The organism is Pseudomonas sp. FG13 (assembly GCF_057809755.1).
This window is the reverse complement of sequence record NZ_JBMDKO010000001.1, coordinates 403,701-519,043: the sequence shown is the minus strand read 5'-3', so window position 1 is coordinate 519,043 and position 115,343 is coordinate 403,701. Positions and strand designations below refer to the sequence as shown.

The 115,343-nt window shown below is 59.6% G+C and carries 99 protein-coding genes and 4 pseudogenes (2 of these 103 cut by a window edge); 50 read left to right on the top strand and 53 right to left on the bottom strand.

Going from position 1 to position 115,343, the window contains the following annotated elements; translation table 11 throughout:
* The 3 genes from ACODTO_RS02300 to ACODTO_RS02290 form a co-directional block, all read left to right on the top strand.
* On the top strand, positions 1-302 hold the 3' portion of the coding sequence (locus ACODTO_RS02300; protein WP_139642244.1) for a TetR/AcrR family transcriptional regulator. Its footprint begins 373 nt before the window's first position; only the last 302 of its 675 coding nucleotides appear in the window; its start codon lies beyond the left edge, outside the window; its stop codon occupies positions 300-302.
* A gap of 164 nt (positions 303-466) precedes the next feature.
* The gene (locus ACODTO_RS02295) at positions 467-4,567 is read left to right on the top strand and encodes a CheR family methyltransferase (protein WP_489105909.1); all 4,101 of its coding nucleotides are present in this window, start codon (positions 467-469) and stop codon (positions 4,565-4,567) included.
* Positions 4,568-4,701: 134 nt separating this feature from the next.
* Entirely contained in the window at positions 4,702-5,982 is a 1,281-nt protein-coding gene (locus ACODTO_RS02290) for a chloride channel protein (RefSeq protein ID WP_489105908.1), read from the top strand.
* Between the two features lie 54 nt (positions 5,983-6,036).
* On the opposite strand, the gene glcC is transcribed toward ACODTO_RS02290, so the two are convergent.
* Positions 6,037-6,804 (bottom strand): transcriptional regulator GlcC, encoded by a 768-nt coding sequence (glcC, locus tag ACODTO_RS02285; protein ID WP_489105907.1) that lies wholly within the window; start codon positions 6,802-6,804, stop codon positions 6,037-6,039.
* A 234-nt stretch (positions 6,805-7,038) separates the two neighbouring features.
* Here glcC and glcD point away from each other — a divergent pair, with 234 nt between their 5' ends.
* The 4 genes from glcD to ACODTO_RS02265 are packed head-to-tail and all read left to right on the top strand — an operon-like array spanning position 7,039 to position 11,235.
* Positions 7,039-8,538 (top strand): glycolate oxidase subunit GlcD, encoded by a 1,500-nt coding sequence (gene glcD / locus ACODTO_RS02280; protein WP_175361516.1) that lies wholly within the window; start codon positions 7,039-7,041, stop codon positions 8,536-8,538.
* A complete protein-coding gene (gene glcE / locus ACODTO_RS02275; RefSeq protein ID WP_489105906.1) occupies positions 8,538-9,599 on the top strand; it encodes a glycolate oxidase subunit GlcE in 1,062 nt (353 codons plus the stop codon). Before glcD ends, glcE begins: the two co-directional genes overlap by 1 nt.
* A gap of 3 nt (positions 9,600-9,602) precedes the next feature.
* On the top strand, positions 9,603-10,820 hold the full coding sequence (gene glcF, locus ACODTO_RS02270) for a glycolate oxidase subunit GlcF (protein ID WP_489105905.1): 1,218 nt from the start codon (positions 9,603-9,605) through the stop codon (positions 10,818-10,820).
* A 13-nt stretch (positions 10,821-10,833) separates the two neighbouring features.
* Positions 10,834-11,235: a heme-binding protein gene (locus ACODTO_RS02265; protein ID WP_489105904.1), complete on the top strand. Its 402-nt coding sequence runs from the start codon at positions 10,834-10,836 to the stop codon at positions 11,233-11,235.
* Positions 11,236-11,314: 79 nt separating this feature from the next.
* Here ACODTO_RS02265 and ACODTO_RS02260 read toward each other — a convergent pair whose 3' ends face one another.
* A complete protein-coding gene (locus tag ACODTO_RS02260) occupies positions 11,315-12,079 on the bottom strand; it encodes an SDR family NAD(P)-dependent oxidoreductase (protein ID WP_139642230.1) in 765 nt (254 codons plus the stop codon).
* Positions 12,080-12,269: 190 nt separating this feature from the next.
* Between ACODTO_RS02260 and ACODTO_RS02255 the strand changes: the two genes are divergently transcribed.
* Together ACODTO_RS02255 and ACODTO_RS02250 are read left to right on the top strand one after the other, a co-directional pair.
* A complete protein-coding gene (locus tag ACODTO_RS02255; RefSeq protein WP_489105903.1) occupies positions 12,270-13,175 on the top strand; it encodes a LysR family transcriptional regulator in 906 nt (301 codons plus the stop codon).
* Between the two features lie 123 nt (positions 13,176-13,298).
* Positions 13,299-14,168: a helix-turn-helix domain-containing protein gene (locus tag ACODTO_RS02250; RefSeq protein WP_489105923.1), complete on the top strand. Its 870-nt coding sequence runs from the start codon at positions 13,299-13,301 to the stop codon at positions 14,166-14,168.
* Positions 14,169-14,244: 76 nt separating this feature from the next.
* On the opposite strand, the gene ACODTO_RS02245 is transcribed toward ACODTO_RS02250, so the two are convergent.
* Together ACODTO_RS02245 and ACODTO_RS02240 are read right to left on the bottom strand one after the other, a co-directional pair.
* Positions 14,245-15,168 carry an NADP-dependent oxidoreductase gene (locus ACODTO_RS02245; RefSeq protein ID WP_489105902.1) on the bottom strand — a complete coding sequence of 308 codons (924 nt, stop codon included), beginning with the start codon at positions 15,166-15,168 and terminating at the stop codon, positions 14,245-14,247.
* Positions 15,169-15,217: 49 nt separating this feature from the next.
* A complete protein-coding gene (locus ACODTO_RS02240) occupies positions 15,218-15,661 on the bottom strand; it encodes a DoxX family protein (RefSeq protein ID WP_175385444.1) in 444 nt (147 codons plus the stop codon).
* A 343-nt stretch (positions 15,662-16,004) separates the two neighbouring features.
* Here ACODTO_RS02240 and ACODTO_RS02235 point away from each other — a divergent pair, with 343 nt between their 5' ends.
* Both ACODTO_RS02235 and ACODTO_RS02230 read left to right on the top strand, forming a co-directional pair.
* Complete coding sequence (locus ACODTO_RS02235; RefSeq protein WP_139642223.1) at positions 16,005-16,481, top strand: DoxX family protein; 477 nt, start codon at positions 16,005-16,007, stop codon at positions 16,479-16,481.
* A gap of 326 nt (positions 16,482-16,807) precedes the next feature.
* Positions 16,808-17,116 (top strand): phage head morphogenesis protein, encoded by a 309-nt coding sequence (locus tag ACODTO_RS02230; RefSeq protein WP_241802186.1) that lies wholly within the window; start codon positions 16,808-16,810, stop codon positions 17,114-17,116.
* A gap of 3 nt (positions 17,117-17,119) precedes the next feature.
* Here the strand turns inward: ACODTO_RS02230 and ACODTO_RS02225 are convergent, their stop codons facing one another.
* The 3 genes and pseudogenes from ACODTO_RS02225 to ACODTO_RS02215 all read right to left on the bottom strand — a co-directional run.
* Positions 17,120-17,839 (bottom strand): hypothetical protein, encoded by a 720-nt coding sequence (locus tag ACODTO_RS02225; protein ID WP_139642221.1) that lies wholly within the window; start codon positions 17,837-17,839, stop codon positions 17,120-17,122.
* A 296-nt stretch (positions 17,840-18,135) separates the two neighbouring features.
* Complete coding sequence (locus ACODTO_RS02220; RefSeq protein ID WP_257225594.1) at positions 18,136-19,134, bottom strand: Abi family protein; 999 nt, start codon at positions 19,132-19,134, stop codon at positions 18,136-18,138.
* A 130-nt stretch (positions 19,135-19,264) separates the two neighbouring features.
* Positions 19,265-19,415: pseudogene (locus ACODTO_RS02215) on the bottom strand (DUF3077 domain-containing protein); the annotation flags it as partial.
* A 531-nt stretch (positions 19,416-19,946) separates the two neighbouring features.
* Here ACODTO_RS02215 and ACODTO_RS02210 point away from each other — a divergent pair.
* The 4 genes from ACODTO_RS02210 (at position 19,947) to ACODTO_RS02195 (ending at position 22,949) form a co-directional block, all read left to right on the top strand.
* Positions 19,947-20,300, top strand: coding sequence for a DUF6124 family protein (locus ACODTO_RS02210; protein ID WP_175385446.1), 354 nt, complete (start codon positions 19,947-19,949; stop codon positions 20,298-20,300).
* A 293-nt stretch (positions 20,301-20,593) separates the two neighbouring features.
* The gene (locus ACODTO_RS02205; protein ID WP_139642213.1) at positions 20,594-21,235 is read left to right on the top strand and encodes a LysE family translocator; all 642 of its coding nucleotides are present in this window, start codon (positions 20,594-20,596) and stop codon (positions 21,233-21,235) included.
* Positions 21,236-21,612: 377 nt separating this feature from the next.
* Entirely contained in the window at positions 21,613-22,314 is a 702-nt protein-coding gene (locus ACODTO_RS02200; RefSeq protein WP_489105901.1) for a type 1 glutamine amidotransferase domain-containing protein, read from the top strand.
* A gap of 74 nt (positions 22,315-22,388) precedes the next feature.
* Complete coding sequence (locus ACODTO_RS02195) at positions 22,389-22,949, top strand: OsmC family protein (RefSeq protein ID WP_139642207.1); 561 nt, start codon at positions 22,389-22,391, stop codon at positions 22,947-22,949.
* Positions 22,950-23,026: 77 nt separating this feature from the next.
* On the opposite strand, the gene ACODTO_RS02190 is transcribed toward ACODTO_RS02195, so the two are convergent.
* The 6 genes from ACODTO_RS02190 to ACODTO_RS02165 all read right to left on the bottom strand — a co-directional run bounded on the left by ACODTO_RS02190 (position 23,027) and on the right by ACODTO_RS02165 (position 31,435).
* On the bottom strand, positions 23,027-24,301 hold the full coding sequence (locus ACODTO_RS02190; RefSeq protein WP_489105900.1) for an OmpP1/FadL family transporter: 1,275 nt from the start codon (positions 24,299-24,301) through the stop codon (positions 23,027-23,029).
* Between the two features lie 67 nt (positions 24,302-24,368).
* Positions 24,369-25,148, bottom strand: coding sequence for a thioesterase family protein (locus ACODTO_RS02185; protein ID WP_139642203.1), 780 nt, complete (start codon positions 25,146-25,148; stop codon positions 24,369-24,371).
* Positions 25,149-25,227: 79 nt separating this feature from the next.
* The gene (fabF, locus tag ACODTO_RS02180; protein ID WP_217510090.1) at positions 25,228-26,520 is read right to left on the bottom strand and encodes a beta-ketoacyl-ACP synthase II; all 1,293 of its coding nucleotides are present in this window, start codon (positions 26,518-26,520) and stop codon (positions 25,228-25,230) included.
* 27 nt (positions 26,521-26,547) lie between these two features.
* Complete coding sequence (locus ACODTO_RS02175; RefSeq protein WP_489105899.1) at positions 26,548-29,637, bottom strand: efflux RND transporter permease subunit; 3,090 nt, start codon at positions 29,635-29,637, stop codon at positions 26,548-26,550.
* Positions 29,634-30,737: an efflux RND transporter periplasmic adaptor subunit gene (locus ACODTO_RS02170; protein WP_464711537.1), complete on the bottom strand. Its 1,104-nt coding sequence runs from the start codon at positions 30,735-30,737 to the stop codon at positions 29,634-29,636. Before ACODTO_RS02170 ends, ACODTO_RS02175 begins: the two co-directional genes overlap by 4 nt.
* Before the next feature lie 74 nt (positions 30,738-30,811).
* Positions 30,812-31,435, bottom strand: coding sequence for a TetR/AcrR family transcriptional regulator (locus tag ACODTO_RS02165; protein WP_489105898.1), 624 nt, complete (start codon positions 31,433-31,435; stop codon positions 30,812-30,814).
* A gap of 92 nt (positions 31,436-31,527) precedes the next feature.
* Between ACODTO_RS02165 and ACODTO_RS02160 the strand changes: the two genes are divergently transcribed.
* Positions 31,528-32,988, top strand: a complete 1,461-nt coding sequence (locus ACODTO_RS02160; RefSeq protein WP_489105897.1) for an efflux transporter outer membrane subunit — start codon at positions 31,528-31,530, stop codon at positions 32,986-32,988.
* A 96-nt stretch (positions 32,989-33,084) separates the two neighbouring features.
* Here the strand turns inward: ACODTO_RS02160 and ACODTO_RS02155 are convergent, their stop codons facing one another.
* The 3 genes from ACODTO_RS02155 to ACODTO_RS02145 all read right to left on the bottom strand — a co-directional run bounded on the left by ACODTO_RS02155 (position 33,085) and on the right by ACODTO_RS02145 (position 35,221).
* On the bottom strand, positions 33,085-33,891 hold the full coding sequence (locus ACODTO_RS02155; RefSeq protein ID WP_464711534.1) for an oxidoreductase: 807 nt from the start codon (positions 33,889-33,891) through the stop codon (positions 33,085-33,087).
* Positions 33,892-34,058: 167 nt separating this feature from the next.
* The gene (locus tag ACODTO_RS02150; RefSeq protein WP_139642191.1) at positions 34,059-34,679 is read right to left on the bottom strand and encodes a TetR/AcrR family transcriptional regulator; all 621 of its coding nucleotides are present in this window, start codon (positions 34,677-34,679) and stop codon (positions 34,059-34,061) included.
* A 146-nt stretch (positions 34,680-34,825) separates the two neighbouring features.
* Positions 34,826-35,221 (bottom strand): winged helix-turn-helix transcriptional regulator, encoded by a 396-nt coding sequence (locus ACODTO_RS02145; protein ID WP_241801903.1) that lies wholly within the window; start codon positions 35,219-35,221, stop codon positions 34,826-34,828.
* 289 nt (positions 35,222-35,510) lie between these two features.
* On the opposite strand from ACODTO_RS02145, the gene ACODTO_RS02140 reads away from it, so the two are divergent.
* From ACODTO_RS02140 to ACODTO_RS02120, 5 genes are all read left to right on the top strand, one after another.
* The gene (locus ACODTO_RS02140; protein WP_139642188.1) at positions 35,511-36,239 is read left to right on the top strand and encodes an SDR family NAD(P)-dependent oxidoreductase; all 729 of its coding nucleotides are present in this window, start codon (positions 35,511-35,513) and stop codon (positions 36,237-36,239) included.
* 134 nt (positions 36,240-36,373) lie between these two features.
* Positions 36,374-37,075 carry a hypothetical protein gene (locus ACODTO_RS02135; protein ID WP_489105896.1) on the top strand — a complete coding sequence of 234 codons (702 nt, stop codon included), beginning with the start codon at positions 36,374-36,376 and terminating at the stop codon, positions 37,073-37,075.
* Positions 37,076-37,178: 103 nt separating this feature from the next.
* Positions 37,179-38,084: a transcriptional regulator GcvA gene (gcvA, locus tag ACODTO_RS02130; protein ID WP_139642184.1), complete on the top strand. Its 906-nt coding sequence runs from the start codon at positions 37,179-37,181 to the stop codon at positions 38,082-38,084.
* Positions 38,085-38,159: 75 nt separating this feature from the next.
* Complete coding sequence (locus tag ACODTO_RS02125) at positions 38,160-38,987, top strand: EamA family transporter (protein WP_489105895.1); 828 nt, start codon at positions 38,160-38,162, stop codon at positions 38,985-38,987.
* A gap of 36 nt (positions 38,988-39,023) precedes the next feature.
* Positions 39,024-39,785: an SDR family oxidoreductase gene (locus ACODTO_RS02120; protein ID WP_464711532.1), complete on the top strand. Its 762-nt coding sequence runs from the start codon at positions 39,024-39,026 to the stop codon at positions 39,783-39,785.
* A 76-nt stretch (positions 39,786-39,861) separates the two neighbouring features.
* Here the strand turns inward: ACODTO_RS02120 and ACODTO_RS02115 are convergent, their stop codons facing one another.
* Complete coding sequence (locus ACODTO_RS02115; protein ID WP_489105894.1) at positions 39,862-40,923, bottom strand: HD domain-containing phosphohydrolase; 1,062 nt, start codon at positions 40,921-40,923, stop codon at positions 39,862-39,864.
* On the bottom strand, positions 40,908-43,778 hold the full coding sequence (locus ACODTO_RS02110; protein WP_489105893.1) for an ATP-binding protein: 2,871 nt from the start codon (positions 43,776-43,778) through the stop codon (positions 40,908-40,910). The genes ACODTO_RS02115 and ACODTO_RS02110 overlap by 16 nt, the downstream gene beginning before the upstream one ends.
* A gap of 267 nt (positions 43,779-44,045) precedes the next feature.
* Between ACODTO_RS02110 and ACODTO_RS02105 the strand changes: the two genes are divergently transcribed.
* Both ACODTO_RS02105 and ACODTO_RS02100 read left to right on the top strand, forming a co-directional pair.
* A complete protein-coding gene (locus ACODTO_RS02105; protein ID WP_489105892.1) occupies positions 44,046-47,042 on the top strand; it encodes a sensor histidine kinase in 2,997 nt (998 codons plus the stop codon).
* Complete coding sequence (locus tag ACODTO_RS02100) at positions 47,039-47,668, top strand: response regulator (RefSeq protein WP_175361493.1); 630 nt, start codon at positions 47,039-47,041, stop codon at positions 47,666-47,668. The genes ACODTO_RS02105 and ACODTO_RS02100 overlap by 4 nt, the downstream gene beginning before the upstream one ends.
* Before the next feature lie 19 nt (positions 47,669-47,687).
* Here the strand turns inward: ACODTO_RS02100 and ACODTO_RS02095 are convergent, their stop codons facing one another.
* From ACODTO_RS02095 to ACODTO_RS02050, 10 genes and pseudogenes are all read right to left on the bottom strand, one after another.
* The gene (locus ACODTO_RS02095; protein ID WP_489105891.1) at positions 47,688-48,197 is read right to left on the bottom strand and encodes a chemotaxis protein CheD; all 510 of its coding nucleotides are present in this window, start codon (positions 48,195-48,197) and stop codon (positions 47,688-47,690) included.
* Position 48,198: 1 nt separating this feature from the next.
* Entirely contained in the window at positions 48,199-49,002 is an 804-nt protein-coding gene (locus ACODTO_RS02090) for a CheR family methyltransferase (RefSeq protein WP_175361491.1), read from the bottom strand.
* Entirely contained in the window at positions 48,999-49,523 is a 525-nt protein-coding gene (locus tag ACODTO_RS02085; protein WP_175361490.1) for a chemotaxis protein CheW, read from the bottom strand. The genes ACODTO_RS02090 and ACODTO_RS02085 overlap by 4 nt, the downstream gene beginning before the upstream one ends.
* A gap of 75 nt (positions 49,524-49,598) precedes the next feature.
* Complete coding sequence (locus tag ACODTO_RS02080; protein ID WP_139642164.1) at positions 49,599-50,111, bottom strand: chemotaxis protein CheW; 513 nt, start codon at positions 50,109-50,111, stop codon at positions 49,599-49,601.
* 3 nt (positions 50,112-50,114) lie between these two features.
* A pseudogene (locus tag ACODTO_RS02075) lies at positions 50,115-51,773 on the bottom strand (methyl-accepting chemotaxis protein); the annotation flags it as partial.
* Between the two features lie 753 nt (positions 51,774-52,526).
* On the bottom strand, positions 52,527-54,656 hold the full coding sequence (locus ACODTO_RS02070) for a chemotaxis protein CheA (protein ID WP_464711525.1): 2,130 nt from the start codon (positions 54,654-54,656) through the stop codon (positions 52,527-52,529).
* Between the two features lie 16 nt (positions 54,657-54,672).
* On the bottom strand, positions 54,673-54,990 hold the full coding sequence (locus tag ACODTO_RS02065) for an STAS domain-containing protein (protein ID WP_139642157.1): 318 nt from the start codon (positions 54,988-54,990) through the stop codon (positions 54,673-54,675).
* 31 nt (positions 54,991-55,021) lie between these two features.
* Positions 55,022-55,390, bottom strand: coding sequence for a response regulator (locus ACODTO_RS02060; protein WP_139642155.1), 369 nt, complete (start codon positions 55,388-55,390; stop codon positions 55,022-55,024).
* An 11-nt stretch (positions 55,391-55,401) separates the two neighbouring features.
* Positions 55,402-56,004: pseudogene (locus ACODTO_RS02055) on the bottom strand (methyl-accepting chemotaxis protein); the annotation flags it as partial.
* Positions 56,005-56,833: 829 nt separating this feature from the next.
* Positions 56,834-58,087, bottom strand: coding sequence for a cyclic di-GMP phosphodiesterase (locus ACODTO_RS02050; protein ID WP_175361487.1), 1,254 nt, complete (start codon positions 58,085-58,087; stop codon positions 56,834-56,836).
* Positions 58,088-58,392: 305 nt separating this feature from the next.
* On the opposite strand from ACODTO_RS02050, the pseudogene ACODTO_RS02045 reads away from it, so the two are divergent.
* From ACODTO_RS02045 to ACODTO_RS02010, 8 genes and pseudogenes are all read left to right on the top strand, one after another.
* Positions 58,393-58,500, top strand: a pseudogene (locus ACODTO_RS02045) (hypothetical protein); the annotation flags it as partial.
* A 244-nt stretch (positions 58,501-58,744) separates the two neighbouring features.
* Complete coding sequence (locus tag ACODTO_RS02040) at positions 58,745-59,761, top strand: HlyD family secretion protein (protein WP_489105890.1); 1,017 nt, start codon at positions 58,745-58,747, stop codon at positions 59,759-59,761.
* Positions 59,758-62,502 carry a ribosome-associated ATPase/putative transporter RbbA gene (gene rbbA / locus ACODTO_RS02035; RefSeq protein WP_489105889.1) on the top strand — a complete coding sequence of 915 codons (2,745 nt, stop codon included), beginning with the start codon at positions 59,758-59,760 and terminating at the stop codon, positions 62,500-62,502. Before ACODTO_RS02040 ends, rbbA begins: the two co-directional genes overlap by 4 nt.
* Positions 62,503-62,504: 2 nt before the next feature.
* Positions 62,505-63,629, top strand: coding sequence for an ABC transporter permease (locus ACODTO_RS02030; RefSeq protein ID WP_489105888.1), 1,125 nt, complete (start codon positions 62,505-62,507; stop codon positions 63,627-63,629).
* Positions 63,630-63,777: 148 nt separating this feature from the next.
* Positions 63,778-64,425, top strand: coding sequence for a BON domain-containing protein (locus ACODTO_RS02025; protein WP_139642144.1), 648 nt, complete (start codon positions 63,778-63,780; stop codon positions 64,423-64,425).
* A gap of 159 nt (positions 64,426-64,584) precedes the next feature.
* Entirely contained in the window at positions 64,585-65,337 is a 753-nt protein-coding gene (gene fnr, locus ACODTO_RS02020; RefSeq protein ID WP_489105887.1) for a fumarate/nitrate reduction transcriptional regulator Fnr, read from the top strand.
* A 130-nt stretch (positions 65,338-65,467) separates the two neighbouring features.
* Positions 65,468-66,961 (top strand): arginine-ornithine antiporter, encoded by a 1,494-nt coding sequence (gene arcD, locus ACODTO_RS02015; protein ID WP_489105886.1) that lies wholly within the window; start codon positions 65,468-65,470, stop codon positions 66,959-66,961.
* Positions 66,962-67,048: 87 nt separating this feature from the next.
* The gene (locus ACODTO_RS02010; RefSeq protein ID WP_489105922.1) at positions 67,049-67,585 is read left to right on the top strand and encodes an Hsp20/alpha crystallin family protein; all 537 of its coding nucleotides are present in this window, start codon (positions 67,049-67,051) and stop codon (positions 67,583-67,585) included.
* A gap of 103 nt (positions 67,586-67,688) precedes the next feature.
* On the opposite strand, the gene ACODTO_RS02005 is transcribed toward ACODTO_RS02010, so the two are convergent.
* The 3 genes from ACODTO_RS02005 to ACODTO_RS01995 form a co-directional block, all read right to left on the bottom strand.
* A complete protein-coding gene (locus ACODTO_RS02005) occupies positions 67,689-69,044 on the bottom strand; it encodes an MBL fold metallo-hydrolase RNA specificity domain-containing protein (RefSeq protein WP_139642135.1) in 1,356 nt (451 codons plus the stop codon).
* A gap of 101 nt (positions 69,045-69,145) precedes the next feature.
* A complete protein-coding gene (locus ACODTO_RS02000) occupies positions 69,146-70,036 on the bottom strand; it encodes a universal stress protein (protein WP_139642133.1) in 891 nt (296 codons plus the stop codon).
* Positions 70,037-70,103: 67 nt separating this feature from the next.
* Positions 70,104-72,476, bottom strand: coding sequence for a phosphoketolase family protein (locus tag ACODTO_RS01995; protein WP_489105885.1), 2,373 nt, complete (start codon positions 72,474-72,476; stop codon positions 70,104-70,106).
* A gap of 194 nt (positions 72,477-72,670) precedes the next feature.
* Here ACODTO_RS01995 and ACODTO_RS01990 point away from each other — a divergent pair, with 194 nt between their 5' ends.
* A complete protein-coding gene (locus tag ACODTO_RS01990; RefSeq protein WP_489105884.1) occupies positions 72,671-73,654 on the top strand; it encodes a zinc-dependent alcohol dehydrogenase family protein in 984 nt (327 codons plus the stop codon).
* On the opposite strand, the gene ACODTO_RS01985 is transcribed toward ACODTO_RS01990, so the two are convergent.
* Complete coding sequence (locus tag ACODTO_RS01985; protein ID WP_489105883.1) at positions 73,644-74,537, bottom strand: universal stress protein; 894 nt, start codon at positions 74,535-74,537, stop codon at positions 73,644-73,646. The two genes, ACODTO_RS01990 and ACODTO_RS01985, sit on opposite strands and share 11 nt — an antisense overlap.
* Positions 74,538-74,778: 241 nt before the next feature.
* On the opposite strand from ACODTO_RS01985, the gene ACODTO_RS01980 reads away from it, so the two are divergent.
* Complete coding sequence (locus tag ACODTO_RS01980; RefSeq protein ID WP_139642126.1) at positions 74,779-75,342, top strand: GNAT family N-acetyltransferase; 564 nt, start codon at positions 74,779-74,781, stop codon at positions 75,340-75,342.
* Between the two features lie 53 nt (positions 75,343-75,395).
* Here the strand turns inward: ACODTO_RS01980 and ACODTO_RS01975 are convergent, their stop codons facing one another.
* The 3 genes from ACODTO_RS01975 to ACODTO_RS01965 form a co-directional block, all read right to left on the bottom strand.
* On the bottom strand, positions 75,396-76,307 hold the full coding sequence (locus tag ACODTO_RS01975; RefSeq protein ID WP_139642124.1) for a universal stress protein: 912 nt from the start codon (positions 76,305-76,307) through the stop codon (positions 75,396-75,398).
* 105 nt (positions 76,308-76,412) lie between these two features.
* Complete coding sequence (locus ACODTO_RS01970; protein ID WP_139642523.1) at positions 76,413-77,660, bottom strand: MgtC/SapB family protein; 1,248 nt, start codon at positions 77,658-77,660, stop codon at positions 76,413-76,415.
* 33 nt (positions 77,661-77,693) lie between these two features.
* A complete protein-coding gene (locus ACODTO_RS01965) occupies positions 77,694-77,897 on the bottom strand; it encodes a hypothetical protein (protein ID WP_139642122.1) in 204 nt (67 codons plus the stop codon).
* Between the two features lie 244 nt (positions 77,898-78,141).
* Here ACODTO_RS01965 and ACODTO_RS01960 point away from each other — a divergent pair, with 244 nt between their 5' ends.
* A complete protein-coding gene (locus ACODTO_RS01960) occupies positions 78,142-79,065 on the top strand; it encodes a universal stress protein (RefSeq protein WP_139642120.1) in 924 nt (307 codons plus the stop codon).
* Between the two features lie 123 nt (positions 79,066-79,188).
* On the opposite strand, the gene ACODTO_RS01955 is transcribed toward ACODTO_RS01960, so the two are convergent.
* The 9 genes from ACODTO_RS01955 to ACODTO_RS01915 all read right to left on the bottom strand — a co-directional run bounded on the left by ACODTO_RS01955 (position 79,189) and on the right by ACODTO_RS01915 (position 87,416).
* A complete protein-coding gene (locus ACODTO_RS01955; RefSeq protein WP_464711508.1) occupies positions 79,189-80,598 on the bottom strand; it encodes a sensor histidine kinase in 1,410 nt (469 codons plus the stop codon).
* Positions 80,595-81,257, bottom strand: coding sequence for a response regulator (locus tag ACODTO_RS01950; RefSeq protein WP_489105882.1), 663 nt, complete (start codon positions 81,255-81,257; stop codon positions 80,595-80,597). Before ACODTO_RS01950 ends, ACODTO_RS01955 begins: the two co-directional genes overlap by 4 nt.
* Before the next feature lie 11 nt (positions 81,258-81,268).
* The gene (locus ACODTO_RS01945) at positions 81,269-81,913 is read right to left on the bottom strand and encodes a tetratricopeptide repeat protein (protein ID WP_489105881.1); all 645 of its coding nucleotides are present in this window, start codon (positions 81,911-81,913) and stop codon (positions 81,269-81,271) included.
* Complete coding sequence (locus ACODTO_RS01940; RefSeq protein WP_139642112.1) at positions 81,910-82,719, bottom strand: SDR family oxidoreductase; 810 nt, start codon at positions 82,717-82,719, stop codon at positions 81,910-81,912. The genes ACODTO_RS01945 and ACODTO_RS01940 overlap by 4 nt, the downstream gene beginning before the upstream one ends.
* The gene (locus ACODTO_RS01935; RefSeq protein WP_139642110.1) at positions 82,706-83,380 is read right to left on the bottom strand and encodes an iron-containing redox enzyme family protein; all 675 of its coding nucleotides are present in this window, start codon (positions 83,378-83,380) and stop codon (positions 82,706-82,708) included. Before ACODTO_RS01935 ends, ACODTO_RS01940 begins: the two co-directional genes overlap by 14 nt.
* Positions 83,377-84,858, bottom strand: a complete 1,482-nt coding sequence (locus tag ACODTO_RS01930; protein WP_489105880.1) for an AMP-binding protein — start codon at positions 84,856-84,858, stop codon at positions 83,377-83,379. The genes ACODTO_RS01935 and ACODTO_RS01930 overlap by 4 nt, the downstream gene beginning before the upstream one ends.
* The gene (locus tag ACODTO_RS01925) at positions 84,848-85,525 is read right to left on the bottom strand and encodes a thermostable hemolysin (RefSeq protein ID WP_139642106.1); all 678 of its coding nucleotides are present in this window, start codon (positions 85,523-85,525) and stop codon (positions 84,848-84,850) included. Before ACODTO_RS01925 ends, ACODTO_RS01930 begins: the two co-directional genes overlap by 11 nt.
* A 218-nt stretch (positions 85,526-85,743) precedes the next feature.
* Positions 85,744-86,199: a hypothetical protein gene (locus ACODTO_RS01920; RefSeq protein ID WP_139642104.1), complete on the bottom strand. Its 456-nt coding sequence runs from the start codon at positions 86,197-86,199 to the stop codon at positions 85,744-85,746.
* A 338-nt stretch (positions 86,200-86,537) separates the two neighbouring features.
* Complete coding sequence (locus ACODTO_RS01915; RefSeq protein ID WP_489105879.1) at positions 86,538-87,416, bottom strand: LysR family transcriptional regulator; 879 nt, start codon at positions 87,414-87,416, stop codon at positions 86,538-86,540.
* A gap of 180 nt (positions 87,417-87,596) precedes the next feature.
* Between ACODTO_RS01915 and ACODTO_RS01910 the strand changes: the two genes are divergently transcribed.
* From ACODTO_RS01910 to ACODTO_RS01835, 16 genes are all read left to right on the top strand, one after another.
* The gene (locus tag ACODTO_RS01910) at positions 87,597-88,727 is read left to right on the top strand and encodes a serine hydrolase domain-containing protein (protein ID WP_489105921.1); all 1,131 of its coding nucleotides are present in this window, start codon (positions 87,597-87,599) and stop codon (positions 88,725-88,727) included.
* A gap of 179 nt (positions 88,728-88,906) precedes the next feature.
* Positions 88,907-90,055, top strand: coding sequence for an acyltransferase family protein (locus ACODTO_RS01905; protein WP_489105878.1), 1,149 nt, complete (start codon positions 88,907-88,909; stop codon positions 90,053-90,055).
* A gap of 28 nt (positions 90,056-90,083) precedes the next feature.
* Positions 90,084-91,250: an efflux RND transporter periplasmic adaptor subunit gene (locus ACODTO_RS01900; protein WP_139642096.1), complete on the top strand. Its 1,167-nt coding sequence runs from the start codon at positions 90,084-90,086 to the stop codon at positions 91,248-91,250.
* Positions 91,250-94,423 (top strand): efflux RND transporter permease subunit, encoded by a 3,174-nt coding sequence (locus ACODTO_RS01895; RefSeq protein WP_489105877.1) that lies wholly within the window; start codon positions 91,250-91,252, stop codon positions 94,421-94,423. Before ACODTO_RS01900 ends, ACODTO_RS01895 begins: the two co-directional genes overlap by 1 nt.
* Before the next feature lie 78 nt (positions 94,424-94,501).
* Complete coding sequence (locus ACODTO_RS01890) at positions 94,502-95,503, top strand: zinc-dependent alcohol dehydrogenase family protein (protein ID WP_489105876.1); 1,002 nt, start codon at positions 94,502-94,504, stop codon at positions 95,501-95,503.
* Entirely contained in the window at positions 95,500-96,690 is a 1,191-nt protein-coding gene (locus tag ACODTO_RS01885) for an MFS transporter (RefSeq protein WP_139642088.1), read from the top strand. Before ACODTO_RS01890 ends, ACODTO_RS01885 begins: the two co-directional genes overlap by 4 nt.
* Before the next feature lie 90 nt (positions 96,691-96,780).
* On the top strand, positions 96,781-97,701 hold the full coding sequence (locus ACODTO_RS01880) for a LysR family transcriptional regulator (protein WP_139642520.1): 921 nt from the start codon (positions 96,781-96,783) through the stop codon (positions 97,699-97,701).
* 321 nt (positions 97,702-98,022) lie between these two features.
* Positions 98,023-99,045: an aldolase catalytic domain-containing protein gene (locus ACODTO_RS01875; protein WP_489105875.1), complete on the top strand. Its 1,023-nt coding sequence runs from the start codon at positions 98,023-98,025 to the stop codon at positions 99,043-99,045.
* Complete coding sequence (locus ACODTO_RS01870; RefSeq protein WP_489105874.1) at positions 99,045-100,235, top strand: isocitrate/isopropylmalate dehydrogenase family protein; 1,191 nt, start codon at positions 99,045-99,047, stop codon at positions 100,233-100,235. Before ACODTO_RS01875 ends, ACODTO_RS01870 begins: the two co-directional genes overlap by 1 nt.
* On the top strand, positions 100,232-100,939 hold the full coding sequence (locus ACODTO_RS01865) for an RraA family protein (protein ID WP_489105873.1): 708 nt from the start codon (positions 100,232-100,234) through the stop codon (positions 100,937-100,939). Before ACODTO_RS01870 ends, ACODTO_RS01865 begins: the two co-directional genes overlap by 4 nt.
* A 40-nt stretch (positions 100,940-100,979) precedes the next feature.
* Entirely contained in the window at positions 100,980-102,149 is a 1,170-nt protein-coding gene (locus tag ACODTO_RS01860; RefSeq protein WP_139642080.1) for an LLM class flavin-dependent oxidoreductase, read from the top strand.
* Positions 102,146-102,706, top strand: coding sequence for a flavin reductase family protein (locus ACODTO_RS01855; protein WP_139642078.1), 561 nt, complete (start codon positions 102,146-102,148; stop codon positions 102,704-102,706). Before ACODTO_RS01860 ends, ACODTO_RS01855 begins: the two co-directional genes overlap by 4 nt.
* Before the next feature lie 28 nt (positions 102,707-102,734).
* Positions 102,735-103,103: an antibiotic biosynthesis monooxygenase family protein gene (locus ACODTO_RS01850; protein WP_139642076.1), complete on the top strand. Its 369-nt coding sequence runs from the start codon at positions 102,735-102,737 to the stop codon at positions 103,101-103,103.
* A gap of 60 nt (positions 103,104-103,163) precedes the next feature.
* Positions 103,164-104,153 carry an NAD(P)H-dependent flavin oxidoreductase gene (locus ACODTO_RS01845; RefSeq protein ID WP_139642074.1) on the top strand — a complete coding sequence of 330 codons (990 nt, stop codon included), beginning with the start codon at positions 103,164-103,166 and terminating at the stop codon, positions 104,151-104,153.
* An 18-nt stretch (positions 104,154-104,171) separates the two neighbouring features.
* Positions 104,172-104,948: an alpha/beta hydrolase gene (locus tag ACODTO_RS01840; RefSeq protein ID WP_139642072.1), complete on the top strand. Its 777-nt coding sequence runs from the start codon at positions 104,172-104,174 to the stop codon at positions 104,946-104,948.
* Positions 104,945-105,814, top strand: coding sequence for a DUF6282 family protein (locus ACODTO_RS01835; protein ID WP_175361464.1), 870 nt, complete (start codon positions 104,945-104,947; stop codon positions 105,812-105,814). Before ACODTO_RS01840 ends, ACODTO_RS01835 begins: the two co-directional genes overlap by 4 nt.
* Positions 105,815-105,931: 117 nt before the next feature.
* Here the strand turns inward: ACODTO_RS01835 and ACODTO_RS01830 are convergent, their stop codons facing one another.
* The 9 genes from ACODTO_RS01830 to ACODTO_RS01790 all read right to left on the bottom strand — a co-directional run.
* Complete coding sequence (locus ACODTO_RS01830; protein ID WP_489105872.1) at positions 105,932-106,843, bottom strand: pyridoxal-phosphate dependent enzyme; 912 nt, start codon at positions 106,841-106,843, stop codon at positions 105,932-105,934.
* A gap of 465 nt (positions 106,844-107,308) precedes the next feature.
* Positions 107,309-107,917 (bottom strand): ANTAR domain-containing response regulator, encoded by a 609-nt coding sequence (locus tag ACODTO_RS01825; protein WP_139642066.1) that lies wholly within the window; start codon positions 107,915-107,917, stop codon positions 107,309-107,311.
* A 4-nt stretch (positions 107,918-107,921) separates the two neighbouring features.
* Positions 107,922-109,073 carry a transporter substrate-binding domain-containing protein gene (locus ACODTO_RS01820; protein ID WP_139642065.1) on the bottom strand — a complete coding sequence of 384 codons (1,152 nt, stop codon included), beginning with the start codon at positions 109,071-109,073 and terminating at the stop codon, positions 107,922-107,924.
* Between the two features lie 9 nt (positions 109,074-109,082).
* The gene (locus ACODTO_RS01815; RefSeq protein ID WP_139642063.1) at positions 109,083-110,084 is read right to left on the bottom strand and encodes an asparaginase; all 1,002 of its coding nucleotides are present in this window, start codon (positions 110,082-110,084) and stop codon (positions 109,083-109,085) included.
* A 5-nt stretch (positions 110,085-110,089) separates the two neighbouring features.
* Positions 110,090-110,797 (bottom strand): branched-chain amino acid ABC transporter ATP-binding protein, encoded by a 708-nt coding sequence (locus ACODTO_RS01810; RefSeq protein WP_139642061.1) that lies wholly within the window; start codon positions 110,795-110,797, stop codon positions 110,090-110,092.
* Entirely contained in the window at positions 110,794-112,605 is a 1,812-nt protein-coding gene (locus tag ACODTO_RS01805; protein WP_489105871.1) for an ABC transporter permease subunit, read from the bottom strand. The genes ACODTO_RS01810 and ACODTO_RS01805 overlap by 4 nt, the downstream gene beginning before the upstream one ends.
* A complete protein-coding gene (locus ACODTO_RS01800) occupies positions 112,598-113,431 on the bottom strand; it encodes a branched-chain amino acid ABC transporter permease (RefSeq protein WP_175361458.1) in 834 nt (277 codons plus the stop codon). The genes ACODTO_RS01805 and ACODTO_RS01800 overlap by 8 nt, the downstream gene beginning before the upstream one ends.
* 58 nt (positions 113,432-113,489) lie before the next feature.
* On the bottom strand, positions 113,490-114,653 hold the full coding sequence (locus ACODTO_RS01795) for a substrate-binding protein (RefSeq protein ID WP_139642056.1): 1,164 nt from the start codon (positions 114,651-114,653) through the stop codon (positions 113,490-113,492).
* A 35-nt stretch (positions 114,654-114,688) separates the two neighbouring features.
* A protein-coding gene (locus tag ACODTO_RS01790; protein ID WP_489105870.1) for a nitrilase family protein crosses the window boundary here: on the bottom strand, positions 114,689-115,343 show its 3' portion. 242 nt of this gene lie beyond the right edge of the window; 655 of the gene's 897 nt are visible here — the last part of the coding sequence; the start codon falls outside the window, past its right edge; its stop codon occupies positions 114,689-114,691.

Here is a 115,343-nt window from a genome sequence, read left to right as displayed (position 1 = left end):
CACCGCTCTATCGCGACGCACCGCAAGCCCACGAAGTGCGCGCGACAGGCAAGCGGATCTTCGCCAATTTCATGCTCGAGTTGCTCCCCGACGTCAGCGAGCCTACTCGTTCGGCGGCCTGCGATCTGATCCTGACCACGCTCAGTTCCGTGGGCAAGGATTTTTCAGGAAGCCCACGGACCGACGCGCAAATCGCGACGTACGCCGATGGCATGGCGGACATGTTCAGCGCGTATGTTGTTACGCTCGATCAGCAAAAGCCTCCTCGGCAATCGGAGTCCGATAGCGCCGTTTTCGGATAACCGTTCGCTCAACGCGAATCGCTTCCAAAGACCTGCTTACCACATAGCGTACAATGGCGTTCTGGTGCAGCATTCCACCGCTTCGCCAATATTCGCCTGCCCCAGGCAAAAGTCCGATGTGTGTGTGCGCGGCGTCAGGTCGTCGCTTTATCAAGAGAAGCCCCATGACAACGCCATCACCGTTGAGTAAAACCGCCTCCCACCTTGAATTTGGCGTCGTCGGAATTGGCGCGTCTGCGGGCGGTTTGCAGGCGATCAAGCTGTTTTTCGAGAACATGCCCCAGGAAACCGGCATGGCCTTCGTGATCGTCCTGCACCTGTCGCCTGACCATCAAAGCATTGCCGACCAGATCATTCAGCAATCGACCAACATGCCGGTTGTGCAGGTCACCCAGACTGTACCCATTGAAAAGAACCACGTTTATGTCATTTCGCCAGCCCAGCAACTGGCGATGAACGATGGCTATCTGAATATCAGTCCCGTCGCCTCTACCCTCGATCGCCACTCCGCCATTGACCTGTTCTTCCGCGACCTTGCCAATGTTCACCGTGAGCGGGCCTTTTGCGTAGTGTTGTCGGGCAGCGGCTCGGACGGTGCCGTGGGGCTGTCGCGCATCAAGGAACAGGGCGGCGTCACCCTGGCGCAATCGCCGGAAGACGCCGAGTTCGACGGCATGCCCCGCGCCGCCATCGAAACACGCATGGTCGACCTGGTCTTGCCGGTAGTGGACATGCCGCAGAAAATCCTCGAACTGTGGCGTAATTCCCAAGCGATCACCCTTCCCAGCGCCATTGATCCTGGACTGGAAAATCACGCCGAACAGGAAGCTGTCGCCGCCGAGCACTATCTACACGAGATCCTGGCCTACCTGCGCAGCAGCACCGGTCACGACTTCAAGCACTATAAACGCGCCACGGTGCTTCGTCGGATCGAACGACGGATGCAAGTCACCACCCAGCCCGACCTGGCGACCTACTCCCAGTACCTGCAAGGCAATCCAGAGGAGCCGAAGGCGCTGTTAGGGGACATGCTGATCGGCGTCACCAACTTTTTCCGCGATCGCGAGGCCTTCGAAGCGCTGGAGCGCGATGTGATACCGCAGCTGGTCGCCACCTTGACGCCGCCACGACCGGAACATGAAGAACTGCGTGTCTGGTCGGCGGGTTGCTCTACCGGGGAAGAGGTCTACAGCCTGGCGATGCTGCTCGACGACCAACTGCAGGTAAAGGGCAGCAAAGCCAAGCTGCAACTGTTTGCCACGGACATCGACGAGCGTGCAATCAGCCTCGGGCGGGCCGGTCGTTACCCCCAGGCCATCGTCACCGATGTGCCGCCGACCCGCCTGCGCCAGTATTTCGTGAAGGAAGACGATCACTATCGAATTCGCAAGGAGCTCCGTGAAAAAGTGCTGTTTGCCAAGCACAGCCTGCTGGCGGATCCGCCGTTTTCGCAGATCGACCTGATCGTCTGCCGCAACCTGCTGATCTACCTGGATCGGGAGGTACAACGCGAAATCCTGCAGATGTTCCATTTCGCGCTTCGCCCCGGCGGTTTCCTGTTTCTCGGCACCTCCGAGAGCGCCGATGCCTGCCATGAGCTGTTCAACCCGGTGGACAAGCGCAACCGGATCTTCCGGGCCAAGAGCACAAGCCCCAACAGCCGCCGCGTTCCCACCATGCCTCGGGGTGGCTACACCCGCAGCACCGGCCACTCGCTTCCCGAGCTGAAGAACCACGTGCAACCCAAGCTGTCGTTCGCCGACATCCACCGGCGCGCCATCGAACGCGCCGCGCCGCCGAGCATGATCGTCGACACCAACGCCGATATCCTGCACATGAGTGAAGGCGCCGGGCGCTACCTGCGGCACGTCGGCGGCGAGTTGTCGCGCAACTTGCTGACGTTGATCCTGCCGGAGCTGCGCCTGGAAATCCGCACCGCACTGTTCCAGGTGCAACAGAGTGGTCTGGCGGTCAAGTCGCGGGACGTATCGATCAAGTATGAAGACCGGCATCTGCGGATCGACATGATCGTCCAACCCTACAGGGACGAGCAGTCGGACAGCGACTACCTGCTGGTGATCTTCGAGGAAAGTGACATCGACTCGGCGGAAGCGGCCATGGCCCAGGTGCAGACCGAAAGCCAGGTCCTGTCCAATCTCGAACGCGAGCTGCAACGCACCAAGCTGCACCTGCAAGACACGATCGAGCAGTCGGAGGTCTCCAACGAGGAGCTGAAAGCGTCCAACGAGGAAATGCAGGCCATCAACGAAGAGCTGCGCTCGGCTACCGAAGAGCTGGAAACCAGCAAGGAAGAGTTGCAGTCGATCAACGAGGAACTGCTGACGGTCAATTTCGAGCTCAAGACCAAAGTTGAAGAAACCGACAAGGTCAACGACTACCTGACCAACCTCATCGCCTCGACCGACATCGCCACGGTGTTTGTCGACCGTAGCATGCGCATCCGCTGGTTCACGCCCCGGGCCACGGAGATTTTCAACATGCTGCCGGTGGACACCGGTCGTTCACTGCTCGACATCACCCATCGCCTGGACTACACCGACCTGGCCGACGATGCGGCGCAAGTATTCGAGTCACTGAACATGATCGAACGTGAAGTCAGCAGCATCAGTGACAAGCGTTGGTACATTGCCCGGTTGCTGCCGTATCGCTCCAGCGAAGACCATATTGACGGCACGGTGCTGACCTTCATCGACATCACCACCCGCCGCGCCGCCGAAGAGGAGTTGCGCCTGGGCGAAGAGCGCATGCGCCTGGTGGCGGAAAGTACCCATGACTACGCGATCATCATCCTCGACGAAGGCGGCGTGATCACCCACTGGAACAAGGGTGCCGAGCTGATATTCGGTTATACCAAAGCGGAGGCTGAGGGCGCCTCCTACGAGTTCATTTTCTCCGAAGAGGATCGTGCCAACGGTGCGCCGCAAGCTGAGCTGAAGACTGCCCGTACCCACGGTCGCGCCAAAGATGAACGCTGGCACCTGCGCAAGGGCGGCAGCCTTTTCTATTGCAGCGGCGAGGTCACGCTGCTCAGCGGCGATCACCTGCAAGGCTACGTGAAAATCGCCCGCGACCTGACCGGGCACCAGCAGGAACACGAAAAACAGAGCCAGGAACTGAAACAGTCCCGCAATACCATTTCCCTGAAGGACGAGTTCTTTGCGGTCATGTCCCATGAGCTCAAGCATCCGCTGAACCTCATCCAGCTCAATGCCGAAATGCTGCGTCGCTTGCCGATCACTCGTACATCCAGTCCGGCGGCCAAAGCCGTGAACACCATCTGCGATGCGGTCAACAGCCAGGCACGCATCATTGACGACCTGCTGGATGTCGCCCGCGTACGCACCGGAAAACTCAAGCTGCAACCATCGCGAATCGACTTGACCGATGTGCTTCGCGACATCTACACCGTGGTGATCAACGCACAACACCAGACCCAGATCGACCTGCAATTGCCAGATGAACCGCTGGTCGTTTATGCCGATCCGATCCGGGTGGACCAGATCATCTGGAACCTGGTCAATAACGCGCTGAAATTCACCCCATCCATGGGACACATTCAACTGATCGCCCGTCGTCAGGATCAAATGGCGCGGATCGACATCAAGGACAATGGCATCGGTATTGCCGTGGAAAACCTCGAACACGTCTTCGACATGTTCGGCCAGGCGGAAAAACAACACGTTCACCATCAGCGCGAAGGCCTGGGCATTGGCCTGTCCCTGGTACGACAGCTGACCGAGGCTCAGCATGGCACCGTCCAGGTGACGTCGGCAGGACTCGGCGCCGGATGCACCTTCAGCGTCTGCCTGCCCCTGGCCGCCCCGCAGAGCGAAACCGTCCCGGTCGCGGCGATCGAATCGGCGACCGGCAAGCTCGATGGTTTGAACATCCTGCTGGTGGATGACTCGCCGGAAGTGCTGGAAACCATGAAGATGCTGCTGGAAATGGAAGACGCCCAGGTCCTGGCCTTTGACCAGCCGCTGGAGGCGCTGAAGGCCGCGGAATCCCAACGTTTCGACCTGATCATTTCCGACCTGGGCATGCCGGTCATGAACGGCCATCAACTGATCAGCGCGCTGCGCCAGCTACCGCTGGCGAAAAACGTCCCGGCCATCGCCCTCACCGGTTACGGCACCCATAGTGATGTTCAGAAATCCCATGCGGCAGGGTTCGATCAACACCTCGGCAAGCCGGTGTCCTATGACGCCCTGATCGAAACCATCGAAACGTTGCGGCGCTCGTGAGCGGGATCCGGCTTCGCTCATCGGCATGAGTACTCATTTACGGTTAGGCTTAGCGCAGCTCCCGAACGTTTTCTCAACTGGGGTCCACCTGAGTGATCAGACCATTCATCTTGCTACGTCGTCGATTTGCTTCCATGCGCTGGCGCACCCGTGTCACGTTGTGGGTGGCCGCCACCCTCGCCGGCTTGCTCGTCGTCATGTTCGCTCGCCTGGCCGACCTGGCTCTGAATCAATTCGCGCTGCAAACCGCTGAACGCCCCTGGCTACCGTTTATCTATACGCCTCTGATCGGCATGCTGGTGGTCGGGCTGACCAACCGCTTCTTGCCCGGTTGCCAGGGCAGCGGTATTCCCCAGGTGATCGCCGCTACCCGCTTGGCGCGTCAGGGTAAGCCCGTCAGCCAATTGGTGTCGTTAAAGATCGCCTTCGCCAAAATCGGCCTGGGCACCCTGGCCTTGACAGGTGGTTTCTCGGCCGGACGGGAGGGGCCATCAGTGCAGGTGGCGGCTTCAGTCATGCACTTCTTCCATCGCTACTTGCCCAACGCACGCATCATACGCAGTGAAGATCTGATTCTTGCCGGGGGCGCTGCCGGGATCGCGGCTGCGTTCAATACCCCGCTGGCGGGCATCGCCTTTGCCGTGGAGGAGTTGGGACGGCGCCTGGAGACACGTACCAGCGGGGTTTTGCTCAGCACCATTATTCTGTCCGGGATGGTGGCCATTGCCTTGCAGGGAAACTACAACTATTTCGGCCATTTCGGCGTGCAAGACGCCAGCATGGATATCATCCTGCCAGCGCTGCTGATTGCCGTTGGTTGCGGCCTGCTGGGTGGACTCTTCAGCCGCATGTTGTTATGGCCCCAGCGTTATCGGCACTCCCCGATCTGGCAGTGGCGGCATCAGCATCCGGTATGGTTCGCCGGCATCTGCGGACTGATTGTGGCGGCGCTCGGCATGCTCAGTGGCGGCATGTCATTTGGCAGCGGGTATGGCGTTACCAACCACGTCATTGCATCTGACATCGGCCTGCCGTGGCATGCCGCCCTGACCCGCTTCATTGCCACGGTGGTGACCTACTTTTCTGGTATCCCCGGCGGGATTTTTGCTCCCTGCCTGGCAGTGGGCGCAGCGATCGGCGCCAACATCTCAGATCTGTTCAACCTTGGCGTACAACCGGTCATTGCCCTGTGCATGGTGGGTTTTCTTGCCGCCGTGACCCAGTCGCCCATTACCTCAGCCATCATCGTCATGGAGATGATCGACAGTCATGGAATGGTTATCAGCCTCATGGGCGTTGCCCTTGTCGCCAAAGCCGTCAGTTCCCGGATGGGGCCCGAACTGTATCAGCAAATGGCACGCGGTTTTGTGCAAACAGCGGAAAGTGCCTCCCCAGCGCAGAAGGCGGATCGGTGAAAACCCGCTCCGTCAGAATGAACAGGCGCAAGGACAAATGATCCAGGCGCCGCATCATGCCCACCCTTCAAGTCGCAACGTGGCACGCACCAGACGCAGCTCTTCGCTTTCGATTTCCTTGAGGTTGTCGCAGATGCTCTGGATATGCGCAACGGCGGCCTTGCGCGCCTGCTCGGGAAGGCGTCCGGTTACGGCGTTATAAAGCCGTGCATGCTGGCGATCGATTTGCCGCTTCTGCGGTGCGCGGTGATAGAGGTTGTTGACCGAGGCGAACACCGTGGTGAGCAGCAGGTCCGTCAGCGAGCGCAAGGTCTGCACCAGCACCGGGTTATGCGACGCCTCGCAGATTGCCAGGTGAAACGCATGATCGAGCCGGGCGTGTTCGGAGGGCTCCAATGCGCGGGTGTGGGCGTCCAGCAGCGCGTCGTAGCTGCGGGTGATCAGGACGAAATCGGCCTCCGTGCCGCGCAAGGCCGCCAACCGTGCGGACTCGCCTTCGAGCAGGCTGCGGACCTCGAACAGATCGTAAAGCGTGCGTGGCTGCGAGCTGAACAGGTGCATCAACGGTGACGCGGCGCTGTTGCCCGACAGGTCGGCGACGAACGAGCCCTTGCCCTGCTCCGTCTTGATGATCCCGCGAGCACGCAACAGCTTCAGCCCTTCACGCAGCGCCGTGCGTGAAACACCGAGCTTTTCCGTCAGCCGACGCTCTGACGGCAACAACTGCCCCGTCTTGAGCACACCGTCCACGATCAGACGCTCGATGCGTTCGCACACCACATCGGCCACTTGCAGATTACGACGGGGCTGGGTGTCGTCCATTGCGCCTCCAACTGGTATGACCAGCTTAGCCATGGTGTTCAAGCCGACTTGAAACTTATCACAACTTGTTGTTTTTAAATGGTTTATTAAAAACAACAAGAAAATAGCCGGTCAAAAACTGGTTCGACCACCTCAACAAGACATAGACAGTAGATCGCCTCGGACCAATGATGCAAGTCAGCTGCATGCGGAACCTGACCTCAAATAAAAACAACCGAGTGTCGCCGGCCGACTATGAACATTCTCTACGATGAACGCGTTGATGGTGCCCTGCCTGCCGTGGATAAAGCCACGCTGCTGCAGGCCTTGCAGGCGCGCTTGCCGGACCTTGAGATCCTGCACCAGCGCGAAGAACTCATGCCCTATGAATGCGACGGACTTTCCGCCTATCGCACCACGCCGCTGCTGGTGGTACTGCCCCGCCATCTCGACGAGGTTCGGGGCGTGCTGGCGCTGTGTCATGAACGGCAGGTGCCTGTCGTCACCCGGGGGGCCGGGACCGGTTTGTCCGGTGGTGCGCTGCCGTTGGAAAAAGGCGTTCTGCTGGTCATGGCGCGCTTCAACAACATTTTGCACATCGACCCGGCTGCCCGTACCGCACGGGTCCAGCCCGGGGTGCGCAACCTGGCGATTTCCCAGGCGGCCGCGCCGTTTGGCTTGTACTACGCGCCGGATCCCTCCTCTCAGATTGCCTGTTCCATCGGCGGCAACGTCGCGGAAAATGCCGGTGGCGTGCATTGCCTCAAGTACGGTCTGACCGTACACAACCTGCTCAAGGTCGACATTCTCACCGTCGAGGGCGAACACCTGACCCTGGGCAGCGATGCGCTCGATTCGCCGGGCCTGGACCTGCTGGCGTTGTTCACTGGCTCCGAAGGCATGCTCGGGGTCATCACCGAAGTCACGGTCAAGCTGCTTCCCAAGCCGCAGACCGCGAAGGTGTTGCTGGCGGCGTTCGACTCGGTCGAAAAAGCCGGTCGCGCAGTGGGTGACATCATCGCCGCGGGCATCATTCCCGGTGGACTGGAAATGATGGACAACCTGGCCATCCGCGCCGCCGAAGACTTCATTCACGCCGGTTACCCGGTGGAGGCCGAAGCCATTCTGTTGTGCGAACTCGATGGCGTCGAAGCCGACGTCCATGATGATTGCGCCCGTGTGCGTCAGGTGCTGGAGCAGGCCGGCGCCACCGAAGTGCGCCAGGCCCGCGACGAGGCAGAACGCGTGCGTTTCTGGGCAGGGCGCAAGAATGCGTTTCCTGCCGTGGGCCGCCTTTCGCCGGATTATTACTGCATGGACGGGACCATCCCGCGTCGGGAGCTGCCCGGCGTATTGCACGCCATCGCCGCCTTGTCGGCCGAGTACGGCCTGCGGGTCGCCAACGTGTTTCATGCCGGCGACGGCAACATGCACCCGTTGATCCTGTTCGATGCCAACCAACCGGGCGAGCTCGATCGCGCCGAGGCCCTGGGGGGCAAGATCCTCGAACTGTGCGTAAAAGTCGGCGGCAGCATCACCGGCGAACACGGGGTGGGCCGCGAGAAAATCAACCAGATGTGCGCGCAATTCAACAGCGACGAATTGACCGTATTCCACGCCGTCAAAGCCGCCTTCGATCCGAGCGGCCTGCTCAACCCCGGCAAGAATATTCCGACGTTGCACCGCTGCGCCGAATTTGGCGCCATGCATGTGCACCTGGGGCAGTTGCCCTTCCCTGAGCTGGAGCGTTTCTGATGTACAGCACACACGATAGGGACGCCAGCGACGCGTTGCTGGAACAGGTCAACCAGGCGCTGAAGAACGCCACGCCGCTGTGGATCCACGGTGGCAACAGCAAAGCCTTCCTGGGGCGTTCGGTCACTGGGGAGCGCCTCGACACCCGGGTCCACCGGGGCATCGTCAGCTATGACCCGACGGAACTGGTGGTGACCGTGCGTTGCGGTACGCCCCTACTGGAACTGTCCGAGGTGCTGAGCGCCTCGCAGCAAATGCTGCCCTGCGAACCACCCTCCTTCGGCGACGCCACGGTGGGCGGCATGATTGCCAGTGGACTCTCCGGCCCACGCCGCCCGTGGGCGGGTTCGGTGCGGGACTTCGTCCTCGGCACGCGGGTCATCACCGGCCAGGGCAAGCATCTGCGCTTCGGTGGCGAAGTCATGAAGAACGTCGCCGGTTACGACCTGTCGCGCCTGATGGCCGGCAGCTTCGGCACCCTTGGGGTGATCACCGACGTGTCGCTCAAAGTCCTGCCCAAACCTCGGCAAGCCTTGAGCATCAGCCTGGAAATGGACAGCGATCGCGCCTTGCTGCGCCTGGCGGAATGGGGCCAGCAGCCGCTGCCGATCAGCGCCGCCTGCCACGATGGCCAACGCCTGCACCTGCGGCTCGAAGGCGGCGAAGGCTCGGTGGCGGCGGCCCATGACCGACTGGGCGGCGAGGTGTTGGACGCGTCGTATTGGGATGATCTGAACGAACATCGCTTGAGCTTCTTCGATGAAAATCTACCGCTGTGGCGCCTGTCCGTGCCACACAACACAGCGTGGCTGCCCTTGCCTGGCAGGCAACTGATCGACTGGGGCGGTGCCCAGCGCTGGCTCAAGTCCGGTGCCGAAGCCGCGTTCATTCGTCAGATCGTCGAAGGCGTTGGCGGTCATGTGACCTGTTACGACCACGGGTTGATCGAGAGTCCATTCCAACCGCTGCCTGACGCGCTGATGCGCTACCACCGGAACCTGAAGCAACGGCTCGACCCACAGGGAATCTTCAACCCCGGTCGCCTCTACGCGGAGCTTTGAACCATGCAGACCACCTTGAGCGAAGAGGCCCGCCAACTGCCCCGCGCCGAAGAGGCCGAAAGCACCCTGCGCACCTGCGTGCATTGCGGCTTCTGCAATGCCACTTGCCCGACCTATCAGTTGCTCGGCGATGAACTGGATGGCCCCCGAGGGCGTATCTACCTGATCAAGCAAGTACTCGAAGGCAACCCGGTCACGGCGAAGACCCAGCAGCACCTGGATCGTTGCCTGTCGTGCCGCAACTGCGAAACCACCTGCCCCTCCGGGGTCGACTACCACAACCTGCTGGACATTGGCCGCGCCGTAGTCGATGCGGCGGTCGAACGGCCTCTCGGCCAGCGCCTGTTGCGCGAGGGGTTGCGAGCGGTCGTGCCCAATCCCGGCGTGTTCAAGGGACTGGTCAGCGGCGGCCGGGTGTTTCGGCCATGGCTGCCCGACACCCTGCGCGGCAAGTTACCTCGGCATGTCCCTGCCGCCAAACCGCGACCGGTGACCCGCCATGTCCGACAGGTGCTCATGCTCGAAGGCTGCGTACAACCGAGCCTGTCGCCCAATACCAACGCGGCCGCCGCCCGGGTCCTGGATCGGTTGGGGATCAGTGTGACACCCGTTGCCGAAGCCGGCTGTTGCGGCGCCGTGGACTATCATCTGGACGCCCAGGCCGCGGGCCTGGATCGTGCGCGCCGCAACATCGATGCGTGGTGGCCGAACATCGAGAACGGTGCCGAGGCCATCGTGCAAACCGCCAGCGGTTGTGGCGCGTTCATCAAGGATTACGGGCACTTGCTCGGCAGCGACCCAATTTATGCCGAAAAGGCGAAAAAGGTCAGCGCCCTGGCCAAGGACCTGGTTGAAGTACTGCGCGAAGAGCCACTGGAAAAACTGAGCATCCACGGCGACCAGCGCCTGGCCTTCCACTGCCCCTGCACCTTGCAGCACGCGCAGAAACTGGGCGGCGCCGTTGAAGCGGTGCTGACGAAGCTGGGCTTCAACCTCACGCCGGTGCCCGACAGCCACTTGTGTTGCGGCTCGGCGGGCACCTATTCGATCACCCAGCCCGAACTGTCCCGGCAACTGCGTGACAACAAACTCAACGCCCTGGAAAGCGGGCGCCCCGACGTGATTGTCACCGCCAATATCGGCTGTCAGACCCATCTCGACGGCGCGGGACGGACCCCGGTCCGGCACTGGATCGAGTGGGTCGAAGCCGCGCTGCCTTAAACCTGGAGCTCCCATGAAAAGCAAAGCCGTACTCGGCCAGAACGAAGTCAGCCGGATTCTCTCGGCCGCCCGCGATGAAGCGAACAGCAACCAGTGGGCCGTCGCCATCGTGATTGTCGATGATGGCGGTCACCCGCTGGCCCTGGAGCGCCTCGATGGCTGCGCGCCCGTCGGTGCCTACATCGCCACCGAAAAAGCCCGCACCTCGGCCCTCGGCCGGCGCGAATCCAAAGGTTATGAAGAGATGGTCAACGGTGGACGCCAGGCCTTTTTGTCCGCGCCGCTGTTGACGTCCCTGGAGGGTGGCGTCCCGATCATTGTCGACGGTCAGGTGATCGGCGCGGTGGGCGTGTCCGGGGTCAAGGCCGAGCAGGACGCCCAAGTCGCCAGAGCCGGCGCGCAATGCCTGAACTGAAGTGGACGGTAGCGTTCAAGCAAAAGCCCGATGCACTGCATCGGGCTTTTGCTTCACCGCAACGGTACCACCAGATTGATCAACCGGCAGTGACGGTCATGCCGCCGTCGGCCATGACCACCGAACCGACGATAAAGCTGGCGCGGTCCGAAGCGAGAAAAGCCACGACTTCGGCGATTTCCTCCGGTTGCGCGGCGCGACCGATGGGGGCGGCTTCTCCATGCTGGGCCAGGAAAGCCGGACCGTCATCGACCACATCGTTGAGGATGTTGGTCACCACATCGCCGACGCCGACGGCATTGACGCGAATGCCATGCCCGATCACTTCGAGCGCCAGTGTCCGGGTCAGTTGGGCCAACGCACCTTTCGATGCCGTGTAGGCGGCAATGGTCGGGAAGGCAAAATAGGAGGCATAGGATGCGATGTTGACGATGGCTCCGGCCTTGTTGGGCATCATGGCCTTGACCGCTTCGCGACAATGCAGGAAGGCCGCGGTGGCATTGACCGCCTGAATGCGCTCCCAGTCTTCGCGGGTCATGTCGATCACCAGTTTGTTGATGATGATCCCGGCGTTGTTGACCAGGATGTCCAGCCGGCCGAATTGCTCCACGGCCAATCCCACCGCGCGCTCGGCGGCGCCGTCCTCGGTGATGTCGGCCACCAGTGGCACCAGCCCGGGGCGCGCAAGTTCTTCGACGGCGGGGTTGCGGTCTTCGGCGACGACCTTGGCGCCACGGGCATGCAGCAGCAATGCGATCGCCTTGCCGATGCCACTGGCTGCGCCGGTGACCAGCGCGACTTTGCCTTCGACTTCGTTGGGTAGAGCGTGCTTGATAACAGTCATGATGTTCTCCTGCGTTGCGAGCCGAGGAGACATTCGCCGGCTCGGCGCCCCTGGGGCGCGGTCGTTATCGACGGCTTCACTGTCTCGCAACGGGGAACGCCGGGCTTTCGCAGGTTTGCCGAGGCTGTCGGGGTTTTGCGCTTGTGCGAAAAATCCGGATAACATCCATGAAACGTTCGAGCGATTAGCAATGATTTCAGACCCAGGCACGCCCACCCTCGACCAGCTCCGTGTATTCCTGACCGTGGTCGATGTCGGCAGCTTCGCCGGCGCGGCGCGCAAACTGCATCGGGCCACTTCCGTGGTGAGCTACTCGATCGCCAACCTGGAAATGCAGCTCGGCGTCAGCCTGTTCGACCGCAAGACCACCCGCAAACCCCAACTGACCGATGCCGGGCGCACCGTGCTGGCCGAAGCACGCACCATCTACAACGGCATCGACGGCCTGCGGGCCAAGGTTCGCGGGCTGCTGCACGGCCTTGAAGCCGAAGTGCACCTGGTACTCGACGTGATGCTGCCCAGTGAGCGGATGGTCGACGCGCTCAAGGCGTTTCGCGAACAGTTCCCGACCGTGTCGCTGCACTTGCATATCGAGGCCCTGGGCGGCGTGACACAACGTGTGTTCGACCGTATGGCCACACTGGGCGTAAGTGGCCCGTTGACCAATAGCCTCGACGGCATCGAGCGTATCGGTGTGGGCAAGGTGGCCTTGATACCGGTTGCTGCGCCCGATCACCCATTGGCACAACCGGGGCCACATGCGCCGGGTACCGGGCGCTCCCATGTGCAGTTGGTCCTCACTGACCGTTCCCGTCTTACCGAAGATCAAGAGTTCGCGGTGATCGGCACCCGTACCTGGCGATTGGCGGATCTGGGCGCCAAGCACATGTTGCTTCGCGAAGGCATCGGCTGGGGCAACATGCCCATCGACCGGGTGCGCGACGACCTGGCCAGCGGCCGACTGGTGCATCTCGAATTGCCCGACTGCGCCGGCGGCGATTATGCCTTTGACGCCATCTACCGGACGGACATGCCACCCGGGCCCGCGACGCGCTGGTTGATCGAGCGCTTCAAGGCACAGGTAACCGACTTCTGAATAGTGGATAAGGCCAGACCTTGCGTTCACCCGCGAACAGTTCTGTACAAGGAGCCTCCTGTGCACCCGTCTGAATATGATGACCTGGCAGCCGGCGATACCCAACGCATCATGGCCGAAACCATGCCCCGCCACCTGCCGGGAACACCCCAGGCATTGCCATCACACCCGCACCTGCAGGATGTGGTCGTCCAGTTGTTCAGCCATCACAGCGTGATCGAGCCCATACGGGTACCCGCCGTCGTGGAACCGTTGCTGGTATTGGTCCTGGCAGGCAAGGCCAGGGTCGAGGAGCGCGCCCTCGACGGCGCATGGGCAGCCACCACCGTGGAGGCCGGCGACTTTTTCCTCACCCATACCCACGAACCCTATGAAATGCGTTGGCAAACCCTGGAGGGCGACACCTTCGAGGTGATGCACTTGTATCTCGACCTGTCGCTGATCGACCAGGCTGCCCGCGATCTTTTGGGCGAGCACTGCGCGTCCGTGAGTTTTCTGGACATCTCCGGCGCCCGGGATGAGCGGGTGCACTTCATTCTCGATCAGCTGCGCATCGAACTCATCGAAGAACGCCAGCCCAGCCCGCTGTTCGTTCACAGTCTGGCCCAGGCGCTGGCCGTGCACTTGCTCCGTCGCTACCCCGCTCCACACGGCAGCCAGAGACGCGGCAGCGCATTGCAAGCGTACAAGTTGCGCCGTGTGCTGACGGCAATGAATCAGGGCCTGGCCGACGAGTTCAATCTGGCGCAACTGGCCCGGATCGCCGAATTGAGCGAGTACCACTTCAGCCGGGTATTCAAGCGCGCGACCGGATTGTCGCCCTCGCAGTACTTCATCCGCCTGCGGATGAGTCGCGCCCGGCACCTGTTGCTGGAAACCGACCGCAGTATCATCGACATCGGACTGGAGGTCGGTTATTCCAGCCCAAGCCATTTCTCCCAGGTGTTTCGTCGCGAGGTGGGCGTCACGCCCAGCGCTTACCGCCAGACGTGAGATGCCCTGTCCAGGGAAAATCCCCGATGAAAAAAGCCGGGCTTCCGCCCGGCTTGGTTCGCTACCGATTCCCGGCTTACCGACGGGCGTCGAGCACCAGCTTGCCACGGATATGCCGGTCCTGGCTCTTGCGCAGTGCGTCTTGCGCCTGGGACAACGGCAGCACTTCGACCTCGATCACCAGCTCGCCGGTTTCGAACAGCGCGGCGATCTCCTGAAGCTGCGCGCCATCGGAGCGTGTGGCGAAATGCTTGCCGGTCGCCCCAACAGCCTCGGCCCGCCTGGCATCCGGTGGACTCACCGGGGACACCAGCACACCGCCAGGCTTCAGCACCGACCAGGAGCGTTCCTGGGTATCGCCCCCGACCAGATCCAGCACCACATCGACCGGCTCGACCGCAGCCTCGAATGCCGCCTGGTTGTAATCGATCACCTGCGCGGCACCCAACTTGAGCAAGTAGTCATGGTTGCGCGCCGAAGCCGTAGCGATAACGGTGGCCCCCGCAATACGCGCCATCTGCACCGCCATGCTGCCGACACCACCCGCAGCGCCGTGGATTAGCACCCGTTGGCCGGCCTTGATCTGCCCGTGCTCATGCAGGGCCTGCCATGCGGTCAAGGCGACGGCCGGGACACCGCCGGCGTGCAACGCCGACAGCCGTTTGGGCCGATGGGCGAGACGGTCCGCACTGGCGACCACCTCAGTGGCGTACCCACCCACGATATTGATAAAGCCGAACACCTCATCGCCGATGGCGAAGCCCGTGACCTTTTCTCCTATGGCCGCCACACGACCGGCGACCTCGACGCCAGGGGTGTAGGGCAACTGCAGCGGAATGAAAGCCTTCATGGCACCGGAAAGAACCTTCCAGTCAATCGGATTCACCCCGCTACCGGCCACCTCGATCAGCACCTCCCCCTGGCCTGGCACTGGTGATGGAAGTTCCTCGAACGACAAACCTTCGACCTGCCCGTATTGCGCTACGCGAATCGCTTTCATATCTCACCTCATAAGAAGAATGGCGAGCCGGCAGGGAGCCGGCTTCGAGTCACGCGCGGCGCGCGTCCAGGCTGAAACGACCGGCACCAAAGGCGACAACCTGCAACAGGCCGCCCGCCATGGCGATGTTCTTGAAGAAGTGGATGAACTGGTTCTGGTCGCCCAGTTGGTTGTGGAACGCCAACGCGGTGGCGACGCTGAACAAGGCCAGCCCGGCCGCTATCAGTCGCGTGCGGTAGCCCAGGATCAGCGCGATACCCCCGCCCACTTCCACCAGGATGGCGATGGCCAGCGCCAGGCTCGGGAACGGCAGGCCGACCGATTCGATGTAGGCGATCATGCCGGCCGACGCACCGATCTTGGAGACGCCAGAGAGCAGGAAGATGGCGCTCAACAGGATACGCCCGGAGAGCGCAACCGATGAAGACAGTGTGCTGGCGGAGCCGATGGCAGTGTTGGCAAGGGTGCTGGACGACAGGTTGGAATGAGTCATGGCGATTTCCTCTGGAAGGGCCCACCACCTTGGTGAACCGCAATGAGGGAAATTCTGCGGGTAATTCACTTATCTAAAAAGACGCCTAATTTCGATTATTAGGTTTCATAAAATAGAAAAGCTTGAACCCTATCGAAGGGTTATGGCTTTGCGTTGTACGCAGAACTGGAGCCGGCCGATTGTTGTTCTGCCTTGAATTCACATGGCAACTTCACAGGATTTATCTCTACGCCCCAAACAAGAAGAATGCCCGCAAGCCCGCCCAGGTACACCGCACCGTCTGTCCCGGAGCCCGTACCGACACCCCGGCTCCTAGTCATCCGCCGCTGCGCAAGGACTCCCCATGACACGCGAAACCGCATCGCCATTACGCTCCGTTCTGACCACGCTGAGCACACGAGCCACGGACCTCGAACCTTATCTGTACGCCTTGCTGCGAACCGTCTTCGCTGTCGTGCTGTTGACCCACGGACTCCCCAAGGCGCTGCGAACCTCCCACGGCTCGATGGCCGATCCCATGGCCGCATCGATCAACCTCATCCAGAACGTGATGGGGCTGCCTTTTGCTGCGCAACTCGCTTTTCTGGTCATGCTGCTGGAAACAGCAGGCGCCCTCCTGCTGGCGATGGGCCTCGCCACGAGGCTGGTCGCCCTGCTTATCGCCCTTCAAATGCTTGCCATCAGCTATGCGCTGGGACCGACATGGCCCTGGATAGACCGGGGCATCGAATTTCCGGTGTTGATGGGGTTTCTGGCGCTCTACATCGTGGCGCGCGGCGGTGGAGCGTATTCGGTGGATGCACGCTTGGGACGGTACTGACCTCGTTTCAGGCATGGGTAGGCACGTCCGTGGCCGCGCAGGCACAGTCCGGGATAGGCTGGCACAAATTGGGACAGCCTATGCAATACCCTTGCGGCCGGTGCAACAGGAGTCAGCCGTCACATACTCGGTCAGATCAACTAGCAGTTCTGGCCGCTTGCTTCGGAAGTCACTCGACACTCATCGTCGACAGCCAGGGCAACGCAGATCCCATCCAGCTCGGCAGCCCGCGTCGCCTAAAAACCATCTACCAGACCGACCTGCAGAGCGCCTAAATGGCCGGGCGCAAAGCCAGCCTGGAACAGACCACCGAGCCCCCGTACTGAATGTACATTGCCATCTTCGACGGAAAAACCCGTAGCAGCCACCGCGCCATGCACAGCCAGGTCTTGCGCCACGACGACCCCATCTGGTCAACCATCTTCCCGCCCAACGGCTTCAGCTGCCGCTGCCGCGTCATCGCCCTGAACGAAGCCGCTGTCAAACGCTGCGGGCTTACCGTTATTTCCAGCCAACGGAAAAGCTTCACCGAAACCATCGAGACCGGCACCGACAAACGCACCGGCGAGACCAGAACCGCCACCGTCACGGGCCTGCGAATCACCAACGCCCAAGGCCACGCCATCACATACTGAGTTCTAGTTAGTGTAAAGCTTTGATATGGCCACTTCGTAATTTGTTTTAATTAAAAGCTTACCCGCTATATCGGCACGCCTATAAATTTCTCCTTTAAACCCCATTATCATCTCAGCCAGATCACTCAGGGTTTTATCTTTAGGCTCTAGGCTAAGTCGTGTATAACGCATACCTTGGCAAAACTCCTCATCATCAAAGTAATCGAACGCAGATTCGACATATGAATCTATATAGGACTCAATGTGCATGACATGATCAAGCAGCATATCAAGCCGTTTGTTGTTCGAGCGAGAAGCAGTGTAGCCTAGCCGTTTAAACTCTCCTCTTAAATACCCTATTTTAATTCTTCGATCTATAAGACTCGATCGTATTTGCTGTGCATTTTTCAATGCATTCCTAACTGTGCGCCTCATAACATCATTTTCTTTATATCTGCTTGCTCTCGGCAAATTATGTGTAACATCTAATGCGCCGATATACGCTGGGGAAAGTTGCTTGAGAGCGTTTTCAACAGATTTAAGGGCCTCCCACAGCTCTGTTGCTTTTTTATAAGCATCGCTCATTGCGCTTTCCTTGAACTTGTCCCGCCATTTGGCGGTTTTTCGTAAAGCAACGAGACTGATTGCTGCTGATAAAAAAGCGACAATATTACTGATAGCTGTGGAATTCAAAACAGTCAAAAAGGTTGATAGCCAATCCGTTAATTCAAGAAGCTCTTCCATTAGCACCTCCAACGCCGCACCTAAATAGTTGGGTTCTTCTAAATGTTACAGTTTCTAAATATTGTCTTTGAGTGGTCCCACCATTGAAAAATTCGACGAGCTGGATCCACGGAAATGAGCGCGAGCAAATTTTCCAGGCATTGCTGCCGTACATGCAAGTCTATGATCGCCAGTTGCTCATCGAGCGACATAGTCGCTACCTGTAACCATCCGCGCAGGCAGTGTCAGCCTGCGCTTTCCCCTAAGACCTCAAGCGCAGCCAATACCAAAACGACCGTCCCACAGCGTGGGGACAGTCATATCCCGAACAGTCCCCGAGGGAATCCGGTTTCATCGGGAAAGCCCAGCGCCGCCAATAGGCAGCCAGGTAACACGGGTTTAGCGTCGATGACGTCGGCCACCTGATGTATCCATTTCGAGTTGACGCCGATGTTTTTGACCAGATACCAGAGTACCGCGATCAGACCATAAAGACGACTCGTCGCATTCGAGTCGAGGCCGAGCCTCTGGAAGTAGGGATCGTTTGGCACGGTGGGTACAGGATTGGCTGAAACCTGGTTCCAGATGCGGCTATGGTGCGCACACCGGTTGCGTAGGATGCTGATCTCCTGGAGCCATTCTTTAAGAATTTTTGCATGAGTGAGGCCGAACCGTTTGCAGACTCTGTTCCGATGGCCGTCTTTGAGTATCTCGTAGTACTTCGATGCTATTCCAAAGTCCCATGCCTCGACGATCACCCAAAAGGGCATTGCTTTACGCTGCTGTCGATGCCACTCGATACTGTCCTCGCGGCTACGAGCAATTTGCTCTTCTTGACGCTTTGACCAGTCGTTCCAAATGTTGCGTGGCTTACCCTGTTTGGTCGTGAAGGTCCTGGTTTGCGAAGGATTGATATAGCGGATGTCCTGATAGGCCAGCGGGTCGTGAAAACCCACCTCGTGAGCGATTGCCGAGCGTAGGTGCACCTCAACGCGCTCAATGGCGTCCAGCATCAGTTGGCGCAATTTTTTGTCGAACAGATAGAGTTCAATAACGGAATCGAAATGGGTGCCTGGGGTAAACGCGTTTTGACGTCGTGGTTTTTTACCAGCGGCGCACAGCACCACATCTCCCCTGGCAGTACGAAGGAATTCACGGCACGGATACCAGAATCCGCTCAAGCGGTAGTAGCCAATCTGACTGAGTTTACGTTTGGCGCGGGGCACATCGAGGATCTGCATACCACGACTGGTGAGCAGAGTGCACAGATCGCTATAGGATCGAAACGGCTTTGGCGGAGCTAATGGCTGCGACATCCTTTGTCCAGAAACAAGAAGGCCCGAACATAGTGCTGGACTGAGCCAGCACCAGAGGTTCGGGCGCTATTGGGTTAAGTATCTGCGCTCATCACCGTGGCGTCAATGCGGCGTGTGCCCCTGTGGACCGTCATGGTTTTACCCCGTACAGGTCCAGCCCGGATTTGGGCGTAACGGCCATTACCACGCCATTAATGACCGCCTTTGCCCAACACTGTGAAATGATGCGCAGCCCAGGCGTGTCGGTCGGTATCGCGTATGAACGCTGCGTCTTTGGCAAACTCATCGGGTACCAATCCCGGTCGCTGAATTTGCAGCGACCTGAGGAAAATATCCCGGTGAAGCGCTAGCCATCAAGATCGTTACGATTAAAAAAACACCGTAAAAAACACCTCCTACGCAACTATCGGAGTTTGCCTACGACCCTGAAAAAGCTCATCCATTTTATCCAACGGGTCGAGTACTCCAGCCATACACCCCCGTAACACCGAGCCCTAATCCCGAGGCTACGTCACCTTGCGCCTTTGCCTACAACTAAGCCAGAATCCGCCCGATTGTGTGCCCCGGGCCGTACCGGTAGCTTGGTTTCCGTCACTGCTCATCAGTGATCGGGTTTAGCGACCCGAACCGTAGGCACATAAGCGTCCATGCTTCGTTGCGGGATCTAACTGCAATGACGTTATGGCGGCTGTATGTAGGAGACCTTCGGGTCTACCGGGTGCCTATGTCCGGTTCGCTAACCTGCGTGCAGTCGCCACCATTCTGTTTAGCGACAGGTCTTGGCGGCTCCCATTCCCCATAGGAGCGTCATCATGTTCAAAGTAACTCCCAACCCTCCGCAAACGGACCCCAGCTCCAACGGCCTCGACCCAAAGAAAGTCCAAGAGGCCACCGATCGGGCGTTGGATTTCTATCTGAACCCGAAAGACACCGACGCCGGAACCGACACACCCCCGGGCCAACTCTTCACCGTCATCGACGGCATCGACACTGAAAGTCTGCTCGCCAACCTCAGCGAGAGCCTGGCCTCGGCCAACGCCATGATCAACGACCTGGCGTTCGACCTTGAGGGGTCGCGGCGGCATGTTGCGCTGGGTATTCAGCAAGTCATCGAGTTGAGTGAGCTGTTGGCAAATCGGGCGTTGGATAACGTCGATCCACGCTAGCACCCAGCCTGTAAAGCAAGGCCGAGTCGGACCGGCACGGGAGCGTTGAGCCACTAAGCGCTATAAGCTCCCGTCACCTGCGTGTATCAGCCCAACTCACGTTGCCCGGAGCCGATCCCGGATTCCGGTATCAAGACATTGTAAAACGCGTCAAAAGCCTTGCCCCCTGCGCAAAAATCTAAACCCTATGTACCTCGCCCCCAGAGCCCAAGTTTTTCGCGCTCGGCATCAGGTAGGCTAAGAGAGTCCTGTACTATGCCCCCTCCCCGCCAACCACTTATGAACGTGAAAACATGGAACTGCACTCAGTCTTGGCCTTTACCCTGGTCGCCGCGATTGCTATCGCTAGCCCTGGACCTGCGACGCTGATGGCGATCAACAACAGTCTGGCGTACGGGCCGCGTTACGCGGTGTGGTCATCCTTGGGCAATGCGTGCGGACTGTTCTGCCTGTCGGCTGCCGCGATGTCCGGCCTGGGCGCCTTGCTCGCCAGCTCCGAATGGATGTTCAACGCGGTGAAAGTCCTGGGGGCCGGCTACCTGTTCTACCTGGGTGCGAAGCAGTTGTTCAACAAACGCCCGATCCTCGCCCAGGATGTGCAGCCGGACGGAAAAGCAGCGGCCCCGTCGCGAATGAAGCTCTACAAGTCGGCGTTCCTCACCGCCGCCACCAATCCCAAAGCAACCATGTTCTTTACCGCCCTGTTCCCACAATTCATCGACCAGAGCGCAGCGCTGCTGCCGCAATTCCTGCTACTCACGACAATCTTCATGGGGTTGTCGCTGACATCATTGAGCGTGTACGCCCTCGCGGCAGCTCAGGTCAAAGGCTTGCTGACCCGCCCGGCGTTCTCCGTGTGGATCAGCAGGCTGGTGGGCTCGACGTTCATCGGCTTCGGCGCGGCTATTCTCGCCATGCGTCGACCTACCGCTTGAGAGCAGCCCAGACTCCGGCGTGAACACGCCCGTCGAAGGCCACGGCGAAATAACTATCAGCCGATAAGCGCCAGCCTGCCCATCGCCAGCCAACTGCTCTCTTCCTCGAGAAGAACTGCACCTGCCTGAAGCAAACTCAAGGCTAGAAGATTTTCTATCGATAAAACACATTTAATCTCGTTTGTTGACCGCCAGAAATGACCGGAAAATCCCAACCAAGCCAGGGAGATTAACCCAAGAAATCAGGGCAGCAGAGTCATTTGACGCTGCCTTTCATAAAATAGATTTTCTTTCGTGCATCACTGACCCTGGCTTGGGTGGCAGAAGCGTCGAGCTATGCCCCGGTTTCGTTTCTCAAATCCAACGGGAGAACCACCATGAGCCACGTCAATAAACAGAAACGCATCCTTCTCATCATGTCGTCCCTCGACGAGATGGGCATCAGCGGCAAGCAGAGCGGCACCTGGTTTCACGAGTTGGCTGCGCCTTACTACATCCTGACCGAAGCAGGCCATGAGGTGGTCTTCGCATCTCCGGCTGGCGGCGAGGCCCCCATTGATCTGTTGAGCATGAAGGCGCCCTTCACCACCGAGTACACCGATCGCTTCCTCGCCGATCCGGTCGCCCTGTTTGCCGCCAGAAACACCCGCAAGCTGCGCAACATCGATTACAGCGGCTTCGACGCCGTTTTCTTCCCGGGCGGCTACGGCCTGCTTTGGGACCTGGCGTCCGATTCCCATGCGATCAAGTTGATCCGCGACTTCTACGAATCCAACCGCCCGATCGCCATGGTCTGCCATGCACCGGCCATCCTGCGCGACGTCAAGAAAAGCAACGGCGAGTATCTGGTCAAGGGCCTGAACGTCACTGGTTTCAAAAACGCCGAAGACAGCGAGATCGAACTGCTGCATCACTTGCTGTTCTCGCTGGAAGATGAACTGAAGGTACGCGGCGCCAAGTACAGCAGCGCAGCCAACTGGGAACCGCACGTGGTCGTCGACGGCTTGCTGATGTCTGGCCAAAGCCCGGCGTCGGCCGTCCCCCTTGCCGAAACACTGCGTGAGCGCCTGAAAGGCTAAAGCGACCGAGGGAGCTGTCTTTTTCAAAGAGAGAGCTCCCTCATCGCTCCGTCCCCGACGACTGGAGATATGAGATGAGCAATAACCTGAATGGCATTGATGTCGCTGCCCTGCAGCAGTTTTCGAAAAGCGTGGCCGCATCACCGGCGGCAGGTGAAGTTCGCTTCAGCGTGAAGACAAAATGGCAGCATCAGACGCGCACAGTGGCGACCGTCAATCACTACACCCTGGGTGGCGAAACACACCAGCGCCACTTTGAAATTGCCGCCGACGAACCGCCAGAGTTGCTGGGCACCAATTCCGCTCCCAATCCTCAGGAACTGCTGATGGCCGCTTTGAACGCTTGCCTGTCAGTCGGCTATGTGGCAAACGCCGCCGCCATGGGCATCGAGATCAGGAGCCTGGAGATCGAGACCGATGGCCGCCTTGATCTGCGCGGTTTTCTCGGCCTGGATGAGAACGTCAACCCAGGGTACGACGAAGTTGGCTATGTAGTACGTATCAGTACGGACGCTGAACCCGACAAGGTCGAGGAACTGCACCGGGTGGTCAGCAGGACATCGGTGAACCTGGCGAATTTTTCCAAGGCCATTCGCATGGTACCAACGTTGGAAATCCAGGGCTCGAATACATAAGGAAGACCAAAAGCCGGGATCTGCCTCAAAACACTGAAAAGCGCCTCCGTTCGCAGAGGCGCTTCATCGTTAACGAATCAGAATTTATAAGTGATGGAAGTACCGAACCCACTGGCACTGTTCTTGTATTTGGAGCTGTAGGCGCCCCTGCTGGCTGAAGCGTCGTTGACCTTCACGCTCTCTTCCCACAGATAGGAGTAAGCGAGGTCGACGGTGACATTGTCCACCGGCGTCCACCCGGCGCCCAAGCTGACCACCGTGCGGTCTCCCGTTGGAATCCGTGGCGAACGGTTGGTGTTGTTGGTGGGGGACTGATCCACCGAAAAGCCAGTACGCAGCACCCATTGCTTATTGAGCTGGTACGAAGCGCCAATCGCGTGCGCCCAGGTGTCGTGCCAGTTCTCCTCTTCAGTAACACTGCTCAACGTGCCGCTCAGCGCCGCAGGCAATCCGCTGTTCTCGATGGTAATGTCCTTGAAGCGACTCCAACGTGTCCAGGTGCTGCCCAGGTACAGGGTCCAATCGTCATTGAGTTGCTGGGTCACCGAGAAGTCCACGGACTCGGGGGTGTCCACGTCCAGCGAAGCATCGTAGCTTTCACCGCTGAGCCCCAGCAGGGAAAAGACGCCTCCGGTGACTTTGGTCTTGGCATTGTCCAAGTGATAGCTGACTTTGGAATGGTAGGTCATGCCCACCCGCGTGCTGTCCGTGGCTTGCACCAGAATACCGGCGTTGAAACCCAGGGCGGTGTCATCGCCCTTGCTGGTGAGTTTGCCGTCATTGGTACCGGGACTGAAGGGGTTCAGGACCATTGCCGACAACTCACCGCTGATGCGGTTGATGGTCGGACCGAAACCGATGGAAACCCTGTCATTGAAGGCGTAGCTGACCGTCGGTTGGAAGGTCAGTGTCTTGACCTCGCTTTTGTTCGTGAAATAACGACCGGCGAACCCACTGCCATAATCCGTTATCAGACCGAACGGCGCGTAGAAGCCGACACCGAACGCCCAATGTTCATCGATGGGATTGACGTAGTAACCCATGGGCACCGTGACCACGGGCACCATGTCGCCGTCTTGCTGGCCGCCGAATGTGCTGCGCGTCTGGCTGATGTCTGATTTGGCGAACAGCGTTGCAGCGCCCACACTGACCTGTTCTCGCTTCAAGCGAGACATGCCTGCCGGGTTACCGAAAACGGTGCTCGCGTCATCGGCGGAAGAGGATCGACCGGCAAAACCGGTGCCCATCCCACTGATGCTTTGTTCATTGAGCGCAAAGCCGCTGGCGAACAGTTGCGAAGAGGCCAGTGCGACAGCAAGGCCAAGCGGAGTCTTGAGGATCATTTTTTTCATTATTGGATCTCTAGGGTGATGACAGCTAGGTGTTGCAGGGAAAACAGTGGCCTCGGCTCTTTCGGCTTCAAGCGAAAATCGCCACGGTCTGGCGTGCCCACAGCACCCGCAGACCGCTTTCATCCCAGATCTCCATATCCTGGACGGAATAGCCCTCTTGGGTTTGTTGGCTGAACGAATTGATCAGGAACCATTCGCCGACCACGGCGGGTTGCGGCAGGTCGATGGTCCAGGACACCGAACTGATGGCGGCCGGCTCGGTAAAGCAGGTCATGGCCGCGGGCGGTAAGCTGTCGGCCAGTGCGATCAACGCGACGGCCGGATCGACCCCCTGGGCGTCCAGATGACGCACCCACATCAGCAGCTCAGGATTTTCAGCACCCGACACCGGCAGCGATCCGCCGGCCGGGCGCATCTCGAAGTTGTAGGCGCAGGCGGGCGCAACTCGTCTGTCCAGCTCTAGCGTCCGATGCTCGGAGGGCCCTCCCACGGACGGACATTCCCATGAGTCGTGCCGGATCCGACTGGCACGCGGATGGGCAAACAGCAACGTCGTGCGTAGCGCCAGTTCATCCCCCGACAGGCAGTCAACCGCCACCGAGGTGACCGATCGACCCTCGCGCAAGACGCTGGTATTGAACGTCTGTGCCTGCGTCACCGGGCCGATGAAGGACACTTGGGCGGACTTGAACGGCGGCAGTTGCCCACCATTCACCAAGCGCACCGCCTGCAACGACAGAGCCGCGGAGAGCCCGCCAAATACGGTCCTGCCTTGCAACCAATTGGCGGGGGCCGCGAAAGGCCTGTCAGGGTCGAACTGATTAACCAGCTGGGAAAATGAAGTCACGGTCTTTTCCTCTATGGGAAACAGAACATTCAGAATCGATACTCACGATGAGAACCTACGCAGAACATTCACGTCGTGATCATGGCGCCGGTTCCCAGCGACGGAACAGAACGCTGGCATTGACGCCGCCGAAGCCAAATCCATTCGAGAGCGCATAGGTGATCGAAGCCTTGCGTGCCGTCAGGCCAACCAGGTCGAGTCCACTAGCGGCCTCGTCGGGATTGAGGAGATTCAACGTCGGGGGAATGATCTGGTCCCGCAAAGCCAGCACCGTGAAAAGCGCTTCGATGCCCCCCGCCGCTCCCAGCAAATGCCCCGTGGCCGACTTGGTCGAGCTGATCGCCACGCCTGAGTGGTCGCCGAACACGGACCTGATTGCCGCCAGTTCGCCCTTGTCGCCCACCTGCGTCGAAGTCGCATGGGCGTTGATATGCTGTACCTCGCCAGCACTGACACCCGCCTGGCGCAAGGCTTGTTCCATGGCGCGCCGGGCTCCATTCCCATCTTCCGGCCCTGCGGTCAGGTGATAGGCATCCGCACTGGTGCCGTACCCCACCAGCTCCGCCAGGGGCGTCGCTCCGCGGGCGAGCGCGTGCTCCAGCGACTCGATCACCAATAGCCCTGCCCCTTCGGCCATGACAAAGCCGTCGCGATCGCGATCGAACGGACGCGATGCTTCCTGTGGCCGCTCAGCAAACCCGGTGGACAGCGCGCGGGCGGCAGCAAAGCAGCCCAGCGTCACCCGGTCGATCGCCGCTTCGGTGCCGCCGCAAATGGCGATATCGGCTTCCCCGCTTCTGATCAGTCGCGCTGCATCGCCAATGGCTTGTACGCCAGCGGCACAAGCCGTCACCGGCGCGCCGAGCGGGCCCTTGAAGCCGTTCTGGATAGAGACATGACCCGCGGCCATGTTGGCGAGGAATGACGGTGCGGTGAACGGCGATAATCTACGCGGCCCACGAGCATCCGTGGTCCGTACAGCCTCGGCAATCGCGCCGAAACCGCCGACACCGGAAGCGATAATGGTCGCGGTCCGCTGTTGTTGCGCTTCATCCGTGGGATGCCAGCCTGCCTGCGCCAATGCTTCATGGGCGGCCATGAGCGCGAATTCGATGAAGCGGTCCATCTTCTTGCGCTCTTTGGGCGCAATGATGCGGTCGGGCGCATAACCGGCAACGGGATCCTCTTCCAGTGTCGGCACTTGCCCCGCCACTGCGACGCCGGTGCCCTCACCGATTTCGTCCGGCAGGCTGCGAATACCCGAACGGCCGTCCAGCAACCTGCGCCAGACCTCTTCCGTGCCGCATCCCAGGGGGCCGACAATACCGCCGCCTGTGACAACGATTCGCTTTTGATCATTGGAATTCATCATGAAACCCTCTTGATTCTGAGTCGACGTTCAGTTGACTGCCAATGCTTCGGTTCTAGTTGTGTTGTCAGGACGGATCTTGAACCAGATGGCATACATCGCCGGCAGGAACACCAGCGTCATCACGGTTCCACCGAATGTCCCACCGATCAGTGTGTAAGCCAGGGTTCCCCAGAACACGGAATGAGTCAGCGGGATAAAGGCCAGGATGGCGGCCATCGCCGTGAGCAGTACCGGTCTGGCGCGTTGCACCGTCGCCTCTACAACCGCATGGAATGGATCGAGCCCTTCTTTCTGGTTGTGATCGATTTGCCCGATCAGGATCAGCGTGTTGCGCATCAGGATGCCCGACAGTGCGATCAGGCCTACCAGGGCGTTGATGCCAAACGGCTGATTGAAGATGAGCAGGGTCGGCACCACACCAATCAATCCCAGCGGCGCAGTGAGGAACACCATCACCATCGCGGACATTGAGCGGACCTGCAAAATGATGATCAGCAGCGTCAGGGCAATCATGATCGGGAACAGCGGCAACATCGCCTTTGAGGCTTTCCCCGACTCTTCGATCGAACCGGCTTGTTCGATGCGGTATCCGGCCGGCAGTGTGCTGATGATCGGCTGCAGCTCGTCCAGGATCTTCGTGGAAACGTCCGGCGGCTGCAGATCCTCGGCAATGTCCCCGCGTACCGTGATGGTGGGCGTACGGTCACGACGGCGCAGGACCGGATCTTCCATGCGCACCTCGACACTGCCGATCTGCGACAACGGAACCCGCTGGCCGGCCGAGCCAACCAATGTGAAGCCCTGGATTTTTGCCGGATCGAGGCGGATATCGCCCGCTGCACGCCCCACCACTTGCACGGAACGAATGTCTTCGCGCACAAACGTGATCGGGATACCCGACAGCAGGAACTGCAATTGCTGCCCGACCGTACTGGACGTCAGCCCAACCGCCTGCAATCGGTTCTGGTCCAATGAGAAATGCAGTGTCGGTATGCGCGTCCCCCAGTCGGTGTTGACGGTCCTCATCATGGGACTCGCCCGCATGACAGCCTCGACCCGGCCGGCAATCTCACGCAGCCTGGCGAGATCCGGTCCCATCACCCGGTAAGCGACAGGAAAGGGGGAATACGGACCGAACACCAGTTGGGTAACCCGCACACGGGCTTCAGGCGCGAGCCCGTCAGCCACCGCTTGGCGGAGACGGTGCTTGAGGGTTTCACGCTCCTCCTGGCTACCTGTCAGCACCACCATCTTGGCGAATGAGGGATCGGGTAGCTCCGGCGCCATCGCCAGGTAGAAACGCGGCGAACCTTGTCCGATATAGGACGTGACGATTTTCGCTTCGTCCTGCTTTTGCAGCCAGGCTTCAATGCTGGCCGTCGCCGCGCTGGTCTGCTCGACGGAAGTGCCGTAAGGCATCTGCACTTCAATCAGGACTTCGGGGCGATCAGAGGCGGGGAAAAACTGCTTCTTGACCAGGCCCATGCCAAGGATGGCTACGACAAAACAGCCAATCACCGCCCCGGCCACCAGCCATTTTCGAGCGATGACCCGTGTCAGCAACCGGCGAAAACGATTGTAGCGAGGTGTGTCATAGATGGCCGCGTGGCCACCCTCGACTTTTTTGACGTGCGGCAACAACTTCACACCCAGGTAAGGCGTGAAGGCCACAGCGACCACCCAAGACGCGATCAGGGCAATGCCCACGATCCAGAACATGTTGCTGGTGTACTCGCCCGCGGACGAGTGCGCGAAGCCGTTGGGCATGAAGCCGACAGCCGTCACCAGCGTACCCGCGAGCATGGGGGCGGCGGTATGGCTCCAGGCATAGGCCGAGGCCTTGATCCGGTCGTAGCCCTCCTCCATTTTGACCATCATCATTTCGATGGCGATGATGGCGTCGTCCACCAGCAGGCCCAACGCCAGGATCAGTGACCCCAGGGTAATGCGGTCGAAATTCTTGCCGGTAGCGGCCATCACCATGAACACCACAGCGAGGGTCAACGGCACGGCCGCTGCCACCACCACGCCCACATGCCAGCCCATACTAAGGAAACAGACCAGCATCACTACCAGCAACGCGACGAAGAACTTGATCATGAATTCGTCGACGGCCGAACTGATATTCACCGACTGATCGGTGACCTTGGTGAACGTCATGCCCAGCGGCATGCCTTCGTTGATACTGACCGTCTCGGCATCCAGGGCCTTGCCCAGGTCCAGGCCGTTCCAGCCTTCGCGCATCACGATACCCAGCAACAGGGCGGGCTCGCCTTTGTTGCGGACCAGAAAGGTTGCCGGGTCTTCGTAGCCACGCTCGACCGTCGCAACATCCGAGAGCTTCAGTGCCCGCCCCTGCACCACAATCGGCGTATCACGAACTTTCTCGAGTTTGTCGAACGCGCCATCCAGGCGCACGAATACCTGCGGTCCCTTGGTGTCGATGGAGCCGGCGGGCGTCAGCACGTTCTGACTGTTCAGCGCGGCAAAAATGTCCTGGGGGGAAAGCCCAAGCGTTGCCAATCGATCATGGGAAAACGACACGAAGATACGCTCGGACTGCTCGCCGATGATGTTGACCTTTTTCACCCCCGGCACATGCAGAAGGCGCTGGCGCAGCGACTCGGCATCGCGGGCCAGCAAGCGCTGCGGCTCGCCCTTGGCCTTCAACGCAAAAAGCGCAAAGGTCACGTCCGAAAACTCATCGTTGACCATCGGCCCGATGACACCGGCCGGCAGGGTTTTCGCCTCATCGGCAATTTTCTTGCGGGCCTGATAAAACTCTTCCTGCACTTCCGCTGGCGGCGTGGTGTCCAGCAGCGACACCATGGTGAAGGCCAGCCCCGGGCGCGTGTACGTTTCCGTGCGGTCGTACCACTTCAATTCCTGCAAGCGCTTTTCCAGCGGCTCGGCCACCTGGTCCTGCATTTCCTGCGCAGTAGCACCCGGCCAGGCAGAGATGATCGTCATCTGCTTGACGGTGAAGGGAGGGTCTTCCGCACGCCCCAGGCCGAAGAACGCCAGGACCCCGGCAAGCGTGATCAGAACGATCAGGAAAAGGGTGATCGATCGCTCACGAACGGCAAGGGCCGAGAGATTGAAACGCCCCTCGCTCATGGCTGGTTCCCCTTGGCGACCACCTGTTCCTGTTGCGCCACCCGAACCTCAGCACCCTCGTGCAGCAAATGCGCGCCCAAGGCCACGATCTGTTCGCCCTGCTTGAGGTTACCAACGACCGTGGCCGTGTCATCGCCCAGACCGAGGACCTGGACCGGACGCCACGAGACTTTTGCCGGTTCGCCGGAAAGCGCCCATACACCGGGGCCATCACCGGCGTCAAAAACAGCCGCGACAGGCACTCGCAGTGCTTGCCCTGGCGACTTGTCCTGGGCGATATCCAGCGTGACGGTCGAACCGAGTGGTGCATTAGCCAGCGCGCCTTCCAGCACGTACCTGGCCTCGAAGGTGCGCGTTACCGGGTCGGCGGCATCGGAAAGCAGCCGCAGCTTCGCAACAGTGGCTACCTTGCCGTTACCGTACAACGTCGCCTGGGCCACCGAGCCCACGGCCGGGCGCAGCGTTTCGGGCAGATCGACGCTGGCTTCGCGTTGTCCGGCGCGTGCCAGCTTGACGACTGGCTGTCCCGCGCTGACGACTTGGCCGGGTTCGGCCAGGGTATCCATCACAACGCCATCGGCGTCGGCCAGCAAGGTCGCATAGCCCATGGCATTGCTTGCCACATCGGCCTGCGCCTGCGCCGCGCTCAACTGCGCCTTTGCCGTGTCCGCCGCGGCCTTTGCCTGGTCGTATGCAGAGGCCGAGATCGCCCCTGCCGCCACCAGCTCGCGATTACGGGCCTCGTCATCCGCCGTCTGCTTGGCTTGCGCCCGGGCGGCGGCCACTGCCTGCTGCTGCGCACGCGCCTGCAGGCCAAGGTCGACCGGGTCCAGGCGCATCAGTGGTTGGCCACGCTTGACCGTCTGGCCGGCATCCACCAGACGCTCCTGCACTTTCCCCGACACTCGAAAGCCAAGATCGCTCTGGACGCGAGCGACCACAACGCCAGTGAACGAACGCGCGATGTCGACCGAGTTCTCGACGCCCGCGACCCTCACCAGAGGGGGCTGGGTGCGTGCGTCGACGGCGGTCGATGAATTACCGCACGCCGCCAGGACGAGAGGCATTAAGCAGACGGCAACAGGTTTTAGCCGAAGCATGGTTCGCTACTCAATAAATAGAACAGGAGTGCATCTTCAGTCTAGTGACCAATAATGTCAACAGTCACAAAATATCAGAACGACTGCGCTGAAAGGCTGCGTAACATCAGCGTCGATAGAAGCGCAGCCGCCGACGAGGCCGTATCAAGGTTGTATTGGAGTTGCACGGGATTGGCGTAGGGCTTCATGACCAGGTAGATCGTCAGGACGGCTTCATCCAATGGGGTTTTCCTCTCGAACTCCCCGGACTCACGCCCCTCCAGGACGATTTGCCGGATCAGTTGGCGCAACCGCTCGTCATGCGCCTGCGCAGGAAGCCACTGCTCGCGAGCGGCCACAGCGGCAATGTCGTAGAGCTTGCGGTCATGAAAGAACAAGTCGCTGCCCGCCTCTGTCAGCGCCCGAAACAGACGCTTCAATTTCTCGGAAGCCGTCGGTGCATCCTCGATCGCTGCATCCACAATCGCCATGATCATGACCAGACGATTGGTACAGATCACCTCTCCGATCGCCTGCTTGGAATCGAAAAATTTATAGATATAGGCCTTGGAGAAGCCAATGGCCTTGGCGATGTCAGACACGGTGGTCTTCTCATATCCATAGTGGCCAAAGCGCAATGTGGCAGCCTCCACGACTTGATCGCGGACACTATGGTCTGACGGCCCACGTATCTGGGGTGCATGCATGTGTTTAGTCATTTTTCCAGCTTAGCCCCATGCACCTCCATTGACAACGAGTGACCAATTGGTAATATCGTCACGAACAGTATCTGGCTAAACCTGGAGTCGTCATGCCTTCCCTCCGTACGCTTGCTCTGCTTGTGAATACCAGCTTAATGGCGGGCTGCGCGGTTGGCCCGGACTATCAGCGACCGGACGCTCCGCTGTCGGATAGCTACCAGGCTCAATCCGCCGTTCAACAAAGGACGGCAGCCCGCACGGCAAACTTTGCCAACTGGTGGGAAGGCTTCGGTGATCCATTGCTCAGTGACTTCATCGCCAAGGCGCTTGCGCAGAACCTCGATCTGGCCCAGGCCTCCGCACGGGTCGCCCAGGCTCGCGCGGGGCTTGGCGCGGCAACCGCTGCCCTGTTGCCGTCGGGCAACATCAGCGGACAAGCCGCACGCGCCTATCAGTCCGTCGAAACGCCATTGGGCCAGGTGCTCAACTCGACGCCTGGCTATGATCGCTATGGCAATTTGTATGAACTGAACCTCGGCGCAAGCTGGGAGCTGGATGCGTTCGGCGGCTTACGTCGAGGCCGCGAGGCGGAGCTGGCCGAATACCAGGCGTCCGAAGCCGGCTTCAGCGCGACGCGCCTGGCCGTCGCCGCGCAGACCGCGGACATCTATATCACCCTACGTGGCCTGCAGGCCCGGCTGGCCATTGCCAATCGACAGGTCAAGACGCAACAAGACCTACTGGAGAAAGTACAACTGCTCCACGGCAAAGGGCTTGCCGCCGAATTTCAGGTTCGCCAGACCGAGGGTGCGCTTGCGCAGGTTCAAGCCACAGTGCCGGTCCTCAACACCGGCCTGGATGCTGCAATGAACGCACTGGATGTCATCCTCGGCACCCCACCCGGCACTCACCGGGCTCAATTGACCACGACGGGGACGATTCCTCAGGCGCCGCAGATTACCTCAGCCGGCGCGCCCGCCGATCTGCTGCGCCGCCGGCCAGACCTCATCGTGGCCGAGCGTAAACTGGCGGCATCCAATGCCCGCATCGGCGTGGCGATCAGCGAGTACTACCCGAAGTTTTCGCTCAGCGCCTTGATCGGCAGCGCAACAGCCGTCTCCAGCGGTCATCTGTTTTCCAGCGGGGCCAGCCAGGCCTCGGGGGTCCTGGGGTTGCGCTGGAGACTTTTCGATTTCGGCCGAATCAACGCGCAGATCGATCAGGCGAAAGGAGAGGAAGCCGAAGCGCTTGCCGCCTATCGCCAGTCAGTGCTGCGTGCCACCGAAGACGTCGAGAACGCCTTCTCCGCGCTGGTCAACCGCGAGGCACAGGCATCCACGCTGACCGGGGGTGAAAGCGCTTTGACCCATGCTCGACAGTCGTCCTTCATCGCTTACCAGAAAGGCTCGGCCAGCCTGATCGACGTCCTGCACGCCGATGAAACACTGCTGCAGGCATCCGACGCCAGAGCGCAGGCCCAAACCGAGTCGGCACGCGCAGCGGTCGCGGCATTCCGGGCGCTCGGCGGTGGCTGGCAGCCGATTGAAAGCCAACCCGTGGCTACGCGCTGATCGCACGTCCCTGCTCCAGTAGATGAGACCGTCATCGATAAGCACGGTCTCACCAAGCATGCCTTCCCTGAGGTCGTCACAGCTCGAAGGCATGCCTCAGCTCAGGCCAAAGGTTTTTCTCAGGCTGGAGTCGACCGGACTTGCCGGCATGAAACGGCGCAGCTTGCGCAAGAGAGAGGCCTCGCCTTTGGGCGTGCGACGCATTTTCCACACGCCCAAAGCCGCCTCGACAATCGTCGCCGCCACGCCGTCGGGGCTCGGTGCTCCCTGGACACTTTTAACAATCGCACGGGTCACCGCATCGCGGTCTTTGGCATAGGCCGGAATGCTGCCAGCCGTTTGCGGCGCATTGAGATCCAGGTTGGTCTTGGTGAATGACGGCTCGACCAGCACCACGCGGACACCGAATTTGCGCACTTCATGATCCAGAGACTCGGACATCCCCTCGACAGCGTGCTTGGAGGCCGAGTAAAGGCCCATGTACGGCGCAGGAAGAAAACCCAATACCGAGCTGACGTTGACGATTCTTCCCGAACGCTGTTCACGCATATGCGGCAGTACCGCGTGTGTCGTACGCAGGACACCCCACACGTTGGTATCGAATAGCGATTGGGCTTCGGCAATCGACGTTTCTTCTACCGAGCCTACCAACGATCCACCCGCGTTATTGACCAGCACATCAACGCGTTTGGCCTGAGCGATCACGGTTTCGATGGCGCGTTGAACGGAAGCGTCGTCGCGAACATCCATCTCGACAAGTTCGACACCCGGCAGTGGGTCCGATTGGGTAACACTGCGTACGGTGCCAAACACCTGGCAACCTTGCCTGACAAACAATTGGGCAGTGGCACGGCCAATGCCCGATGAAACACCGGTGACAAGGACAACTTTAGCGTTCGACATAGCAGTTCCTCTGGTAAGGGGTCATCGAGATACCCACTCTCTACCGAGTAACCATTTTAGTCAATGGTCACAATCCGGGTGTGGCGATTCCTCGCAGGGAAATACGGCTTCCTGCTTTTATGAATTGAGGGAAACGCAGCTGACCGCTGTACCTGTACCGTCGGGACTCAAGGCATGAGGCTACGCAGCACCAGATTGGCGATGCTGGTGGATGCCTCTTCAACGCCATCGAGGCTGTATTGCAACAGCAATGGATTGATGTACGGACGCAACGCCAGATAGATGGCATTGACCGTTTCATCCAGGGGCGTCTTGCGTTCGAACTCACCCAGCTCACGCCCATCAGAGACGATCTGCCGCACGAATGCCCGAATGCTGGCCTCGTAGAACTGGGCGCTAGGCCAACTCTCTGACGCCGCGGATGCCGCAATATCGTAGAGCTTGCGGTCGTTGAAGAACAGGCTGACACCGGTGACGACCGCGGTTTTGACCAAGCGGCGAAAGCGCTCGGTGGCACTGAGGGACTCCACGCTGACCGCCTCGTCCACGGCCGTGACAATCGTCTCCAGGCAATTGCTGCAAATGGCTTCGCCGATGGCCTGTTTCGAATCGAAGAACTTGTAGATGTAGGCCTTGGAAAAACCAATGGCCTTGGCCAGGTCCGATACCGTGGTTTTGCCATAGCCATAGCGGCTGAAATGCTCATTTGCCGCTGCGACAATCTGGGCTCGGATTTCATGGTCGACAGGACCACGGACGTTGCGCGAAGGGAAGGATGATGGATTCATGGCGCCAGCTTACCTGTCACCCCATGGGGTGACAAGCAATGACCAAAATACAATTTAGTCACAAATTTACGTCTTCCAGGTTCAAGTTTTCATCAACGATGCTAGAAAACATTCTCATGACTTGCCCCAGGCCATGGCCTGATTCGTTATCGACGCTCATAAACGACACCTTGAACCAACACATGATCAGCTCGTGGCTCCTTGTCGAAGCTCTCTCGTGCTTCGGCAATGGCGGACAAGTTGTCGTTTGCCCAATTGACCAGGCCCAAAACCGGCTCCAATAGCGATCTGCCCAATACGGTCAGTTCGTAATCGACACGCGGTGGAATGGATGGATACATCGTCCGCGTAATCAGACCATCGCGCTCCAACCCACGCAACGTCAGCGTCAGCATGCGCTGGGAGATACCCGTGACATCGCGCTTCAGTTGGTTGAAGCGTTTTGCTCCGTTAGCCAGCATGGCAATGATGTACAGACTCCACTTGTCCCCTATGCGGTCCAGGAGCTGGCGGGTCGCTACACATCCGCCTTCTTCAGGCATGTGGGAGATCAAATCAATGTGCCTAGGTGACATAAATGTGCCTTCTTGTGGAGCCGTCGGTGGAACGATAGATTCCTGGGTACGGATCAGGAAGTAAGGAAATAATTCTTTCTAGGTTCTTATTTTATACCTTGGAACCTGCCAATGAGCCAGGCGTTACTTATCGCGTTCTGACCGATGTCGAGCGACTTCGGATCGAAGGCGCGGCTTTTGGTTCGGACACGGCCTAGTCCGTCATCACCGCAGCCGCGACGGCTGTAAAAACCCCGCTTAACAAAGAGATCCAGTTATGACTACTCGGAAAAAAACTATCGCCCTGTTTGGTGCTGGTAGCGGCCTCGGTGCATCCCTCGCAAAACGTTTCGCACGTGAGGGTTACCAGATTGCAATGGTTGCTCGACGCGCAGAAAAACTTCAGGAGCATGTCGCGGAACTGGTCAATGAGGGCCTGGAGGCTGCAGCATTTCCTGCAGACTTGAACGATCTCTCGGGTATTCCCGCACTCGTTCAGTCAATAGAAGACCGATTCGGCGGCATCGATGTAGCGGTGTATGCGCCAGTCGCCCCCAATATCGCGTTTGTGCCCGCTGCGAATCTTGACGCACAGACACTCCGGCCTTTCATGGACCTGTACACCTACGCGCCGATCCAAGTCGCGAACGCGGTTCTCCAAGGCCAACTTTCCAGAGGCGATGGCGCCATCGTCGTGGTCGGAGGGCTGACGGCTGTGCAGCCCATCGCAGGAATGTGCGGATTCGGACCCGCCATGGCCGCGGCACGCAACTACGTTCATACGCTTAATGCTGAGTTGGGCACAGCAGGAATCTACGCGGGCACCGTCATTATCGGAGCGTTGATTCAGCGCTCCGCCAGCTTCGCTTCATTGACAGCGGCAGGCGACCCCATTGTGACCGGATTCCCGGTGATCGACCCTGACGACATCGCAGAGGAGATCTGGACGATGGTTACCAAACGCGACCGTGTCGAGTCGCTCCTTCCAGCCATGTCCACCCTCTGACAGCGTCATAGGCAGGCAGGGGTAGACCTTGGGTGTCCCTCTGCCAAATGCGACTGACAGGTAGGCACTCATTCCCTTCCGGATTTTCGGGTACCCTACCCGCCAGTCGAATAGTTGATGCAAGGACGCCAATCGTGCGCTTGAACCGCTGGCGCTACACCCTGTTAGCGTGCCTGCTACCTCAGTGGAGCATGGCCAACACGCTACACATCGATCCTCGTGGCGAGCGCCTTTACCAGGAGGCGATTGCCCATCTGGCACAAGCGGATCGCAAGCTTGAAGCGGTCACTGCCGATACCCCTGCGACAAGCGCAGAGGAGAGAGAACGTTCCCTGACCCTGGCGCAAGAAGGCGGCGCACTGCTCAAGCCCGCCTTTACGCTGCTTGAACAAGCCGCGGCCCTTGATCATCCCGTAGCCCAGTATCGACTGGGACTTATCTACGTGATGCTGTCTCCAAGCGACGTGATCAAAGACAAAGCCTGCCCCTTGTTTGAACGGAGCCTCGCCCAAGGCTTCGCTCCGCCTGCACTTGAAATTGCATATTGGTGTTTGGCGTTCACCGATACGCCCCAGTACGAAACAGCCTTGCAGGCGCTGGAAACCAGCATGCCCCTCTACGAACACTATTTCCCGCAGCCAGTTGTCAGGCTTGAGTGCAGGCAAGAAGAACCGGTGGGCTTCGCCATGCAGTGGGGCGGCAGTCGAGACTACCAGGCCGAAATCTACCGACTGTTGGGCGACAACAATCGTGCACAGCGACTGGCGTACTACCAGAAGGCGCTCGATGTCAATGATTGCTACAAAGTCAAAAGACGCATGGCATACCTTAAGTAGTCCATTGCGGCACGATGCTGATCGACGCATCCCGACGATGCACTATCATGAACCGGCATTCATGACGCGCCCCGTTCTGACGACTCGCCGGGAAACCCTATCCATGAGAGATCTGCCGCCTACCGCTACATTGCGTGCCTTTGAAGTCGCCACCCGACATGCGACCTTTACCTCTGCCGCACACGAATTGCATGTCACTCAAAGCGCGGTCAGTCACCAGCTCAAGCACCTCGAAGCGCTTTGGGGATTGCAGCTGTTCGAGCGCGGCAAGTCATTAAGCCTTACCCCAGCGGGGGCTACACTGGCGCCCATCGTGAGGGAGTTCTTCATGAGCCTGGAGGCGACCCTGGCCGACCTGCGCGAGCAGAAAGGCAGGGTCCGGCTCGAGGTCAGCACCACGTATTCCTTTGCGCTGAAATGGCTACTGCCACGCTTGCCAAGTCTCTCTCGCCAGCATCCCGAGCTGTTGGTCTCGCTGGACACCACGGACAAGATCATCCACTTCTCCGACGCCCAGGCCGATGTCGCGATCCGGCTCGGCAAAGGCATCTACCCGGGCTTGTATTCAGAGTTCCTGTTCGGCGAACAGGTGTTTCCAGTGGCAAGCCCCGATCTGCTGCAGCGATACGGAACACCGCGCAACCCTGCCGAGCTGTTGCACTACCCGCTGCTGACCCGGGATGGCGCCGACCTGGTGCCAAAATGGGAGGCCTGGTTTCAAAAGGTCGGGCTGGAGTTTTTGCCGCTCAAGGAAAGCGTCAGGTTTGGCGATAGCAACATGACGGTCGAGGCCGCTTTACTCGGCCAGGGCGTCGCCCTGGTGCGCAGCGGGCATGTTGAAACCGAGATCAGCGATGGTCGCCTGGTGCGGCTGTTCGATGTGCCGTTCCCCTCCCCCCTTGCCTACTATTTTGTCTGTCCGAAAGGCACCGAATCGCAGCCACACATAGTCAACTTCCGCCAATGGCTGAACGGCGAGGCGCTGAAAGTCCAACGCGCCTATGCATGATGCATGAGCGTTTGCTCATGAAACGATGAGGAGACTTCGCTGTAGTTCGAGCCATCGGGCTGCATAAGATGGCGCATGCCAATCCATATCACCTTGCTGGTTCTTTTCGCCGCGCTCCTGCATGCCAGCTGGAATGCGTTGCTGCGTGGCGGCTCCGATCGGCTATGGTCGATGACGATCATGTGCATCGCCATCGCTATCGCCAGTGTCATCGCCGCGACGTTGATGGTGCCGCCGGCGGCGGCCAGCTGGGGCTACATGGTGCTCTCGGCACTGCTGCACGTCGGCTACAACCTGTTTCTCGTGCGCAGCTACCGGGTCGGCGACCTGGGACAGACCTATCCGATTTCCCGAGGATCGTCACCGGCGCTGATCACCCTCGGCGGCGCCGTCTTTGCCGGAGAACGCATCGCCCCCGGCACATTGCTGGGTATTGCGTTGGTATCAGTCGGAATCATTTCACTGGCCTTCAGGGGGCGCAAACTGTCTGTCCCGAGCCTGCCCTATGCCCTGGGAACCGGCTGCTTCATCGCCGCCTACAGCGTCACCGACGGCATCGGTACCCGGCTCTCCGGCGCCCCGCTCGCCTACACCGTATGGATGTGCGCCTTGTGGGGCTTGATGATGCCTGGGGTGTACATCGGCTTGCGCGACGCCCGCAGCTTATTCTGCCTCCGGCCCGGAATGCTGACCGCCGTGGTCGGCGGGCTGGTCTCTTTGCTGGCCTATGGAATTGTCATCTACGCCATGAACGAAGCGCCCTTGGGCGCGGTATCGGCATTGCGCGAAACCAGCGTGCTGTTTGCGGCGCTGATCGGCTCCGTGTTCCTCGGCGAAACACTTACCGCCCGCCGCGTCCTGGCGTGCGCGGTGATCGTCAGCGGCACCCTCATGATCGGTTGATACGCCATTTTCTCACCGCTACAAGAGGTACTCTCGATGGATAACGTCTCGCAGGCCCCGTTGATGCTGATCACCGGTGGTGGTCGCGGAGTGGGTGCCGCTACCGCGCGGCTAGCTGCCGCACGAGGTTACGACGTCGCGATCAGCTACGTAGCCAACGAGACCTCGGCGCTGGCCGTGGCGGCGGATGTGCAGGCAACGGGACGCCGGGCGTTGGCCATGCGGGCCGACAGTGCCGATCCCGAGCAAGTCGCCAAGTTGTTCGCAGCCATCGACCGCTCGTTCGGACGCATCGACGTACTGGTCAATAACGCCGGAGTGTTGTCCATTCAGTCGCGCCTGGAGGACCTTGGCTTCGAGCGCATGCAGCGCATCTTTGCGGTCAACGCCATCGGCCCGATGCTCTGTGCCCAACAGGCGGTGAAACGCATGTCCCACCGGCACAACGGCCCGGGGGGCGTCGTGATCAATGTTTCCTCGGCATCGGCGCGCCTCGGCAGCCCGAATGAATATGTCGACTACGCGGCATCGAAGGGGGCCCTGGAGACCTTCACCATCGGGCTGGCCAAGGAGGTGGCCCGGGAAGGGATACGCGTCAACGGTATTCGCCCCGGCCACATCTACACCGACATGCACGCCAGCGGCGGCGAGCCGGGGCGGGTCGATCGCGTCAAGGATACGATCCCCATGGGCCGAGGCGGTCAGCCGGAGGAAGTGGCGCGGGCCATTCTGTGGCTGGCCAGTGCGGAGGCGTCATTCGTTACCGGTACATTCCTCGACGTGACCGGGGGCAAGTAAGCGGTTGGCCAGGATTCGGCCAGCCGCTAAACCAGTCGTTCACCCATTCAGCGAGGAATACATTCGTCGATACGCTTCAGTCATTCCGCGCATCGGACAGGCGCAAGCGATCTATTTCGTCAAAGAGATTACAGAAAACGTCCACCAGGAAAGGGTCGAAATGAGTACCTGATTGCTCGATGACATAACGTCTCGAGCGTTCGGTGTCCCAAGCCTGTTTATAGGCGCGGGGCATCCTTATGGCGTCATACACATCACAGATGGCCACGATCCTTGCGGACAATGGGATCTCCTTGCCACGCAATCCCTGGGGATAGCCGGCGCCATCCCAACGCTCATGATGTGCCAAGGCAATTTCCGCGGCCAGATCCGTCAAGGGAGAGCCCTCGGGGTCATGCAGGATTTCGTAACCTATGCGGGCGTGGTCCTGCATGATGATCCGCTCTTGTGGTGTCAGCGCGCCAGGCTTTTGCAGAATGGCATCTTCAATACCGATTTTTCCAATATCGTGCATCGGCGCAGCCATCCTCATGAGCTCGCACCATTGCGCAGGCATGCCGATTGCCTTGGCCAACAAGGCAGCGGACTCGCCAATCCGAACGATATGGTGTCCCGTCTCATCGTCACGATAGCTGGCTGCCCGACTCAAGCTGCTACTGATCGCCCGGTAGCTGGACGCCAGCTGGAGCGTGCGCAACTCCACCTTGCGCTCCAGTTCACTATTGACGTCGCGCAGTAGCTTCGCGGCCTGCGCCAGTTCCAGGCAATTACGGACCCTGAGCAGCACTTCGGGCAGATCGATAGGTTTTGAAATGAAATCGTTGGCGCCCTTTTCCAGTCCTTTTCGCCTATTCTGCTGGTCGCTCAAGGCCGTTACGATGATGATCGGGGATTCGGTGCGGTCACGGGAACCAAGTCGGTCAAGGATCTCAAAGCCATCGGGTGCGGGCATGTCCAGGTCCAGCAACACCAGGTCCCAGGCATTCGAAAGCAGCCAGTCAAGTCCCTGTGCAGAGTCGTTGAATGTCGTGATGTTTGACAGGCCTACGGCCCGCAGACATGAATCCAGTAGCCGAAGATTGGTGGCCACATCATCGATGATCACGATCCTGCAGTGCGCATTTATTTTGGCAAACATGCGTCTGCCCTCCCCGTGGTGAGCGTCAAGACCAGACGACGAATACTCTGCGCCTCCAATGGAGCAGACACGATGGCCTGGCAGCCAAGGTGATCAACTGACACGTGATCGACGGCCCCACGAACCACGACGATCGATATGACAGACTTGGAGGCATCCATGCGCAGGCCGCTGAAAAAAGTGTCCAGCACGGACGCAGGGTCCGCCGTGGCGACGATCAATACGCTGACAGGCGTGGTGCCAAGCACGAGGCTGGCGTCGAGCAACGTATCGACCCGCTCCAACTGAAAGTCGCCGTTCAATGCTTCCCGGACCACTTGACCGTCCTTGGGGTTGTCACTCACCAACAGGACGCTCGGCAAGGCAATCGTCGAGACCATGGACGCGTTCCCGGGGGCAGGAAAGGCCGACGAGCACAGCTCGACCCAGAAGGTACTCCCCACTCCCATCTCACTTAAGAAGCCCATGGTGCCATGCATCAGAAGCGCCAGGTCTCGACACAGCACCAAGCCAATGCCGGTTCCCTGGATGGAAGAGTTCTCCTTACCCAGTCGCTGGAAGGGCTTGAAGAGCTCGCCCTGCAGAGCCGGGGAAATACCCGCTCCGGTATCCGTTACATAGAGTCGAAGCCTGGCTCCGTCGTCGACAACCACAGCCCCCAGCGTGATGTGCCCACCGGGCCGGTTGTACTTGATTGCATTGGATAACAGATTGATCAGGACCTGCTTGAGCCGACGCTTGTCCGCCCAGACATACCATGCATCCGGAGGCGGATTGATGTGCAAGGTCTGACCCTGCGCGCAGACTTGCTGCTGGACCATGTCAGCGCAATTGGATAACAGGCTTGCCACATGCACGGGTATGAGGTCCAGCAGGGGCTTCTCAGCCTGCAGGCTGGAGAGATCAAGCAGATCGTCGACCAACTGCATGAGGTGTTCACTGGCCTTGATGATTTCCTGCAGGTAGACCGTCTGTTCCGATTCCTGGGCAGGCAACTGCATGAGCCCCAGCTGGGCAAACCCGTAGATCGCATTCAATGGCGTACGCAGTTCATGGCTCATGCTGGAGATGAATTTGGACTTGGCAGTACTGGCGGCCTCCGCCTCCAGGGTCTTCTCTCGAAGATCCAACTGAGTCTGCTTGAGCGTCGTGATGTCGACACACGCCACGACCACGACACTGGAATCATCAAGCCGAGAGGGTTCCAGGGTGCGGCCCCGGCAAAGTATCCAGATCAACTCTCCATGCATGTCCTTGATCCGAAACTCGGCTTCCGGCGCCACGCTGGCACTGCCCCTGGCCTGTTCCAGGAACTGCGTGAAGCTCTGCCGGTCTTCAGCGGGGATGTTCTTCAGCAATGTCGCCATCGGCACCTCATTGGTGGCAAAGCCAAAGCGCTGACACAGGGCCCCCTTGAGAATGAAGCGACGCTGTTGCGGGTGGTATTCCCAGAGCCCTTCGGCAAAACTCTCCATGACCAACTCAAGGCGCTGCTGTGTGGAGCTGCGAATGAACTCGGCCTGGGCCAACTGCCTGCCCATGCCCAATGCATGGTTGGACATTGACCACAGTTCGGTGATGTCGGAAGGGCTTGCGGTCGGTTGCCAGTGGCCTCGACCGATCTCGCGCATCATGCGCGAAACCCCTTGCACCGGCTTGCTCAGTTGGCGGCTGAGGTCGCGTGTACGCCACCACATGAAGGCGAAGAACGCGGTATAGAACAGCACCAACCCCGCGACCAATAGATACCCCACCTCGCGGTAACGACTGGCAAGCAGATTGGTTTCCTGCATGACCGCCGCTTCGTCCACCACTGCCAGCAAGAGCCAGCCGGTAGAAGGAATACTGCTCCAGGCAACCAGATGAGGGCGTCCATTCAACGTCAGCGCAACGACACCCTCGGGATGGCCGGGTAGATTCTGGTTGAGGCTGGCGAGGTCCGGATGACGCGTAAGGTTCAAATCCGACGATTGCAAGCGCTCGCGATCAACCGGCTCGCCAGCAGGTTGGTTCTCGGCGGTTAGCAGGGAAAAATCACGTTGCCCCGCCTTGGGTACGGCCATGACATCGAGCTTGCTGTTGAGCAGCATCAGGTAGCCATTCCAAGGCATCTTCAACTGTTCTATTCGCTTCAAGATGCCATCCACGGTGACATCGACGCCGGCGACGCCCTCGAGGAAATCCCCGCTGTAAACCGGTGCAATGGCAGACATCATCCATCCCTGACCGGCGGGATCCAGATAGACATCCGTCCAGACTATTTTTTTGTCAGGATTATGTTTTGCATCGGCCAGGTAGTAGAAGTTGTATTGGGTGATGTCCATATCATGCGGGTATTGCTCGAGCGTATTGAACCAGGGATAAATCCGGTTATAGCTGTCCCAACTATTGAAATAGATGCTGGCAATCAAAGGATCTCCGTCCTTCAACTGCTTCATCATGAAATCCTGATTCGCCAGCAGGGATATCTTGTAGAGGTCCTGCTTTTGCGGCGGAGTGACATTGGAATAGAACGAGGCGGACGTCCCGTCGTTTACTGCGCTGTAACGGACGCCGTCGGCACTCATTGACAAAGATGCCGCTATCCGAGGCTGGTCCTCGGTGAGTTCATGTTCCGTGGACTTGGCATAGAGACTGATCGCTTTGTGAATCTGCTCCAACTGCCCTTGCACCAACAGGGCATTTTGTTGAACCGATACTTGTATGTCTCGTGTCGCACTTTGGTGCAGGTATTCGATCTGGGAGCGTCGAATGGACTGGTTGGTCATGAAATAGGTGGTGATCAGCACACCTTCCACCAAGACGAGCGGCAACAGACTGGTACTGGCAAACGCCCGCCAGATCCATCTGCGCAAACTGACCCTTTTCCTTGGCGCTGCTTGCATAGGCACCCTCGTTGCTTAGGCTGCACACTTGATGTCACAATAATATCATTGTGGTCTCATCCTTGATTTCTGTCCAAGAGAATTCCTGCCCACGTCGCCGCCGGCGGGTCCCATTTTGCAGATATACACCAAGCGCTCATCAGAAACAGCAGGTAATCCAGAGACCATAGTCGAACACTGGATTTCAGCTCAAAAACTTAAGCTATGCTCAGGAACGTGTTACCAGAGGATGGGCGAATGGACTCAGCCATTGCGGTAGCGACACGGTTTACGCAGGACGCGGTTGACGTGGGAGTCTTGTTGCTCGACGCCCAGGGGGCGCTACTCATCATGGATGATTGCGCCAGCGGGCTGCTTGGGCTCAGCGAAAGCGCCGCCTCCCTCGTTCCCTCCTGCGCCTTGTTCTCTCTCAAGCCGCTGACCTTTGAACAGCACCTCACCCATGCCCGACTCAAGGGAAACTGGCATTTCGAAAGTCTGTCGACCGGTGGCGACACGCTGAGTGTAAAGCTGGACTACAACGCCCAGAAATCCACGTACCTGGTAAAAATCCGCCGCACCGAACACATCCCCATTGCTGAACAGGATTATCGCCTGGCGTTCGACTCCGCCGGTACGGGCTTGGCCTTACTGCGCATGAACGGTGAATGGATCGCTGCCAATCGGATGCTGTGCCAGATGCTTGGCTACACCGAAGAAGAGCTTCGCGCCACGTCGTTCCAGCGCTTGACTCATCCGGACGATGCCGATGTCAGCAAGGACGACCTGCACAGGCTCATCCAGGGACAACGCACGAGCCTGACCCTGGAAAAACGCTACATCCGTAAAGACGGCAGCATCCTCTGGGCACGATTGACAGTCGGCGTCGCCCGTAACCACGATGCCGAGGCGCTTTACTTTGTGTCGCAGCTCGAAGACATCAGCGAGCATCTCGCCTTGCGCCAGGCATTGCTCAATAACGAAAAGAAATACCTGTTACTGGCCAAGAATTCACAGAACATCATCCTTCGCTATAACCGGCTTGGACAGCAGATCTATGCCAATCCCGAGCTTGAACGCGCCCGAAGCTTTCCCAACACTCACATCACGGAACGTACCTCGACGGCCGATCCGCTCGATGAATACTTTGGCACGCAGGTAAAACTCACCTTATCGACCGGCGTGGCAAACACCTTCCTGCTGGAAAGCAGGGATTCGTATTCCGGTCGCTCCGTGGACTACCTGTGCAATCTGACGCCGGAGCACGACGAAACGGGCGAGCTGTGCGGGGTGCTGGTCACAGCCCAGGATGTCAGCGCGCTGCGCCGGCAGGAGCGCGCCGAAAATGCGCGCTCGGCCATTTTCCAGAAGATGGTCACCAACGACACGTTGATCGAGGTGCTACCGCTGCTCAGCACCTACCTGAAGATCCTGACACCCGACTTTGGTAACGCCATGGCTTTCAAGGCAGTGCCTGGCGACGATCCGCTTCGGGCGCCTCCCGTAGACGCCTCCTGGATCGAGACCTGCCTGGCCGAGGACCTCGATCGCCATCCCGAGTTGTTCGAACACCCTCACTTCCTAGCAGACTTGAAAAGCAGTGCCCCTGCTCTCGCGTTCTGCCAGCCCGCCGTGCAGGCAGGTTATCGAGGTTGTTGGGTAGAACCGGTGATCGATAAGAATGGCATCGCGATGGGAGCCATCCTGTTGCTCGTCAGCGGTGAAGCCCAACTGAGCGAGCAGGACCGCAAGCATGCTCGAATGGCCAGCCATATCGGTGCCATTGCGTGGGAACGCCGTTCAGCTCACAGCCACCTGGCCCAGAGCGAACGTCGTTATCGCGAAGTCTTCGACCACTCGCAAGACATGCTTTGCCTGCTCGCCGTGGATGCCGAGCAACAGTTGAGTTGCCTGGAGGCCAATCCCAAGCTGTGCGAGATGCTCGCCAAGCGTCATTCGGACATGATCGGTCAACCGTTGGGCCAGTGTCTGGAAAAAGATGCCGCCAATATCGTCGAGGCTATCTGCCTGCACTGCATTGCCGTGGGTGCCCCCATCGAGCTGGATGCACACCTGCCCTGCGGTCAGCGCTCACTCGTTGTGCACTTCAACCTGGTGCCCGTGGCTGATCCCAATGGACGCCTGCATCGCCTGGTTTGCATTGCTCGCAACATCACCGATATCCGGGAAGCCCAGCGCAACGAACTGGCCCGGCAACAGGAAATCGGCACGTTGGTTGAAAACTCTCCGGACGGCATTGCGCGACTGAGTCCGACGGGAGAACTGTTGTTCGTCAATCCGGCCCTGGAAGCCTGGTTGGATCGCCCGCTCAGCGACTTGCTGCACAGGGATCTACTCGAAATCCTGCCGAAGAACCTGCAAAGCCAATTGTTCCGTGAAGCGGTTATCGAGGCCGTCGAAAAGGGCCAGCCCCTGGAGCACGAATACGCGCTCACCGCGCAACATCGACTGCAACGCGTTTATCACATCAGTCTCGTTCCAGAGCAGAACATCCAGGGGAAAATTGCCACTGTGTTGGCTGTCGTTCGGGATATTTCGCAGCTGCGCCTGGCGGAAATGCGCCTGGCATCGCTCAACAAGCAACTGCGCCAGTTGATGTCCAGTCGTGAGAGTGCGCGGGAAGAGGAACGCAAGCTGATTGCACAGGAAATCCACGATGAGCTTGGACAACATCTGACCGCCATACGCATGGGCACTTCGCTGCTGCGCTTCCAATACGCGGAGCAATTGCCCCAGCTCACCGAACAAGTTGCACGCCTGCTGCAACTGATCGACCAAACGGTGCAGGTGGTCAGGAACATCTCCACCAGCCTGCGTCCTTCCATCCTCAACATGGGCATCGTCGCGTCATTGGAGTGGCTGACCGACACGTTCAGACAGCAATGGGGCATCGACTGCAACCTGGAGATCCATCCGCAGAAAATCTGCCTGGACGATGCCAGTGCCACAGCGGCATTTCGAATCGCCCAGGAGTCGCTGACCAACATTGCCCGGCACGCCGACGCGACTCGGGTCAATATCGCGTTCGAGCAAAGCGATAATGGTTGGTCGCTGGAGATCGCCGACAACGGCAAAGGGTTTGAACAACGTGACCAATCCTCCAAGACCCTCGGCTTGCTGGGAATGCGCGAACGAGGCCTGACCTTGGGAGGCACCACCACCATATCCAGCAGCATTGGCAGCGGCACGACCGTTCAACTGCGTGTACCTGCTTCAAGGAGTCAAGACTCATGATCCGTTTAATGGTGGCCGACGATCACACGATCATGCGCGAAGGCCTCAAGCAATTGTTCGCGCTGGTAAAGGATTTTTCCGTGGTGGCGGAAGCGGAGAATGGTGCCCAGGTTCTGGAGTTGTTGCGCCATACCGATGTCGACGTACTACTGCTGGACATGACCATGCCCGGCGCCAGTGGCGAGGACTTGATCGGTCGCATCCACGCCCATTACCCCAAGCTGCCGATGCTCATCCTGAGCATGCACAACGAAGCTCACATCGCCCAACGCGCGCTGCGCGCCGGAGCCTCGGGCTACATGACCAAGGACCGCGAGCCGGAAGCGCTACTGGCGGCCATTCGCAAGGTGAGCACCGGCGCACGCTACCTCGATCCGCAACTGGCCGAACAGATCGCACTCCAGAGCAGCGGTGTGACGCCCGACAACGCCTCGCAAAGCCTGACTTCACGGGAATTCCAAATCCTGCGCATGCTGGCTCAAGGGCTGAGCGTCAACCAGATCGCCGAGCAACTGGTGATCAGCAACAAAACCGTCAGCACTCACAAGACTCGGTTAATGGAAAAGATGTGCTTCGCCACCAACACCGACCTGGTGCGCTACGCCTTGAATGAAGGGCTGGTCTGAAACGATGGACTCGATTGCCTCAGGCATGACGCTTGGGTGATTCGAATACCTTGAGCGCAGAATCGCCATGATGGAGTTGCAGACGTCCGGTGCCTACATCGAACACCAGGTGGCGATGCCCGCAGCCGCCTACGTGATAGACCCGGCATTGCAACCCATGGGCCTGGATCAGGCTCCTGGCGGCATCGATGTTCTGCTGGCCAATCCCGATGTCGTTGCAGCGTTTCACCCCGGGAAACATGTCAGCCCCGCCAAAAAGGCTCACCTCGAACTGATCGGGCCGAGCCCCCGTCCGATGAATGCATTCGAACAACAGCGCCAACGCATCCGCAGCATAACGACCGTTAAGGCTTCCCACGTCGCGCCGCCCTCGCCGAGGCAACATGTAATGACACATGCCGCCCAACAAGCGTTGCGGATGCCAGAACACCAGTGCCACGCAAGACCCGAGCACAGTGCACAAACGCATCTGGCGCCCTCCAAACGCCACGTCACCAGGCTGCAGGAAGTATTCGATCACCCGAGCCATCTCAAGCACCCGGTTTGCGGTAGATGGAAGGTTTGACCAATTGCAATTCTTCGGTGATGCCATTCAGGCTTTCTGAGTGGCTCACGATGAAGTAGCCGCCTGGCCTCAGGTGCTTGCTCAGGCGTTTCACCACCTCGGACTTGGTGTGGTTATCGAAATAGATCATCACATTGCGCAAGAAAATCACGTCGAACTGCCCCACCGAGGGCAGCGAATTGTTCAAGTTGATCGACGTGAAGGTAATACGTGACGCCAGCGCTCGATCAACCATGAAAATGCCATTGTTGCTGCCCACGCCCCTCAGGCAGTACTTGTTCAACAGCGCCTCGGGAATGCCACGGATACCGTCCAGTGGGTAACGGCCGCACTGGGCTTTCTCCAGCACCCGGGTGCTGATGTCGGACGCGAGGATCTCCCATGGCCGGGTGCCTAGGCTGTCGGCCAAGACCATGGCCAGGGTGTAGGGCTCCTCTCCCGTGGAGCAGGCACCACTCCAGATGCGCACCGGACCATTGCCGCGAAGCTCGGGGAGCACTGCGTCACGCAGGAACTCGAAATGCTTGGGTTCGCGGAAAAAGTAGGTTTCGTTGGTGGTCAGCAGGTCCACCGCCATTTGCAACTCGGTCCGGTCTTTCATCAGCAAGCGGTAATAGCTGCCGTAGGTGGTCAAGTTGAAAAACTGCAAGCGCTTGGCCAGGCGGCCGCTGACCAATTGCTTCTTGGCAGCGGACAAGCTGATCCCGGCAATTTCGTGAATCATTGCCCGGAACTGCTGGAACTCGTTGTCGGAGAGAACGACATTCATGGTTTCAGCTCGCCTGCATCAATGTCCGAATGGTCTAGCGCCGTCCAGTCATCGCTATTGAGCAGGTGCTCGATGTCCAGCAACAGAACGAAATGGTCGCTGAGTTTGCCAATCCCCACTACAAACGCGGGGCTAAGGCGTCCCTGGAGCGCCGGTGCCGGCTCGATCTGCTCGGCCGGTATCTCCAGCACTTCGCTGACCGCGTCCACAATGATGCCCACCAGGCCTGCGACGCCGCTGCCACGGACCTCCAGCATGACGATACAGGTGCGTGGGTTTTCCAGGGTCGGCGCACCGCCAAAACACAGGCCAAGGTCCAGCACGGGAATGGCCGCCCCGCGCAGATTGGTGATGCCTCGCACCGTCGGCGGCGCCATTGGCAACGGGGTTATCAGACCGTATTCGACAATCTCCCGTACGCACAGGGTGCCTACCGCAAACATCTCCCGGCCCACGCTAAAGGTCAGGTACTGTGGCGCTGCCGTCCCTGGGGTCGGCAGGCGCGAGGCGGATATGGACATGGTTCACTCCTCGGGATCCGCCGTAGAGGGCAGCATCCATCTCAAGACAACGTTGGCACGCCTGATCGCTACCGATTAGTGCAACTGGTTGGCGATCTCGTTGACACACAGCACCTGGTCGATCTGAAGCACGGTCAGGAAGGTTCCTCGCACCTTGACCATCCCTCGAATGAAGTCTTCACGGATCCGGTTGCCGATCGCTGGAGCGGCCTTGATGTCGGCCAGGTCGATCTCCATCACCTCCCCGACCGAGTCGACGACGATGCCCAACACTTGCGGCTCGTCCTCCTGCACCAGCTCCAGGATAACGATGCAGGTCCTGATACCTTGCTGCGTGGCGCCCTTGCTAAAGCGCGCCTGCAGATCGATCACCGGTACCACCGAACCGCGCAGGTTGATCACCCCCCGGATAAAATCCGGCATCATCGGCACGCTTGTGACCTGGCCGTACTCGATGATCTCCCGCACGCATAAGGTGTCGATCGCATAGACATCTCTGGCGGACACGAACGTCAGGAACTGCAGGAACTCACTGTCGCTCGGACTCTGCGGCACTTGCTCGAAATGGCTCAAGACTGCAGGTTCCATGGCTCAACTCCCGAAGCGAATGAAACCGCCTTCCTGGGCATGCTCACTGCTTTGCATGCTACCCAGGCTGGAAGAAGCGGCCCGCGGTACGGCAGACACCGCAGCCCGACCGTGCAGGGTGAAGAACCCCATCAATTCCTGCAGTTGCTCGGCCTGGCTGCTCATTTCTTCGGCGGTGGCGGCCAGTTCCTCGGAGGCCGAGGCGTTTTGCTGGGTGATCTGGCTCATCTGCGACATGGCGGTATTGATCTGCTCCGAGCCGATGGATTGTTCTTCAGAAGCCGCGGAAATCTCTTGGACCAAATCGGAGGTCTTGGTAATCGAGGGTACGATTTCATCCAGCAGATTGCCGGCCCGCTCAGCCAGGGCGACACTGCTCTTGGCCACCTGGCCTATTTCCTGTGCCGCGACCTGGCTGCGTTCGGCGAGTTTGCGCACCTCGGCGGCAACCACCGCAAAGCCCTTGCCGTGCTCGCCGGCACGGGCCGCTTCGATGGCGGCGTTGAGCGCCAACAGATTCGTCTGGTAGGCAATCGAATCGACGATCCCGATCTTCTCGGCGATGGTTTTCATGGCCGAAACGGTGTCCTTGACCGCCTGCCCGCCCTCACTCGCTTCCCTGCTCGCCTTGCCGGCCATGCCATCGGTCACTTTGGCATTCTCGGTGTTCTGGGAGATCGACGCTGACATCTGCTCCATCGACGCCGACGTCTCTTCAACCGATGCAGCCTGTATCGAAGCCGCCTGGCTGATGCTTTGGGCCGTGGCGGAAATTTCTTCCGAGGCGCTGGACAGCGAGTCAGCGGAGCTGCGCACCTCACCAATGATCTGCGAGAGCTTGCCCACCGTTTCGTTGACCGCGTGCTTCAGGTCTTGCAGGCTGCCCTGGTAATCACCCTTGACGCTGCGAGTCAGATCGCCATTGGACAGCGCCACCATGACCTCCATCGCCTCGCTGAGCGGGGCAACGATCGAGTCCAGCGTGCTGTTGATCCCAGCCACTATCCGGCGGAAATCCCCTTGATGGCGGGTACTGTCCGCCCGGGTGTCGAGCTTGCCGATCATGGCGTTCTCACTCAGCATCTGGGTGTCTTCGATCAGCGCCTGGATGTTGCTGCGCAGTTGTTCGATGTTGTCGTTGATAAAAGCTTTCTTGCCGGGGAAGCGGGCCAATGGTGCCGACAGATCCCCTTCGCCGAAGGAGCGTATGCACGCCATGGCTTGTTTTTTCACGCTGATATGGCCATTGACCATGTCGTTGATACCCTGGGCGATCTGACGGTACGAGCCCTGGAATCGCTGGACGTCGATCTGCACATCAATGTCGCCTTTCTCATGTTCGTCCGACATGTGACGCATCTCTTCGATCAACGCCATGATGGTGCTGCGAAGATGCTCGATGGTGACGTTGATGAAGGCTTTCTTGCCGGGGAACGCTTGCAGCGGGGCCTGCAGATCGCCTTCGCTGATCGACTTGATACAGGCCATGGCTTGCTTCTTGACGCTGATATGCCCGCTGACCATATCGTTGATGCCTTGGGCCATCAGCCCATAGCTGCCAGCAAAGCGTGCCGCATCGATCTGCACATCGATGTCGCCTTTGTCGTGCTCCGCGGACATGTGATTCATTTCGCCGATCAACTGATTCAAAGTCCCGCTCAGACGGTCCATGGTCCCCATCAGTCCGGTACGTTCAAGACCATGGTTGCCGCCCTGCACGTCCAACTGACCGGCCACGAATCGCTCGGCCAGCAGCCGTACATCGTCGGGTTCACCCCCCAACGTGCTGAGCAACCGGCGTACCAGGAAGAAGCCGATCAGGCCGATCACCAGCAAGGTGGCGCCGCCGACCAAGGTTATGCTGTAGATCGCCGTCCGTTCGGTCGAGGCCGCGATCGCCGCGCCTTTACTTCCCAGGTCCAGGTTGTACTGACGGATATCAGCCAAGGCGGAAGTCACCTTTTCACGCGTCACTTCCAAGTCGACCAACAGACTGCGGGCTTCCGGGGCTGCATTCCTGAGGGCGTTGTCGAAACGCTCCACGCCCCGATTGTATTCATTGACCGTGCTGCGCAAGGCGCTGAGCAGCGCTGCATCACGATCGTCGGAGATGAACGCTTTCTGATAGCGATCCAGTGCCTGGAGCACCGATTCCTTATCGCTCTGCCGAGGACTGCCGGCAGGTCCGGACAGGTTCTGCCATTGCCGGCTGTGGTCGTCCGCCAGGGACAAGGCCACTTCATCCAGCAACTGCAGGCTGGGCACCGTATTGACTTGCGCATAGCTGGCAGTGGTCCTGACCCCGCCCATCAGATAAAGACAGAGGCCGACCAGGATCAGGATGCCCAACAGAGCTGAGGCGACCAGCAGCGAGATATTTTTCTTGACGGTCATGATGCTGTACTCCAGGGAAAACTATTGAGTCAATTCAGGGCTGAGGAGCGTGCCGTGCGACTGCTGGCTGGCGACTTGCCCTAGTAGTTTGGGAATATCCAGGATCAACGCTACTGCTCCGTTCCCCAGGATGGTGAAGCCGCCCAGTCCATGAGCTGTACCGAAAATCTTGCCCAACGGCTTGATCACCGTCTGGAATTCCCCCAGTAATTGATCGACCACCAGGCCTACCCGCATCCCGGCGTAATGCACGACCACAATGTTTTCACGGCCATGATTAGGCTCATCGATGGCAAACATCTCGCGCAGGCGCAGGACTGGAAGTACCGAGCCTCGCAAGTCCAGGAAATCCTGGTGGCTGCAGTCGTCCGTCGAAAGCTCGATGCACTCCTCGACCAGGTCCAGCGGCACGACATAAGAGGCACTGCCCACACCGATCAGGAAGCCATCGATGATGGCCAGGGTCAGCGGCAGGCGGATACGCACCGTGGTCCCCACCCCCTCCTCGCTTTCCAGATTGACCGAGCCTCGCAGGGCGACGATGTTCCGCTTGACCACGTCCATCCCCACCCCGCGCCCGGACAGGTTGCTGACCTGATCGGCGGTGGAAAAACCGGGTTCGAAAATCAGATTGAGAATGTCGCCGTCAGCCAACTGTTGCCCTTCGACAATCAGTCCACGCTCCATTGCCTTGGCAAGGATGCGTTGCTTGTTCAGGCCACCGCCGTCGTCACTGACTTCAATGACGATACTGTTTGCCTCGTGATAGGCGTTGAGGCGAACCGTACCCTGCTCCGGCTTGCCGCGGGCGCGGCGCAGTTGCGAGGGTTCGATGCCGTGGTCCATGGCATTGCGCACCAGGTGGGTCAGGGGATCGCCTATGCGTTCGACCACGGTCTTGTCCAGCTCGGTCTCCGCCCCAAGCACCTGCAAGGCGATGTCCTTGCCCAATTCCTTGGATACATCGCGCACCACCCGCTGGAAGCGGTTGAAGGTGCCGCCGATCTGCACCATTCGCAGGGTCAGGGCACAGTCGCGCACCTCCTCGACAAGACGCGAGAGCGAGCTGGTCGATTCGATCAGCTCGCCAATTCCGCTCTGGATGGCCCCCAGATGGGCACCGGCACCGGCGATGATCAGCTCGCCCACCAGGTTGATCAATTGATCCAGCTTGCCCGCGTCGACGCGAATCAGATTGCCTTCGGCTGGACGCGCCTCCTTCGCCCCCCGGCTCTTGCCCGCATCGTCGCGAGCCACCTGGTCTGGCGCCGCGGGAGGCATCGCGACGGTCGCCGAATCAGTCGAGGCCGGACTCGCCAGCCAACCTTCACGAGTCACGGAGCCACAGGCGATAAAGGCCTCGATCATGGCATCGGGTTCAGCGTCGAGGCGGCCAATCAGGGCCCGGAAACCGGTCAGGTCGCCATTGCACGGCAGCACGCAGATCTGGCTACCCTCGCGGACGAAGTCGAAGGCACCTTCGATGATCGCCTGGTCGGCGTCACTGACAAACCCAAGCTCAAACCCCAGGTAACAGGTTTCCGGCTCCATGGTCGAGATATCCGGCATGCCATCGGTGATGCACACGACCGCGCTGACTTGACCGAAGGTGTTGAGGTAGCGCAGCAACGACAGCGGGTCCATACCGTTGCGCAGGACGTCGGGGGAAAGGCGCAGAGACAAGTGCCAACGCGCGGAACACGCCGGTTGCGCCGGCTCAGCCGTTGCCAGGGGCTGCACCGCCTCGTGACGGTGCTCCAGGTAGCCGTTCAGACGCTCCACCAACGCCGCCCCCTGCCGTTCATGCTCGGCGGTCATGCCTTGCAGGTCGCCGTGGCAGTCCAGCAAGTCAATCAGCGTGCACAGGTGGTCTCGCACTTCCAGGAACAAGGCACTCAGCGACTCGTCCACCCGCAGTTCATGGCCACGGACCCGATCCAGCACGCTTTCGGCCACATGGGTAAAAGCAACGATCGGCGTGAAGCCGAACAGGCCGGCAGAACCTTTGATGGTATGGGCGACGCGAAACAGCGCATTGATTGTGTCGGCATCATCCGGCGTCTGTTCGACCTGCAACAGGGCATCTTCCATCAGGAGCAGCAGCTCCTGGCTTTCGGCGATGAACGTCCGTAGCACGTCGTCCAGATTCATGGGCGAACTCATGGTTTCAACCTCTCTGCTGACGAGTCGGAGCCGACTCGTCGAAAAAGCTGTGCAATCCACTCATGTCCAGTGCATCCAGCACGGCTGTGCTGGGATTGCTCAGCAGCAGGCTGGAGCCATGGCGCAGTGACTCCTGTTTGATCAGCACCAGTAGCTGGAGTCCGGCGGTATCCATTTCGTCCACGCCGCCCAGATCCATCTCGACCTCCTGAGCCAGGGGAAACAGCTCCAGCAACAGGTCTTTGCGTTCGGTGGCGGTGTAAATGGTCAGGGGTCCTTCGAGAACCAGGATTCGACGCAGACTTGCGGTGGTATTCGTCATGACAATCTCCTTTCCAGGGACTCTGGCGGCGCTACGGCATGATCAGTTTGGAGACGGCCGCAAGCATCTGAGCCGGTTGGAAGGGCTTGACCATCCAGGCCTTGGCGCCGACGGCCTGGCCCTGTTGCTTCATGCCATCTCCGGTCTCGGTGGTCAGCATGATCACCGGCGTGAACTTGTAGGCCGGCAGTTGTTTGGCGGCCTTGACGAAGCTCAGGCCGTCCATGTTCGGCATGTTCACGTCGCTCACAATCAAATGGATCTTGCGTCCGTCGAGCTTGGTCAGCGCGTCGCGACCGTCGACACCTTCGATGACTTCGTATCCAGCGCCTTTCAAGGTGATGCTCACCACTTGGCGAATGGAGGCAGAGTCATCGACAATCAGGATGGTTTTGCCCATGGGGGAAACTCCTAGAAAAAAGTGATCTCGGATGAAGTGCTGCTCACCACAGGCTTACCGTGATGGATCGCGTGCTGTTCAGGCATGGTGTAGGTGCTTGCCAATTCCTCGAGCCAGGTGTTCGCGATGATCGGCGCTGGCGTGCCACCGGCGAGTGCGAGTTGCTGGCGCTCGACGAGATGCCCGTGCAGCTTGAGCAGATCGTTGTTGACCAGCGAAAGCATCTGGCCCACTCGATCCTGGAATTGCAAAGCGACCAGCACCCCCGATATTTCGGTGGCAACGTTTTCGCTCTGCTGCTGAAGACTGCTGCTGGTATCGACGATGGCCTGGGCGTTGTGCCGGAAGTGCTCGATCACCTGGGACACCAGTTGTTCTGAGTGAGCCAGGGTTTGTGAGTCCTGCTGTGCCTGGTACCGAGAAAGCTCGACAGTGCGGGAGATGGCGGCATTGACGGTGTTGACCGTTTCGCTGATTTTCTGCCCCGTCTGCCCGGAGAGGCTGGACAGCTTGCGCACTTCATCCGCCACGACCGCGAAGCCGCGACCGGCATCGCCTGCCCGAGCCGCTTCAATGGCGGCATTGAGCGCCAGCAGATTGGTTTGCCGGGCAATGTCACCGACGAACTGGGCCATCTCCTGCAGTTGGGAAGTGAAGTCGGAAAGGAGCAATACCTCTTTGAGCTCCGACTCCTTGCGCAACAGCGCATCGCGCAGGGCTACCATGATCGAATCCAGGTCCCGCTGGCCCACTTCAAGTATGTCCAGCAGCCGTGCTCCCGAACGCTGGCCGGCGCCCTGGGAGGCAGATGCACTGATGTCCCCCGACAACGTCGCGAATCGGCTACTCAGCTTGAAAATCGATTCTTCACTGAGGATCCGTGCGGCATCGATCTGGTGGCTCCAGATCGGCAGTACCTGCGCGCACACTTCGCCCAACCCATCATCAGGTGAGGCGGTCGAAGAAAACCGAGATGGCTGATCGTCGCCTTGTCCGGCGCATTGCCGGGCGCTCAATAAACGTTGGGTCCACACGCCCATCAGCAACGAGCCAAACAAGACCGGTACGCAACTGGCTGCACTGCGCAAGCTGAAGTCCGCGTTGAACAGCATCACGACGCAACCGAGCACGCCCGTCAAACCCGCGGGTAGCATCAAGATCAGGGGGGAGGAAATTACCTGTCCTTTCACCTTCATCTCTCCAGTTCAGTGCGGATCCGACCGGACCCCGCGCAAGACACCCACCACCGGGTGCTCGGTTTTGTTGGCCTGGAGAAACAATGGCTAAATAATGGCAATCAAACTATCGGAGCATCCTTATTTCCATCTAAGGATTGCGGCTTTGCGGTAGGAAAATTCCTAGCTGACCGCTACAGGCACGCTGAACAACGGCCCAAAAAAAACCAGCGACAAGCGCTGGTTGAAAACTACAGACTCGCACAGGTCAGCCAAATCGAGACGCCTCACCCGGTCCTTGGCCCATCCAGAGTGCTTCGAGGTTCTTGAAACCCCAGGCTTTCTCTGATTCGAAGTTGACAATGCTGTCTTGCCCACAGGCCAGATCAATACATTCGGGAGGCAACGGCGTACGACTCGACACCGAATAGAACACCTTCACCCGGGGCGTGAGCAAACACCCGGCATGCTGCTCCATCACCACCGCCAACCGGTTGCTTTGAAGCCGTACCAACGCACCCACCGGGTAGATACCAATGCATTTGACGAAGGCATGAAGCACTTTCTCATCAAAATGCCCGGCCCATCCCGCCATCTTTCGAATCGATTCGGCGGGCCCCCAGCGATCCCGATAAGGACGGTCAGAGGTCACGGCGTCATACACATCACAGACAGCCGCCATACGGGCAAACAGACTGATCTGGGTGCCACATAACTTATGGGGATAGCCGCTGCCGTCGACCTTCTCGTGGTGATGCAGACAAACGTCCAGCACCCGGGGAGTGAAATGCGTACTGTCCGCCAGCATCCTGGCCCCCGCCTCCGGGTGCGTGCGCATTGTCGTATGTTCGCTGTCATTCAGTGGCAAGGGTTTCGCCAGGATCGCCGTGGGTATGGCCATCTTGCCCACGTCATGCAGCAAGCCCGCCAGCCCGGCCTCTTGAACCAGGAGCGGCGGCAAGTCCAACTGACGTGCCAGACCAATCATCAACCCACAGACCGCCACGGAATGCATGTAGGTATATTCATCTGCGACCTTGAGGCGCACGAGGCTGAGTAATGCGTCTGGATGACGTAGCAGTGAGTCGGAGATTTCACCCACCATGTCCGTGACTCGATCCAACTGAACGATCCGGCCCATCCGTAAGTCGCCGAACATCTCCATGACCGCAGTCTTGGATCTGGCGCACAGCTTCACCGCCTGCACTAGCTCTTCACTCATTGCCACCCGCGGACGCGGACCGGACGCTTCCGAGCACGATCGGCTCGAGGAGCAAGGGGACTGCAGGGCATCTTGCCCAGACTGAACAACGGCTTCATCAGGCACAGGGGCGGGTTCGGCCCCCCCTTTGGACGGGTCAATCCACGCACCGACAGCGCCTGATGCAAGGACTCTGTCCAGTACCACCTCATTTTGGATCAGAAAGCTTTCATTCCAGAACGCACGTTCTTCAGAGGATCTGGCCAGCTTCTGGATATACATGCCTACGCAAAGATCAGCCACATCGATATATGTCAGCACGATGCAAATCTCGCTCTGTACGCGACCACCTTCCCTGAATTGCCGGATGCAATAACCAAGCGTGGTGGGCTTGGGGACGCATCAGGATGCCATCCTGGCCCTCAAATAATAGCCAGGAGCCACTACCCCCTAGAATCAGAGCAATCTTATTTAGGACTAGGAATTACAGATGGGCGAGTAGGAATTATCCTACCCGGCGCCCCGCTCAAAGGTTCGCTTCGCGTCACGCACCCGAGCAGGGGCCGTATGCGGTAGTGCCGCACGTACGGACCTGTGCGGGGGTGGCAGGTCACGGCTACCTCTACTGCGGAAACTTCCGACAGTTCTCTGCGTCCATCACCCGCATGGCCACACTGGCTGACAGCGGCCGCATTGATATGGCACTGGTGGAGAAAGAGCTGGAACGACTGCGCACGGATTCGGCAGATACCGACCGCCTAGGACGTCGCGCACAAAAACACCACTCACTCACGGAGCACCATGCGCTACTTCAATTTCTGCATTTAAGAAACAGATCCTTAACGCAGATCAACATAGCGACTCTCACTCCGGCCCTATCCTCCCTCAGCACCAATCTTCGCTGAGACCTGAGAGGCAGGGATGAATGACCTAACCGGCAAGTGGCTTAAACGAGGGGCTCTGGGGAGCTTGGCTCTCATGGCCGTCCTGGGTGCCTGGTATTTGTTCAAACCCGCCCCTGTAGACCCCGATTTCGCCACCGGCAACGGGCGGATTGAAGCCACCGAAGTCGATGTAGCGAGCAAACTGGCCGGGCGTATCAGCACCATTCTGGTGGCCGAGGGCGAGCAGGTCGTCGCCGGTCAGGTGCTGGCGCGCATGGATACCCAGGCGTTGCGAGCCGAACTGCTCCAGGCCCAGGCCCAGTTACAGCGGGCCCGTACCGCCAAACTCACCGCAGCCGCGCTCGTCGCGCAACGGGAAAGCGAAAAGGTTACCGCGCGGGCGGTGGTTGCCCAGCGCCAAGCTGAAATGATTGCCACACAGAAGCGCTTTGCCCGCACGGAAATCCTCGTGAGCCGCAACGCCCTCGCCCGCCAGCAGCTGGATGACGACCGCGCGCTGCTCGACAGCGGTCAGGCCGCGCTGGCGGCAGCCAACTCACAAGTATTGACGGCCCAGGCCGGGATCGAAGCCGCCAAATCTCAAGTCGAGGAGGCCCAGGCCAGCATCGAGGCGGCAGCCGCGACCGAGCAACGCTTGCAGGCGGACCTGGCCGATACCGAGCTCAAGGCGCCTCGCGATGGACGGGTGCAATACCGCATCGCCGAAGAAGGCGAAGTAATTCCCGCTGGAGGCAAGGTCCTGAACCTGGTGGACCTGAGCGACGTGTACCTGACGTTCTTTTTGCCGACTCAGCAGGCCGGTCGGGTGGCTATCGGCAGCGAAGTGCACGTGATCATTGATGCCGTGCCGCAATACGTGATCCCTGCCACTGCCAGCTACGTGGACAGTGTTGCGCAATTCACGCCGAAGACGGTGGAAACCACCAGTGAACGGGAAAAGCTGATGTTCCGTATCAAGGCGCGGATAGACCCCGAACTGCTGCGCAAGCACCTCAGCCAGGTGAAAACCGGCGTACCTGGCGTGGCCCATGTTCGGCTGAACCCTCAAGCCCAATGGCCAGCAGCACTGAAAATCAAGGTGCCAGAATGACCGACGGGTTCGCTTGGGCAGCACGCCTGCAGGACGTGGGGTTGCGGTACGGCAAGACCATCGCCCTGGACAGCGTCACAGTGGATATTCCCGCCACCGCCACCGTCGGCCTGATCGGCCCGGACGGTGTCGGCAAGTCCAGCCTGTTGGGGTTGATCGCAGGGGCCCGGACCGTACAGCAAGGACGCCTGACTGTGTTGAACGGCGATATAGCCAACGCCCGTCATCGTGAAGCCCTGTGTCCCCGCATTGCCTACATGCCACAGGGTTTGGGCAAGAATCTCTACCCGACCCTGTCCGTACTTGAGAACCTGGATTTTTTTGCCCGCCTGTTCGGGCAGGGCCGGCATGAACGTCGGCAACGCATCGATGCCTTGTTGGCGAGCACCGGGCTGACCCCTTTTGCGGATCGCCCGGCAGGTAAGTTGTCGGGAGGCATGAAGCAGAAGCTGGGGCTGTGTTGTGCGCTGATTCACGACCCCGACCTGCTGATTCTTGATGAGCCCACGACCGGCGTCGATCCCTTGGCGCGTAATCAGTTCTGGGCGTTGATTGCCGACCTGCGAACCCGCAGGCCCCATATGAGCGTGCTGGTGGCCACGGCCTACATGGAAGAGGCTGAGCGCTTCGATCACTTGCTGATGATGGACGCCGGCAAGGTATTGACCTGTGGTTCACCTGCGCAAATCCTCCAGCGAACCGAATGTCAGGACCTGGAAGCAGCGTTCATCGCCCTGCTGCCACCCGACCGTCGACAGGGCCACACACCGCTGGTGATCACGCCGCGCGTCGAACACTCTGGACAGCCGGTGATCGCCATCGAGGCCCGGGAACTGACCTGTCGCTTCGGCGCATTCACAGCAGTGGACAGCGCCAGTTTTCGCATCGAGCGCGGAGAGATCTTCGGTTTCCTGGGCTCCAATGGCTGCGGCAAGTCCACCACCATGAAAATGCTGACCGGCTTGTTACCGGCCACCTCCGGGCAGGCCTGGCTGTTCGGCAAACAAGTCGACCCGAAAGACCTCAAGACCCGACAGCGGGTGGGGTACATGTCTCAAGGCTTCTCCCTCTATAACGAGCTGACGGTACGGCAGAACCTGGTGCTGCATGCGCAGTTGTTCCATGTACCCAGGGATGAAATTGACAGCCGCGTTCACGAGGCCGCCGAACGTTTCGGCCTGAAACAGAACCTTGACGCCCTTCCCGACCGGTTGCCGTTGGGTATCCGCCAACGCCTGTCGCTGGCGGTGGCGCTGATCCATAAACCCGACGTGCTGATCCTCGACGAGCCCACCTCCGGGGTAGACCCCATCGCTCGTGACACTTTCTGGCAGCACTTGCTCGACCTGTCGCGCAATGACGGTGTGACTATATTCATCTCCACTCATTTCATGAACGAGGCGCAGCGCTGCGACCGAATATCATTCATGCATGCCGGACGGGTACTGGTCAGCGGCGCGCCCGAGCAACTGATCATTGAGCGGGGGTTGGCCAGCTTGGAGCAAACCTTCGTTTCATACCTGGAGCAAGCCGCCGGCAGCGAGGCAACCCCAGCGCAGTCCGAGAACCCGAGCAAGCAATCACCCGGTATCGAAACGCCGCCCGAGGCACCCTCCAAGTCGCGCCGCAACAGCTTCAGCGGCCTGCGAATGCTCAGTTACGCCCAACGCGAAACCATGGAAATCCGCCGCGACCCGATCCGCCTGACATTGGCGGCGCTGGGCACGGTATTGCTGATGTTCATCATGGGTTACGGCATCAGCCTGGACGTCGAAGACCTGTCGTTTGCGGTCCTGGACCGAGACCAGACCACCACCAGCCTGGCCTATGTCCGCAGTTTTTCCGGGTCGCGCTATTTTATCGAACAACCCGAGCTGCTTGACTATGCCGACCTGGAGACCCGCTTGCAAAGCGGTTCAACCACCCTGGCGCTGGAAATCCCGCCCAATTTCGGCCGCGACCTCAAGCGCGGCCGCCAGCCCACGGTAGCCGCTTGGGTGGACGGTGCGATGCCCATGCGCGCACGCACGATAGAGGGTTATGTCAACGGCTTGCACAGCGGCTACCTGGCAGAGCTCGGCTATAACGGAGCGGCGCTGGCCAACGTGGAAGTGCGTTACCGCTACAACCCGGATGTGGAAAGCCTGCAAGCCATGGTGCCGGCAATTATTCCGCTGTTGTTGATGATGATCCCGGCCATGCTCACTGCATTGGGGGTGGTACGGGAAAAGGAGATGGGCTCGATCATCAACCTGTATGTCACGCCCGTGACCCGGCTGGAGTTCCTACTGGGAAAACAGCTGCCCTACGTCGCCATGGGCATGCTCAACTTTTTACTGATGTGTGCCTTGGCCGTCTGGGTGTTCGGCGTGCCGCTCAAAGGCAGTCTCTGGGTGCTGAGCCTGGGGGCGTTGCTGTATGTCGGCACCTCCACGGGGTTGGGGCTGTGGTTGTCGACGTTCATGAACAGCCAGATTGCGGCCGTCTTCGGCACCGCCATTGCCACCCTGCTGCCGGCCATTCAGTTTTCCGGATTGATCAACCCCGTTTCCTCACTGGAGGGTTTCGGCGCCCTGGTCGGCAAGGTGTATCCCACCGCGCAGTTTCTGACGATCAGCCGAGGGGTGTTCTCAAAGGCGCTGGAGTTGCAGGCGCTGGCGCCTTATTTCCTGCAACTGCTGGTGACGGTGCCGATCCTGATTGGCCTGAGTGTGCTCTGCCTGCACAAACAGGAGCGCTAGCCATGCACAGTCTCTTGAACATCCTGCGCCTGGGCATCAAGGAGTTCCGCAGCCTGTACCACGACCGGGCGATGCTGATCCTGATCGTCTGGGCCTTCTCGTTCGGCATCTACACTGCCGCCTCGGGCATACCCGAGGCGTTGCACCACGCGCCGCTGGCTATCGTCGATGAAGATCACTCGCAACTCTCCGAACGATTGAACGCGGCTTTTCAACTGCCCTACTTCTTGCCTCCAGCGAAAATCAACAGCCAGCAAGTCGATGCGGGCATGGACAGCGGTCGTTATACGTTCGCCCTTGATATTGCGCCTGACTTTCAGCAGGACGTCCTCGCTGGACGCCGTCCAAGCCTGCAGCTCAACGTCGATGCCACCCAGATCGGCCAAGCCTTCACAGGCGCAGGCTATATCCAGACCATCGTTGCCACTGAAGTCGGCAAATTCGTCCAAAGCTTGCGCGATGCTCCACGCCCCCCGATGGGCTTGGCCATGCGCATGCAGTTCAATCCCAACCTGACCCAGGCCTGGTTCACCTCGGTGATGCAACTGATTGATTACATCACCATGGTGTCGATCATCCTCACGGGTGCAGCACTGATTCGAGAACGTGAGCACGGTACCCTGGAACATTTGCTGGTTATGCCCCTACGGGCGTTCGAGATCATGTTGGCCAAGGTCTGGTCCATGGGTCTGGTGGTGCTGCTGGCCACCGCTTTTGCCATATGGGTGATCGTCCAGGGCTGGTTGGCCGTGCCCATCAGCGGCTCCATCGGCTTGTTCCTGCTCGGCACCGCGCTGCACTTGTTTGCAACCACCTCCATCGGTATCTACCTGGGCACCGTGGCGCGCTCCATGCCTCAATTAGGGCTGCTGAGCATTTTGATCCTGCTGCCGCTCCAGTTGCTTTCCGGCGGGGCCACTCCACGCGAAAGCATGCCGCAGCTCGTGCAGAACCTGATGCTGGCCGCCCCCACCACACACTTCGTCAGCTTCGCCCAAGGCATTTTGTACCGGGGTGCGGGACTGGCGATTGTCTGGCCGCAATTCCTGGCGATTGCTTCGATCGGCATGCTGTTTTTCATAGCGGCATTACTGCGATTTCGCCGTGCAATCTCGCAGATGGCTTGAGGCTCCGTGGAAAAGCCGATTACCGCGTTGTGTGCTCGCTTGAGCCTTATTGATTTAGCTCAATGTCACTGCGTCGCTCAGGCGTAAAAAAAGCAGGCCGGGTATTTAACGGCTCCGCGTTTTCCACCGTTGCATGGAGGATCCTGAAATGAGCGACTTGAGCCTGCGAAACACTCTTCTCGAAGCACTCGAGTTCCAACCTGATATCAACGCCGCAAATATAGGCGTGGCCGTGGACAACGGCGTCGTCACCCTTTCTGGGCACGTCAGTAGCTTCGCCCAGAAAATCAGCGCGGAACGTGCCGTCAAGGGCGTCAAAGGGGTGCGCGCCGTGGCTGAGGAAATACAGGTCAGACCGAACCAGAACTCCGGTACGACAGATGACGTCATTGCCAATCGCGCGCTGAACATTCTCAACTGGAGCTCCGATGTCCCTGAAGGCGACATCAAGCTGGTCGTGCACAATGGCTGGGTCGCTCTGGAAGGTGAAGTGGATTGGCAGTACCAGAGGGAGGCTGCTGAGCGAGCAGTGTTCAAACTATCCGGCGTGGTGGGTGTGAAAAACCGACTCACCCTACGACCACAGGCGGATGCAGGCGATATCCAGCGTCGTATCGAGGATGCCCTCAAGCGGAGTGCCGAACTCGATGCCAAACAGATTCACGTCAAGGTCGACGGCGATGTGGTAAGACTCGACGGCAAGGTCCATTTATGGAGTCAACGCCGATCAGCGGAGCGGGCAGCCTGGTCTGTGCCTGGAGTCAGAGAGGTGGACGATCATTTATTGCTGGTCTGATCGGGGCTGCGAAGCGCCGCGTGCCTCCCATCTTTGTGACTGGCTTGAAGGATCGCAACCCATCGCTGAATCGACAGCCGGTAGGATTTAGGCGACAAAAAACAGGCACGGTTCTGAGTCGGTCTTCTATGCTTGCTCCAATTAAAGGAATTTTTCCCTATGGTCGAGCTGGAATCGCGCCTTTTGAAGGTACATGCCCTCCGAACCGCTTGCTCAAACTGCAGCGTGCTGGAACTGTGCCTGCCAATCGGCCTTACGGGCGATGAGGTCGAGCGCCTCGACACCCTGATCACCCAGCGGCTCAAGGTCAAGAAAGGCGCGGCGCTGTATCGCACCGGCGACCCATTGCGCTCGTTGTATGCGGTGAGAGTGGGCTTCTTCAAGACCAGCGTTCTTTCGGTAGACGGTCGCGAGCAAGTCACCGGTTTCCAGATGCAAGGCGAAATGCTCGGCCTGGACGCTATCAGCAGCGATCACTACGCCTGTAATGCCATTGCCCTGGAAGACAGCGAAGTCTGCCCGCTGCCTTTCAACCTCCTGGAAAAACTGGCCCACGACCTACCCTCGCTACAACACAACCTGAACAAGCTCCTGAGCCAGGAAATCGTGCGCGACCACAGTATGCTGTTGATGCTCGGCAACATGAGCGCCGACGAACGCCTGGCGGCGTTCCTGTTGAACCTGTCGCAACGGCTCAGTATGCGCGGCTATTCCTCGCGGGAGTTTGTCCTGCGCATGAGCCGAGAGGCGATCGGCTCCTACCTGGGCCTGCGCCTGGAAACGATTTGCCGGGGCATCGCCCACCTGCGCCAGGAGGAACTGGTGGACATGCGTGGACGCAATGTCACGATCCTGGACCTGCCCGGGCTCAAGCAGAAGGTCGTCGGTTGCCACCGTCATGCCGAGCTGTAATGCCTGCCTTGCATCACATCTGATCTACATCAATACCCCCTTGCGCCTCCAGGCCGACATTAAGACGTAGCGTTCGAACCTTTGTATCGACGAAGGTTACCGAACCTCCCGTCTCATGGAGGCTTAGATCATGGCAACACAACTGCACGGTACAGAACCGCTCGTCCCGACCGTCAAACCTCATCCTCTGGCTGGCAGTTTGCGCAAGATCGAGCCCCGACGCCTGTCGCTGAGCCTGTTGGTCGCCCTGGTTGTCGGCTCGATGATTGGCAGCGGCATCTTCAGCCTGCCCCAGAACATGGCGGCCAGCGCCGGCGCCGGCGCGATCCTGATCGGCTGGCTCATCACTGGCGTGGGCATGCTCTCGCTGGCCCTGGTTTACCAGACGCTCTCCAACCGCCAGCCGGAACTGGACAATGGTGTATTCGCCTATGCTCGTGCGCTGGGCGGCGAATTCCTGGGGTTCAATTCAGCATGGGGCTATTGGATCAGCGCCTGGATCGGCAACGTCAGTTACCTGGTGATCCTGTTCGCTGCCCTCAGTTACTTCTTTCCGGTATTCGGCGAAGGCAACAACAAAGCCGCGATTGCTGGCGCGTCCATCGTGTTGTGGGCGCTGCATTGGATGATCCTGCGCGGAATGCGCACCGCCGCCAAAGCCAACGCCATGACCACGATCGCCAAAGTGGTGCCGCTGCTGCTGTTCATCGGCCTGGTCATTGCCGGCTTCTCCAAGGACACCTTCCTGACGGATTTCTGGGGCGCACCGGCACTGGGCAGTACACTGGACCAGGTCAAGAGCACCATGCTGGTGACCGTCTGGGTGTTCATTGGTATCGAAGGCGCCAACGTATTTTCTGCCCGGGCAGCCGAGCGGGCTGATGTCGGCCGAGCCACCGTGATTGGCTTCATCCTGACATTGCTGTTGCTGATCGCTGTTTCCCTGCTGTCGCTGGGCATTCTCAGGCAACCCGAACTGGCCGCCCTGAAGAACCCTTCCATGGCAGGAGTGCTGGAAGTGGTTGCCGGGCCCTGGGGTGCTGTGCTGATCAGCATCGGCCTGATTGTGTCGGTGGGTGGTGCGTTGCTGGCCTGGACGCTGCTCGCGGCCGAATCGGTGTTCACCCCAGCCAAGGAAAAGGTCATGCCCCGACTGCTGGCCAGCGAAAATCAACAGGGCGCACCTGCCAACGCGCTGTGGATCACCAACGGCTGCATTCAACTGTTCCTGTTGCTGACCCTGTATTCGAGCGCCAGCTACCTGGCCCTGATTTCACTCGCCACCTCGATGATCCTGTTGCCTTACCTGTTCAGTGGCCTGTATGCACTGAAAATGACCTGGCAAGGCCAGACCTACGCCAGTCATCGTGGGCTGCAACTGCGCGACATGACCATCGCCGTGGTCGCGACGGGCTATTGCGTCTGGCTGCTCTACGCCGCCGGCCCCCGGTACATGCTGCTCAGCGCCCTGCTCTATGCCCCCGGTTCGCTGATTTACCTGAGCGCTCAACGGGCCAGAACCGACCGTGCCCTTAATGGCTTCGGCTGGAGCCTGCTGCTGGTGATCTGGGTGGCAGCCATCTTTGCCGGTTGGATGCTCTGGTCCGGCCAGCTGTCTTTGTAGGTTCGCAGGCGTGCATTGACCCGTTCGGCAACGGTGCCCGGCGATGGAGCCTGGCGCCCTCCGGACATCACCAAAGAGGAATATCCAATGTCCAATTCAGTGAAAAAGATGCCGGTCCACACCGACCAGAAAGTCCAGCATTCCGCCAGGACAGATACCTGGCATCCGCTGGAAAAACTTCGTCAGCAGGTGGATCACCTGTTTGAAGATTTCAACCGGGGCACAGCGCTCTCAACCTTCAGCCGCGGACTGTTCGATGTAGAGCCCTTCTGGCGCCGTGAGTTCTCCGCCAGCCTGCCGGCAGTGGACATCAGCGAAAAGGAAAAAAACTTTGAAATTACCGCCGAGCTGCCTGGCATGGATCAGAAAGACATAGAGATCCGCCTGGCCAACGGCAACCTGATCATCAAGGGGGAAAAGAAGGAAGCCAAGGAAGAAAAGAAAAAGGGTTATCACCTGTCCGAACGCCACTACGGTTCCTTCGAACGCGTGTTCAGCCTGCCAAAAGGCATCGATAGCGACAAGATCGAAGCTCAGTTCAACAAGGGCGTGCTGACGCTGACACTGCCGAAAAAACCAGAAGCAATCAAAGCGGAAAAGGTCGTACCGATCAAGTCTGACTGACTGCTTTGAAGCCTGCCCCTCGCCGGCCAACGACGAGGGGCTTTTTCATGCCTGCGCCGATTGACCGAACAAGTTTGTGTCATGCCCGCTCGAAGGCGATCGTTCAGAGTTCCACGCTATCGCGGTACGCCGGCACCGACACCGACCAACCCAGCTCGTCACAGATCCGGTGGCGCAAGACATCGGACGCATTGGGCTCCCCATGCACCACATAGGTTTGCCGTGGCGGCGTCTTGAAGCTTCGCAGCCATTGCATGATTTCGTCGGCATCGGCATGGGCCGACAGTGTTTGCATAGGCACGACTTCAGCATTGATCGGTACATCCTTACCGTGGATGCGCACCGCAGGCTCGCCCGCCACAATCCTCGCGCCTCGCGTACCGCCGGCCTGGAAGCCGGGCATCAGCAGGGTGTTGATGGGATTGGGCGCCAGGCTCTTGAGGTGATGCAGCACCCGTCCCCCGGTGGCCATGCCACTGGCGGCGATGATCACCGCCGGGGTGCGCTGCAGGTCCAGGGCCATGGAATCCTTGACCGAGCGCACCGGGTGGGCGATGTGGCACATGCCTTCGCACTCCTCCCGGGATAAACGGTGTTCATCAGCGAAGCGCTGATACAGCCGGGTCACGTCGATGGCCATGGGACTGTTGAGGTAGATCGGGATATCAGGGATCGCCCGGCGTTGTTTCAGGCGATACAGGTGATACATCAACAGTTGAGCGCGACCGACCGTGAACGAGGGCACCAGGGTGATGCCCCGGCGCAGCGCGGTGCGGGTAATGACCTCGGCCAATTGATCTTCCGGCGATTCATGCGGATGCCGACGGTCGCCGTAGGTGGACTCCACCAGCAGGACATCTGCCTGCTCGATGGCTTTCGGCGCGAACATCACCGGATCCTCGGGCCGGCCCAGGTCACCTGAACAGACCAGCGTCACGCCACCGGCCTGAACCTGAACGGTGGCGGCGCCCAGGATGTGCCCGGCGCGGCGCAGCAGGATCGCGATGCCCCGGGCGATCTCCAGCGAATGTTCGAACGCGACCGGACGCAATAGTTTGAGCGCCCGTTCGGCATGTTCACGGGTGTACAGCGGAAAGGCCGGCGTGTGTTTGGAGAACCCCTTGCGATTGGCGTATTCGGCCTCTTCTTCTTGCAAGCGGGCACTGTCGCGCAACAGGATTTTCACCAGCTCACAGGTCGCGGGTGTGGCGTAGATGGGGCCGCGATAGCCATTGCGCACCATGACCGGCAAGTATCCACTGTGGTCCAGATGGGCATGGGTCAATACGATCGCATCCAGGTCCTGCATCGGCAGTTCGAAGGGATCCCAGTTACGCAGGCGTAACTGCTTGTAGCCCTGAAACAGACCGCAGTCGATCAGGATGCGCTGTTCGTCATGTTCCAGCAGGTACTTGCTGCCGGTCACAGTGCCTGCGGCCCCGAGAAAAGTCATGCGCATAGCGGTGCTCCTGGACAAACGATGGGAAAGCTATTGATCGCATTGTTCACCCAGGCGGCCGGTGACTTGCGTCCACCACTCGGTCGCCAGGGCTGACTTCGTCAGACCGCCAGGACACTGCACTGCACCTGATACAGGATGTGCTCTGTCGTGCTGCCCAGCAGTCCAAACGGATCATTGTGCTGGGAGCGGCCCATGACGATCACATCCACGTCATGCTCCAGAGCAAACTCACTGAGCGCCGAAACCGGATGACCCAGCAGAAACTGCCTGCGTTCGGCAGGCACACCGAACAGGTTGGCCAGTTCCAGAAAGGATTTCTCCAGGCTTCTGCGCAATTCCTTGCTGAGCTGCGACAGCGACACGCCGCCGCCCCCTACATCTCCCAGATAGACCGACGACCCGTCGTAGGCATGAGCCAGGTGCAACTGGGCGTCACATTGCAGTGCCAGGCCAAGTGCCTGGCGGATAATCCGGTCGTTAAGCCCGCTGTTCTGTGCAAAGGCGCTGGAAGGGTCCACAGCCGCGACTATTTTGCGCGGCAAGGCGTGACCGGCCGCGCCCACCATGTACAACGGAACGGAGCATTTGCGCAGCAGTTGCCAATCCAGTGGGGTGAAGAATGCGCGCTTGAGCAGGGACTCATGCTGGACCTGCTTGATCAGCAAGTCAGGCTGGAACTGCGAGACGTGCTGCAGGATCTGTTCACCCATGGTCTCGGCCCAGGCTATTTCGGTGGTGACACGCAAGCCCCGGTGCCGCATTTTGTCGGCCTCTTCCTCCAGCCAATTGCGCTGGTCCTGAAGATAGTTCTGCCGCGCCTCTTCACGAGGTTCCTGTTCGAGCAGCGACAAGATATCCAGCGAAGGAATCAATGCGGTGACATGCAGATGCGCTTCGCTGGCTGCCGCCAGGGCCGCGGCGTGATGAAGGACCGGTGAATATCTTTGCGCCGGGTTGAGGATCAGCAGCAGGCGTTGATACTGGCTCATGATGGTTCTCCGGAGACAGGCTCTAACGCCACGATGCAGCGCTTGATGCCATGATAAATAGCGGCCGTCATGGCGATGTGGGCGTCCAGCGCCACTCCAGTACCTCGGGCAGGTCCTGCCCATGCTCGATGACGTAGAGCTGATGCCTTTCCATGGTTTCCCAATATCGATCACGGGCGCTGTCGACCAGCGGACTCAGCCGTGGCACTCGCTGGATAACGTCAAGGGCCAATCGATAACGATCGAGCTGGTTGATCACCACCATATCGAATGGCGTGGTGGTCGCGCCTTGCTCCATGAAGCCGTGGACATGGAAGTTGTCGTGGTTATGACGTTTATAGATCAGCCGATGGATCAGCGACGGATAGCCATGGAAGGCGAAGATCACCGGCTTGTCCACGGTGAACAGCTCGTCGAACTCAGCATCCGACAGGCCATGGTCATGTTGTTGCGGCGGTTGCAACACCAGCAGGTCCACCACATTGATGACCCGTACACGCAGGTCCGGCACGTACTGGCGCAGCAACGTGATGGCGGCCAGGGTTTCCAGAGTCGGTACATCACCGGCACAGGCCATTACCACATCCGGATCTTCATCGTCCTTGCAGGCAAAAGCCCAACGGCCAATGCCTGCCATGCAGTGGCGAATCGCAGAGTCGATATCCAGCCATTGCCACTGCGGATGTTTGCCGGCCACGATCACGTTGATGTGGTTGCGACTCTTGAGACAATGATCGGTCACAGACAACAGGCAATTTGCATCGGGGGGCAAGTAAATGCGCACCACGTTGGCACTTTTGTTCGCCACCAGATCAATGAACCCTGGATCCTGATGGGAAAAGCCATTGTGATCCTGTCGCCAGACATGGGAGGTGAGCAGGTAATTGAGCGATGCGATCGGCGTGCGCCACGGTACCTGGGCTGCGGTCTTGAGCCACTTGGCGTACTGATTGAACATCGAATCGACGATATGGATGAAGGCTTCATAGCAGGAAAACAACCCATGGCGTCCGGTCAGCAGATACCCCTCCAGCCAGCCCTCACACACCTGCTCACTGAGGATTTCCATTACACGTCCCGCACTGTCCAGGTTGGTATCCCCTGCTTCCAGCGCGGCCAACCAGGTCTTGCCAGTGACCTCATATACCGCATCGAGCCGATTGGAGGCAGTTTCGTCGGGCCCGAACAGACGGAAATTGGCAGCCTTGAGGTTGTGCTTCATCACATCGCGCAGGTATCCGCCCAATACACGGGTGCCCTCGGCCTCGATGGCACCCGGCGCGGAAAACTGCACGGCATATTCGTTGAACCTGGGCATTTCCAAGGGTTTGAGAAGCAAACCACCATTGGCATGGGGGTTGGCGCCCAGACGCCGATGGCCTGTCGGCGCTAACGCGGCGATGTCAGGCCGCAACGCGCCGTTGGCGTCAAACAACTCCTCGGGTCGATAGCTCTCGAGCCACTGTTGCAGCTGTGTCAAATGCCGAGGCTGTTCGAGGTGACTCAGCGGGACCTGGTGGGCGCGCCAGCTACCTTCAACCTGCTGACCATCGACGAATTTGGGGCCTGTCCAGCCCTTGGGCGTGCGCAAGATCAGCAGTGGCCAGAGCTGGCGCTCCACAGTGCGTCCCGATGAGTCCGTACGGGCCTTGCGCTGGATGTCACGAATCTTGAGCAGCATCTCATCCAAGGTCTTGGCCAACTGCTGATGAACGACGAGCGGGTCGTCGCCTTCGACAAAAAACGGGTCGTAGCCGTAGCCATACATCAGGGCCGACAGTTCGTCCTCGCTGATGCGCGAAAGCAGCGTGGGGTTGGCGATCTTGAAACCGTTGAGATGAAGAATCGGCAGGACGGCGCCGTCACGCGCGGGGTTGAGAAACTTGTTGGAGTGCCAGCTCGCCGCCAGCGTACCGGTCTCTGCCTCCCCGTCGCCAATGACACACGTCACGATCAACCCTGGATTATCGAACGCCGCCCCATAGGCATGCGCCAGGGAATAACCCAATTCTCCCCCTTCGTGGATGGAACCTGGAATCTGCGCAGAAACATGGCTGGACAACCCATACGGCCAGGAAAACTGCCGGAACAGGCGCAGCATGCCGTTCTCGTTTTGTTCAATCGCGGGGTAATACTGGGTGAGGCTCCCCTCCAGGTAGCTTTGGGCGACAATGGCCGGACCGCCATGCCCAGGCCCCGTGACAAGGATCATGTCCAGGTCGTGGGTCTTGATCAGATGGTTGAGATGCACATAAATCAGGTTCAACCCGGGCGTTGTGCCCCAGTGGCCGAGCAGGCGCGGCTTGACCTGGTCAACTTGCAAAGGCCTGCGCAGCAAGGGGTTGTCCTTGAGGTAAATCTGTCCCACCGCCAGGTAATTGGAAGCACGCCAATAGGCATCGATACCTTCCAGTTGATCGGGACTGAGAAAATCACTCATCGCGTCCTCCAGACAAGATGGGTTGGCAGCGCTTCCTGCCGGTCGTCGGAGCCGCCGTCGAACAGCGTGCCATGGGTGGATTCTGGAACGCAGGAATGATCCCGACTTGATTTACATCAGAACCAGGGAGGCTAGGGTGTTAGAAGGTTCGGGCTCATCGGCATGGAACCGTCTGCTCAGACAGGAGAATCCTCATGCGCGCCATGGTCCTGCACTCGTCTGGCCAACCCTTGAAGCTGGAAGAACGCGCCTTGCCGATACCGGTACGCGGGCAACTGTTGATCAAAGTCCTGGCCTGCGGCGTATGTCGCACCGACCTGCATCTGTTTGACGGTGAGTTGCCCCAGGCCCGGCTGCCTCGGGTGCCGGGTCATGAAATCGTCGGGCAAGTCACCGCTGTCGGCACGGACACAGCCACCGACTGGATCGGTCGACGAGTGGGTGTCCCCTGGCTGGGCTGGACCTGCGGGATCTGTGAGTTCTGCCGCTCGGGAAGGGAGAACCTCTGCGATCAGGCGTTGTTCACCGGCTGCCAGCTGGACGGCGGTTACGCCGACTACACCGTCGCCGACGCGCGTTTCTGTTTCCCTCTCCCTGACGCCCTGGATGCGGCCGAAGCGGCGCCCTTGTTGTGTGCGGGGCTGATCGGTTTCCGAGCCTTGCAAATGGCCCAAGACGCCCCTCATCTGGGACTCTATGGCTTCGGCGCCGCTGCTCACCTGGCGATTCAGGTCGCCGTGGGCCGAGGCCAGCAGGTCTACGCCTTTACCCGGCCCGACGATGACGCTGGCCAGGCTTACGCCCGATCACTCGGCGCAACCTGGGCCGGCCCATCGGATCGACTCCCGCCACATTTGCTCGACGCCAGCCTGATCTTCGCACCCGTGGGCGAGCTGGTGCCGCTGGCCTTGAAGGCCACCGCCAAAGGTGGCTGCGTGGTGTGCGCCGGCATCCACATGAGCGACATTCCGAGTTTTCCTTATCGCTTGCTATGGGAGGAGCGCAGCGTGCGTTCAGTGGCCAACCTGACTCGTGCCGATGGCGTGGCATTTTTCCAGCAGCTGCAACACACCCCCGTGCATTGCAGCGTGACCTGCTTGCCCTTGATCGAAGCCAATCAAGCCTTGGAAGTCTTACGCAGCGGACAGGTCAATGGCGCCATCGTGCTTATCCCCTGACCGCCAACAGGCTGCCCGGTATCGAATACAAGGCCCGCTCCGTCGTGCTGCCGATCAAGCGCTCCAGGCCGACCCGGTGTGCGGTCCCCATCACCACCACATCAACCTCTAGCTCATCGACGAGTTCATGAAGGACCGGTATCGGCAGGCCAACGACGAAATGCCTTCGCTGCGCCGGCACACCGCAGCGCTCGGCCAGGTTGACGAACGCCGTATGCAACGACTCACGCAGGGCCTCGACATAATCGTCGTCCCAGGCCCCTGCCAGTAGCGACGCCTCTCCGTTGAACGCCGCCGACAGGTCGCAGGCATACAACAGGTGTAACGGAGCGTCGCATTGCCGGGCCAACGCCCCGGCGGCCTGGACAATCTGCTCATTCAAGGCATCGGCCTGGGGATCGGAGGGATCCACTGCTGCCAGCACCTGGCGCGGCATGCCGTGAACGGCCTGGTTGACCAGGTGCACCGGCACCGGGCAATCGCGTAACAGATGACAATCGAGGGGCGTGGCAAAGACCCGCTTGAGCAAGGGTTCGAGGGTGACATCCTTGATCAGCAGATCGGGTTGCAACTGTTCGACGTAACGAAGGATGTCCAGCAGAGGATGAGTGCTCCAGACCACACGCGTCGACACATTCAACCCCTCTTCCTTGAGCAGCGCAGCCTCCTCTGCCATCCAGCGGCGATAGCGATGCAAATGCCGCTGCACGTTCGCTTCGTCTGTTTTCTCACCCCATAGGTGGGTATGTGTCGGCGGCTGGACGAATACATATAAATGCAACTCGGCACCGCTGGCCCGGGCCAGGGCGCAGGCCCTGCGCATCGCAGCAGAGGGGTGCAAGTCGGGTTCGACGATCAACAGCAGACGCTGGTATTGCTCCATCGCACACCTCCACCCGGTTGTTCAACGGGAGCCGGCACCTCGCACCGGACACTGTCCGACATGACCTGCAGCGTGCGCCCATCGACGCCCCAAGCGGTTTGATCTGAATCAACGTCAATGCAATCGACGATTGGGTACGCCGAGGCTGATCCAGATCAGAATCGACTGCCGCCACCGGCGTAGAACTGCACGAATGCGAAACTTTTTTCGCACTGCACGCTTATCCGACGGAGGATCGATCATGCTCACAGTCAAAGCCCATAACGAACGCGCCGCCGCGCTGTATGCCAGCATCAGCGGCAAGCACTGGATTCAAGCGCTCAAAGACGGCCGGCATGTGCTGATCAGGCCGCTGCGGGAAGAGGATCGCCAGCGCGAATATGACTTCATCAAGCGCCTGTCTCCAGAATCGCGGCACATGCGCTTTCTATCGCAAATCAATGAGCCCGGAACGGCGATGCTCGATCAGTTGATGGAAGTCGACTATAAGACTCGCCTGGCCTACATCGCCCTGGTCCATGACGATGGCAAGTTGATCGAAATCGGCGTCAGCCGTTACTGCGCGACCTCTGATCACGAATGCGAGTGCGCCGTGACCGTCGCCGACCAATGGCAACACCTGGGACTGGGAACGCTGTTGATGGAACACCTGATAGAAACGGCGCGTAAAAACGGTTACCGCCAGATGTACTCCGTCGACTCCGCCAGCAATGCCGCCATGCGCGACCTGGCCCATAGCCTGGGGTTCGAAACCCGCACCGACCCCGAGGACACCCGGCAAGTCATTCATCGCCTCTACCTTTAGCGACGAGGCTGCGCGGGTACCCTGTAGAAAGGGGCCCGCGCAGGTGACTCCGGTCAAGCCTGCGGCTTGATCGCCCATACGCTGCAAGGGGCTCGTTGCAGCAAGAGCTCGGCGGTAGTGCCCAGGCGCCTGTCCAGGCCATGGTGTGCCGTGGTCCCCATCACGATCACGTCGACCTGGTGGTCGTGAGCGAACTTACAAATACCCGGCAGCGGTGCCCCTTCGACGAAATGACGCTTGTGCGGCGCGACCCCATGCCGCTCCGCCAGGGACTCGAACACCTCGTGCTGCGCCTCACCCAATGCCTCATAGATTCCAGTCGCCAGGGGGAGCGCGCCGACGCCCATGTCCGTCGCATAGATGGCGGTCCAGTCAAAGGCGTGCAGCAACTCGACGTCGGCGTTGCATTGCTCGGCCAACTTGACGGCGGCGTTGACGATCTGGTCGTTGAACACCAGGTCCTGTTCCTCGCTACGCAGCACGTCGACGATCGCCAGGACTCGCCGAGGCCGGGGGTTGCGCGAATCGGTGACCAGATGCACCGGTACAGGACAGTCGCGCAGCAAGCGCCAGTCCAACGGCGTGAAGAAGATCCGTTTCAGCGCCGGCTCCGGCTGTGCATCCTTGATGATCAACGCCAGCGGCAATTCCTTGATGTATTGCTGCAAACCTTGATAGGCATCCTTGCTCCAGACCACTTCACAGGTCACCTCGACCCCATGCCGCCGTGCCAGCTCGGCCTGTTGCCACAGCCAATGTCGATGTGTTTCCAAATAACCGTCGCGGGCGCTCTTGACCTGGTCGGGCGCGAACAGACCGGCCACCGACAGCACCTCCAGATAATCGATGGCGACGATATGCAGCGGCAGGTCCATCGCCAGCGCCAGCTCGGTGGCACGGTCGAACGCAGGCGTACGGGTCATGGCGTCAGGCGCCAACAGCAATAAACGTTGAGTCTGGGACATGGAACACCTCGACATAGGGCGACAGCCCGTTGAAGGATCGAGGCTCCAGAATGAACCTGTGGCGCAAGCCAGACTTGATCTTCCTCAACTGGCCATCATTGAGGATCAAAAATTCGGTAGCAGCAATCCCGCCCACACCGCCAGCGTTACCAACGCCTGGCCAGTAATCACCTGCACGGCGAACTTTCGCCCGCCACTGAGCCAGGCCACCGCGCACTTGCTCAGGGAGTTGCTGCTCATCGCTAACAACACCGGTACGGCACTCGCCTCGAAGGGCAGCAGACCGGCCTTGACCAACGACGCAATGGAGGCCATCGAGGCATGGGCGTCTACCAGGCCACTGAAAATCGCGGTGACGGCCACCCCGGCCTGCCCGAACGCGTTCAGCATCGCTGACGACACAACCGTGATGACGGTCATTGCCACGACTACCATCAACGTCAGTTTCAGACTGAAGGCCCCGCCGCCGTGCTTGATCCTCTCCTCGGTTGGCGCCCTGGGCCGGGTAAACATCAATGCGCTGGCGTAGAGCAGTATGGTCACCGCCCCGCATAGAAGCGGCCATCCCAGCCAACGCAGCAGCGCCGGCTCCACCGCCCCGAGAATCAGTGCTATCTGTGCCAGGGTCGCCAGGTTGGCCAGCACTGCGGCCGCGCTCAGCACATTCATATTGAGCGGTTCCTTCGCGGCGATGTGTCCCATGGTCGCGACCGTCATCGTAGCGGAGGCAAACCCCGATGCAATGGCGCCGAGGGCGTAGCCATAGCGATTGCCAAGGGTGCGAACCGCGACGTGCCCCAGTGCCGCTACCGCCATCAACATGACAGTCAGGGCGCAAATGGTGCGAAGGTTGATGACGTTGTAAGGCCCCAGGTAACGGTCCGGGGTGAGGGGCAGTATGACCAGCGCGGCGATCAACAGCGTCAGGCCATCGCGCAACTCGGCAGCGGTCAACTGGCTGCGGGCAAAATGGTGCAGCACCTGACGGTTGGCCAGCAGCCCCGCCATCACCGCGCCTATCGCAGTAGCCAAGGCCGGTGCACTGACGCAGAGCGCGCCCAACACCAACACCGCGAACAATGCGACTTCGCTGGTGATGCCAGGGTCTTCGGCCAGGTTTTTCCAATACGCCATGGTGACCAATGCGCCCAGTGCCAGCGCAACAAACCCTAGCAATAAAGGTCCGCCGGTCCAGGCCGTGACATACCCCAACATCGAAGTAACGGCAAAGGTACGCAGGCCAGCAAAATCGCGCCGGCCCTCCTCACCCTTGCGCCGCTCACGCTCAAGCCCCACGAGCAGGCCGATTCCCAGCGCCGCGCCAGCGTTGACAAAGCCCAGGACCTCGATCACGGCCATGGCTCTACGGCGCCATTTGACGCACGTTCATCGGGACGCCGCATGAACGATCTGCGACGCTTGTGCGCGCGCAATCACGTCTTGCGGCCAGACATGGGGCGCGTCGATCCGCGCCTGCAATGTCCTGGTGAACGACAGCGCTTCACCAGCGCTCCTGAAACCTATGCAAAAGGCATCCAGGTGCACCATCCAGCGCATTTCTGCCTGCCGCTCCTCAAGCCGAATAATCATGACCAACCTCCCATGGCGGGTGAGCCTGGATTTCAAGATCAGGCACCAGCCTGCGCCCGATTACGCTGGACGGGTTGATCATGATCAATCATTGCGCTGTTGCTCGGTCGGCACCGATGCGACGCTTTCAAACGTGTTTGATGCAAATCAAGTTACCCAGGCTCACCACGCTCATGATCGATAGCGGAAACAGCCCGCGCGAAAGTCGCCCGGCGCCAACAGGTCTTTGCCCAGGAGGTTTGTCATGTCTACGCAACCACGCTTGATGCTGGTCGTTTCGCCACTGATGGAACACAACCCGGCGTTCGACCGGGCAGCCGCCCTGGCCAAGGCCGAGGGCGCCGCCTTGCACATTGTCGCTTTTGATTACCTGGAAGGCCTGGCCACGGCCGGCCTGGTCAACGAACAGGCACTGGAGCAGATGCGCCTGGGCTACATCGAACGCCACCGCCAGTGGCTGGAAGAGAAAGCCAGACCCCTGCGCAAGCTCGGCCTCGAGGTCACGACAGAAGTGCAGTGGGTGGAGCGCCCCTTGCAGGAAATCCTGGTCCACCTCAAAGAAGCATCGATGGAGGCACTGATCAAGACGGTGGACCCTGAGTCCTGGATCTCGCGCATGATGTTCACGCCTTTGGACGTGCACCTGCTGCATGAATGCAAGGTGCCATTGCATTTCGTCAACAAAGTGGTTCATGCACGTCCGCGTAAAATCCTGGCTGCCGTCGATCCGTTCCACCACGATGGCCGCTACCAGGGGCTCAACGACCGGATCCTGAGCGAAGCCAACAAACTGGCTGCCAGCTGCGATGCGGAACTGGAAGTCATCTACGCCTATGACCTGTCCTCCATCACTGCCGCCGAATACGGTTTTGGCAATGGCTCGCCATTCTTTTCCTCGACGCTGGCCCGACAGCTTTATGAATCCCAGGGTGCGACATTCGACGCCTTGGCCGAACGCAATGGCATCGCCCCGGAACAACGCCGCATGATCATGGGTGATCCGGCCAAGGTGTTGGCCAGCTACGCCGGGGCCCACGACATCGATGTCATCGTCATGGGTCGCGTGGGCTATGGCGGCCTGGACAAGCTGATCGGAAGTACTGTGGAAAGTCTGCTGTACAAGATGCCGTGCAGCTTGTGGGTGATTGCGCCGCAGCAGTTGGATTGAGGCAGATGCCCATCGCCGATGACCTGTAAAGCAACCGCTTCAGGCCTGGCTTCTGCCACGTTGATTGGCGTCACATGCACGGCGCGCAGCGCGGCCAGCGAAATCGCAGGGGTTCACAGCCATTCATTTTTGACCTGAAAACAGCTTGGCAGAGGCCTGGAGTGCCTGAGCGTCGCGCATTTGCAAGGTGGCGCACAGCCCTCCTCCAGGGAGGTTCTCCAAATGAATCTGCCCGCCCAGGCGCTCGGCTATGGTGCGCACGATGGTCAGGCCCAACCCCGCGCCCTGATCATTGCCACGGCTATAGAACCGCTCGAAGAGCCGCTCACGCTCGGCCTCGTCGATACCCGGCCCCTGGTCTTCAACCGACAGTTCATAACAATCATCCTTCCTGGCCAGCCGTACCGTAATGACGCCATTGGCTGGCGAAAACCTAGCAGCGTTGGTCACCAGATTGTTCAAGGCAATATCAATGGCCACCGGATCGATTCGAACCAGGCCGATGTCGTCGCTGACATCCAGCACTGGCTCGAGTCCCTTGCTCAATAACCAAGGCGTCATCGGCACCAGGGCTGCACGCACCGTGGCAGCCAGATCGATCGGGGCAGGCGCCTCGGCAATCACCCGCGGTTCAAGCCGCGCCATGGTCAGCAGCTGGTTGACCAGGCGCGTGGTGCGATCGACCCCGGCGAGCAAATGCTCCAGGGATTCGCGACGACTTTGTTCATCCCCCGCCTCCATCAGGTTCTGTGCGTGCACCCGGAGTACCGCCAGGGGCGTGCGCATCTCATGGGCCGCATCGGCGATAAAACGCCGCTCACGGCCCATGACTTCCTGGATCTGCGCCAATACACGGTTGAGCGCCGCCTGCATGGGCTCAAGTTCTGTCGGCAACGGCATCATCTGCAGGGGTTCGAGTGAGCCTGGATGCCTGGCCCGCAATGTCGCCGCCATGTCCACCAAGGGCTTGAGCCCCCAGCCGATGGCCAACCAGATCACCGTGGCAAGAAGCACGCTGCCGATCAGGTTGGGCAGCACGGTATGCCGAACGATGCGATCCACCAGATCGGCGCGCACGTCGTCGCGCTCCCCCACCCAGATCTTGAGGCCGTACTGCGGGTCGTCCAGCACGAACGCCCGCCAAGTGTGGTTCTTCTGGTCCATCACCTCACTGAAACCGGCAGCGATCGGTGGCGAAGTGAAGGACGGCGCGCTGGAGGTGTGGACCAGCACGGAACCGTGTGCGTTCCAGACCTGGAAGGCAATCTTGCTTTCGTAGGGATGACCATCGACCTTGGGCTCCGCCTGCCCCAAGGCCGAGTTGAACGCCTGGTACAGCTCGGCATGCTCCTTGCTCGCCATGGGCATCCGCATGACGCCCTGCAGCAAACGGGCATTCTGGGCCAGTTGCGCGTCATAGACCTCGGCGATTTCGTGGTTGCTGTCGTGCAGATTGAAGACCGTGATGATCAACAGGCCAAGGAACAGCAGGCCCAGGATCAACGTCAGGGTACGGCGGCGGATCGAACTCATCGGTGCTCCTCCACCAGGTAGCCGACACCGCGAACGGTTCGGATCAGGTCGGTGGAGAACTTCTTGCGTAGATGATGGATATGGACTTCAAGCGTGTTGCTCTCGGCTTCCTCGCTCCAGCCGTACAGCAGTTGCATCAGATGGTCGCGGGTCATGACCCGCCCCGGCGGTGAGAGCAATTCGTGGAGCAGTTGATACTCTTTGGGCGTCAGTGCCACCGGCTTGCCCTGGTAACTGACTTGCTGCGTACCGGGGTTCAAGCTGATGCCGGCGTGCTCAATCAGCGCCTGGGCACGGCCCGCGCTGCGCCGCAGCAGGGCCCGTAGCCGGGCCTTGAGCTCTGCCAGGTCGAAGGGCTTGACCAGGTAATCGTCGGCCCCGGCATCCAGCCCTGCGATGCGGTCTTCGGTCGCATCGCGGGCAGTGAGAATCAGTACCGGCAGGTGACTACCACTCTCGCGCAAGCGACGCAGCACTTGCAGACCATCCATACGAGGCAGGCCCAGATCAAGTACCGCCAGGTCAAAGGCTTCACTGAGCAACGAATGCAGGGCACTGCTACCGTCCTGCAGCCAGTCGACGGTATAGCCCTCGCGAATCAGTGCCTGACGGATGCCTTCACCCAGCGCCACATCGTCCTCGATCAGTAATAAACGCACGCACACTCCTGTCAGTCGAGTTTCCTGTTCACATCTGCCAGCAACGCTTCGATTTCCTTGCGACGCCCGGCATCGGCGCTTTCCCGCCCTGACCGGGGCGCTGCCAACAAGGCTTTTTGCAAGGCAACCCTGGCTTCACCATAGCGCTTCTGACGGTAGAGGTGATCGCCCCAGAAGTACAGACTATCGATACCATTGGGATTAAGTTGCAATGCCTGCTTGAGCAACGGCTCGGCCTTGTCCGGGTCCCCGAATCCCAGAGGCCAGCCCGGCACCCGGTCATACAATGCGCCGAGACTGGTATAGGCCGAGCCTTGCAGGGCTTGGGGATCAAGGGTCAGGGCCTTTTCCAGATCAGCCTTGGCGCCCTTGACCTTGCTCAGCGCCCCTATGCCGCCCTTGGCACCGGCCCAACTGCTGTTGACGATGCCGGACCAGATCCACGCCTCGGCCACGGATTGGCGCTCCTGCTTGAAGGCCGACGTCTGGACGGCGAGTTTTTCGAAGGCCTCGGCACGTTGTCCCTCAGGCAGATCATATTGTATATGTGCCCAGCTTTGCTGGATGTCATGCAGGCGTTGCTGATCAGCGGCATCCAGGGCCCAGGCGCCTTGAACCAAGGTGCCCAGCAGTAAACCGACAAGGATTCTCTTCATGGCTTGGGTTGCTCGTTTTCGGGTTTATGACTCAGGCGACGGATCAGCGGCAATTGCTTGCGCAGACCACGGTCGACCAGATTGGGCAGCAGGCTGTTGAGCCTTACGAAAAACCGCTCGGGCCAGCCCAGGTAGAGCTCGCGACGATCACCGATGATGGCGTGGATCACCGCCGACGCGACCGTTTGCGGGTCATCGACATTGGCTTTGAGCGCCTGGTTCAGGGCATCGGCCGCCGGCGTGTTCATCGCGGTGCGGGTAGCCCGTGGCGCCACGTAGAGCACGCCGACACGGGTATCGGCCAGTTCCCGGCGCAAGGCCTCGGAAAATCCGCGCAAGGCAAACTTGCTGGCGCAGTAACTGGCATAGCCGGGGTAGCCGATGGATCCGTAGGTCGAGCCGACGTTGACCACCATCGCGCTGTCGGCTCGCTTGAGCAACGGCAGAAGCAGTTTGGTCAGACAGATCGGCGCCGTGATGTTCAGCGCAAGCATGGCAGCGATTTCACTGTCATCGAGCTGCTCGAGCATGGCGAAGTGATTCACACCGGCGGCATTGATCAGCAAGTTGATGCCACCTAACGCCTCGGCGGAGGCCAGGACCTTGCGCCGGTCAGCCAGGAAAGTCAGGTCGGCACCGACCCAGTACAAATGTTGCGGGTAGCGTTCGATCAGCGGCTGCAAGGTTTCGCCATGCCTGGCCACGGCCAGTACCCGTGCACCACTGGCACACAGGGCCGAAGCAATCGCCAGGCCGATCCCGCCGCTGGCCCCGGTCAACACCACCCGCGCATCACACAGGCGCATGTTCATGCTCCCCGTCACGGGGCAAGCCCCGGAACATATCGGTGTAAAGCCGGTACACCACCTGGGAGGCATGAATCACCGCAGCCTGGTCCGCCGGATCGTCCAGCCTGTTCATCAAGCCGCGGTAGGTCTGCATGTGCTCGATATCCAGCGATCCGTGCGAGCTGAGGTAGCTGAATGCCGCGGGCGGTAGCTCCAGGTGTTGGCGGATGCTGTCGGCGGCGTGGGTCGCCAGGGCGATGCTGGTGCCTTCGAGCACATTGACCATGCCGAACAATCCGACTGGATTGCCCCGGGCGATCAGGTCGTAGAGATAACTGACCATCAGCTCGATCGGCAACGACGGCTGCCCGTCGCGCACGGCGTCCCTGTCGCCACCACAGGCGGCTATGTCATCCAGCACCCATTGTTCGTGGCCATATTCTTCCTCGATGTACTCGCACACGGCTTTGCGCAACCATTCCAGGCGCGCGGGCAGGCGCGCGCCACACGCCATCATCAACGGCACGGTGTGGCGCACGTGGTAATAGGCCTGGATCAGAAACGCCCGGTAAGCGCCCAGGCTGACCTGACCGTCGAGCGCATCACGAATGATCGGCAGGTTGAACAGCGTATGGCGCTCTTGCTGCGTGGCTTCTTGCAGGGTGTCGAAAAAACTCATGAAGGGGACTCCTCGGACAGAACGGATTCGGTGAGCAAGGTTCGGTAGTGCTCGACAATGGCTTCCCGGCGCGGGCGCCCATTGGCAGTGAGCAAGCCATTGGCCGCAGTGAAAGGCTCGTCCAGTCGCGTCCAGCGATGGACCTGCGCGTAATCGGGCAAGTTGGCGTTCGCCCGGCTCACTGCCAGCTCCAGCATCTGTGGGGTGCAGTCGACGCGGGTGGGCCAGAGCAAGGCATGGTTGTGCGGCAAGGCTTCGCCATAGACAAAGGCCTGGGCGATATCGCCGCCCTGGGTCAGCTCGGCCTCGACCCACTCGGGGTTGACGTTGCGGCCAAAGCTGGTGACGAACTGATGCTTCTTGCGACCCCGCAAGTAGAGGAAACCGTCATCGTCGAATTCCCCCAGGTCACCGCTGGGCCACCACGGGTCCGAGTGCGGGGCTTCCCCCAGGTACCCGAGCAGGGTCGCGCCCTTGATCATGACTTCGCCGTCATCGGCCAGGCGAAGCTGCACATGGGGCAACGGCCGGCCGACACTGCCACAGCGATGAGCCTGTGGCCGGTTGAGGCACACCACCGACGCGCACTCCGACAGTCCATAGCCTTCAAACACCGGCAAGCCTACCGCTTCGGCCCGTCTGAGCAGATCGTGGGACACCCGAGCGCCACCCACGGCGGCGAACCGCACGAGGTGGGGGTTGAACGCCTTTTGTTCGGCGGCCATGACCAGCATCAGCAGCAATTGTGGAACCAGGATCAGGCTCTGCGCCCGCCGCTCGGCCAGGCAGCCCAGCAGGCGTGTCGGATCGACCCCGCTGGCGCCCTGGATCCCGAGTGTTCGCTGGCTGGGCACGCTGAGCATGGCACCGGCATACAGGGCCGCATAGCAGCCAAGGTTCTCCAGCAGAATCGCCAGGGGTAACAAGGCCAGGTGATGCCTCGCCTCGACCGGTTGACTGGCCTGCTCCAGCTCGCGCGCAACCCGCAGCAGACTGTCGGCGCTCAGGCAGACGCCCTTGGGCGTACCCGTGGTGCCGGAGGTAAAGGTCAGCTTGGCGGTGCCCGCCGGCAGACGGTTCGGCCCGGCGAAGTGTCGCTGCCAGAATTCGCCACTGTGCCGGTAGCCGGCGGCTTGAAGTTCTGCGGCGTAGGCTGGCTCTGCAATCACCCGCTCGGCCTGGCTCTGCTCCAGGCAGTGGCGACGTTGGGCCGGGCTGAAGAATCCGGGCAGGATGACGCAGGCCAGTCCTTCGAATAGCGCGGCAAGATCCCAGAGCATCATATCAATGCCGTTGTCCAAGGCCAGCGCAACCACGCTGATCTGCTCATCCCGCAGCCGTTGCTGGCGCTGCTGGACTTCGGCAAACAGAGTGGCGTAATCCATCTGCGCGTCATCCCCCCAAAGAGCAATGGCATGCCCCTGGCGCTCGGAATGCCCACGCAGGGCTTGCTGAAATCGTTGCACCTCAGGCGACATGGCTGCTCTCCCCAGGCGCGGTGGACAGCTCCAGTCGATTGAACAAGCCGGTGTTGCGCAGATGAATGAAACCCGCGCGGATGTTTCCGACATGGACCCACGGCTGAGTGTCGTAGTAACGCCCCCAGAGATGACGATCCTCGCCCAGGCGCAGTGGATCAGCCGGGCACAGGGTCACGGGCTTGAGGCCCAAGCGATGGAAGCTGTTGACCAGGCCGGCATTGCCGGTGAACGCCACCCACTCCAGGCCGGCGACGGCCAACAAGTAAGTGATGGAGATGATGCTCAGCCGGGCGCTACCGGTGTCGCAGGCGGCCAGGTTGCCCACTTCGACGATGCCGGCACGGTCAACCGGACGACCGGCCGCAGCGCTGATCAAGGGCTCGATGGGCTCATCCAGGTAACGTTCGAGAAACAGTGGTTCTTGCGCAGCGCGGCGTACCCCAGCTACGGCACAGAGCGTGCCGCCGGCATCATCGAGTCCGAACAGCTCTGGCATGAAGTGACGAATATCGGCGCCATGGACCTGGCGGAAACGCTGCTGGATAAACGCTTCGAACTCAGCACGCCGAGGGTGAGCCGGCAGACCGTGGTGCAATTGGCGCAGAGGCTGTCCGTCGCCCCCGAAAGCCAGGGGCAAGTGGATATTCCAATCGAAATCAGGCATGGGCCGATGCTCTCCATAAACGTGTTGCTGGGGAGTATCGAGGCCTTGTCTTAACGAAGTCTGAAGATGGCATGCCAAGGCAGGCGGCCAATCAGAACGCAGTTCCAGTCGGACTGAAGTCCGAACGACGAGGCAGTGAATGCGTAACCGAACGGCCACCTGGACATGACCAAGCGGACGAGTTGATCAACACACCAGGTCAGGGCAACCGCGCCTATTCAACGGGCCAGCCCGCCGAGTTCGATATCGGGAAGCCATAAGGCATCTATGCACTGCTGCGAATCCTCCTCAGTCACGGGTTCAAGGTTGATCGGATCAAGACCCAGACCATCGACCAATGCCAGGGAAACGAGGCTGTTTTTTTCCAAGAGCGCCTGGGCCACGCATTGACATAGGGCTCGCGGCGACGCCCTTCGCGGATAATCTATTTCGGCTATTTCAAATTCAATTTCCAGCTGCGCGGTGCAGGTGCTTATCAAAGACTGTACGGCACGCGAGGCGAAGTGAAGCGTGACGAAATAACCCATCGCCAGCATCACCAGGGTGGCCAACAAGATAATTGCCTCCCTCCTCCAGACGCTTGCGCCAGATCGAAAACCGGGGAACCGCTCCGCCATTCCCCGCCAGCGGGCGCGGAAGGTATGAACCACATCAACGAATCCTTTGACTGTCATGACCGGGCCCTGCCCCAACGTATGGCTCAGAGCATGACGCCCGACGAGCGTCGTTGTTTGACTTGAATCAAACTGTGTTGAGTCCTTCTTGTTGAGTCGTGTGGTGACGGTGGGACGCGAGCGACGCGCAGACTTATTGCACCCGCCATAACCCAGGAATACCGAGCGTGGCTACATGACCGCTCACGGGCTGGCACCGGCGCAGGCCGAGAAAAAATTAACGTCGTGTCCGGGATTAGTTGGCCACTCCACTTACTGGTTCTGCACGAACTGTTCCCCTCAGGCATGAGAATGTGTTGGTCCTGTCCTGCACCCACCATCGCTCCACGCCGCGCCCCTTACATATGCACGGAAATAAAATCCACGAAACAGCGCAGCTTGGGCGTGATGAAGCGGTTTGGCGGCCACAGCACGCTGAAGTGGATGGTGCGGGTTACCTCTTGGGTGAGCACGGCCTTCAACGCTCCGGACTCAAGGGCCTCCTTGACGGCGAACTCCGGCAGGCAGGCGATGCCCCGACCCTCGATCGCAGCGTTGAAAAGCATGTCGATATTGTTGCAGACCAGCACGGCCCGCAGGTCCTGCGCGCCGTTGCGGGCTTTATCCGGTAGCGGCCAGCGCTCAAGCTTGCCGGTGGATGGCACCCGGTATAACAGGCAGTCATGGTTGCTCAAGTCGTCGGCGTCCGCGGGCGTACCCTGAGCCTGAAAATAGGCCGGGGCGCCAACCAGCAGGAAACGGAAAGCGCCCAATCGCCGCGCCACCAGGCGGGAGTCATTCAACTCACCGGTCCTGACCACCGCATCAAAGCCCTCCTCCACGACATCCACCAAGCGATCGCTGAAGTCGAGTTCCAGATGGATGTCCGGGTATCGCTTGGCAAAGCGGGACAACAACGTGAACAGGAACTGCCCGGCCAAAGGCAGGCTCACGCGCAGCTTGCCGCGCGGTTCGCTACTGGTGCTCGACAACTCCAGCTCCGCCGCTTCCAGTTCATTGAGCACCCGCTGGCAGCGGTTCAGGAAAAGCATGCCCTCCGTCGTCAGGTTGATGCTGCGGGTACTGCGATGAAACAGCCTGACGCCCAGGCGCTGTTCCAGGCGTGCGACGCTTTTGCCAATTGCCGATGACGACACGCCCAGTTGTCGTCCCGCCGCGACGAAGCTGCGGGTTTCGGCGACCTGGACGAAAACCGAGATTCCGCTGAGGTTGTCCACGCTCTCTCCTTGAGTTTGCGTTATGCATTGCGGAACGAAACGTCCGATGTGTCCGGAATTCTAGCCTCTGTTTCCCCTGCCGTCTGCGACCTAGCATGGCGACGTCCATTACAGCAGGGAATCGCGATCATGACCGCCAAAGAAACCATTCAACACTCCAGCGCTATCGCCACTGACCCCATGCAGGCGCGAATCGACGCCGCACTGAACAGCGCCATCGAAGAAAAACGCCTGGTGGGAGCCGTGGTGCTGGTCGCCCGTCGTGGCGAGATCACCTATCGCAACGCCGCGGGGCTGGCTGACCGAGAGGCTGGCCTGCCGATGCGCACCGACGCCTTGTTCCGGCTCTCTTCGGTGACAAAACCTATCACGTCGGCGGCCGCCCTGGCCTTGGTTGCCCAGGGCCGCATCGGCCTGGATGATCCTATCGCTCGGTGGTTACCGGAGTTCCAGCCAACCCTGGCGGACGGCACCCGCGTGTCCATCAGCCTACGACAATTGCTCAGCCATACGGCCGGCCTTAATTACGGTTTTCTCGAAGCCCAGGGTGGCGGCGCTTATGCGCAGGCGGGTGTGTGTGACGGGCTGGAAAGCGCGCCGCTGACGCTGGAGGAAAACATCCGGCGGCTGGCTACCGCGCCGCTGCTGTATCGCCCTGGCACCCATTGGGGGTATTCCATCGCGACCGATGTGTTGGGCGCGCTGATCGCACGGGTGTGTGAAACCAGCCTGGCCGACGCGATCTCGCAACTGGTGTGCGAGCCTCTCGGCCTGTCCGACACCCGTTTCAATGTCGTCGACACTTCCCGGCTGACGGCTGCCTATCTGAACGACGATCCCGCGCCACGTCGCATGAAGGGCGTCGAAGTGATCGAGGTTTTCGAGAACACCGCTGGCATCCGCATGGAGGCGGATCGGGCCCTCGACAACAGCGCCTACCCTTCAGGAGGTTCCGGGATGGTCGGCTCCGCCGAAGAGTTCCTGACCCTGTTGGAAACCTTGCGCCAGGGCGGCGGCGCGCTCATGCCAGCGAGTCTGGCCAAGGAAATGGGAACCGTCCAGACCGGCGACCTGGAACTCGCCAACTGGCCAGGCCGTGGGTTCGGCCTGGGGTTCACCGTGCTGACTGATCCACAGGCGGCGCAGGTGCCGGAGTCGGTCGGCACCTGGCGCCTGGGCGGGGCTTTTGGTCATTCCTGGTTTGTCGATCCGGCACAAGAGATCTCCGTCGTGGCATTCACCAACACCGCCTTCGAAGGGATGTTCGGGCAGTTCACCGTCGATCTGTGCAACGCCGTATACGGCGCTTGAATCACGCCTGCCTGGCGTTGCGATAAGGAGTCCATCATGAAAAGACCGGCTTGAGAGCCGGCCTTCATGCGAATGCAATTTGAGTTGTCCAGCTTTGTTTTGGCTACCTGCCCCATGGAATTGACCAGGCACCAAGGCCTTCGCCAGTGCCGCGGATCTTTATTGAAAGGTATCGACTCATGACGCATTCACGCCTGTACCACAACCATGCCAACGTGCGACTGGATTCCCTGACGGGGTTTCGATTTGTCGCGGCAGCCTTGGTGTTCTTCTTTCACGCCTCACTGACGAAGATCATCGGATTCAATCCGTTTGCCGACCAGCACATCGTCGCCGGCTTCCAGCGCTTGTTCAGCGTGGGTGGGTGGGTTGGGGTGTCGTTTTTTTTCATGCTCAGTGGTTTCGTCATTACCTGGTCCGCCCGCAGGAACGATACGCTCGGGGCGTTCTGGCGCCGACGCCTGGTAAAGATCTACCCTAACCACCTGATCACCTTCGTCCTGGCGATGATCCTGTTTGCCGTACCGCTGACCGCCATCAGCGCCTGGTTGCCCAACCTGCTGTTGGTTCATGCCTGGGTGCCGGATATGTCGGTGTTCCTGAGTGTCAACGGCCCGTCCTGGTCGCTGTGTTGCGAATTGGTTTTCTACCTGGCGTTCCCGTTCCTCCTGCGCGCGTTGTGGAAGGTCCCTGAGAACCGACTTTGGCTAACCGCCGGCATGACGGTCTGCGCCATGGCCGCAACTCACTGGCTCATTGCCGAAGCTGTCAACGACCAACCGCAGATCGCCGAATACCCGATCTCCCTGAATCAGTGGTGGTTGGCTTACTTCTTTCCACCACTGCGGCTGTTCGAGTTCGTTCTCGGCATGTTGATGGCGCGTATTCTGACGACGGGGCGCTGGATTTCCATCCCGCTGGCACCGGCCCTGGCGTTGGCGGCGGTGGCTTACTTCCTCGCAGGAGAAGTGCCCTTTATCTACAGGCTGTCACTCACCACTGTCATCCCGATTGCCTTACTGATCACCAGCCTGGCTGCCGCCGACGTTGCGCAACGCAAGTCCTGGTTTCGGCATCCGTTGATGGTTTGGCTGGGAGAGATTTCGTTCGGGTTCTACATGATCCACCTGCTGATCATGACGTGTGTGACCTCACTGTTGGACGGACAACGTTTTGCCGTTGTACCGGCGTTTTTCATTCTTGCCGCCACGTTCTACCTGTCGCTCCTGGGTGGCTGGTTGCTATTCAAATTCGTTGAGCAGCCCGCCATGCGGCGCTGGGGCAAGGCCAAGCCGATCGAGCGGCCATTGAGTGTCCCTCAAATCTGATTTTCTCCATTTAGAAAGGATGCTTGCCATGTCATCGTTTACTCGCAGGTTGAGCGGCGTGCCCGCCTGGGCACTGGGCGCATTGGTGCTGGCGGCGCTTGCCGGCTTCGCGATCAGCATGAAGTCGCCGGTTGCCCAGGCTAACCCCGCCCCCGCACCGCTGCCCCAAGTGCAAGTGATGGCCGCCGTCACCCGTGATGTCGTCGACTGGCAAAGCTATACCGGTCGCCTGGTCGCCACCGACACCGCAGTCATCAAGCCTCTAGTGGCCGGCACGCTCATCAGCGTGCACTTCAAGGACGGCGCGATGCTGCGTAAAGGCGACCTGATGTTCGAAATCGACCCGCGGCCTTATGCAGCGGCGCTGCAACAAGCTCAAGCCGCGCTTGTGGCAGCCAGATCGATGAGTGTGTTTGCCCAGAAAGAGCTGGAGCGCTACGAGCATCTGATTACCAGCAATGCCATCGCAAAAACCGACCTGGACAAGCGCATACAGAGCGCCAACGAAGCCCAGGCCAGGGTCAATGAGGCCCAGGCCAGGGTCGAGCTGGCAAGGCTCGATCTTGAACACACCCGCATTCTCGCGCCGTTTGACGGTCGGGCGTCACGGGTAGAAGTGACGCCGGGCAATATCGTCGATGTGGGCGAACGATCCACGGCCCTGACTAATCTGGTGTCGATCTCGCCGATCTACGCTGACTTCGACGTGGATGAGCAAACCTTTCTGCGTTACCTGGGCAGCCGCCCGGCGGGCGATGCGGTACCGGTCATGCTCGGGTTGGCCCACGAAGAAGGTTATCCGCGCAAAGGCAAGCTGAGCTCCCTGGACAACCGGCTGGACACCCGGTCGGCCACTATCCGGGTCAGGGCCAGTTTCGACAACAGCAACGGGGAACTGCGCCCGGGCCTGTTTGCCAGGGTGCTGCTGCCGGGCAGTGCCAGCCGCCCCGCTACCTTGGTTGACGACAGCGCCATCGGCACCGACCAGGACAAAAAGTACGTGCTGGTAGTCGATGCCGAAGACCGCGTCCAGTACCGGCAGGTCAAGCCTGGGATACGCCAGGGTGCGCTACGTGTCATCGATCAAGGTATCGAACCCGAGGAACAGGTTGTCGTGAGTTCCTTGCACCTGGCGACGCCGGGCACCCAGGTTGCGCCGGTACGCGCACCGTCACAGCCACAGGCGCAACAGTGATGAATATTTCCGGATTTTTCATCGACCGCCCGATTTTTTCCGGCGTACTCAGCGCCCTTGTATTGTTGGCCGGCATCCTCTCATTGGCGCGTTTGCCAGTGTCGGAATACCCCGATGTCGTGCCGCCGCTGATCGTGGTGAACGCTCAATATCCAGGCGCCAACCCCAAGGTGGTGGCTGAAAGCGTTGCCGCGCCCCTTGAAGAGCGCATCAACGGCGTGGAAGGCATGTTGTATATGCAATCCCAGGCCAACAGCGATGGGACGTTGGCGATCAACGTGACGTTCGCCTTGGGTACCGATCCCGACAAGGCTCAGCAACTGGTGCAGAACCGCGTCTCCGAGGCCTTGCCGCGCCTTCCGGCCGACGTGTTGAACCTGGGCGTCACCACCAGCAAATCGTCATCGACCCAGACCCTGGCGATCCATCTGGTGTCGCCCAACAATGAATACGACGCCAACTACCTGCGCAACTACGGCATCCTGAACATCAAGAGCCAGCTTGAGCGCATACCTGGCGTCGGCGAAGTACGTATCTGGGGCGGCGGCGATTACGCCATGCGGATCTGGATCGACCCCGACAGCGTGGCGCAGCGAGGCCTTACCGCCGGTGAGGTGGTCCAGGCCATCCGGGAGCAGAACATCCAGGTCGCGGCCGGCGTCATAGGCGCTTCGCCCATGCGCGCCGGCGTCCCGCTGCAGCTCTCGGTCAATGCCCAGGGTCGCCTGAAAACCGAAGAGGAATTCGGCAACATCGTCATCAAGACGGTGCCGGACGGGGGCGTGACGTATTTGCGCGATGTGGCCCGGATCGAGTTGGCGGCTTCCACCTACGCGCTTCGCTCGCTGGTAGACGGACAGCCAGCGGTGGGCTTCGGGGTGTTCCAGATGGCGGGCGGCAACGCCCTGGACATCTCTGCCCGTGCCCGGGAGATCATGGCTCAAGCCAAGGCCGATATGCCGGCGGGCGTCGATTACAAAATCGTCTTCGACCCGACCCAGTTCGTTCGTTCCAGCATCGACGCGGTCATCAGTACCCTGTTCGAAGCCATCGTGCTGGTCGTGCTGGTCGTCATCGTGTTCCTGCAGACTTGGCGTGCATCCGTCATCCCGCTGCTGGCCGTGCCGATATCAGTCGTCGGCACACTGGCGTTCTTGCTGGCTTTCGGATTTTCCATCAATGCCTTGTCGCTGTTTGGCCTGGTATTGGCGATCGGCATCGTTGTCGATGACGCAATCGTGGTGGTGGAAAACGTCGAACGCAATATCAGCCAAGGCTTCTCCCCTCACCAGGCGACTCATCGAGCGATGGCAGAAGTCAGCAAACCGATCATAGCCATCACCCTGACGCTGGTTTGCGTATTCATTCCGTTGGCGTTCATGCCCGGTCTTTCCGGCGGCTTCTACCGCCAGTTCGCCTTGACCATTGCGATTTCCACGGTGATCTCGGCGTTCAATTCGCTGACGCTTTCCCCAGCCCTCTGCGCCCTGCTGCTCAAGCCCCATGGCGCACCGAAGGATCCACTGGAGCGTGGGATCGACAAAGTCATGGGGCGATTTTTCCAGGGTTTCAATCGTCGGTTCAAGCAAGCCGAGGACCGCTATGGCGCCGGCGTGCGCGGGGTCCTGGCACACAAAGGCAGGACGTTCGCCTTATTCGGCGTTCTGCTGTGTGCCTGCGCATGGCTCAGCCACACCCTGCCGACGGGATTCGTTCCGGCCCAGGACAAGGAGTTCCTGGTGGGCTTCGCCCAACTGCCCGCCGGCGCCTCGCTGGATCGCACCGAGCATGTCATCCAGCAAATGAATGACATCGCGCTCAAACACCCTGGCGTTGCCCATACCCTCGAGTTTCCCGGCATGTCCGTCAACGGCCTGATGAACTCTTCAAGCTCCGGAATCATTTTCGTGATTCTCAAGCCATTTGCCGAACGCTCCGGCGACGCGCTGGGAGCGAACCGGATAGCGGCAGACCTCAATGGCGAATTCAAAAGGATTGCGCAGTCCTTCACGGCGGTCTTCCCACCTCCACCCGTCCTGGGCCTGGGAACGCTCGGCGGATTCAAATTGCAGATCGAGGACCGGGCGAGCCTGGGGTATGTCGCTCTCGACAGCGCGGTCAAAGCGTTCATGACCGAGGCTGCCAAAGCACCGGAACTGGGACCACTGTTCTCCAGTTACCAGATAAACGTGCCTCAACTGGATGTCGATCTCGACCGGGTCAAAGCCAAGCAGCTCGGCGTCTCGGTGACAGACGTATTCGAAACCCTGCAGATTTACCTGGGTTCTCTGTACGTCAACGACTTCAACCTTTTCGGGCGCGTGTACCAGGTTCGGGCGCAGGCAGATGCACCCTTCAGGGCCAATCCCGAAGACATCTCGCGCTTGAAGGTACGCAATGCATACGGCGACATGGTGCCCCTATCGACGTTGTTGTCGGTCAACCCCGGTTACGGGCCGGAAATGGTCGTGCATTACAACGCGTTTACAGCGGCGGACGTTAATGGCGCGCCTGCTCCTGGCTATTCCTCGGGCCAGGCGGAAGCGGCCATCGAGCGCATCGCCCGGCAGACCCTGCCCCAGGGCATACGCATGGAGTGGACCGATCTGACCTACCAGCAGCGGTTGGCCGGTAACGCGACCGGCTGGGTGCTGGCGGTCAGCACGCTACTGGTTTTCCTGGTATTGGCGGCACTGTACGAAAGCCTTTTGTTGCCGCTGGCGGTGATTCTGATCGTGCCAATGGGTGTGCTCTCGGCCTTGGCGGGCGTCTGGCTGACTGGAGGCGATAACAACATCTTCACCCAGATCGGCCTGATGGTGCTGGTGGGCCTGGCGTCCAAAAACGCGATCCTGATCGTTGAGTTTGCAAGGGATCTGGAGCGCCAGGGGCATACCCCTCTGAGCGCCGCCTGGGAGGCCAGCAAGCTGAGGCTTCGACCGATCCTGATGACCTCGATTGCCTTCGTGATGGGCGTTGTTCCCCTGGTGATTTCGACCGGTGCCGGTTCGGAGATGCGCCAGGCCATGGGCGTCGCGGTGTTCTTCGGCATGCTGGGCGTGACTGCATTCGGGCTGCTCTTTACCCCGCTCTTCTACGTGCTGGTTCGCAGCGTCGGCCGCCGGCTACCACAGCGAAAACCGATTGCCATTGCGGACACATATATCCGTTAACACCGGAACTCCAGCGCGTTTTTCTGCATTGGACGCGCCCCTAGACTGAAAACGTTCCCAACCCTTGCGAGAAATACCATGACACGTGTCGTTCGGTTTTATGAGTACGGTGATCCAGAGGTTCTGCGGATCGAGGATTTACCGGTCGCCCAGCCCGGACCCAATGAGGTTCGCATCAAAGTCAGGGCCATCGGTCTCAACCGCGCCGAGTCGATGTTCAGGCGCGGTCAATACCTTGAACAGGCTGAGTTCCCCAGCCGACTCGGGTACGAGGCTGCTGGTTTCGTCGAAGCCGTGGGCGACGCCGTACACGACTTTGAAATAGGTGATCCGGTCAGCCTGGTCCCCCCTTCGAGCATCGCTCAATGGGGAACCTATGCCGAGCAAGCGGTCGTCCCGGCGGCGATGCTGGTCCGGCATCCCGACTCGCTCAGCATGGAGCAGGCCGCTGGAGTCTGGATGCAATATCTCACGGCCTGGGGCGCCTTGTTACCCGTGGCAAAGCTGGATGCGGGAGATTTCGTGCTGATAACCGCGGCGTCGAGCAGCGTAGGCCTGGCCGCCATCCAGATTGCGAACCGGGTAGGAGCGATTCCTATCGCAGTGACCCGTGGCGAGGAGAAGGTGCGCAAACTGCTGGCAGCCGGTGCCGTCCATGTGATCGTCAGCGACGTGGAAGACCTGACAGCACGTGTCGAGCACATCACCGCCGGTAATGGCGTACGGGTTGTCTTCGATCCTGTGGGCGGTCCGGCTATCGAGCAACTGGCGGACGCCACCTGTCGCGGCGGCATCATCATCGAATACGGCGCCCTGAGCAGCGAACTTTCGCCCTTTCCGCTGTTCACCGTGCTGGGAAAAAGCCTGACGTTGCGGGGATACCTTCTGCATGAAATCGTCAACGATCCCGTCCTGTTTGCCCAAGGCAAGAGGTTCGTATCCAGCGGCCTGGTTGATGGCAGCCTGTCCCCGGTGATCGCCAAGACCTTTGCCTTCGAAGAAATCGTCGAGGCCCATCGTTACCTGGAAGCCGGAGAGCAGTTCGGTAAAGTCATCGTGACCCTGGAGGACCGGCCATGAAAATGTTCAACCCGTTGTTCTTCATTGCCCTGGGTCTGTTCGGGGTCTACACCATCGAGTTCGGCGTGGTCGGTATCTTGCCCGTGATCATCGAACGCTACAGCGTAAGCGCCTCGGAGGCAGGTTATCTGGTAGGTCTGTTCGCCCTGATCATCGCGGTGTTCGGTCCCTTCATGGTGCTGTTGCTCTCGCGTTACAACCGCAAGCGGATCCTGACCTTGTCACTGTTCATTTTCGCCGGCGCCAGCGCCTTGTCGGCTTATGCGCCCAATTACGGATCACTGGCGGTCCTGCGGATCATTCCGGCGTTCTTCCATCCGGTGTATTTCTCGCTGGCGTTCGTCGCGGTGGCCTCTCTCTATCCCAAGGAACAGGCTACGCAGGCGACGGCCAAGGCATTTGTCGGCACCAGCATGGGCATGGTTCTCGGCGTGCCTATCACCACCTGGATCGCCGCTCGCTTCTCCTACGAAGCGGCCTTTCTGTTCTGCACCGTGGTCAATGTGATTGCCGGGCTGGGCATCATCGCCCGGCTACCCGATACCTTTGCCGGACAGCGGACGCCTTACGGGGAACAGTTGGCTATCCTGCGCAAACCGACGCTGTGGCTCAATATTCTGGCCTCCACCCTGATCTTCGGTGCGATGTTTTCGGTGTATTCCTACAGCGCCGAGTACCTGTCTCGTGAAGCCGGCATGAGCGGTGAGGTGATCAGTGCCCTGTTGATCCTGTTCGGCGTGGGCGGTGTGGCCGGTAATCTGCTGGCGGGCCGTTTATTGTCCAGGAATAAGGTAGGTACCACGCTGATGCATCCGATCATGCTGGGCGTGTCGTACCTGATCCTGCATTTCTTTGCCAGCCCGGCCATCTTGCCGATGGTCTTGATCATCGTCCTATGGGGTGCCACCCATACCAGTGGCCTGATCGTGACCCAGGTCTGGCTGACCTCCGAAGCCCCGGAGGCTCCTGAATTTGTTACCGGTCTGTATATCTCGTTCATCAACCTTGGCGTGACGCTCGGCGCAACTGCCGGTGGCTGGTTCCTGGCACGCATGGGCATGGAAGGAACCATCATCAGCGGCCTTGTTTTCTGCGCGTTGGCAGCCGCGACAATCGCGACCAAGGTGCTCGTGTACGGGGCGCGACAGCCAGGTCTTACGCCGGAAACCCAAGCGGTTTTGCACTAGAGTCATTCATTGAAGACCGTGGCAAGCCACGGTCTTTTTCAAACTCAGCGGAGTTTCTATCGGTCAGAACCACTCGGACGGAGTCACGATATGGATGTTAGCAGCACCTCACTCACAGCCACGCAAACCGTCGATTTCCCTGTGGACAGCACCCAGTTCGACTGGGAAAACCTTCGATACTTCATTGCCTTTGCGAGGATACGGTCCCTGGCGGCTGCGGCACGATCGTTGAACGTCGAGCACGCCACCGTCTCACGACGGATAGCCGCCCTCGAAACGGCCCTGAAGATACGCTTGGTGGACCGACGCAGCCACCGATACGAGTTGACCGAAAACGGCGAACGAATCGCCCAATTGGGTAACCGCATGCAGGAAACGGCTTGTGCCTTGAGTCGCGCGGTCTGCGCGATTCGCACCGATAAAGTCGCGGACATTACCCTTAGCGCGCCTCCCCACCTGACGACACACTTCATTGCGCCACATCTGGGTCGGTTAAGGGAACAATGCCCTGACGTCAACGTGCGGATCCTGTCCAACCCACGCATGGCTTCCATGGCCAGGCGCGAAGCGGATATCGCAATCAGCGTCGGGCGCCCGACCGAGACGGATCTGGTCGTGCGCAAGATCGGCACCTTGGACTTCGGCTTCTTCGCCGCACCTTCCTATCTCCAGGACCGAGCGGCTTCAGCCTATGAATTCATTGCCCATGACGATGAGCAGGAACCCTCCCCTCAGCGCATCTGGCTGGAGAATGCGGCAGGCCAACGGCCCGTGGTGTTAAGGGTAAAATCCTTCGATGTACAGGCCGAAGCGGCCAGGGCGGGGGCTGGTATCGCGTTGCTGCCTGTATTCATGAGCGATGCCTCAGGTGGATTGCAAAGGGTCCCGGTCGAAGAGCAGCCATTACATGCTGAATTATGGCTGGTGGTCCATCGCGACATGCGAAATGCCCCCGGAATACGGGCAATGATGGACTTCGTCATTCATTGTTTTGCCCAGCAACATCGCTAATGAATGGTTCGACTCGACTGGGAAATTTTTAACAGTCGCTGTTAAAAACAACCTGTTTACAACCTGTGGGATATTGTCCAGTATCGAACTAGGTCAGGCAAATTAGCTGCCGCTTAAAGCGTGACCTCAAACAAAGCTGTATCGCTGCATTCCTACAATAATAAATCTCCCTGCCCGTACGATGAATAATGTTGCCGCTACCGGCAGACTGTTATACGTATTCGGCTGCGCAAGACATTGTTACTCCTGGTTGCCTCTGTTTATTCGAAGTAAAAACGGCACACTTGCGTGCCTTCGAAACATGATAAAGGGACTGTATTCATGAACCAGATAAAGATTATCGATGTCACGCTACGAGATGGTGGGTACCGTAATGATTTCAACTTTACTGTTGATTACGCCCAATCTGCAATTTCTCAAATGATCGAAGCCGGCATTCCTTATTGCGAGATCGGTTACCGCAACGGTTCGTTTGTGCGCAAGCATGAGCATGGTCTCACCAGTGCTGTCGACGCTCGCTACCTGAACGCGGTCCATGCGGCCGCAGCGGGTAGGATCGACCTGTGCGTCATGGTGCACCCGCACAACGTCGATGCCAGCGATTTCCAGTTGCTTCAAGAGCATGGCGTATCAATGATCAGGGTTTGCCTGCGCCGCGACCGCCTGGAAGATGGGCTGGCCACCGTGCGGCTAGCCAAGTCCTACGGTTTCCAGGTAAGCGCGAATATCACGCACGTCACGACGCTGGGGCCCGCGGAAATATCCGATATGAGCCTGCGCGCGGAAAACGCCGGGGCAGACTTGCTGGTGTTTGCGGACTCAAACGGCAACATGATTCCGACCGATGTCGACCGGCTGATCACGCGAATATCCAGCCGGGTCCTGATTCCCCTGGGCTTTCATGCCCATAACAATCTCTCCCTGGCGCTTTCCAACTCAATCGCCGCCATGGATGCCGGGGCCGAATACATCGATGCATCCATTTGCGGCATGGGAAAGGGAGCCGGCAACCTGCACTTGGGTGTGTTTGTCGCGTACCTGCAGCGTGCCGGTATTCGCAATGACTATGATCTGGTAAGCGCCCTGCATTTATCCCAGCTCACCGCCGACACTGTGCCGGCCAGCAGCCTTCCGTTGTCGCTGACGGATGTCATGATGGGCACTTACAACATGCCCTTCGATGTTCAGCAACGCCTGGATGAAGTGATAAAGGCGCACCGCCCCGCTTCAACTTTCCATGCTTTGCAAATATTGCATGAACAAGGCAACCGCAAATCGGAAAAACCTATAAAGCCGTTACCGACAACTCTGTCGCCCTCACTTGCAAGTGGAGGTATTCGCTAATGAGCCAGCGCCAACAAGTATGTGTTCTGGCAGGCGACGGCATAGGCGTCGAAGTCACCGAGGCGGTACTGCCGCTATTTGAAGCCCTTGAGTTGCCCATCGATCTGAAGTTTGGAGATATCGGTTGGAGCTGCTGGCAGAAAGAGGGAAATTGCATTCCGGATAGAACCTGGGACCTGATCAACGAAAGTAACGCAACGCTGTTGGGAGCCATTACCAGCAAGCCTCTTCGTGAAGCAGAAGCAGAACTTTCGTCAACACTCAGGGGGACCGGGCGGGTTTATGTTTCGCCAGTAATCCAGCTTCGCCAGAAACTCGGGCTGTTTGCCAACGTGCGGCCTGTTACCGATGTGCTGGGTAATAACCGCTATCGCTTTTCGGTGATTCGAGAGAACACCGAAGGCCTGTACGCCGGGCTGGATTTCGCCAGCATTCCGCAAGCCTTCGAGCCGATACTGGCTGAGCGCGAACGCAACGGAGCGCCGTGGACGCGCGAGAGCTGCACCGACGCCACGATGACGGTGCGCCTGCAAACTCGCGCAGGGCTTTTGCGGCTGTTCCGCTTTGCGTTCGAGCACGCGCGCCAGCAAGGCTACGACCGCGTCACGCTGGCGGACAAGCCCAACGTCCTGCGGTACAGCGGCGCGTTTGCCCGAGAGATCCTGGAATCGGTTGCTGCGGATTTCCCCGACATCCAATGCAACATCGATAACGTTGACGCCGTTGCGTTGTGGATGGTCCGACGGCCCGAGCGCTTCGGGGTGATCGTGGCGGAAAACATGTTCGGAGACATTCTTTCCGACCTCGGGGCTGGCGTCATGGGTGGCCTGGGCCTGGCTCCCAGCGCGAACATCGGGGCCCAGGGAGCCTACTTCGAACCCGTGCACGGCAGCGCGCCCGCCTATGCAGGCCAGCACCGGGCCAACCCGAGCGCGATGTTCCTGTCCGTCGCGCTGATGCTTGAACACCTTGGACATGCCCACGCCGCCCAAGCGACTCGAAACGCGGTTGCCCAGGTGGCACGCAGTGATTGCCGCACCTACGACCTGGGCGGAACGGCCAGCACCTTCGAAGTCGCGACGGCCATCGTCAAGCAAACCCTCGAAGGGGCGGCACTGCTTGACGGGGTGACATCCCGGCAGTCCAGAAACCAGGACAAGCACGACCTGAAAAAAGGAGCCCATGCATGAATGCGATCATTTCTCCTGCCGTGAAAGACAACGATGCGCTGCTCAAAGCCTGCGAGGCACTCGACACCGCCAGTCTGTCGGACGCACTCGACAGCCTGGGACTGGCCGGGGGCCTGGCAGGTCTCAATCAGCAGGTACCGGGAACCCGCTGCGTGGGCTTCGCCTACACGGTGTTGTATGAGCCCGTGCATCAACGAAGCGGCTTCAGGACCGCTGCCAACTACATCGATGAGGTGCCGTCCGACGCGATCATTGTGTCCAGCAACCCTGGGCGCACCGACTGCACGACATGGGGCGACATCCTGACCCACGTCGCGAAAAGCCGGGGCATTCGCGGCACGCTGATCGACGGGGCCGCGCGGGATATCGATACGGTCCAACGCCTGAACTACCCACTGTTCAGTCGCGCCCGCTTCATGCAATCGGCGAAGAACCGAGTGCAGCTCAAGGCGACCCAGGTTCCCGTGCAGATATCCGGCGTCACGGTCAATCCGGGCGACCTGGTGATCTGCGACAGCAGCGGCTGCCTCGCCATACCTGCCGACAAAGCCGAACAGGTCATCCAACGCGCCCAGGCCGTCGAGCAGACTGAGAAAGACATCATCCAGAGCGTGAGCGATGGCGCCACCCTGGAACAGGCCCGCGCCCTGCACCGCTACGACCAGCCCTGGCTGTCACCCAAGGAAAAGCAAGCCAACGTTTGAGTTACGACTTATTCCATTCATTTGAAAGAGTACTCATGACATGACCACTGCAAACGTTTCCATTCGCAAACCGAATCCGGTGCGCGACAGCCAGAACAAAATCAAACTCGGCGTGTTCGGCTTCAATATTGAAGGCGGCTGCACGCTGACCACCGCTCCGGAGCGCCACCGAGCGGCTGACTGGCAAAGCAACCTGGCAATCGCCACCCTGGCCGATCGAGCAGGCCTTGAGCTTTTGCTGCCCGTGGGTCGTTGGCGCGGCTGGGAAGGCGCCAGCAATCCGATGGGCGTCTCCTACGAAACCTACACCTGGGCCGCTGGCCTCGCATCGGTCACCGAGCAGATCGCACTGTTCACCACGTCGCACTTGTCCACGGTCCACCCATTGTTTGCCGCCAAACAGGCGGCGACCATCGACCACATCAGTGGCGGCCGCTTCGGGTTGAACATGATCTGCGGTTGGTTCGGCCAGGAAATGGGCATGTTCAATGGTCACCAGCGTGACCACGACAAACGCTACGACCATGCCGATGAATGGATAGAGATCGCCAGAAAAGCATGGGAGGCCAACGGATACTTCGACTATGAGGGCGAGTTTTTCAACGTCAAGCAAGGCTACGCCGAACCCAAGCCGATCAACCGGCCGTTCCTGATGAACGCTGGCGGCTCTCCAAGGGGTCGCCAATTCTGTGCCAAGCACTGCGACGCCGCGTTCCTGATCCTCAAGCACGAAGATGACGACGACACCATCCGCGAACAGATCAAGGCCTACCGCGACCTTGCGCGCCTGGAACATGGCCGGGAACTGCAGATATGGGTGTATGCCTACGTCGTTCACGAAGACACCCTGAGCCAGGCGCACCAGAAGCTCGACTACTACGTGACCCAGCATGGAGACGACGCCGCGCTGGATAACGTGACCCGCGAGATCGGTGTGCAGAGCGGTATGTTCAAGGACGCCGCCGATGCCGAGCGTTTCCGTTTCCATTTCAAGGCGGGTTTTGCTGGCGTGCCGTTGGTGGGTACCTCGCAAATGATCGTCGACCAGATGCAGCGCTGGTCCGACCTGGGTGTGGACGGCATCAACCTGACCTGGCTGGACTACCAGAGCGGGCTTGAGCGCTTCGTCAAGGAAGTGTTGCCGTTGATGGAGCAAGCCGGCCAGCGCGCGCCGCACAAGCCTGTCAGGATCATGGAGGCCGTGGCATGAGCAGATATTCTCGAGCCCGCAGTGTTTCGGGCAACGTCGCGATCCTGCCGATTCCTACCGACGTTGATCCGGGCGAATTGACGGATCAGTTCAAGAACGCCATGCGCAGGTTGACGTCCAGCGTAGCGATCATCGCCAGCCGCGACGGCGATGACCCCGTGGGCATGGTCGCGACTGCGGTGATCTCGGTGAGCACCTCGCCCCCTGCGCTGCTGATTTGCGTCAACCGCTCCGCCAGCCTCCACAGCCCGCTCACGCTGTCCGGGCGTTTCAGCGTCAATCTGCTGAGCGCGGCCCATAGCGCTTTGGTGCCGGTGTTCGCCGGGCAGGTCAAAGGCCCCGAACGTTTCGCCCACGGGCAATGGGAAGACGTCCAGGGTCTGCCCTGCCTGGCGGATGCGCAATCGAGCCTTATCTGCACCTTGGACAAACGCCTCAGCTATGGCTCCCACGATGTGATCATCGGCCGCGTCGACGCAGTCCAGTTCGCCGAGCCTATCAATCCACTGCTTTGGGAAAACGGCAGCCCGGCGATATCCGCCCGGCTGACGCAATGACCCACCCCCATCTTCAGGAGAATGACTCATGACTCAGATCGAACAATTCCAGGCGCCACAATCGGGCGAAGACCAAGCCATTTTTCTGGTGAACGTCGTCCATGTGAATCCAGGCCAGCAAGATGCCGCCCTGGCCGTCCTGCGCGATACCGTCCAGTACGTGGCGCAGACCTACCCGGCCTTCCAGTGGAGCCGACTGTACAAAAGCCTCGACGGGAAGACCGTCATCAACCAGGCGCAATGGACCAGCAAAGAAGCCTTCGACTCGTTGTTTCAGGACGAGTCATTCATGTCACGTTATTCGGGCCTCAAGGACACCGGGACCTGGGAGTTTCACCTTTACCAGGTGAGCGATTTCATTCCCCAGGCGCTGACCGCGGCCCTCATCACTGAGTGAAAAAAAAGCCGAAACGGGCAGGCCCCGCTGGCCTGTCCGTACGACAACAGGAGTATCGATATGGCTGATCTCAACACGCGCCTTACACAACGCTTCAATATTTCCCACCCCATCGTCCTCGCGCCCATGGGGGGTGCCTCGGGGGCGAAACTGGCTACCGCGGTATCCAAGGCCGGTGGATTGGGGCTGGTCGGCGCCAGCTACGGCGACGAACAGTGGATGCGCACCGAGCTGGCGCCCATGCGAGAGCTGAAGCAGCCATGGGGCGTCGGCCTGGTGATGTTCACCGTGGCACGGAACATGGCGCTGCTGGATCTGGCACTGGAATACGGACCCAACGCCATAGCCTTGTCATTTGGCGATCCTGCGGCATTCGTGCCGATCATTCATCGGGCCGGCGCAAAAGTTATCGTGCAGATCCATGAGCTGGACCAGGCCAGTGCGGCCCTGGACGCCGGGGCCGATGCCCTGATCGTCCAAGGCGCCGAGGCAGGCGGGCATAGCTTGCGCCGCGGCCTGATGCCACTGTTGCCCGCCGTGCAGGATCAAGTCGGCGACAAGGTTCCGCTGATTGCGGCCGGAGGTATCGCAGATGGGCGTGGCGTGGCGGCAGCGTTGATGCTGGGGGCCGACGGAGTCATGTTGGGCACACGCTTCCTCGCGTCCGAGGAGGCCCTGCCTTCTGCCGCGTTCAAAAAGCGCCTGATCGAATCCAGTACGTCGGACACGGTGCGCACGCGAATTTTCGATCTGGTGCGCGGCATCGAATGGCCTGAACACTACAGCGGCCGGGCCATCGCCAACCGGTTTTCGCAAGCGTGGCTGGGCCGCGACGAGGCACTGCGAGAGGCGCCGGATTCGATCCGACAGGACTATGCCCGGGCGGTTCTCGCCGACGATCTCGACAACCGCGCGATATGGGCAGGTGAGGTTCTGGATCTGGTCGGCGACATCAAGCCGGCACGCCAGATCGTCCACGACTTGTTGAGCGAAACCACGCGAATCCTGCGCAACAGTCAACAACTGTTGGCTCTCGACAAAATCGCTTGAGCACCCGGGAGAAAGATTATGCAAACGTCCAATGCAGTAAGCTGCCAATGGGGCAACGGCAATCAACTGGCGGTGGTCATGTCACCGGTCATGCCCGTTTGGGATGAAGGTCTGTTCTTCCAGCCCATGATCGCGCCTCTGGTAAAAGCGGGTTACCGGGTGGTCGTATTCGACACGCTATCGCTGCTGGCTGACGAGAGCGAATCCCTTGAAGATTTTTCGCAGCGTTGGCAACACGTGTTGTCGGCGCTGGGCCATATCGATCTGCTGGTAGGCTCGGCCCTGGGTGGCGCGGTCGTCCAGGCGTTACTCGGCACCCGCCTCGCGACCCGGGTCAGCAATGTGCTGTTGCTGTCCTCCCCTGCGCTGGCGGATGGAATTCTCGATGGTCGACTGGGGAAAATGGCCGATCTGGCCCTGCTTGGCGATCTTGAACAAGCGCTTCAACTGCTCGATCAATTCGTACAACCGGCGACCCGGACACGCCCCAGCGGGCCAATCGACATCGACCAAGCCAGTGCCGCACTCCAGGCCAAGCGCCTGCACCTGGGTTTCCGGCTGCTCAATCGCCTCGATCTGCGGCAGGCCAGCCACAGTTTTCCCGGTGCATTACTGACGGTCTATGGTGAACAGTCACAGCTGGTACGCGGTATCAACGTGCATGTCAACGAGCAGGCCCGCCATTACCGCTTACCCATTCCCGATGGCGGCATGCGCCCATTGCTCGACGCGCCGGCATTGGTCATGCGCACCGTGCGCGAGCACTTGGGCATCAATCTGGAGGTGGCCGCATGAGCCACCCACGGCGTTTACTCGAAGCTGACTTTATCGATGTGCATTATCACGCAGGTCCCGACGCCTACCTGCGACGCCATGGTGTGATGGAAACAGGTCGGCGCTACAGCTCGCTGAACGGCTGGGTGGTGCTGAAGAACCACCTGGGCTGCAGCGCTTCACAAGCCTGGGAGGCCCGACAGGAAGGACTTCCCGTCTCCGGCTCGGTGGTTCTCAATGAAATCGTCGGCGGTATCGATTTCCGAGTGGTACAGCGTTCGCTGTGCCAACACGGAGACAGCGAAGCCCGGCTGATCGTGCACCTTCCCACCGTCACGGGTCGCACCCACCAATCCCGCCTCAAGCGCAACAGTGCCCATTGGATCCTGGATAAATACCCGATCCGGCCGCTGACCGTCAGCCATGAAGGGAAATTGAACGAACAGACATTGGATGTGCTGCGGATGGCCCGGGACTACCCGATCGTCATCTCTACCGGCCATGCCGACGCCCAGGAAGTGCGTCTGTTGATCGACGCGGCGGTTCGGTTGGATGTGCCCCGATTGATGCTCAACCAACCGGCGAATCCTTTAACCGGTTTGGACGCCGGTGCCCTGCTGGAGTTGGCTCAAGCGCCCATGGTCTACACCGAACAAACCGCACTGACCTATCTGCTCGGCTACCAGTCATGGGAAGACTTCACCCAGGTCCTGCGCGACGTGCCCAGGGCGCTCTATAGTTCCGACCTGGGCCAGACCTCTCAACCTGATATCGAACAATGGCAGGTAGACAGTTTGCTTTGGTTCGAACGGATGCGATTGGGCAGTCAGCGAGCGCAGCAGGTCACCCGAGGGAATGCACAAGAACTGTTGCGACTGGAGCCGTAGCGCGGACGGGACCGGTGCTTGTTTGGCGCGTCTTGCACTAACGCCGCGAGCACCGGCGTATTCCCGTCGACGCCACCTGCATCTGGCTAACCACCACGTACCCAAGAACTGTTTTTGTTAGCCTCGGAAGCTGGACAGTGACTCGATGGTTGCAGTGGAGCCACCGCACACAATGACCAACACGTTGCTGAAATCACTCAGGGCCACTTTGTTTCCGTAGAGCAGCGCCAGGGCCGCCCCGCAGGCTGGCTCGACCAGCGTACGGTGGTCATTCAGGTAAACCAGGCACGCGCCAACAGCCTCTTGATCAGTAACCTGCACCGGTACCACTGGACGCTCTTTCGAAATGTCGAATGCGCGTTGACAAACCTGCCTGGCACCGAGCGAGGTTGCCACTCCGGACAACACCGTTACTTCCGTTAGCTGCCCCGCTTTGATAGACGCATTGAACGATGCCATTCCCTCCGTCTCGACGGCGTAGATCGGGATGCTACCAAGGCCATTACGGCACAAGCCCCTATCGACACCGGCCAGAAGGCCACCACCGCCGACAGAGAGCACGACGGCATCGGGGCGGACACCTTCGGCAACAACCTCATCAATCATTGAGGCGTGCCCTTCCCACAGGAGCGGATCGTCGAACGGGTGGATGAAGGCGTCATCAGATGTCAGCAACGAACGGGCAAGCTCATTCGCCTCGAACCAAGACTTGCCATGAACGATTACTTCAGCCCCCTCCAAGCCCAACAGGTTTCGCGCCCGCTCAGTAGTGGTTTCTGGAACAACGACGATGACAGGAACGCCAAGTCGACGCCCGGCATAGGCAACCGCCAGTCCGGCATTGCCGCCTGACGAAGAGATAAAGCGCTTGGCACCCCGGGCATGATGTTGCTCGCAGGCGTACCCCACTCCACGAATCTTGAACGAGCCAGAAGGTTGTGCTGCCTCCATTTTCATCCATACCTTGGTGCCAGCCAGTTGACTAAAAGGCAGGGATTCCAGAAGAGGGGTCTTGATGCTCAGGGACATATTTTCAGCTCCGTATCACGAGGTACTCATCAGGCCAGCGCCTGTATTTCAATCTCGACATCCAGGTCGAACGCTGGAATGCGACGTGCTCCCAAGACAAACCCCAAGACCCTTCGCACAGGCCGGATGCCTGCAAAAACAACAGAATTGGTTGTTTGCCGGGTCGCTACGCAGTGGAAAAAAAGCGGTGCCAATCATGAGTTTGATCCCGTCGGCGCGCATGAATGCCAATAAGTGGCAACCTGTTTGATCAAGCAGTCCTAGTTGGCTTCATTCATGGTTGTCAAACCTTGACGTCGTATTGAAAAGCCTCGGCGGTGATTACCTGACGTATTTCGCGCGCGTCGCGGACAGGAGACGCACCGAATTGCCTAATGTATTCGCGACTGAACTGAGATGCGCTTTCAAAGCGCAGGGCAAGGCTACGAACCGACAAATCGGCGACCACAAGCAGCACCCTACAGGCTAAAGCTTCAAACCAAGCTTTTCCATGGCTTCATGGGCCTCGATGATCATTCCGGATACCTCGGCGACTGTTACATGCAACTTGGTTGCCCGCGATCGCATGTGCTCGTATGCCTGCGTCTCAGTCAGGTTCTGGCGCTCGACCAGTACACGAATGGCTTTTTCGATCTGGCGCCGGGATTTTATAGTGAGCTCCAGCTTGTCTATCTTTCCCTGCAACCGTTCCTGATAGCTATACGAGGCTCTCGCAAGTACCAGCGTGCTGAGGATTCCAGAGGAGCGAAACGGTTTGGAGATCACACCGTGAGCACGGGTATCGAGTAACAGCTTCAATACGGTCGGGCTTTCATAGTCGGAAAGCGCAATGAGTGCCGCGGACACCGAGGCGCCCGACCAGATCTTGTTTCCTTCCAGTTCCTGGGTGATCTGGAAGAGAATCACATCGACGTCCGCAGGAGGCTCTGAAGGGAATGGCCATATGATCTTTACGCGGCATCCGATTCTTTTCAGCTGCTGCATGACAATCTCGCGGTCGTCACCAGGTGGATAAACGAGGGCTACGCAGATACTGCGCAAGTCTTCATAGAGACGGCGAAGACTGGAACTCATGGCGTCACCTCAACCAGAACTCAGAGAAGCCGAAGGTCGAAAGGTAAGGATCGGATTTGACCGGACCTGAACTTTCCCATACGACATCGAACTGCCCATCACCGCGACAGACGCCGATCCGGGGAGTCAAAGCGCAGTGATTGTTTTCGGCATCAATAGCAATGGGCCCTTCCGGAGAATCGAACGTTACCTTGTGTACGGCGTTGACCAATTTGCGCGTATCCAGACTGCCAGTTCTCTCCAAGGCACGTGCAAACAGGTGAACCTGGGAATACGCCATTTCCGACCAGGTACTGGTGGGGCGATCGCCAAATCGTTTGCGCCAAAGCTCAATGAATCGTTGATTGCTGTCGTTGCGCAGCGAACCGAAATAGGTGGCAGCGGTGATGTGGCCTTCACATAGCGGTGGTCCGATCAAACGGATCTCTTCTTCGGCCATGGAGAGACTGGCAATGGGGATTTTTTTGGGATCAAGCCCATGCTCGCCATAGAGCTGATAGAAGGATCGCGCCGACTGTCCAACCAGGGTCGAGAAGACGACATCCGGCTGAGCGTCGCGGATGTCACTCAAGACTTCCTTGAGCTGATCTACTTCTGCTTCGATGGGCAGGTAGACTTCATCCACGATTTCGCCACCGTACTGCTCAACGACGTCCCTCATGATGCGATTGGACTCACGGGGGTAGATGTAGTCTGCGCCCACCAGAAAGAACCGAGTGCCCTTGTTTTGCAACAGGTAGGCCGCGAGCTGGATGCTGCTCTGATTGGGAACGGCACCGGTATAAATGATGTTCGGTGAATATTCGAACCCTTCATAGAACGAGCAATACCAGAGCAACGCGTTATGGCGTTCGACAAGGGGTAGCACGGCCTTGCGACTGGAAGATCGCGAGCAACCAAAAATGACGTTGATCTCGTCTTCAATAAGCAGCTTGCTGGTCAAACGCCGATATTCTTCCGTAGACCCCTTGGGGTCATAGGCGGTTGGGATGAGCGGCATGCCCAGCACACCGCCCAGCGCGTTTATTTCCTCAATGGCAAGCGCAGTACCAAAAAAATGCTCGGACTCGGTGACGCCGGTGGCACCCGAGCGCGAGTACAAGATACCAACTGGCCATCCCTGGTCTTTAGCGACTGCTGTCCTGGTGCTTGGCATGACGCTCACCTATCGGTCAAAAATGTCTTGTAGTTCGGTTGCCGATCTAGGGACCTGGATAGCCAGCATCAACAATATCCTGGCTTTCTGTGGACTTAGATCATTGGCGAAAATGACGCCGGCAGCTTTCAACGTCATACCGCCTCCCGTGAAGCCATACAAGGGGCTTACCCGTCCACGCGGTACCCGGGTGGCAACGACCACGGTGATACCCGACTCGATTGCATCCGAAATGGCTGCGTACATATCGCCATTCACATTGCCCGCCCCTAGCGCCTGGATGACAACGCCTTTGGCGCCCGCCTGTACAGCTGCCTTTAACGATGTCCCGTCCGCTCCGGCATACATTGGCACGATGTCAACGCGAGCCAGACTGTCATGCTCCAATGGCAGGTGTCGTCGACGGCAAGATGAACGAAAGAAGGTGACGGTATCGCCGTCCACTCTTCCGAGCAAGCCGGCGTCTCCCGAGTTGAATGACTCCACGTCCGAGGTATGTGTTTTGCTGACTTCCCGAGCGGCATTGATCTGGTCGTTCAGCACGACCATCACTCCCTTGCCAAACGAATCAGGGTCAACGCATACCCTTGCGCCGCTCCTCAAGTTACGCGGCCCATCGAAATCCGGTTCGGATGCGTTCCGTTGGGCACCGATGAGGACGACGGGTTTGCGGGACGTCAGCGTCAGGTCGAGAAACCATGCGGTCTCTTCAAGCGTATCGGTACCATGGGAAATCAGCACTCCGCTAATGTCCTCGCGAGCTAATGCAGCTTCAATCTGATGATGAAGCTGCATCCAGCGCAGCGGCCCCATTTCGACTGACGGAACATTGGACAGGTTGTTGACTTGCAGCCGCGCAATCTTCGCAATCTCAGGTACAGCCTCGATCAAGTCGCTGCCCGACAACGCAGGTACCGGGGCCAGCGTAGAAGAATCCACTTGCATGGCAATTGTTCCGCCTGTTGCGATGAACAGGCACACAGGCAGGTCGTCAGAACTGGACAGGGCCATGGGATTCATACCTTCAGATGATTGAAAATGGCCTCGGTAGCACCCGGTGCGTTGGCGTCGCCCTCCTCTTCGATTTCACCTTGTTTGAGAACCAGGTATCGATCCGCCACCTTCAGGGCGAACGGCACATTTTGCTCGATCAGCAGCATTGTCGTACCGTGGAGTTGCCGTTCGTGCATCAGTGCTCCAGCTATTCGGTCAATCACCGAGGGTTGTAAGCCTTCGGTGATTTCGTCGAGCAAAATGATGGAGGGGCGCATCATCAACGCACGTGCCACCAACAGCATCTTCTGCTCGCCTCCCGATAAGGTCCCGGCATATTGCTTCAGACGATCCTTGAACACTGGGAACACCGATTCGATTGCCGCAAAACGCTCATCGAACAGCGAGTCTTTTTCAAGCCCCATGCGGAGGTTGTCCCGGATACTCAATTCGGTGAAAAGCGCTTTCTCCTGAGCGGCATAGGCGATGCCCACATGCGCTACTCGATGAGGCGGCAGTCGCGTAATGTCGCTGTCGTTTACTTGCACGGAACCCTGTTTCTTGGGTAGATACCCCATAATCGTCTTGAGCAACGTCGTCTTACCCATGCCGTTCTTGCCCAGCAAAGCTATCGCTTCGCCGGCCGAAACCTTGAACGACATGTCCCGTATGACGACTGAGCCCCTGTAACCGCTTGTGACTGCATTCAATGCCAAGGTAGCACCGTTCATACAACCTCCCCGGGAGCGAGCGCGGATCCGGCATAAATCGTCTTGACCAGGTCCGAATTGACGACCTCCTCGAAAGTCCCCTGCATGACTATCTTTCCTTGGTGCAATACCACGATTCGCGTAGCGATCTGCTGCACAAAATCCAGATCGTGCTCAACCAGCAGGCAGCAAAGCTTGTAGCGATGTGCGAGTAGGGAGATCACTACGCCGATTTGCGTACGCTCGGTTTTTGTCAGCCCTGCAGTAGGCTCGTCGAGAAGCACGACGCGAGGTTCCAGGACGAGAACCATGGCCAGTTCCAACGCTTGCTGTTCACCATGGGACAAGTCGCGAGCGACCACATCCAGCATGGTTTCCAGCCCGGTGACTCGCAGCACGTCCAGGGCATAAGATGGCAAGGCCAGTGTGTCCGCCCGACTGAACAACAGAGGTCGTTCGTGAAGGGTACTCGCCATGCGCAGGCACTCGGCTACAGTCAGCGATTCGAAGATATTGGCGTTCTGAAATTTGCGCCCGAGGCCAAAACGAACGCAGGCCTCAGCCGGCAGTCGACGGATATCGTTGCCGCAGAGATGCACCGCGCCTGAAGTACGATCAGCCCCGTCGCTCATGCAACGCATCAACGTAGTCTTACCCGCGCCATTGGGGCCGATCAGTCCAACCAGATCACCTGCCGCAGCCGTGAGGTTGATGCCCTGTAGAACCTTGAGCGAGCCATAGCTCTTCGTTACGTCCTCCATGACAAGTGCAGCACGCCCACCCGCCTCAGGAACAGCTCTGACTGCACGCTCAACCAGCGTGGGCGCTCGTCGCCCATGGGCACCGAACCCGAAGGGTTTGAGCAGCGCAGGCACGATGCCCTGCGGGAGCAGGACGATAACCAGCACAAAAGAGAGACCGAGGATGAGTTGCCACAAGAACGGCATCCGACTGCCCAGGTACGCGGTGGCAACGTTGATCAGAATCGCCCCGGCCATGGGGCCCCACAAGGTCCCACGTCCACCCAAGGCAACCCAGATGATCAATTCGGTTCCCAGGACGAAACCGGATAACTCGGGAGCGACCACGCCACTGAACGCGCCATAGCCAAAGCCTGCGATCCCTGTAATAGCAGCGGTCACGATCAGCAATATGATTTTGATGGAAGGAACGTTGATCCCCAAATAAGCACATCGGGACTCGTTGTCACGAATTGACGCCAGCACACGACCTGCGTCACTGCGTACAAATAGCCAGGCGAAAAGTCCTATCAGTGCAAGGCCAGCACCAGCGATCCAGTACCAGGTTTCCAGAGACAGGTCGAACGTTTCATAGCCGGTCAGGCCGGAGCTGGAACCTGTCCACTCCCCACCGGAAAGAAGCAGTTGGGTCATTACGATGGGCAGCACTAACGAGATCACCGTCGCGAAAAAAGGTGACGCTCCCCGGTAGAAAGAGAGCCACCCAACCAGGCCTGCAACCACCACGGGGACAACGACGGCCAACCCGATTGCGGTGGCAATCGTACCGGGCGACAGACCAAAGTGAGTGAACACCAATCCGGCGGCATACGCACCGATGCCAAAGAACGCCGACTGCCCGAAAGTCAGGTAGCCCATATAGCCCCAAAGCACATCCACCGTGAGGACCACGACTGCAAACAGAAATGCCTTGATCAACAGATTTAGGACATAGCTGTCGAAAATCCATGGTCCTGCGACCAGCAAGGTAATGCTCACCAAAGCCAGCACTACGGAGCGACTCCATGCCCCCTCTCGACTGGATCCCGTGGGTTCGGTATTTACCGCGTGCAAGGTAGTGTCAGGCATGTGCGAACCCCTTTGGACGAATACGCAAGGTCAACGCCGCCAAGACGGCAATCGTGAGTCCGCCCAGCACTGGGCTCGCATAGGTACTGACGAGAACCTGGCATGCGCCAAACACCGCGCACGTCACTATCAGGCTGAGCATCGAATGCCCGGAAACCATCACCAGCATGAAGGCTGAAACCAGCCAGGTGATGCCCATGCCCGGGTCAATGCTCGAAAGCGGACTGATCAAAGCCCCTGCCAATGTGCCCAGGCCAGCGCCCAGGCTGAAGGTGATGAAGCGTATGCGTCCGGCGTGGATGCCCAGGCCGCTGGCCAACTCCTCGTTCATGATGACCGCCCGGGTTTTGACGCCGAAGCGTGTACCGTTAAGGAGCGCCGTCAGTAATGCGCACAAGCCGAGAGCCAAGGGAATGAGCAACAACCGATAAGAGGAGTAATTCGCCCCACCCAACGACCAGGTTCCTGTCAGCGGCACGTCTGCGAACTTCACATCCCGACCAAAGCCGATGATGATCAACTGACCTATCACGATACCCAGGCCCCAGGTTGCCAGGATGGCATCCAGGGGACGTTTATAAAGCGGACGAACAATCAGGTATTCGATGATCGCGCCTACCGTCACGCCAGTGGCGAGAGCCAACGGCCAAGCAAGCCAAGGACTCCATCCCAGTTGGGTCACGACAAAAGCCGCGTACCCACCCATTGTCAGCAAGGCACCATGGGCGAAGTTGACGATTTTCATGATGCCGAAAATCATCATCAAACCCGCAGTCACAATGAACAACATGGCTATTGTTGTAGTTATATCGAGAATTAACACCATGACATCTCCCTCCGGGGAGCCTGTAACGTGAAGCGATACTGAGTGATCGAGCAGTGGGCTATTTCAAGTTCGGGCATTGGTTACCCGGGCTGACCCCCTCCTGGGTTTCAAGGATGCGGATCGAGCCATCGCCCTGGATCTGCCCAAGACGCATCGCCAGCGGCGTATGACGACTGGCATTCATTTGCACCACCCCCCGAGGCCCTACAATGGATACATCTTTCAGCGCGTCTATGACTTCTGCGGAGTCGGTGGAGTTGGCTTTTTCCACCGCGGCCTTATAGAGAAAGAAGGCTTCATATTGCGGCTCGGATAGCTCGTTTGGCGTAGACAGATTCCCGGCGAATTTCTGGCTGAGATCGGCCAGGAATTTCTTATTCTCCGGGGTATCGATACTGGTCAGGTATGAGGCGGACATATACATGCCCGTAGCGACATCCCCCATGGTCTTACCCGTGCCTTCGTCGATGGCCAGGTTGCCGTAGGGCAGCGCCAAGGCAGCCGCTTTCAACTGCTTTGCCAGTGACACGTTAGGTGCGCCCCCCGCCGTAGCACTGATAAGCGCATCAGGTTGCGTGGAACGAATTTTTGAGATGACAGCGGTCCAGTCACTGCCGTCCATCGGAAGGTATTCTTCGCCGATCACCTTCCCACCGTGCTGCTCAATGTACGCTTTTGTAAACTTGAGCATGCCCCGGCCAAAGGCGTAATCGTTGCCGACAAGAAAGTAGTTCTTTGCTCCGAGCTTTTGGGTGAAGTAATCCACTACCGGAGCGACTTGCTGTTCTGGCACCCAGCCGTTGGCATACATCCATTTATTGCAAGAGCGCCCTTCATAGAACGAGGTATAGATATAGGGAACGCGACCTCGGGAAATAACAGGCAAAGCGGCGTTGCGCGCCGCGCTGCTTTCCATCGCGATAATGGCATCGACTTTCTTTTCCAGCACCAGCGTATCGAATGCTTTCTGGGCACCGATTGCACCGGAAGCATCATCAACAATCTCCAACTGCACTGGACGACCGAGTATTCCCCCGGCGGCATTGATCTGCTCCACGGCGAGTTGAGAAGACTGAACAACAGCGGGTGCCACGACGCTGTTGGCGCCAGAGAGCCCCACCGCCACACCGATCCTGATCGGTTCAGCGGCGTGACCCTGGGTGGCGACGAATGCCATCGCGGCAAGAACAGCGATACGGATGAGGGGGTGAGTGGTGGTCATGTGGGTGTCCTCGATAGTTTTATTGTAGAGGTGGGTTAGTAGTGAGGCAGCGGCCAGCCCGTGCCGAGCATGGGGTCGTAGATGTCGGAGCGTCGGTCACGCAGGACCGTGTTGAACGTCGTGAGATGCCGGGATTGGCGAGACGCCTTCAGGTTGATGTCGGCGTAGAGGATTTGCTGGCGGTCAGCGCTGGCCGGGGCAACCAACGGCCAACCGTCGGCACCGACAATGAGGCTGTTGCCAACGAAGTGCTGACCGCGCTCTGTCCCGACACGGTTAGCGCAAATGATGTTCAGACTGTTGGCATGAGCATTGGCCATGGCCAGGGTGTTGGCCATGATCGTGGGATGATTGCCCTGGCCTGGCATGGGCACCCAATTGGTAGGCATACAGACGATATCAGCGCCTTGCATGGCCAACAGTCGATACACTTCCGGGAACCAGCCGTCATAGCAGATGATCATCGCCAAACGGCCAAGTGGCGTATGGAAAACCGGTAGACCCAGATCGCCGGCCTCGAAGTACAGATGCTCGTCACCCCACAGATGGAGCTTGCGATAAGTACCGACGTAACCTTCCGGGCCCACCATGACAGCGGAGTTGTACAGCTTGTGGCCCACTTGCTCGGCAACACCGCCAACGACGTAAACATTGTGCTGGCGGGCTGCGTCCTGCCACGCCTGAACGGTG

Excerpts from the sequence above, each read along its gene's own strand:
- ACODTO_RS02295 (WP_489105909.1), top strand. The coding sequence starts at position 467 with ATGACAACGCCATCACCGTTGAGTAAAACCGCCTCCCACCTTGAATTT.
- ACODTO_RS02290 (WP_489105908.1), top strand. The coding sequence starts at position 4,702 with ATGCGCTGGCGCACCCGTGTCACGTTGTGGGTGGCCGCCACCCTCGCC.
- glcC (WP_489105907.1), bottom strand. The coding sequence starts at position 6,804 with ATGGACGACACCCAGCCCCGTCGTAATCTGCAAGTGGCCGATGTGGTG.
- glcD (WP_175361516.1), top strand. The coding sequence starts at position 7,039 with ATGAACATTCTCTACGATGAACGCGTTGATGGTGCCCTGCCTGCCGTG.
- glcE (WP_489105906.1), top strand. The coding sequence starts at position 8,538 with ATGTACAGCACACACGATAGGGACGCCAGCGACGCGTTGCTGGAACAG.
- glcF (WP_489105905.1), top strand. The coding sequence starts at position 9,603 with ATGCAGACCACCTTGAGCGAAGAGGCCCGCCAACTGCCCCGCGCCGAA.
- ACODTO_RS02265 (WP_489105904.1), top strand. The coding sequence starts at position 10,834 with ATGAAAAGCAAAGCCGTACTCGGCCAGAACGAAGTCAGCCGGATTCTC.
- ACODTO_RS02260 (WP_139642230.1), bottom strand. The coding sequence starts at position 12,079 with ATGACTGTTATCAAGCACGCTCTACCCAACGAAGTCGAAGGCAAAGTC.
- ACODTO_RS02255 (WP_489105903.1), top strand. The coding sequence starts at position 12,270 with ATGATTTCAGACCCAGGCACGCCCACCCTCGACCAGCTCCGTGTATTC.
- ACODTO_RS02250 (WP_489105923.1), top strand. The coding sequence starts at position 13,299 with ATGCCCCGCCACCTGCCGGGAACACCCCAGGCATTGCCATCACACCCG.
- ACODTO_RS02245 (WP_489105902.1), bottom strand. The coding sequence starts at position 15,168 with ATGAAAGCGATTCGCGTAGCGCAATACGGGCAGGTCGAAGGTTTGTCG.
- ACODTO_RS02240 (WP_175385444.1), bottom strand. The coding sequence starts at position 15,661 with ATGACTCATTCCAACCTGTCGTCCAGCACCCTTGCCAACACTGCCATC.
- ACODTO_RS02235 (WP_139642223.1), top strand. The coding sequence starts at position 16,005 with ATGACACGCGAAACCGCATCGCCATTACGCTCCGTTCTGACCACGCTG.
- ACODTO_RS02230 (WP_241802186.1), top strand. The coding sequence starts at position 16,808 with ATGTACATTGCCATCTTCGACGGAAAAACCCGTAGCAGCCACCGCGCC.
- ACODTO_RS02225 (WP_139642221.1), bottom strand. The coding sequence starts at position 17,839 with ATGGAAGAGCTTCTTGAATTAACGGATTGGCTATCAACCTTTTTGACT.
- ACODTO_RS02220 (WP_257225594.1), bottom strand. The coding sequence starts at position 19,134 with ATGTCGCAGCCATTAGCTCCGCCAAAGCCGTTTCGATCCTATAGCGAT.
- ACODTO_RS02210 (WP_175385446.1), top strand. The coding sequence starts at position 19,947 with ATGTTCAAAGTAACTCCCAACCCTCCGCAAACGGACCCCAGCTCCAAC.
- ACODTO_RS02205 (WP_139642213.1), top strand. The coding sequence starts at position 20,594 with ATGGAACTGCACTCAGTCTTGGCCTTTACCCTGGTCGCCGCGATTGCT.
- ACODTO_RS02200 (WP_489105901.1), top strand. The coding sequence starts at position 21,613 with ATGAGCCACGTCAATAAACAGAAACGCATCCTTCTCATCATGTCGTCC.
- ACODTO_RS02195 (WP_139642207.1), top strand. The coding sequence starts at position 22,389 with ATGAGCAATAACCTGAATGGCATTGATGTCGCTGCCCTGCAGCAGTTT.
- ACODTO_RS02190 (WP_489105900.1), bottom strand. The coding sequence starts at position 24,301 with ATGAAAAAAATGATCCTCAAGACTCCGCTTGGCCTTGCTGTCGCACTG.
- fabF (WP_217510090.1), bottom strand. The coding sequence starts at position 26,520 with ATGATGAATTCCAATGATCAAAAGCGAATCGTTGTCACAGGCGGCGGT.
- ACODTO_RS02175 (WP_489105899.1), bottom strand. The coding sequence starts at position 29,637 with ATGAGCGAGGGGCGTTTCAATCTCTCGGCCCTTGCCGTTCGTGAGCGA.
- ACODTO_RS02170 (WP_464711537.1), bottom strand. The coding sequence starts at position 30,737 with ATGCTTCGGCTAAAACCTGTTGCCGTCTGCTTAATGCCTCTCGTCCTG.
- ACODTO_RS02165 (WP_489105898.1), bottom strand. The coding sequence starts at position 31,435 with ATGACTAAACACATGCATGCACCCCAGATACGTGGGCCGTCAGACCAT.
- ACODTO_RS02160 (WP_489105897.1), top strand. The coding sequence starts at position 31,528 with ATGCCTTCCCTCCGTACGCTTGCTCTGCTTGTGAATACCAGCTTAATG.
- ACODTO_RS02155 (WP_464711534.1), bottom strand. The coding sequence starts at position 33,891 with ATGTCGAACGCTAAAGTTGTCCTTGTCACCGGTGTTTCATCGGGCATT.
- ACODTO_RS02150 (WP_139642191.1), bottom strand. The coding sequence starts at position 34,679 with ATGAATCCATCATCCTTCCCTTCGCGCAACGTCCGTGGTCCTGTCGAC.
- ACODTO_RS02145 (WP_241801903.1), bottom strand. The coding sequence starts at position 35,221 with ATGCCTGAAGAAGGCGGATGTGTAGCGACCCGCCAGCTCCTGGACCGC.
- ACODTO_RS02140 (WP_139642188.1), top strand. The coding sequence starts at position 35,511 with ATGACTACTCGGAAAAAAACTATCGCCCTGTTTGGTGCTGGTAGCGGC.
- gcvA (WP_139642184.1), top strand. The coding sequence starts at position 37,179 with ATGAGAGATCTGCCGCCTACCGCTACATTGCGTGCCTTTGAAGTCGCC.
- ACODTO_RS02125 (WP_489105895.1), top strand. The coding sequence starts at position 38,160 with ATGCCAATCCATATCACCTTGCTGGTTCTTTTCGCCGCGCTCCTGCAT.
- ACODTO_RS02120 (WP_464711532.1), top strand. The coding sequence starts at position 39,024 with ATGGATAACGTCTCGCAGGCCCCGTTGATGCTGATCACCGGTGGTGGT.
- ACODTO_RS02115 (WP_489105894.1), bottom strand. The coding sequence starts at position 40,923 with ATGTTTGCCAAAATAAATGCGCACTGCAGGATCGTGATCATCGATGAT.
- ACODTO_RS02105 (WP_489105892.1), top strand. The coding sequence starts at position 44,046 with ATGGACTCAGCCATTGCGGTAGCGACACGGTTTACGCAGGACGCGGTT.
- ACODTO_RS02100 (WP_175361493.1), top strand. The coding sequence starts at position 47,039 with ATGATCCGTTTAATGGTGGCCGACGATCACACGATCATGCGCGAAGGC.
- ACODTO_RS02095 (WP_489105891.1), bottom strand. The coding sequence starts at position 48,197 with ATGGCTCGGGTGATCGAATACTTCCTGCAGCCTGGTGACGTGGCGTTT.
- ACODTO_RS02090 (WP_175361491.1), bottom strand. The coding sequence starts at position 49,002 with ATGAATGTCGTTCTCTCCGACAACGAGTTCCAGCAGTTCCGGGCAATG.
- ACODTO_RS02085 (WP_175361490.1), bottom strand. The coding sequence starts at position 49,523 with ATGTCCATATCCGCCTCGCGCCTGCCGACCCCAGGGACGGCAGCGCCA.
- ACODTO_RS02080 (WP_139642164.1), bottom strand. The coding sequence starts at position 50,111 with ATGGAACCTGCAGTCTTGAGCCATTTCGAGCAAGTGCCGCAGAGTCCG.
- ACODTO_RS02070 (WP_464711525.1), bottom strand. The coding sequence starts at position 54,656 with ATGAATCTGGACGACGTGCTACGGACGTTCATCGCCGAAAGCCAGGAG.
- ACODTO_RS02065 (WP_139642157.1), bottom strand. The coding sequence starts at position 54,990 with ATGACGAATACCACCGCAAGTCTGCGTCGAATCCTGGTTCTCGAAGGA.
- ACODTO_RS02060 (WP_139642155.1), bottom strand. The coding sequence starts at position 55,390 with ATGGGCAAAACCATCCTGATTGTCGATGACTCTGCCTCCATTCGCCAA.
- ACODTO_RS02040 (WP_489105890.1), top strand. The coding sequence starts at position 58,745 with ATGGCCGTCCTGGGTGCCTGGTATTTGTTCAAACCCGCCCCTGTAGAC.
- rbbA (WP_489105889.1), top strand. The coding sequence starts at position 59,758 with ATGACCGACGGGTTCGCTTGGGCAGCACGCCTGCAGGACGTGGGGTTG.
- ACODTO_RS02030 (WP_489105888.1), top strand. The coding sequence starts at position 62,505 with ATGCACAGTCTCTTGAACATCCTGCGCCTGGGCATCAAGGAGTTCCGC.
- ACODTO_RS02025 (WP_139642144.1), top strand. The coding sequence starts at position 63,778 with ATGAGCGACTTGAGCCTGCGAAACACTCTTCTCGAAGCACTCGAGTTC.
- fnr (WP_489105887.1), top strand. The coding sequence starts at position 64,585 with ATGGTCGAGCTGGAATCGCGCCTTTTGAAGGTACATGCCCTCCGAACC.
- arcD (WP_489105886.1), top strand. The coding sequence starts at position 65,468 with ATGGCAACACAACTGCACGGTACAGAACCGCTCGTCCCGACCGTCAAA.
- ACODTO_RS02010 (WP_489105922.1), top strand. The coding sequence starts at position 67,049 with ATGTCCAATTCAGTGAAAAAGATGCCGGTCCACACCGACCAGAAAGTC.
- ACODTO_RS02005 (WP_139642135.1), bottom strand. The coding sequence starts at position 69,044 with ATGCGCATGACTTTTCTCGGGGCCGCAGGCACTGTGACCGGCAGCAAG.
- ACODTO_RS02000 (WP_139642133.1), bottom strand. The coding sequence starts at position 70,036 with ATGAGCCAGTATCAACGCCTGCTGCTGATCCTCAACCCGGCGCAAAGA.
- ACODTO_RS01995 (WP_489105885.1), bottom strand. The coding sequence starts at position 72,476 with ATGAGTGATTTTCTCAGTCCCGATCAACTGGAAGGTATCGATGCCTAT.
- ACODTO_RS01990 (WP_489105884.1), top strand. The coding sequence starts at position 72,671 with ATGCGCGCCATGGTCCTGCACTCGTCTGGCCAACCCTTGAAGCTGGAA.
- ACODTO_RS01985 (WP_489105883.1), bottom strand. The coding sequence starts at position 74,537 with ATGGAGCAATACCAGCGTCTGCTGTTGATCGTCGAACCCGACTTGCAC.
- ACODTO_RS01980 (WP_139642126.1), top strand. The coding sequence starts at position 74,779 with ATGCTCACAGTCAAAGCCCATAACGAACGCGCCGCCGCGCTGTATGCC.
- ACODTO_RS01975 (WP_139642124.1), bottom strand. The coding sequence starts at position 76,307 with ATGTCCCAGACTCAACGTTTATTGCTGTTGGCGCCTGACGCCATGACC.
- ACODTO_RS01965 (WP_139642122.1), bottom strand. The coding sequence starts at position 77,897 with ATGATTATTCGGCTTGAGGAGCGGCAGGCAGAAATGCGCTGGATGGTG.
- ACODTO_RS01960 (WP_139642120.1), top strand. The coding sequence starts at position 78,142 with ATGTCTACGCAACCACGCTTGATGCTGGTCGTTTCGCCACTGATGGAA.
- ACODTO_RS01955 (WP_464711508.1), bottom strand. The coding sequence starts at position 80,598 with ATGAGTTCGATCCGCCGCCGTACCCTGACGTTGATCCTGGGCCTGCTG.
- ACODTO_RS01945 (WP_489105881.1), bottom strand. The coding sequence starts at position 81,913 with ATGAAGAGAATCCTTGTCGGTTTACTGCTGGGCACCTTGGTTCAAGGC.
- ACODTO_RS01940 (WP_139642112.1), bottom strand. The coding sequence starts at position 82,719 with ATGCGCCTGTGTGATGCGCGGGTGGTGTTGACCGGGGCCAGCGGCGGG.
- ACODTO_RS01935 (WP_139642110.1), bottom strand. The coding sequence starts at position 83,380 with ATGAGTTTTTTCGACACCCTGCAAGAAGCCACGCAGCAAGAGCGCCAT.
- ACODTO_RS01930 (WP_489105880.1), bottom strand. The coding sequence starts at position 84,858 with ATGTCGCCTGAGGTGCAACGATTTCAGCAAGCCCTGCGTGGGCATTCC.
- ACODTO_RS01925 (WP_139642106.1), bottom strand. The coding sequence starts at position 85,525 with ATGCCTGATTTCGATTGGAATATCCACTTGCCCCTGGCTTTCGGGGGC.
- ACODTO_RS01920 (WP_139642104.1), bottom strand. The coding sequence starts at position 86,199 with ATGACAGTCAAAGGATTCGTTGATGTGGTTCATACCTTCCGCGCCCGC.
- ACODTO_RS01910 (WP_489105921.1), top strand. The coding sequence starts at position 87,597 with ATGCAGGCGCGAATCGACGCCGCACTGAACAGCGCCATCGAAGAAAAA.
- ACODTO_RS01905 (WP_489105878.1), top strand. The coding sequence starts at position 88,907 with ATGACGCATTCACGCCTGTACCACAACCATGCCAACGTGCGACTGGAT.
- ACODTO_RS01900 (WP_139642096.1), top strand. The coding sequence starts at position 90,084 with ATGTCATCGTTTACTCGCAGGTTGAGCGGCGTGCCCGCCTGGGCACTG.
- ACODTO_RS01895 (WP_489105877.1), top strand. The coding sequence starts at position 91,250 with ATGAATATTTCCGGATTTTTCATCGACCGCCCGATTTTTTCCGGCGTA.
- ACODTO_RS01890 (WP_489105876.1), top strand. The coding sequence starts at position 94,502 with ATGACACGTGTCGTTCGGTTTTATGAGTACGGTGATCCAGAGGTTCTG.
- ACODTO_RS01885 (WP_139642088.1), top strand. The coding sequence starts at position 95,500 with ATGAAAATGTTCAACCCGTTGTTCTTCATTGCCCTGGGTCTGTTCGGG.
- ACODTO_RS01880 (WP_139642520.1), top strand. The coding sequence starts at position 96,781 with ATGGATGTTAGCAGCACCTCACTCACAGCCACGCAAACCGTCGATTTC.
- ACODTO_RS01875 (WP_489105875.1), top strand. The coding sequence starts at position 98,023 with ATGAACCAGATAAAGATTATCGATGTCACGCTACGAGATGGTGGGTAC.
- ACODTO_RS01870 (WP_489105874.1), top strand. The coding sequence starts at position 99,045 with ATGAGCCAGCGCCAACAAGTATGTGTTCTGGCAGGCGACGGCATAGGC.
- ACODTO_RS01865 (WP_489105873.1), top strand. The coding sequence starts at position 100,232 with ATGAATGCGATCATTTCTCCTGCCGTGAAAGACAACGATGCGCTGCTC.
- ACODTO_RS01860 (WP_139642080.1), top strand. The coding sequence starts at position 100,980 with ATGACCACTGCAAACGTTTCCATTCGCAAACCGAATCCGGTGCGCGAC.
- ACODTO_RS01855 (WP_139642078.1), top strand. The coding sequence starts at position 102,146 with ATGAGCAGATATTCTCGAGCCCGCAGTGTTTCGGGCAACGTCGCGATC.
- ACODTO_RS01850 (WP_139642076.1), top strand. The coding sequence starts at position 102,735 with ATGACTCAGATCGAACAATTCCAGGCGCCACAATCGGGCGAAGACCAA.
- ACODTO_RS01845 (WP_139642074.1), top strand. The coding sequence starts at position 103,164 with ATGGCTGATCTCAACACGCGCCTTACACAACGCTTCAATATTTCCCAC.
- ACODTO_RS01840 (WP_139642072.1), top strand. The coding sequence starts at position 104,172 with ATGCAAACGTCCAATGCAGTAAGCTGCCAATGGGGCAACGGCAATCAA.
- ACODTO_RS01835 (WP_175361464.1), top strand. The coding sequence starts at position 104,945 with ATGAGCCACCCACGGCGTTTACTCGAAGCTGACTTTATCGATGTGCAT.
- ACODTO_RS01830 (WP_489105872.1), bottom strand. The coding sequence starts at position 106,843 with ATGTCCCTGAGCATCAAGACCCCTCTTCTGGAATCCCTGCCTTTTAGT.
- ACODTO_RS01825 (WP_139642066.1), bottom strand. The coding sequence starts at position 107,917 with ATGAGTTCCAGTCTTCGCCGTCTCTATGAAGACTTGCGCAGTATCTGC.
- ACODTO_RS01820 (WP_139642065.1), bottom strand. The coding sequence starts at position 109,073 with ATGCCAAGCACCAGGACAGCAGTCGCTAAAGACCAGGGATGGCCAGTT.
- ACODTO_RS01815 (WP_139642063.1), bottom strand. The coding sequence starts at position 110,084 with ATGGCCCTGTCCAGTTCTGACGACCTGCCTGTGTGCCTGTTCATCGCA.
- ACODTO_RS01810 (WP_139642061.1), bottom strand. The coding sequence starts at position 110,797 with ATGAACGGTGCTACCTTGGCATTGAATGCAGTCACAAGCGGTTACAGG.
- ACODTO_RS01805 (WP_489105871.1), bottom strand. The coding sequence starts at position 112,605 with ATGCCTGACACTACCTTGCACGCGGTAAATACCGAACCCACGGGATCC.
- ACODTO_RS01800 (WP_175361458.1), bottom strand. The coding sequence starts at position 113,431 with ATGGTGTTAATTCTCGATATAACTACAACAATAGCCATGTTGTTCATT.
- ACODTO_RS01795 (WP_139642056.1), bottom strand. The coding sequence starts at position 114,653 with ATGACCACCACTCACCCCCTCATCCGTATCGCTGTTCTTGCCGCGATG.